Origin of the sequence: Motilibacter rhizosphaerae, assembly GCF_004216915.1 — a bacterium.
In the GTDB taxonomy this organism is placed as follows: Bacteria; Actinomycetota; Actinomycetes; order Motilibacterales; family Motilibacteraceae; genus Motilibacter; species Motilibacter rhizosphaerae.
The window spans coordinates 56,584-171,396 of sequence record NZ_SGXD01000005.1 but is presented as its reverse complement, the minus strand read 5'-3'; the positions used below and the strand labels follow the sequence as shown (position 1 = coordinate 171,396).

General features: G+C 74.9%; 103 protein-coding genes, 1 tRNA gene and 1 pseudogene (2 of these 105 cut by a window edge). 46 read left to right on the top strand and 59 right to left on the bottom strand.

Annotated features, from left to right (window positions below):
* The 7 genes from EV189_RS17540 to EV189_RS17510 form a co-directional block, all read right to left on the bottom strand.
* Positions 1-1,641, bottom strand: partial view of a DEAD/DEAH box helicase gene (locus EV189_RS17540; RefSeq protein ID WP_130494295.1) — the 5' portion only. 1,074 nt of this gene lie to the left of the window's left edge; the window shows 1,641 of its 2,715 coding nt (coding positions 1-1,641); it begins with the start codon at positions 1,639-1,641; its stop codon lies off the left edge, out of view.
* A 36-nt stretch (positions 1,642-1,677) separates the two neighbouring features.
* Positions 1,678-2,619: a twin-arginine translocase subunit TatC gene (gene tatC / locus EV189_RS17535; protein WP_130494294.1), complete on the bottom strand. Its 942-nt coding sequence runs from the start codon at positions 2,617-2,619 to the stop codon at positions 1,678-1,680.
* Positions 2,620-2,671: 52 nt separating this feature from the next.
* Complete coding sequence (gene tatA / locus EV189_RS17530; protein WP_130494293.1) at positions 2,672-2,953, bottom strand: Sec-independent protein translocase subunit TatA; 282 nt, start codon at positions 2,951-2,953, stop codon at positions 2,672-2,674.
* Between the two features lie 212 nt (positions 2,954-3,165).
* The gene (locus EV189_RS17525; protein WP_130494292.1) at positions 3,166-3,486 is read right to left on the bottom strand and encodes a hypothetical protein; all 321 of its coding nucleotides are present in this window, start codon (positions 3,484-3,486) and stop codon (positions 3,166-3,168) included.
* A 102-nt stretch (positions 3,487-3,588) separates the two neighbouring features.
* Complete coding sequence (locus EV189_RS17520) at positions 3,589-4,560, bottom strand: helix-turn-helix transcriptional regulator (protein ID WP_231116526.1); 972 nt, start codon at positions 4,558-4,560, stop codon at positions 3,589-3,591.
* Complete coding sequence (locus tag EV189_RS17515; RefSeq protein WP_130494291.1) at positions 4,557-5,537, bottom strand: helix-turn-helix transcriptional regulator; 981 nt, start codon at positions 5,535-5,537, stop codon at positions 4,557-4,559. Before EV189_RS17515 ends, EV189_RS17520 begins: the two co-directional genes overlap by 4 nt.
* Positions 5,538-5,561: 24 nt before the next feature.
* Positions 5,562-5,933: an FKBP-type peptidyl-prolyl cis-trans isomerase gene (locus EV189_RS17510; protein WP_130494290.1), complete on the bottom strand. Its 372-nt coding sequence runs from the start codon at positions 5,931-5,933 to the stop codon at positions 5,562-5,564.
* Between the two features lie 82 nt (positions 5,934-6,015).
* Here EV189_RS17510 and EV189_RS17505 point away from each other — a divergent pair, with 82 nt between their 5' ends.
* A complete protein-coding gene (locus tag EV189_RS17505; RefSeq protein ID WP_130494289.1) occupies positions 6,016-7,116 on the top strand; it encodes a DUF3866 family protein in 1,101 nt (366 codons plus the stop codon).
* Between the two features lie 102 nt (positions 7,117-7,218).
* Here EV189_RS17505 and EV189_RS17500 read toward each other — a convergent pair whose 3' ends face one another.
* A complete protein-coding gene (locus EV189_RS17500) occupies positions 7,219-8,181 on the bottom strand; it encodes a hypothetical protein (protein WP_130494288.1) in 963 nt (320 codons plus the stop codon).
* 244 nt (positions 8,182-8,425) lie between these two features.
* Complete coding sequence (pafA, locus tag EV189_RS17495; protein ID WP_130494446.1) at positions 8,426-9,787, bottom strand: Pup--protein ligase; 1,362 nt, start codon at positions 9,785-9,787, stop codon at positions 8,426-8,428.
* Positions 9,788-9,865: 78 nt separating this feature from the next.
* Here pafA and EV189_RS17490 point away from each other — a divergent pair, with 78 nt between their 5' ends.
* Positions 9,866-10,318, top strand: a complete 453-nt coding sequence (locus tag EV189_RS17490) for a hypothetical protein (protein WP_130494287.1) — start codon at positions 9,866-9,868, stop codon at positions 10,316-10,318.
* Here EV189_RS17490 and EV189_RS17485 read toward each other — a convergent pair.
* The 6 genes from EV189_RS17485 to dop are packed head-to-tail and all read right to left on the bottom strand — an operon-like array spanning position 10,291 to position 15,123.
* On the bottom strand, positions 10,291-11,175 hold the full coding sequence (locus EV189_RS17485) for a DNA-3-methyladenine glycosylase family protein (RefSeq protein WP_130494286.1): 885 nt from the start codon (positions 11,173-11,175) through the stop codon (positions 10,291-10,293). The genes EV189_RS17490 and EV189_RS17485 overlap by 28 nt on opposite strands.
* A 34-nt stretch (positions 11,176-11,209) precedes the next feature.
* Positions 11,210-11,620: a ChaB family protein gene (locus tag EV189_RS17480; protein WP_130494285.1), complete on the bottom strand. Its 411-nt coding sequence runs from the start codon at positions 11,618-11,620 to the stop codon at positions 11,210-11,212.
* Between the two features lie 52 nt (positions 11,621-11,672).
* Positions 11,673-12,479 carry a proteasome subunit alpha gene (gene prcA, locus EV189_RS17475; protein WP_130494284.1) on the bottom strand — a complete coding sequence of 269 codons (807 nt, stop codon included), beginning with the start codon at positions 12,477-12,479 and terminating at the stop codon, positions 11,673-11,675.
* A 42-nt stretch (positions 12,480-12,521) separates the two neighbouring features.
* The gene (gene prcB / locus EV189_RS17470) at positions 12,522-13,349 is read right to left on the bottom strand and encodes a proteasome subunit beta (protein WP_130494283.1); all 828 of its coding nucleotides are present in this window, start codon (positions 13,347-13,349) and stop codon (positions 12,522-12,524) included.
* Positions 13,350-13,559, bottom strand: coding sequence for a ubiquitin-like protein Pup (locus tag EV189_RS17465; RefSeq protein ID WP_130494282.1), 210 nt, complete (start codon positions 13,557-13,559; stop codon positions 13,350-13,352).
* 43 nt (positions 13,560-13,602) lie between these two features.
* Positions 13,603-15,123 carry a depupylase/deamidase Dop gene (gene dop / locus EV189_RS17460; RefSeq protein WP_130494281.1) on the bottom strand — a complete coding sequence of 507 codons (1,521 nt, stop codon included), beginning with the start codon at positions 15,121-15,123 and terminating at the stop codon, positions 13,603-13,605.
* 94 nt (positions 15,124-15,217) lie between these two features.
* On the opposite strand from dop, the gene EV189_RS17455 reads away from it, so the two are divergent.
* Positions 15,218-15,871 carry a N5-glutamine methyltransferase family protein gene (locus EV189_RS17455; RefSeq protein WP_165400366.1) on the top strand — a complete coding sequence of 218 codons (654 nt, stop codon included), beginning with the start codon at positions 15,218-15,220 and terminating at the stop codon, positions 15,869-15,871.
* Here EV189_RS17455 and EV189_RS17450 read toward each other — a convergent pair.
* Genes EV189_RS17450 through EV189_RS17440 form a run of 4 tightly spaced genes read right to left on the bottom strand, consistent with a single transcriptional unit; the run spans position 15,852 to position 18,415 of the window.
* Complete coding sequence (locus tag EV189_RS17450) at positions 15,852-16,607, bottom strand: glycosyltransferase family 2 protein (protein ID WP_165400365.1); 756 nt, start codon at positions 16,605-16,607, stop codon at positions 15,852-15,854. The two genes, EV189_RS17455 and EV189_RS17450, sit on opposite strands and share 20 nt — an antisense overlap.
* On the bottom strand, positions 16,589-17,701 hold the full coding sequence (locus EV189_RS20355) for an ATP-grasp domain-containing protein (RefSeq protein WP_165400364.1): 1,113 nt from the start codon (positions 17,699-17,701) through the stop codon (positions 16,589-16,591). Before EV189_RS20355 ends, EV189_RS17450 begins: the two co-directional genes overlap by 19 nt.
* Before the next feature lie 8 nt (positions 17,702-17,709).
* Positions 17,710-18,198, bottom strand: a complete 489-nt coding sequence (locus EV189_RS17445; protein WP_130494278.1) for a hypothetical protein — start codon at positions 18,196-18,198, stop codon at positions 17,710-17,712.
* Positions 18,199-18,202: 4 nt separating this feature from the next.
* The gene (locus tag EV189_RS17440) at positions 18,203-18,415 is read right to left on the bottom strand and encodes a DUF2277 domain-containing protein (protein WP_130494277.1); all 213 of its coding nucleotides are present in this window, start codon (positions 18,413-18,415) and stop codon (positions 18,203-18,205) included.
* Positions 18,416-18,501: 86 nt separating this feature from the next.
* Between EV189_RS17440 and EV189_RS17435 the strand changes: the two genes are divergently transcribed.
* Positions 18,502-19,371 carry a CPBP family glutamic-type intramembrane protease gene (locus EV189_RS17435; protein WP_130494276.1) on the top strand — a complete coding sequence of 290 codons (870 nt, stop codon included), beginning with the start codon at positions 18,502-18,504 and terminating at the stop codon, positions 19,369-19,371.
* On the opposite strand, the gene EV189_RS17430 is transcribed toward EV189_RS17435, so the two are convergent.
* The 4 genes and pseudogenes from EV189_RS17430 to EV189_RS17415 form a co-directional block, all read right to left on the bottom strand.
* Positions 19,257-19,688 carry a VOC family protein gene (locus EV189_RS17430; RefSeq protein WP_130494275.1) on the bottom strand — a complete coding sequence of 144 codons (432 nt, stop codon included), beginning with the start codon at positions 19,686-19,688 and terminating at the stop codon, positions 19,257-19,259. The two genes, EV189_RS17435 and EV189_RS17430, sit on opposite strands and share 115 nt — an antisense overlap.
* Before the next feature lie 62 nt (positions 19,689-19,750).
* A pseudogene (gene arc, locus EV189_RS17425) lies at positions 19,751-21,349 on the bottom strand (proteasome ATPase); the annotation flags it as partial.
* Positions 21,350-21,570: 221 nt separating this feature from the next.
* The gene (locus EV189_RS17420; RefSeq protein ID WP_130494273.1) at positions 21,571-22,497 is read right to left on the bottom strand and encodes a tRNA (adenine-N1)-methyltransferase; all 927 of its coding nucleotides are present in this window, start codon (positions 22,495-22,497) and stop codon (positions 21,571-21,573) included.
* Positions 22,494-23,297, bottom strand: coding sequence for a site-2 protease family protein (locus EV189_RS17415; protein WP_130494272.1), 804 nt, complete (start codon positions 23,295-23,297; stop codon positions 22,494-22,496). The genes EV189_RS17420 and EV189_RS17415 overlap by 4 nt, the downstream gene beginning before the upstream one ends.
* A gap of 98 nt (positions 23,298-23,395) precedes the next feature.
* Between EV189_RS17415 and EV189_RS17410 the strand changes: the two genes are divergently transcribed.
* The 4 genes from EV189_RS17410 to EV189_RS17395 all read left to right on the top strand — a co-directional run bounded on the left by EV189_RS17410 (position 23,396) and on the right by EV189_RS17395 (position 28,827).
* Positions 23,396-24,655 (top strand): sensor histidine kinase, encoded by a 1,260-nt coding sequence (locus EV189_RS17410; protein WP_130494271.1) that lies wholly within the window; start codon positions 23,396-23,398, stop codon positions 24,653-24,655.
* Complete coding sequence (locus EV189_RS17405; RefSeq protein WP_130494270.1) at positions 24,652-25,329, top strand: response regulator; 678 nt, start codon at positions 24,652-24,654, stop codon at positions 25,327-25,329. The genes EV189_RS17410 and EV189_RS17405 overlap by 4 nt, the downstream gene beginning before the upstream one ends.
* A 171-nt stretch (positions 25,330-25,500) precedes the next feature.
* Positions 25,501-26,265, top strand: coding sequence for an ABC transporter ATP-binding protein (locus EV189_RS17400; protein ID WP_130494269.1), 765 nt, complete (start codon positions 25,501-25,503; stop codon positions 26,263-26,265).
* A 3-nt stretch (positions 26,266-26,268) separates the two neighbouring features.
* Complete coding sequence (locus EV189_RS17395; protein ID WP_130494268.1) at positions 26,269-28,827, top strand: ABC transporter permease; 2,559 nt, start codon at positions 26,269-26,271, stop codon at positions 28,825-28,827.
* A gap of 47 nt (positions 28,828-28,874) precedes the next feature.
* Here the strand turns inward: EV189_RS17395 and EV189_RS17390 are convergent, their stop codons facing one another.
* Both EV189_RS17390 and metH read right to left on the bottom strand, forming a co-directional pair.
* Entirely contained in the window at positions 28,875-29,528 is a 654-nt protein-coding gene (locus tag EV189_RS17390; protein ID WP_231116524.1) for an HAD family hydrolase, read from the bottom strand.
* Positions 29,529-29,611: 83 nt separating this feature from the next.
* Positions 29,612-33,082, bottom strand: a complete 3,471-nt coding sequence (gene metH / locus EV189_RS17385) for a methionine synthase (protein WP_231116523.1) — start codon at positions 33,080-33,082, stop codon at positions 29,612-29,614.
* A 109-nt stretch (positions 33,083-33,191) separates the two neighbouring features.
* Here metH and EV189_RS17380 point away from each other — a divergent pair, with 109 nt between their 5' ends.
* The gene (locus EV189_RS17380; protein ID WP_130494266.1) at positions 33,192-34,064 is read left to right on the top strand and encodes a PAC2 family protein; all 873 of its coding nucleotides are present in this window, start codon (positions 33,192-33,194) and stop codon (positions 34,062-34,064) included.
* 6 nt (positions 34,065-34,070) lie between these two features.
* Positions 34,071-36,866 (top strand): hybrid sensor histidine kinase/response regulator, encoded by a 2,796-nt coding sequence (locus EV189_RS17375; protein ID WP_130494265.1) that lies wholly within the window; start codon positions 34,071-34,073, stop codon positions 36,864-36,866.
* A gap of 7 nt (positions 36,867-36,873) precedes the next feature.
* Here the strand turns inward: EV189_RS17375 and mshC are convergent, their stop codons facing one another.
* The 5 genes from mshC to EV189_RS17350 are packed head-to-tail and all read right to left on the bottom strand — an operon-like array spanning position 36,874 to position 41,021.
* A complete protein-coding gene (mshC, locus tag EV189_RS17370) occupies positions 36,874-38,097 on the bottom strand; it encodes a cysteine--1-D-myo-inosityl 2-amino-2-deoxy-alpha-D-glucopyranoside ligase (RefSeq protein ID WP_130494264.1) in 1,224 nt (407 codons plus the stop codon).
* Positions 38,098-38,120: 23 nt separating this feature from the next.
* The gene (locus EV189_RS17365) at positions 38,121-38,927 is read right to left on the bottom strand and encodes an SCO1664 family protein (protein ID WP_130494263.1); all 807 of its coding nucleotides are present in this window, start codon (positions 38,925-38,927) and stop codon (positions 38,121-38,123) included.
* 10 nt (positions 38,928-38,937) lie between these two features.
* Entirely contained in the window at positions 38,938-39,489 is a 552-nt protein-coding gene (locus EV189_RS17360; protein ID WP_130494262.1) for a DUF3090 family protein, read from the bottom strand.
* Positions 39,490-39,516: 27 nt separating this feature from the next.
* The gene (locus EV189_RS17355) at positions 39,517-40,188 is read right to left on the bottom strand and encodes a histidine phosphatase family protein (RefSeq protein WP_130494261.1); all 672 of its coding nucleotides are present in this window, start codon (positions 40,186-40,188) and stop codon (positions 39,517-39,519) included.
* Positions 40,188-41,021 carry an undecaprenyl-diphosphate phosphatase gene (locus EV189_RS17350; protein WP_231116522.1) on the bottom strand — a complete coding sequence of 278 codons (834 nt, stop codon included), beginning with the start codon at positions 41,019-41,021 and terminating at the stop codon, positions 40,188-40,190. Before EV189_RS17350 ends, EV189_RS17355 begins: the two co-directional genes overlap by 1 nt.
* Before the next feature lie 58 nt (positions 41,022-41,079).
* Here EV189_RS17350 and EV189_RS17345 point away from each other — a divergent pair, with 58 nt between their 5' ends.
* Entirely contained in the window at positions 41,080-42,003 is a 924-nt protein-coding gene (locus EV189_RS17345; protein ID WP_130494260.1) for an aldo/keto reductase, read from the top strand.
* Positions 42,004-42,006: 3 nt separating this feature from the next.
* Entirely contained in the window at positions 42,007-42,963 is a 957-nt protein-coding gene (locus EV189_RS17340; protein ID WP_130494259.1) for a hypothetical protein, read from the top strand.
* Here EV189_RS17340 and EV189_RS20490 read toward each other — a convergent pair whose 3' ends face one another.
* Positions 42,964-43,302 carry a hypothetical protein gene (locus EV189_RS20490; RefSeq protein ID WP_231116521.1) on the bottom strand — a complete coding sequence of 113 codons (339 nt, stop codon included), beginning with the start codon at positions 43,300-43,302 and terminating at the stop codon, positions 42,964-42,966.
* 76 nt (positions 43,303-43,378) lie between these two features.
* On the opposite strand from EV189_RS20490, the gene EV189_RS17330 reads away from it, so the two are divergent.
* A complete protein-coding gene (locus EV189_RS17330; protein WP_130494258.1) occupies positions 43,379-43,564 on the top strand; it encodes a DUF5703 family protein in 186 nt (61 codons plus the stop codon).
* Positions 43,565-43,571: 7 nt separating this feature from the next.
* Here the strand turns inward: EV189_RS17330 and EV189_RS17325 are convergent, their stop codons facing one another.
* On the bottom strand, positions 43,572-44,915 hold the full coding sequence (locus tag EV189_RS17325) for a M20/M25/M40 family metallo-hydrolase (protein WP_130494257.1): 1,344 nt from the start codon (positions 44,913-44,915) through the stop codon (positions 43,572-43,574).
* Between the two features lie 87 nt (positions 44,916-45,002).
* On the opposite strand from EV189_RS17325, the gene EV189_RS17320 reads away from it, so the two are divergent.
* Positions 45,003-45,087, top strand: a tRNA-Leu gene (locus tag EV189_RS17320).
* A gap of 67 nt (positions 45,088-45,154) precedes the next feature.
* Here EV189_RS17320 and EV189_RS17315 read toward each other — a convergent pair.
* The 6 genes from EV189_RS17315 to EV189_RS17290 form a co-directional block, all read right to left on the bottom strand.
* On the bottom strand, positions 45,155-45,634 hold the full coding sequence (locus tag EV189_RS17315; RefSeq protein WP_130494256.1) for a phage tail protein: 480 nt from the start codon (positions 45,632-45,634) through the stop codon (positions 45,155-45,157).
* A gap of 34 nt (positions 45,635-45,668) precedes the next feature.
* Entirely contained in the window at positions 45,669-46,901 is a 1,233-nt protein-coding gene (locus EV189_RS17310) for a glycoside hydrolase family 3 N-terminal domain-containing protein (RefSeq protein ID WP_130494255.1), read from the bottom strand.
* Positions 46,902-46,975: 74 nt separating this feature from the next.
* On the bottom strand, positions 46,976-49,435 hold the full coding sequence (locus EV189_RS17305; RefSeq protein WP_130494254.1) for an ABC transporter permease: 2,460 nt from the start codon (positions 49,433-49,435) through the stop codon (positions 46,976-46,978).
* Positions 49,436-49,437: 2 nt separating this feature from the next.
* Positions 49,438-50,124, bottom strand: coding sequence for an ABC transporter ATP-binding protein (locus EV189_RS17300; protein ID WP_130494253.1), 687 nt, complete (start codon positions 50,122-50,124; stop codon positions 49,438-49,440).
* A gap of 175 nt (positions 50,125-50,299) precedes the next feature.
* Positions 50,300-52,894: an amidase family protein gene (locus EV189_RS17295; RefSeq protein WP_130494252.1), complete on the bottom strand. Its 2,595-nt coding sequence runs from the start codon at positions 52,892-52,894 to the stop codon at positions 50,300-50,302.
* A 185-nt stretch (positions 52,895-53,079) separates the two neighbouring features.
* On the bottom strand, positions 53,080-56,706 hold the full coding sequence (locus EV189_RS17290; protein ID WP_130494251.1) for a glycoside hydrolase family 3 C-terminal domain-containing protein: 3,627 nt from the start codon (positions 56,704-56,706) through the stop codon (positions 53,080-53,082).
* A gap of 146 nt (positions 56,707-56,852) precedes the next feature.
* On the opposite strand from EV189_RS17290, the gene EV189_RS17285 reads away from it, so the two are divergent.
* On the top strand, positions 56,853-58,481 hold the full coding sequence (locus tag EV189_RS17285) for a Na+/H+ antiporter (protein WP_231116520.1): 1,629 nt from the start codon (positions 56,853-56,855) through the stop codon (positions 58,479-58,481).
* Positions 58,482-58,494: 13 nt separating this feature from the next.
* Here EV189_RS17285 and EV189_RS17280 read toward each other — a convergent pair whose 3' ends face one another.
* Positions 58,495-60,096, bottom strand: a complete 1,602-nt coding sequence (locus tag EV189_RS17280) for a sensor domain-containing protein (RefSeq protein WP_165400363.1) — start codon at positions 60,094-60,096, stop codon at positions 58,495-58,497.
* Between the two features lie 159 nt (positions 60,097-60,255).
* On the bottom strand, positions 60,256-63,345 hold the full coding sequence (locus tag EV189_RS17275) for a S8 family serine peptidase (RefSeq protein WP_130494249.1): 3,090 nt from the start codon (positions 63,343-63,345) through the stop codon (positions 60,256-60,258).
* Positions 63,346-63,507: 162 nt separating this feature from the next.
* On the opposite strand from EV189_RS17275, the gene EV189_RS17270 reads away from it, so the two are divergent.
* From EV189_RS17270 to EV189_RS17260, 3 genes are read left to right on the top strand one after another with little or no spacing between them, the layout of a single operon-like run.
* Positions 63,508-64,386, top strand: coding sequence for a fumarylacetoacetate hydrolase family protein (locus EV189_RS17270; RefSeq protein WP_231116519.1), 879 nt, complete (start codon positions 63,508-63,510; stop codon positions 64,384-64,386).
* Positions 64,383-65,834: an aldehyde dehydrogenase family protein gene (locus EV189_RS17265; RefSeq protein ID WP_130494247.1), complete on the top strand. Its 1,452-nt coding sequence runs from the start codon at positions 64,383-64,385 to the stop codon at positions 65,832-65,834. The genes EV189_RS17270 and EV189_RS17265 overlap by 4 nt, the downstream gene beginning before the upstream one ends.
* On the top strand, positions 65,831-67,828 hold the full coding sequence (locus EV189_RS17260; RefSeq protein ID WP_130494246.1) for a YjhG/YagF family D-xylonate dehydratase: 1,998 nt from the start codon (positions 65,831-65,833) through the stop codon (positions 67,826-67,828). The genes EV189_RS17265 and EV189_RS17260 overlap by 4 nt, the downstream gene beginning before the upstream one ends.
* Here the strand turns inward: EV189_RS17260 and EV189_RS17255 are convergent.
* On the bottom strand, positions 67,732-68,427 hold the full coding sequence (locus tag EV189_RS17255; protein WP_130494245.1) for a PhzF family phenazine biosynthesis protein: 696 nt from the start codon (positions 68,425-68,427) through the stop codon (positions 67,732-67,734). The two genes, EV189_RS17260 and EV189_RS17255, sit on opposite strands and share 97 nt — an antisense overlap.
* Before the next feature lie 64 nt (positions 68,428-68,491).
* On the opposite strand from EV189_RS17255, the gene EV189_RS17250 reads away from it, so the two are divergent.
* Positions 68,492-69,244: an N-acetylmuramoyl-L-alanine amidase gene (locus tag EV189_RS17250; RefSeq protein ID WP_130494244.1), complete on the top strand. Its 753-nt coding sequence runs from the start codon at positions 68,492-68,494 to the stop codon at positions 69,242-69,244.
* Here EV189_RS17250 and EV189_RS17245 read toward each other — a convergent pair.
* From EV189_RS17245 to hrpA, 3 genes are all read right to left on the bottom strand, one after another.
* The gene (locus tag EV189_RS17245; RefSeq protein WP_130494243.1) at positions 69,241-70,536 is read right to left on the bottom strand and encodes an FAD-dependent oxidoreductase; all 1,296 of its coding nucleotides are present in this window, start codon (positions 70,534-70,536) and stop codon (positions 69,241-69,243) included. The genes EV189_RS17250 and EV189_RS17245 overlap by 4 nt on opposite strands.
* A gap of 272 nt (positions 70,537-70,808) precedes the next feature.
* Positions 70,809-72,209 (bottom strand): MFS transporter, encoded by a 1,401-nt coding sequence (locus tag EV189_RS17240; protein ID WP_130494242.1) that lies wholly within the window; start codon positions 72,207-72,209, stop codon positions 70,809-70,811.
* Between the two features lie 118 nt (positions 72,210-72,327).
* Positions 72,328-76,200 (bottom strand): ATP-dependent RNA helicase HrpA, encoded by a 3,873-nt coding sequence (gene hrpA / locus EV189_RS17235; protein ID WP_130494241.1) that lies wholly within the window; start codon positions 76,198-76,200, stop codon positions 72,328-72,330.
* A 57-nt stretch (positions 76,201-76,257) separates the two neighbouring features.
* Between hrpA and EV189_RS17230 the strand changes: the two genes are divergently transcribed.
* The gene (locus EV189_RS17230; protein WP_130494240.1) at positions 76,258-77,295 is read left to right on the top strand and encodes a Gfo/Idh/MocA family protein; all 1,038 of its coding nucleotides are present in this window, start codon (positions 76,258-76,260) and stop codon (positions 77,293-77,295) included.
* A gap of 10 nt (positions 77,296-77,305) precedes the next feature.
* Positions 77,306-79,366: an FUSC family protein gene (locus tag EV189_RS17225; protein ID WP_130494239.1), complete on the top strand. Its 2,061-nt coding sequence runs from the start codon at positions 77,306-77,308 to the stop codon at positions 79,364-79,366.
* Here the strand turns inward: EV189_RS17225 and EV189_RS17220 are convergent.
* Complete coding sequence (locus EV189_RS17220; RefSeq protein ID WP_130494238.1) at positions 79,363-80,400, bottom strand: NADPH:quinone reductase; 1,038 nt, start codon at positions 80,398-80,400, stop codon at positions 79,363-79,365. The genes EV189_RS17225 and EV189_RS17220 overlap by 4 nt on opposite strands.
* An 82-nt stretch (positions 80,401-80,482) precedes the next feature.
* On the opposite strand from EV189_RS17220, the gene pgm reads away from it, so the two are divergent.
* The 7 genes from pgm (at position 80,483) to EV189_RS17185 (ending at position 87,797) form a co-directional block, all read left to right on the top strand.
* Complete coding sequence (gene pgm / locus EV189_RS17215; protein WP_130494237.1) at positions 80,483-82,129, top strand: phosphoglucomutase (alpha-D-glucose-1,6-bisphosphate-dependent); 1,647 nt, start codon at positions 80,483-80,485, stop codon at positions 82,127-82,129.
* Between the two features lie 82 nt (positions 82,130-82,211).
* The gene (locus tag EV189_RS17210; protein WP_130494236.1) at positions 82,212-82,823 is read left to right on the top strand and encodes a hypothetical protein; all 612 of its coding nucleotides are present in this window, start codon (positions 82,212-82,214) and stop codon (positions 82,821-82,823) included.
* A 265-nt stretch (positions 82,824-83,088) separates the two neighbouring features.
* Positions 83,089-83,325 carry a FeoA family protein gene (locus EV189_RS17205; protein WP_130494235.1) on the top strand — a complete coding sequence of 79 codons (237 nt, stop codon included), beginning with the start codon at positions 83,089-83,091 and terminating at the stop codon, positions 83,323-83,325.
* 5 nt (positions 83,326-83,330) lie between these two features.
* Positions 83,331-85,508 carry a ferrous iron transport protein B gene (gene feoB / locus EV189_RS17200; RefSeq protein WP_231116518.1) on the top strand — a complete coding sequence of 726 codons (2,178 nt, stop codon included), beginning with the start codon at positions 83,331-83,333 and terminating at the stop codon, positions 85,506-85,508.
* Positions 85,505-85,795, top strand: a complete 291-nt coding sequence (locus tag EV189_RS17195) for a FeoC-like transcriptional regulator (protein ID WP_130494234.1) — start codon at positions 85,505-85,507, stop codon at positions 85,793-85,795. Before feoB ends, EV189_RS17195 begins: the two co-directional genes overlap by 4 nt.
* Positions 85,792-87,255, top strand: a complete 1,464-nt coding sequence (locus EV189_RS17190; protein WP_130494233.1) for a family 20 glycosylhydrolase — start codon at positions 85,792-85,794, stop codon at positions 87,253-87,255. The genes EV189_RS17195 and EV189_RS17190 overlap by 4 nt, the downstream gene beginning before the upstream one ends.
* The gene (locus EV189_RS17185) at positions 87,252-87,797 is read left to right on the top strand and encodes a GNAT family N-acetyltransferase (protein WP_130494232.1); all 546 of its coding nucleotides are present in this window, start codon (positions 87,252-87,254) and stop codon (positions 87,795-87,797) included. The genes EV189_RS17190 and EV189_RS17185 overlap by 4 nt, the downstream gene beginning before the upstream one ends.
* Here the strand turns inward: EV189_RS17185 and EV189_RS17180 are convergent.
* The 3 genes from EV189_RS17180 to EV189_RS17170 are packed head-to-tail and all read right to left on the bottom strand — an operon-like array spanning position 87,752 to position 89,585.
* The gene (locus EV189_RS17180; RefSeq protein ID WP_231116517.1) at positions 87,752-88,372 is read right to left on the bottom strand and encodes a DUF1990 family protein; all 621 of its coding nucleotides are present in this window, start codon (positions 88,370-88,372) and stop codon (positions 87,752-87,754) included. The genes EV189_RS17185 and EV189_RS17180 overlap by 46 nt on opposite strands.
* Entirely contained in the window at positions 88,369-89,238 is an 870-nt protein-coding gene (locus EV189_RS17175; protein WP_130494231.1) for an SDR family oxidoreductase, read from the bottom strand. Before EV189_RS17175 ends, EV189_RS17180 begins: the two co-directional genes overlap by 4 nt.
* Positions 89,235-89,585, bottom strand: coding sequence for a hypothetical protein (locus tag EV189_RS17170; RefSeq protein ID WP_130494230.1), 351 nt, complete (start codon positions 89,583-89,585; stop codon positions 89,235-89,237). The genes EV189_RS17175 and EV189_RS17170 overlap by 4 nt, the downstream gene beginning before the upstream one ends.
* 99 nt (positions 89,586-89,684) lie before the next feature.
* On the opposite strand from EV189_RS17170, the gene EV189_RS17165 reads away from it, so the two are divergent.
* The 5 genes from EV189_RS17165 to EV189_RS17145 are packed head-to-tail and all read left to right on the top strand — an operon-like array spanning position 89,685 to position 94,726.
* Complete coding sequence (locus EV189_RS17165; protein WP_130494229.1) at positions 89,685-90,698, top strand: iron-containing redox enzyme family protein; 1,014 nt, start codon at positions 89,685-89,687, stop codon at positions 90,696-90,698.
* 49 nt (positions 90,699-90,747) lie between these two features.
* Positions 90,748-92,085, top strand: coding sequence for a DUF6421 family protein (locus tag EV189_RS17160; RefSeq protein WP_130494228.1), 1,338 nt, complete (start codon positions 90,748-90,750; stop codon positions 92,083-92,085).
* Positions 92,082-92,720, top strand: a complete 639-nt coding sequence (locus tag EV189_RS17155; protein ID WP_130494227.1) for an SDR family NAD(P)-dependent oxidoreductase — start codon at positions 92,082-92,084, stop codon at positions 92,718-92,720. Before EV189_RS17160 ends, EV189_RS17155 begins: the two co-directional genes overlap by 4 nt.
* Positions 92,717-93,769, top strand: coding sequence for a threonine aldolase family protein (locus EV189_RS17150; RefSeq protein ID WP_130494226.1), 1,053 nt, complete (start codon positions 92,717-92,719; stop codon positions 93,767-93,769). The genes EV189_RS17155 and EV189_RS17150 overlap by 4 nt, the downstream gene beginning before the upstream one ends.
* 60 nt (positions 93,770-93,829) lie before the next feature.
* A complete protein-coding gene (locus tag EV189_RS17145; RefSeq protein WP_231116516.1) occupies positions 93,830-94,726 on the top strand; it encodes an aminoglycoside phosphotransferase family protein in 897 nt (298 codons plus the stop codon).
* Here EV189_RS17145 and EV189_RS17140 read toward each other — a convergent pair.
* On the bottom strand, positions 94,723-95,685 hold the full coding sequence (locus tag EV189_RS17140; RefSeq protein ID WP_130494225.1) for a DNA polymerase domain-containing protein: 963 nt from the start codon (positions 95,683-95,685) through the stop codon (positions 94,723-94,725). The two genes, EV189_RS17145 and EV189_RS17140, sit on opposite strands and share 4 nt — an antisense overlap.
* Before the next feature lie 26 nt (positions 95,686-95,711).
* Positions 95,712-96,875, bottom strand: a complete 1,164-nt coding sequence (locus EV189_RS17135) for an aldose epimerase family protein (RefSeq protein WP_130494224.1) — start codon at positions 96,873-96,875, stop codon at positions 95,712-95,714.
* A 94-nt stretch (positions 96,876-96,969) separates the two neighbouring features.
* On the opposite strand from EV189_RS17135, the gene EV189_RS17130 reads away from it, so the two are divergent.
* Together EV189_RS17130 and EV189_RS17125 are read left to right on the top strand one after the other, a co-directional pair.
* Positions 96,970-97,458 (top strand): hypothetical protein, encoded by a 489-nt coding sequence (locus EV189_RS17130; RefSeq protein WP_130494223.1) that lies wholly within the window; start codon positions 96,970-96,972, stop codon positions 97,456-97,458.
* 9 nt (positions 97,459-97,467) lie between these two features.
* On the top strand, positions 97,468-97,749 hold the full coding sequence (locus EV189_RS17125) for a DUF3159 domain-containing protein (protein WP_331250677.1): 282 nt from the start codon (positions 97,468-97,470) through the stop codon (positions 97,747-97,749).
* Positions 97,750-97,899: 150 nt separating this feature from the next.
* Here EV189_RS17125 and EV189_RS17120 read toward each other — a convergent pair whose 3' ends face one another.
* Genes EV189_RS17120 through EV189_RS17110 form a run of 3 tightly spaced genes read right to left on the bottom strand, consistent with a single transcriptional unit; the run spans position 97,900 to position 99,428 of the window.
* A complete protein-coding gene (locus tag EV189_RS17120; RefSeq protein WP_130494221.1) occupies positions 97,900-98,238 on the bottom strand; it encodes a phage holin family protein in 339 nt (112 codons plus the stop codon).
* Positions 98,239-98,250: 12 nt separating this feature from the next.
* Entirely contained in the window at positions 98,251-98,541 is a 291-nt protein-coding gene (locus EV189_RS17115) for a CDGSH iron-sulfur domain-containing protein (RefSeq protein ID WP_231116515.1), read from the bottom strand.
* Positions 98,538-99,428, bottom strand: a complete 891-nt coding sequence (locus EV189_RS17110) for a Rieske 2Fe-2S domain-containing protein (RefSeq protein WP_130494220.1) — start codon at positions 99,426-99,428, stop codon at positions 98,538-98,540. The genes EV189_RS17115 and EV189_RS17110 overlap by 4 nt, the downstream gene beginning before the upstream one ends.
* Positions 99,429-99,572: 144 nt before the next feature.
* On the opposite strand from EV189_RS17110, the gene EV189_RS17105 reads away from it, so the two are divergent.
* Complete coding sequence (locus EV189_RS17105) at positions 99,573-101,120, top strand: alpha/beta hydrolase fold domain-containing protein (RefSeq protein WP_130494219.1); 1,548 nt, start codon at positions 99,573-99,575, stop codon at positions 101,118-101,120.
* A 9-nt stretch (positions 101,121-101,129) separates the two neighbouring features.
* Here the strand turns inward: EV189_RS17105 and EV189_RS17100 are convergent, their stop codons facing one another.
* Both EV189_RS17100 and EV189_RS17095 read right to left on the bottom strand, forming a co-directional pair.
* Positions 101,130-101,765 carry a LysE family translocator gene (locus EV189_RS17100; RefSeq protein ID WP_130494218.1) on the bottom strand — a complete coding sequence of 212 codons (636 nt, stop codon included), beginning with the start codon at positions 101,763-101,765 and terminating at the stop codon, positions 101,130-101,132.
* Positions 101,766-101,802: 37 nt separating this feature from the next.
* Positions 101,803-102,585, bottom strand: coding sequence for an isocitrate lyase/PEP mutase family protein (locus tag EV189_RS17095; protein ID WP_130494217.1), 783 nt, complete (start codon positions 102,583-102,585; stop codon positions 101,803-101,805).
* 95 nt (positions 102,586-102,680) lie between these two features.
* Here EV189_RS17095 and EV189_RS17090 point away from each other — a divergent pair, with 95 nt between their 5' ends.
* A complete protein-coding gene (locus EV189_RS17090) occupies positions 102,681-104,147 on the top strand; it encodes an aldehyde dehydrogenase family protein (RefSeq protein WP_130494216.1) in 1,467 nt (488 codons plus the stop codon).
* A 17-nt stretch (positions 104,148-104,164) separates the two neighbouring features.
* Positions 104,165-104,629, top strand: coding sequence for a universal stress protein (locus tag EV189_RS17085; RefSeq protein WP_130494215.1), 465 nt, complete (start codon positions 104,165-104,167; stop codon positions 104,627-104,629).
* Here EV189_RS17085 and EV189_RS17080 read toward each other — a convergent pair.
* Positions 104,616-105,470: an undecaprenyl-diphosphate phosphatase gene (locus EV189_RS17080; protein ID WP_130494214.1), complete on the bottom strand. Its 855-nt coding sequence runs from the start codon at positions 105,468-105,470 to the stop codon at positions 104,616-104,618. The genes EV189_RS17085 and EV189_RS17080 overlap by 14 nt on opposite strands.
* 120 nt (positions 105,471-105,590) lie before the next feature.
* Here EV189_RS17080 and EV189_RS17075 point away from each other — a divergent pair, with 120 nt between their 5' ends.
* From EV189_RS17075 to EV189_RS17045, 7 genes are read left to right on the top strand one after another with little or no spacing between them, the layout of a single operon-like run.
* Positions 105,591-106,328, top strand: coding sequence for an ABC transporter permease (locus EV189_RS17075; RefSeq protein ID WP_231116514.1), 738 nt, complete (start codon positions 105,591-105,593; stop codon positions 106,326-106,328).
* Between the two features lie 10 nt (positions 106,329-106,338).
* On the top strand, positions 106,339-107,208 hold the full coding sequence (locus tag EV189_RS17070) for an oxygenase MpaB family protein (protein WP_130494212.1): 870 nt from the start codon (positions 106,339-106,341) through the stop codon (positions 107,206-107,208).
* A 9-nt stretch (positions 107,209-107,217) separates the two neighbouring features.
* Entirely contained in the window at positions 107,218-108,369 is a 1,152-nt protein-coding gene (locus EV189_RS17065) for an epoxide hydrolase family protein (protein ID WP_130494211.1), read from the top strand.
* 38 nt (positions 108,370-108,407) lie between these two features.
* Positions 108,408-108,899 carry a DUF427 domain-containing protein gene (locus EV189_RS17060; RefSeq protein ID WP_130494210.1) on the top strand — a complete coding sequence of 164 codons (492 nt, stop codon included), beginning with the start codon at positions 108,408-108,410 and terminating at the stop codon, positions 108,897-108,899.
* A 19-nt stretch (positions 108,900-108,918) separates the two neighbouring features.
* Positions 108,919-109,548, top strand: a complete 630-nt coding sequence (locus tag EV189_RS17055) for a hypothetical protein (protein WP_130494209.1) — start codon at positions 108,919-108,921, stop codon at positions 109,546-109,548.
* Between the two features lie 21 nt (positions 109,549-109,569).
* Positions 109,570-110,043, top strand: coding sequence for a GNAT family N-acetyltransferase (locus EV189_RS17050; RefSeq protein ID WP_130494208.1), 474 nt, complete (start codon positions 109,570-109,572; stop codon positions 110,041-110,043).
* Positions 110,044-110,072: 29 nt separating this feature from the next.
* Entirely contained in the window at positions 110,073-111,032 is a 960-nt protein-coding gene (locus EV189_RS17045) for a YihY/virulence factor BrkB family protein (RefSeq protein WP_231116513.1), read from the top strand.
* A 3-nt stretch (positions 111,033-111,035) separates the two neighbouring features.
* Here the strand turns inward: EV189_RS17045 and EV189_RS17040 are convergent, their stop codons facing one another.
* From EV189_RS17040 to EV189_RS17030, 3 genes are all read right to left on the bottom strand, one after another.
* Positions 111,036-111,953 (bottom strand): oxygenase MpaB family protein, encoded by a 918-nt coding sequence (locus tag EV189_RS17040; protein WP_231116512.1) that lies wholly within the window; start codon positions 111,951-111,953, stop codon positions 111,036-111,038.
* A 10-nt stretch (positions 111,954-111,963) separates the two neighbouring features.
* A complete protein-coding gene (locus EV189_RS17035; protein ID WP_130494207.1) occupies positions 111,964-113,004 on the bottom strand; it encodes an LLM class flavin-dependent oxidoreductase in 1,041 nt (346 codons plus the stop codon).
* A gap of 75 nt (positions 113,005-113,079) precedes the next feature.
* Positions 113,080-113,844 carry a hypothetical protein gene (locus tag EV189_RS17030; RefSeq protein WP_165400362.1) on the bottom strand — a complete coding sequence of 255 codons (765 nt, stop codon included), beginning with the start codon at positions 113,842-113,844 and terminating at the stop codon, positions 113,080-113,082.
* An 83-nt stretch (positions 113,845-113,927) separates the two neighbouring features.
* Here EV189_RS17030 and EV189_RS20350 point away from each other — a divergent pair, with 83 nt between their 5' ends.
* Positions 113,928-114,813: the 5' end (the start) of a TolB family protein gene (locus EV189_RS20350; RefSeq protein WP_165400361.1), read on the top strand. It continues 1,031 nt past the right edge of the window; 886 of the gene's 1,917 nt are visible here — the first part of the coding sequence; it begins with the start codon at positions 113,928-113,930; its stop codon lies off the right edge, out of view.

Below are 114,813 nucleotides of genomic sequence, written 5' to 3'. Positions count from 1 at the left end.
GGCGCTCTGCCGGGACAGCTCGGCCTCGCGGTCGGACAGCGCGCGGCGCAGCGCGGCGTACTCGCTGAAGTCGCCGAGCTCGCAGCGCATCGCCTCGCGGTAGCCCTCGAGCGCCTCCTGCCCGCGCTGCACCTGGCGGGCGATGCCGACGACGGACCGGTCGGCCTGGAACTGCGCGAAGCTCGTCTCGAGCAGCTCGCGCGAGCGGGTGCGGCCGTACTGCCGGACGAGGTTGACGGCCATGTTGTAGGAGGGGCGGAAGCTGCTCCGCAGCGGGTACGTCCGGGTGCTCGCCAGCCCCACCACCGCCTGCGGGTCCATCCCCGGCGTGAAGAGCACGACCGCGTGGCCCTCGACGTCGATGCCGCGCCGGCCGGCGCGGCCGGTGAGCTGGGTGTACTCCCCCGGGGTCACGTCGGCGTGGGTCTCGCCGTTCCACTTGCTGAGCTTCTCCAGCACCACCGAGCGGGCCGGCATGTTGATGCCGAGCGCCAGCGTCTCCGTCGCGAAGACGGCCTTGACCAGCCCGCGGACGAACAGCTCCTCGACGATCTCCTTGAACGTCGGCAGCAGCCCGGCGTGGTGCGCCGCGACCCCCCGCTCGAGCGCCTCGGCGAAGTCGTCGAAGCCGAGCACGTGCAGGTCCTCGTCGGGGATCTGCGCCGTGCGGGCGTCGACGATCCCGCGCACCTCCAGCGCCTCGCTCGGTGTGTTGAGCCGCAGCCCGGCGGCGAGGCACTGCTGCACCGCGGCGTCGCAGCCGGCGCGGCTGAAGATGAAGGTGATGGCGGGCAGCAGCCCTTCGGCGCGCAGCCCCTCGATGACCTCGACCCGCGACGGCGGGCGGAACCCGCCCCGCACGTTGGGCCGGCCCTTCGGCCCGCGCCGGCTGTAGTCGAGCATCCGCTGCGACTGCTCGCGGGCGAGCCGGGCGACCTCGGGGTTGACGGTCCTCTGGTCGGCGTCGGTGAACATGTCGTGCAGCCGGCCGCCGACGAGGATGTGCTGCCACAGCGGGACCGGCCGGTGCTCCTCCAGCACGACGGCGGTGTCACCGCGCACGGTCACCAGCCAGTCGCCGAACTCCTCGGCGTTGCTCACCGTCGCGCTCAGCGAGACGAGCCGCACGGACTCCGGGAGGTGGATGATCACCTCCTCCCACACCGCCCCGCGGAAGCGGTCGGCGAGGTAGTGCACCTCGTCCATGACGACGTAGGCGAGCCCGGCGAGCGTGGCGCTGCCGGAGTAGAGCATGTTGCGCAGCACCTCGGTCGTCATGACGACGATCGGCGCCTCGCCGTTGACGACGTTGTCGCCGGTGAGCAGGCCGACGCGCTCCGGGCCGTAGCGCTCGACGAGGTCGTGGAACTTCTGGTTCGACAGCGCCTTGATCGGCGTGGTGTAGAAGCACTTGTGCCCCTCGGCGAGCGCGAGGTGCACCGCGAACTCGCCGACGACGGTCTTGCCGGCACCCGTCGGCGCCGCGACGAGCACGCCCCGCCCGGCCTCGAGCGCCCGGCAGGCCTCGAGCTGGAACTCGTCGAGCCCGAAGGGGTAGTCCTGGGAGAACCGGCCCAACTCGGTGCGCGCCTCAGCCGCCCTGCGCCGGGCGGCGGCGTACCGCTCGGCCGCGGAGGTCATGGCGCCAGCGTACGTCCGCCCGCGCGGACCCGGCGCTCAGGACCAGTCGAGGCGCGACGGGGTGTCGTCGAGCGGGGACCGGGTCTCGTCCAGCGCCGAGGGCGTCTCGTCGAGCGGCGAGGCCTCGTCGTCGTCGAGCGAGCCCCACTCGCCGGCGCGGCGGGCGCGACGGCGGTCGTTCCACACGCAGAAGGCGTAGGACACGAGGAACAGCACGCACATCGGCAGCGCGAGCGTGAGCATCGTGAACGGGTCACCGGTGGGCGTCGCGACCGCGGCGAAGACGAAGATCGCGAAGATGACGTAGCGCCAGGCCTTGATCAGCGTCCGGCCGGGCAGGATCCCGGCGGCGTTGAGCATCGCGATGAAGACCGGCATCTCGAACGCCAGGCCGAACACGAGGATCATCCGCAGCAGCAGGCTGAGGTAGTCGCTGAGCTCGACGAGGTTGGCCGCGTCGCTGATCGTGAAGCTCAGCAGCATGTCGATGGCCTTGGGCAGCAGCCAGTAGGCCAGCGCCGCACCGGAGAAGAACAACGGGATCGAGGTCGCGAGGAACGCGATGCTCCACCGGCGCTCGTTGGCGTGCAGCCCCGGGGTCACGAACGCCCAGAGCTGGTAGAGCCACACCGGGGTGGCGAGCAGGATGCCCGTCACGACGGCGATGGCGAGCGCGGTGTTGAACGGCTGGGTGATGCCGTTCTGCACGAGGCACTGCTTGCCGGCGATGGAGTGGATGTGCGCGTTGCACATCGGCTGCACCAGCTGGTGCGAGATCGGCTGGTAGAAGACCAGGCCGATGACCGCGCCGGGCACCGCGGCGATCATCGAGAGGACGATGCGACGGCGCAGCTCGCGCAGGTGGTCGATCAGCGCCATCTGGCCGCCGGGGTTGCGCTCCCGCTTGCGCCGCAGGGGCGGCAGCGGGACGCGGGCCCGGCGGCGCTGCTGGGGCGGCGCGTCGTGGACGGAGGTCATCGGCGGCAGGTGCCTGGAGGCCGGCGCTGGGCGGTGGTCGCGAGGACCGGGCTCAGCGCTCGACGACGCCGTCGTGCTTCACGGCCTGCTGGGGAGCGGGGGCGACCACGGTCGGCTCGATGGCGCGCGGGGCGACGACGGGCGCGGCGGTGCTCGTCGCGGTCGAGGTCTCCTCGTCCTTGTCGTCGCCGATGAGGCCCTTGGTCTCCGCCTTGAAGATCCGCAGCGAGCGGCCGAGGCCGCGCGCGGTGTCGGGGAGGCGCTTGGCGCCGAACAGGATCACGACGATGAGCAGCAGGATGATCAGGTGCCAGGGCTCGAGGGCGTTGCGCATCAGGGGTCCTACTCGCTCGGCGTTGACGCGGACACCGCCGATGCTACGCGCTCGTCCGGAGGCCGGCGACGCTTCCGGTGGTGCGACGGGAGAACGGATGCATAACACTTCCCCTCCCCGCGGCCGGCGCGTACGCCGGGAGGCCCGGGCGGCGCTCGGCGGGAGCGTCGCCCGGGCCTCCGGGACTGCGGTGCGGCTGGTGCGTGCCGGGGTCAGCCGAGCAGGGAGGAGATCTCCGCGTCGAGCCGGTCCATGTTGAGCACGAAGTCGAGGACGTCGTCGTAGGTGATGCGGTGCCCGTTCTTGGCCTCGAGCGCCTCGGCCGGCACGTGCCAGCGCTCGGCCGCGACGCCGCCGGAGACCAGCAGGGCGACGATCTCCTCGTCGGCCGGCTTGCGGACCTCGTCGCGGCAGCGGGGGCACCCGAAGGCGTAGTAGGACCAGTCGGCCTGCGAGCAGACCACCAGGCGGAGCTGAGCCGGCTTGAGCTCGACGTCCCCGCAGACCGGGCACGAAGCCTTGATCGTCGTCATGACTGTGTTCCTCCGTCCGTCCGACGCCTCGTCGGTGCGATGACAGACGCTTCGGCCGGAAGGCGCCCCTCCTTGACCGGAAACGGGACACCGACCACCCGATCAGCCGTAGGCGGCCAGCGCCTCGCGCGCCGCCCGGAGCACGTCGGCCGCCACCTCGGGCGGGTCGACGACGCGGCCGGCACCGCCGAGGCGCAGGGCGAGCCGGACGACCCAGGCCGTCTGCGAGGTGCGCAGCACGACGCGCAGCCCGCCGCCGGGCAGCTCCTCCTCGCTCTCGCAGGGGTAGTACTCCGCGACCCAACGGCCCTCGGGGGCGAGCTCGAGCACGACGCTGAGGTCGGACTCCGCGGGCGCGAACAGGCCCGCGTCGACGTCGCGCGGCTGCGCCGTCGACGGCACCTCCGCGGCGACGTCGAGCACCTCCGCGCGCTCGATGCGGTCGACGCGGAAGAGCCGCACGTCCTCGACGCGGCGGCACCAGCCCTCGAGGTAGGCCCGCCCCTCGACGACGAGCAGGCGCATGGGGTCGACGTCGCGCTCGGTGGTCTCGTCACGCGAGGGGACGTAGTAGCGCAGCCGCAGCCGGCGGCGCTCCTCGAGGGCGCTGCGCACGGTCGCGAGCGCGGGCTCGGGCGCCGGGCGCACCCCCGTGACGTCGATCCCGGCCGCGGCGGAGGCGGCGTCCCCCGCCGCCCGCTCGAGCTTCGCCTGGGCCGAGTCGAGGGCGTCGCGCCCGATCCCGCCCGGCACGACGTCGGGGACGGTGGCGAGCGCGCGCAGCCCGACGAGCAGCGCGAGCGCCTCGTCGGCGCCGAGGCGGAGCGGCCGGGCGATGGCGTCGGCGTTGCCGACGTGGATGACCCCGCCCTCGAAGCTCGCCTCGATGAGGTCGTCGGGCAGGTGCCCGGGCAGGCCGCAGACGAACAGCAGCTGGAGGTCGTCGACGAGCCGCTCCTCGTCGATGCCGAAGGCCGCCGCGACGTCCTCCACCCGGGCGCCCGGCCGGGCGAGGAGGTACGGCACGAGGGCGAGCAGGCGCGCCAGCCGCTCGCCCGCGGCCTGGCCGCTCACGTCGCGGCTCCTGCGTGCGCGGCAGCGACCGCGGCGAGCCGGCGGGCGACGGCCTCGCGGACCTCCGGCGGGTCGAGGACCACGGCGGCCGGACCGAGGGCGACGAGCTCGGCGGCGAGCAGGTCGGGGTCGGAGTAGCCGACGGCGACGACGTCCGGATCCGCCGTCGCCGTGCTCGAGCGGCGCAGCCAGCCGCCGCTGCCGGGTGACAACCGGACGTGCGCCGTGCCCGCCCCCGCCTGCGGCGAGACGGCCGCGACCGCGGCCTGCAGGTCCACGTCGGCGGGGACCTCGACCTCGCCGGGGCGCCCGAGCGGGCGGACCGCGCCGGTGATGCGGCTCAGCCGGAAGACGCGCGGAGCGGAGCGGTCGCGGTCGTGGCCGACGAGGTACCAGCGCCCGGCGCGCGCGACGACGCCCCACGGCTCGACGGTGCGGGTCGTGGCCTCGCCCGCGGAGCCCCGGCGGTACGCGAAGCGCACCGGCCGCCGGTCGCGCAGCGCCTGCCACAGCGGCAGGAGGGCCGGCTCGCTCGAGGAGACGCGCGGCTCGATGCCCGCGACCGCGGCGTCGTCCACGCCGGCCCCGCTGGCCTGGAGCTTGAGCAGCGCCCGGCTCGCCGGCCCGGACAGCGCCGCCGACTGCCACGCGCGGGCGGCGAGCGCGAGCACGGTGAGCTCCTCGGGGGTGAACGCGACCTCCGGCAGCGCGTACGCCTCGCGGCGCACGCGGTAGCCGACCTCGTCGGCGAACAGGTCGGTCCCGCTCACGCTGCCCGTCTCGACGGGCACGCCGAGCTCGCGCAGCTCGTCCTTGTCGCGCTCGAAGCTGCGGTCGAAGGCCTCGTCGGAGTCCGGGTAGCCCGGGACGAGCCGGCGCAGCTCCTGCTTGGTCAGCGGACGCCGGGTCGCGAGCAGCGCGAGCAGCAGGTTGAGCAGCCGCTCGGTCTTGCCGCGCGACGGGCTGGCGGACGCCACGCGGCCGACCCCCTTCCGGTCGGGCTAGCGGACGCCCAGCAGGTCGACGACGAAGATCAGCGTCTCGCCGGGGCCGATGACGCCGCCGGCGCCGCGCTGGCCGTAGGCGAGGTGCGCGGGGATCGTGAGCCGGCGGCGGCCGCCCACCTTCATGCCGGCCACGCCCTGGTCCCAGCCGGCGATGACGCGGCCGCGGCCCAGCGGGAAGACGAGGGGCTCGTTGCGGTTCCAGGAGGCGTCGAACTCCTCGCCGCCCGAGAACGTGACGCCGACGTAGTGGACGGTGACGGTCTGGCCGGCCTTCGCCTCCTCGCCCTCGCCCACGGTGATGTCCTCGACGACGAGGTCGGCCGGCGGCTCCCCGACGGGGAAGTCGATCTCGGGCTTCTCGGCCATGGCGCGCTCCTGCGGGACGACCTGGTGCTGGACTCCGGAACCCTAGCCGACGGTCCGCTCCTGCCTCCGTAGGGTGACCCGCGTGATCCAGTGGCGCTCGGGGCGCGTGGTCGAGGTGCTCCGCGAGTGGGCCGGCGCCCGCGAGGTGGCGGTCGAGGTGGACGGCGCGCGGCTGCGCGGGCTCGCGCACACCGGGCTCGTGGGCGTGCCCGAGCCCGGGGACCGGGTGCTGCTCAACGTCACCGCTCTCGCGCTGGGGCTCGGGACGGGCGGGTACGCCCTCGTCGTCGCGCTGCCCGACCGGCTGCCTCCCGACCCCGTCGCGCCCGCCCCGCCCGCGGGGCCGGGCCACCTCGTGAAGGCGCGGTACACCCCGCTGCAGCCGGTCGTCCTCGGCGCCGACGAGCAGGACAGCCCGTGGCACGCCGCGCTCGCGGAGGCGGACTCGGTCGACGGCCTGCCCGTCGTCACCGCGGACCTGCACTCGGCCCTGCCCGCGGTGCTCGCCGGCGCGCGGACGGTCGACCCCGGGCTGCGGGTCGTCTACGTCATGACCGACGGCGGCGCGCTGCCGCTCTCGCTCTCCCGCACGGTGGCCGGGCTCGACGCGGCGGGCTGGCTCGCCGCGACGGTGACGGTCGGGCAGGCGTTCGGCGGCGCGCTCGAGGCCGTCACCCTGCACACCGGGCTGCTCGCCGCCCGGCTGGTGCTCGGCGCCGACCTCGCCGTCGTCGCGCAGGGGCCGGGCAACCTCGGCACCGGCACCCGCTGGGGCTTCTCCGGCGTCGCGTGCGGCGAGGCCGTCAACGCCGCAGCCGTCCTCGGCGGCCGGCCCGTCGCGGCCCTCCGGGTCTCGGATGCGGACCCGCGGGAGCGCCACCGCGGGGTGTCGCACCACAGCACCACGGCGTACGGGCGGGTGGCGCTGGCCCCGGCCGACGTCCCGGTGCCGGTGCTACCGGGGGCGTTCGGCGCGCGGCTGCGCGAGGAGGCCGCCGCGCTGTGCGGCGAGCGCCACCGCCTCGTCGAGGTGCCGGTCGACGGGCTGGAGCAGGCGCTCGCCGCGACGCCCGTGCCGCTGTCGTCGATGGGCCGCGGGTACGCCGCCGACCCGCCCTGCTTCCTCGCCAGCGCGGTCGCCGGCGTCCACGCCGCGCGCCTCGTCGCCGCCGGCGGGCTGTGAAGTTGATCAGGTGGCCCGATCATCATCTCGACCGACCGGACGAGATGTGCTCGGGCAGCACGAGATCCCGTCCGGTCGGCGTACATCTCGTACGGGTCGGGCTCAGCGCCCGCGTCGCCTCGGCAGCTCGAGCACGGTGCCCGCGGTCCGCGGTCGTCGGCTGGTCGCCGCGGCGGCCTCGATGCGGGCCCGGAGTCGTTCGGGCTGCCCGAGCTCGGACCACCGCACCCGCACGAAGCCCCAGCCGGCGGCGCGCAGGTCGTCCTCGCGGTCCTTCTCGGCGAGCAGTACGCGGTGGTCGTCAGCGCGGTACTTCACCGCCCCGTCGAACTCGAGCAGGACACCCAGCTCCTCGAGCCCGAGGTCGGCGCGGTACCAACGGCCCGACAGGCCCTCGACGAGCAGCTGGGGCACCGGCGCGTACCCCAGTCCGCGGGTGTCGACCCGCAGCAGCGTCTCCCCCGGCGACTCGGAGCGACCGTCGGCCGAGGTCAGCACCCGGGCCGCGAGCGGGGAGCCGCGCCAGGTGCGGACGACCTCGAGGACCTCGCGCAGCTCCTCGGGCGTCGTGAGCTCGGTACGCAGCGCGGCGTCCGCCACGACGAGCGCGTCGCGGAACCCACGGGTGCGCGCGCAGTCGACGATCGTGCGCGCCGGCGCCGTGACCAGCAGGTCGGGCTCGACCGCGACGACGTGCCCCGGCGGAAGCGGCGCGCGCCACACCTTCAGCCCGTCGCGCGTGCGGGTCTCGTTGCGCTCGCTCGTGAGCTCGACGCCGGACAGCGGCCACGGCACCGGCAGCCCGAGCAGTGCCGCGGCTGCCCCGTGGCTCACCGTCGCCGCGCCGATCTTGAGCAGGTGCGCGCGGACGAGCATGGAGTACTGGCCGAGCGGCGGCAGGCTGCGGTGCACCACAGCCTCGAGGAAGACCCCGTGCCGGAGCCGCGCCCACTCGCCGCTGCGGACCTTGCGGTTGATCTCCCCCTGCGTCCAACCGGCGGCGAGCGCGGCGGCGCGGGTGAAGGGCATCCCCGTGGGGAGCTGGCGGGGCGGGTGCGCGTCCATGCGGGGAGTGTGCTGCGGATCGCGCCAGGGCGTACGCCGTCATCCACAGGCAGCGCGGTCGTCCACAGGGCCACCGGAGCGGCGGCCGCCGGGACCACGACAGCGGCGCTCGAGCCCGACCGCACCAGGTGCGGCCCGAGCGGACCGAACCTCGTGCTGCCGGCGACCAGTTCGTGCTGCAGGCCGTGATGATGATCGGGCAACCTGATCAACTTCACAGCCGCGCGAGCGGCCGAGCGAGCGGCTACATCGACGCGATCAGCTTCTCCACGCGCTCGTCCACGGAGCGGAACGGGTCCTTGCAGAGCACCGTGCGCTGCGCCTGGTCGTTCAGCTTGAGGTGCACCCAGTCGACGGTGAAGTCGCGCCGCTTCTCCTGCGCCCGCTTGATGAACTCGCCGCGCAGGCGGGCCCGGGTCGTCTGCGGGGGCACGGACTTGGCCTCGAAGATGCGCAGGTCGTTGGCTACGCGGTCGACGACGCCCTGGGCCTCGAGCAGGTAGTAGAGGCCGCGGCCGCGGCGGATGTCGTGGTAGGCCAGGTCGAGGTGGGCGATCCGCGCGTCGGAGAGCTCCATGCCGTGCTTGGCGCGGTAGCGCTCGATGAGCTTGTACTTGATCACCCAGTCGATCTCGCGGCCCACGAGGTCGAGGTCGCCGGTGCTGACGGCGCGCAGGGCGCGCTCCCAGAGGTCGAGCACGCGGTCCACGGTGGGGTCGGAGAGCTCGCGGCGGGCGACGAAGTCGCGGGCCCGGGTGAGGTACTCCTCCTGGATCTCCAGCGCCGACGCCTCGCGCCCGTTGGCGAGGCGCACCTTGCGCCGGCCGGTGACGTCGTGGCTGATCTCGCGGATGGCCCGGATGGGGTTCTCCAGCGTGAGGTCGCGCATGACCCCGCCGGCCTCGATCATCCGCAGCACGAGGTCGGTGCTGCCGACCTTGAGCAGCGTCGTGGGCTCGGCCATGTTGGCGTCGCCGACGATGACGTGGAGGCGCCGGTAGCGCTCGGCGTCGGCGTGCGGCTCGTCGCGGGTGTTGATGATGGGCCGCGAGCGCGTCGTCGCCGAGGAGACGCCCTCCCAGATGTGCTCGGCCCGCTGCGACACGCTGAAGACGGCTCCGCGCGGCGTCTGCAGGATCTTCCCGGCGCCGCAGACGATCTGGCGGGTGACGAGGAACGGGATGAGCACGTCCGCCAGGCGGGAGAACTCCCCCGCGCGCCCCACGAGGTAGTTCTCGTGGCAGCCGTAGGAGTTGCCGGCGGAGTCGGTGTTGTTCTTGAACAGGTAGACGTCGCCGGCGATCCCCTCCTCCCGCAGCCGCCGCTCGGCGTCGATGAGCAGGCCCTCGAGGGTCCGCTCGCCGGCCTTGTCGTGGACGACGAGGTCGACGACGTCGTCGCACTCGGGCGTGGCGTACTCGGGGTGCGAGCCCACGTCGAGGTAGAGCCGGGCGCCGTTGGCGAGGAACACGTTGCTCGACCGACCCCAGGACACCACCCGGCGGAACAGGTAGCGCGCCACCTCGTCGGGCGACAGCCTGCGCTGTCCGCGGAACGTGCAGGTGACGCCGTACTCGTTCTCGATGCCGAAGATGCGCCGGTCCATCACGAGCGCCCCCTTCCCGCGTGCCCGGTGTTCCTGACCTGCAGCGTATGCCTCTGCAGGAGGGGTAGCACCCGAGCCATGACCGACGCGCCCGACACCGAACGCATGCTCGACGACCACCGCCGCCCCTCCGGCCTCGACGACGCCACCGTCGCCGCGGTCGGCCGCCTCACCGAAGCCCTCGAGACCGTGGAGCGGGCCCGCGGCCGGCTGTTCGACTTCCACCAGCTCACCGGCGAGGCCGACTTCAAGATCGAGGACGCCGCTCGCCAGCTGCGCGAGGCCGGCCACACGGAGCTGGCCGACCGCATCGACACCGAGCTCACCGGCCGCAACGTGCTGAAGGGCCGCTGGACGTTCCAGATCGTCGAGGACTACGACGACGGCTACTGGTCGACCGTGCGCGAGCTCGAGCGGACCGTGCGCGACGAGCTCACCGACGGCAAGCGCCACGTCTACGAGGCCGAGCTGAAGGAGGACCGGCGCACGCACGGCCTCCCGGGTCACGAGGCGCGGCCCCCGGAGGTCTGAGCCCCGGCCCGGGCACGCAGCAGCAGCGCCACCCAGGAGCGGTAGGGCCGCCAGGACTCCGCGACCCGCTGCAGCTCGTCGGGCCCCGCGCCCTCCCCCAGCCCGTACGCGGCGCGCACCGCCGCCTGCAGGCGCGGCTCGCTGGTGGGGAGGGCGTCGGGGTCGCCGACGCCGCGCACCCACACGAGCTCGGCGGAGAACGGCCCGATGCCGGGCAGCCGGAGCAGCTCGGCCACGGCCTCCTCGCGCCCGAGGGCCCGCAGCCGGTCGCGGTCGAGCACCCCGTCGAGCGCGGCCCGGCCCAGCGCCCGCAGCCGCTCGGGCTTCGGGTCGGGCAGGCCAGGGAAGCCGTCCAGCCCGGCCAGCACGGCCGGAGGCGGGAAGGCCGGCACCGACGACGCCGTCACGCGGACGCCGAGCTGCTCGGCCATCCTCCGGCGCAGCGCCGACGCCTGCGCCTGCCGGACGCGGTTGCCGATCACCGTCCACGCCGCCGCTTCGTACGGCGTGGCGAAGAGCACCGGGCGCAGTCCCGGCGCGCCCCGCTGCAGGTCGGCCACGACCGGGTCGCGCTCCCCGAGCGCGCCGAACCCGGACCCGTCGACGTCCAGGCAGAGCACCTGGGCCACCTGCCGGGCGACCTCGCCCTCGCCCAGCCCGCCGTCCTCGAGCACGTCCACGCCGACGCCGGCCGCATCCTCGACGAGCCGCACCGCGACGGTCCCCCACCCGGGCGGCGCCGGGAACGCGAGCTCGAGCACGGCGCCCCGGCCGTCGCCGGACCCGGCGGGGAAGCCCGACCAGAACGCAGCGGCAGCGGCGAGCGAGAACGGCCCGGAGGCCGGCAGGACGATCATGCCCGCAGCATGCCGCGGGCCACTGACAGAGCGGTCAGCGCCGCGCCTTGGCCGTCTCCCGGTCGTTGGCCCGCTGGATCGCCTCGACCAGCTCGGCCTTGCGCATGCGCGACCGGCCCTTCACGCCGAGCCGCTTCGCGATCCCCAGCAGGTGCTCCTTGGACGCGTTGGCGTCGACGCCACCGGCGGTGCCGCCCGTGGAGCGGCGCGACCCCGCACTCGGGTCGCGGGCCGCCTGCGCGTCGCTCGGGCCCTTCTCCTCCTTGGGCTCCCAGTGGTCGCCCACCTTCTCGAACCCGTGCTTCACGGCGGCGAAGGCGGTGCGGTGAGCCCGCTCGCCCTCGCCGTAGGTCTCCACCGCGGAGTCGTGGGCGGCGACCCACGTGTCCTGCGCCTTCTCTGGCGAGCGCTCGAGGGTGGAGGGGAGCTCCTGGCGTCCCGGCATGGCAGACCTCCCGGCTGTCGGTCGCCGGGATCATGCCCCGCCTCGCGAGCGCCTAGGCCTCAGGCGCGGGCCCGGGCGGCTCGACGGCGCCGCCGGCGAGCTTCGTCGGGCCGGGCACCTCGCGCAGCGCGGGGTCGTCGGGGGCCAGCGCGACGTCCTGCACCTCGCGGCCGAGCAGCGCCGACAGCGCGGCACCGGCGATGCGGCGGAACTTGCGCCGCGGCCGGCCCCGGTCGAGCACGGCGACCTCCAGCTGGGCGGGCTCGAGCACGCGGCCCTCGCCGCCGCCGCCGAAGCGGCCCAGCAGCTCCACGGCCAGCTGGAGGGCCTCGGCCAGCGGCAGGCCGTCGCGGTAGCGCTCCTGCAGCACGGCGCTGATGGCCTCGGCCTGGCCGCCCATCGCGACAAACCCGCGCTCGTCGGCGACCGAGCCGTCGTAGGTGAGCCGGTAGATCTGGTCCTCGTCCGCGGACTCCCCGACCTCGGCGACGGCGAGCTCCACCTCGTACGGCTTCGAGGTCTCGGTGAAGATCGTGCCGAGGGTCTGCGCGTAGACGTTGGCGAGCCCGCGCCCGGTGACGTCACGCCGGTCGTACGCGTAGCCGCGGAAGTCGGCGATCCGCACGCCCGCGACCCGGAGGTTCTCGAACTCGTTGTACTTCCCGACCGCGGCGAACGCGATCCGGTCGTAGATCTCCGAGATCTTGTGCAGGGCGCGGGAGGGGTTCTCGGCGACGAAGAGGATGCCGTCGGCGTACGCCAGCACGAGCACGCTGCGACCGCGGGCGATGCCCTTGCGGGCGTAGTCCGCCTTGTCCTTCATGACCTGCTCGGGCGAGACGTAGAACGGCATGCTCACCGGGGCTCGGGCCTCCTTGCTGGGGTTGGCGGGTGGGTGCGGCTAGGAGAGCGGGGCCTGCGGGCCGCCGGGGTTCTCCATCCGCCCGGAGATGACGGCGTCGACGTACGTGCCGACCTCGTCGTCGGACAGCCGGCGGTAGCCGTCGGCGGTGACGAGCGCGACCACCGGGAAGATCCGCCGGGTCACGTCCGGGCCGCCCGTGGCGCTGTCGTCGTCGGCCGCGTCGTAGAGCGCCTGGACGGCGCAGAGCACGGCGTCGTCAGCGCTCAGCCCGTCGCGGAACAGCTTCTTCAGCGCACCGCGCGCGAACAGCGACCCCGAGCCCACCGAGTGGAACCGGTGCTCCTCGTAGCGCCCGCCGGTCACGTCGAAGGAGAAGATGCGACCCTGCTCGGCCTCGAGGTCGTAGCCCGCGAACAGCGGCACGACCGCGAGGCCCTGCATCGCCAGCGCCAGGTTCGACCGGATCATCGTCGCGAGCCGGTTGGCCTTGCCGTCGAAGGAGAGCGTGGTGCCCTCGATCTTCTCGTAGTGCTCGAGCTCGACCTGGAACAGCCGCACCATCTCGACCGCGATGCCGGCCGCGCCGGCGATGCCGACGGCGGAGAACTCGTCGGCGTGGAAGACCTTCTCGATGTCGCGGGAGGCGATGAGGTTGCCCATCGTGGCGCGCCGGTCGCCCGCCAGCAGGACGCCGCCCTCGAAGGTGACCGCGACGATCGTCGTGCCGTGCGGCGCCTCGGTGGTCACCGTCGCGCCGGGCAGGGCGCGCCGCCCCGGCAGGTGCTCAGGGGCGTGGGAGGCCAGGAACTCCGTGAACGACGAGCTCCCCGGGACGAGGTACGCGGCGGGCAGACCGGCGTCCACTCACTCCCCGCCCTTCTGCACGAAGCCGCGCACGAAGTCCTCGGCGTTGGACTCCACGACCTCGTCGATCTCGTCGAGGATGGCGTCGATGTCGTCGTCGAGCTTGGCCTTGCGGTCCTCGAGGTCGCTCGCCGGAGCCTCGTCGACGAGCTCCTCGTCGTCGGTGCGCCGGGTCTCGCGCTGCTGCCCGCCGGTGTCCTTGCTCGCCATCGTGGCCTCCCTCTCGCCTCGCCTGTGCACCCTATCCACGGCCCTAGCCGCCGGTGATCGCCGCCACCAGCTCCTCGGCGGTCGCGCACCGGTCGAGCAGCGCGCCCACGTGCGCCTTCGTGCCGCGCAGCGGCTCGACGGTCGGGACGCGCTGGAGCGACGCACGCCCGGGCAGGTCGAACACGACCGAGTCCCAGGACGCGGCGCTGACGTTCTCGGCGTACTTGTCCAGGCAGCGCCCGCGGAAGTACGCACGGGTGTCCTCCGGCGGCTCGTGCACCGCGCGCTGCACCTCCTCCTCGCCGAGCAACCGGTCGAACCGGCCCTTCGCGACGAGGACGTTGTAGATCCCCTTGTCCGCGCGCAGGTCGGCGTACTGCAGGTCGACGGCGCCGAGGCGCGGCGAGGACCAGGAGAGCCCGTCGCGGGAGCGGTAGCCCTCGAGCACCGCGAGCTTCGCGACCCAGTCCAGCTCGCGCGACAGCGACATGGGGTCGGCCTCGAGCCGGGTCAGCACGGACTCCCAGCGCTCCAGCACGTCGCGCGTCTCCGCGTCCGCGTCGGCGCCGTAGCGGTCCTCCACGAACTTGCGGGCCTGCTCGAGGTACTCCAGCTGCAGCTGCACGGCCGTCAGCGTGCGCCCGTTGCGCAGCGTCACGAGGTGGCGCAGGGAGGGGTCGTGGCTCACCGCCCGCAGGTCGGCGACCGGGTGCGCGACCACGAGGTCGAGCCCCTCGAGCCAGCCCTGCTCGATCATGCTGAGCACCAGCGAGGTCGTGCCCACCTTGAGGTAGGTCGAGATCTCCGAGAGGTTGGCGTCACCGAGGATCACGTGCAGCCGGCGGTACTTCTCCGCCACGGCGTGCGGCTCGTCGCGCGTGTTGATGATCGGGCGCTTCAGCGTCGTCTCGAGCCCGACCTCGACCTCGAAGAAGTCCGCGCGCTGGCTGATCTGGAAGCCGGCGGTGCGGCTGTCGGTGCCGATCCCGACGCGGCCCGCCCCGCACACGACCTGCCGGGAGACGAAGAACGGCGTCAGGTGCCGCACGATGTCGCCGAACGGCGTCTCCCGCGGCATCAGGTAGTTCTCGTGCGCGCCGTAGGACGCGCCCTTGCCGTCGGTGTTGTTCTTGTAGATCGAGAGGGCGGCGCCGCCGGGGACCTGCCCGGCCAGCTGCGCGCCGCGGGCGGCGATCCGCTCCCCCGCCTTGTCGAACACCGCAGCGGCGCGGGCCGAGGTGACCTCCGGCGTGGAGAACTCGGGGTGCGCGTGGTCGACGTAGAGGCGGGCGCCGTTCGGGAGGATGACGTTGGCGAGCCCCGCGTCCTCGTCGGTGAGCTGCGAGGGGTCCGCGAGCTCGCGCGAGTGGTCGTAGCCGCGCGCGTCGCGCAGCGGGCTCTCCTCCTCGAAGTCCCAGCGCGCCCGTCGGGCGCGGCCCGAGGACACCCACGCGGCGTAGGAGTTCACGACCTGGGAGGACAGCAGCGTCGCGTTGGCCCCGGGGACACCGGGCAGGCTGATGCCGAACTCGGTCTCGGTGCCCATCACGCGGCGCGTGGTCATGGGCAAGAGCCTATGCGCGCAGGTCGCGATCCGCAGGGACCGGACGGGGCGCTCTGCGGGCTTCACCGGCGCGGCGCCGGGGCAAGGACCGTGCGTGACCTCCCTCGCGCCGTCCGACTCCCTGCCCGTCGCCCGCACCGTGCGGATCGCCGGCGTCGAGCTGCTCGTCGGGCCGGGCGTGTTCACCCCGGCGCCCGAGACCGAGAGCGTCGTCGCCGCCGTGCTCGAGCTGCTCCGCGACGTGCGCCGCCCGCGCGTCGTCGACCTCTGCACCGGCTCCGGCACCATCGCGTACGCCGTGGCCGCCGCCCGCCCCGACGCCGAGGTCGTCGCGGTCGAGGCCTCCGCCGACGCGCTCGTGTGGACGCGGCGCAACGGCGAGCGGCTCGGCCTGCCCGTCCGGCTCGAGCACGCCCGCGCGCTCGACGCGCTGCCGGGCGAGTCGGGCTACGACCTCGTCGTCAGCAACCCGCCGTACGTCGCGGACTCCGAGCTCGACCGGCTGACCGAGGTGGAGGCGCGGAACCCGCACAGCGCGATGCTCGCCGGCGACGACGGCCTGGCCGTCATCCGCGAGGTCGAGCAGACGGCGTGGCGGCTGCTGCGCCCGGGCGGCTCGCTCGTCGTCGAGCACTCCGACCGGCAGGGGCGCACGGCACCGGCCGTCTTCACGCCCCGCTGGCTCGACGTCGCCGACCACCGCGACGCGGAGGGACGCGACCGCTACCTCACCGCCCGGCGGCCCTGACCGCCTCGATCTTCGCGAGCACCTGCGCGTCCACCGGGTCGCGCGGCCCGATGCCGAACAGCGACTCCAGGTGGGCGTCGCTGAAGTGGCCGTTGGTGATGCTGGGCAGCTGCGCCGCCCGGTAGTAGTGGTAGTCGCAGAGCACCTGGTCGACGTGGCGGACGGCGAACGGGTGCCGCAGCACGATCCGCACGACGAGGTCCCAGTCGACGAGCCGGTGCAGGTCCTCGTCGAAGCCGCCGACCTCGTCGATGACCGAGCGGCGGTGCAGCATGACGTTGGTGTCGATGGAGTTGTGCCGCAGCAGCGCCGCGGGGTTGTACGACGGCGCGTGCGTCTTGCGGGCCACGACGCGCGCGTCGTCGAGCGGGCCGTCGAGCAGGAACAGGTGCCGGTTGCAGTAGGCGAGCACGTCGGTCTCCCGCAGCTCGCCGGTCATCACCTCGAGGAACTCCGGCGACCAGGTGTTGTCGCTGTCGAGGTACGCGACCAGCTCGCCCTGCGCCACCGCCAGCCCCGCGTTGCGGGCGACGGACACGCCGCTGTGCTCCTGGCGGAGCACGGTGAGCCGGGAGTCGGCGACGCTGTCGAGGAACTCGGCCGTCCCGTCGCTCGACCCGTCGTCCACCACGACCAGCTGGAGGTCGGGCATGGTCTGCCCGAGCACGCTCGCGACCGCGCGCGGGAGGACCGCGAGCCGGTTGCGCGTCGGGGTGATCACGGTGACGAGGGGCACGGCGCTCCTGTCGGCAGCGGAGGGGCGGGACTGAGCCGAGGGCGCAGCAGGCGCACGACCGCGTCGTCGAAGCGCGCCCAGAAGCGGCCCTGCGGCTCGGCGAGGCCCATCCTCGCGGGTGTGTCGAGGAAGTGCCAACGGCCCCGGCAGTCGAGCCGCCGGTCGACGAACGCGGCGATGACCGGGGTCGGGTAGACGTTGACGTCGGTGACCACGGCGAGCCCGTCGGGGCCGCGGACGAGGTCGACGCAGAACCACCCCAGCCCCAGCACCTCCCCCACGCGGCGCACCTGCTCCTCGTCGTCCGCGCTCAGGGCGAAGACCGGCTCGTGCACCTCCAGCGAGCCGAGCCCGACCTCCCAGTGCCGGCTCGCGAGCACGTCACCCGCGTGCACGGTGCCGAGCCAGCTGAACGCCCGCCAGCGCCGGTGCAGCCCGTCCCGGCTGCGCGCGTCGACGTACGCGAAGGCCCGCTCCCCGGGCCCGAGCACGCCGTCGAAGCGGCGCAGCTCCTTGCGGCTCGCCTGCCCGGGGCCCTTCACCACCGCGAGCTCCCCCACGCGCGGCTCGGGGTCGGGGACGCGGACGCCGGCGGCGCGCAGCCGCTCGAAGGTGCCCGGCAGGTGGTACGAGTCGTACGCCGAGGGCGGGTTCACGACGGGCGTGCCCGGGCGCACCCGCTCCAGCGCGCGTTCGACCCAGGCACGGGCCGCCGGTGCCAGCGGGTCCTGCGCGTGCACCCAGACGAGGTCGGCCTCCGCCGGGTCGCCGTCGACCTCGGCGCGCACCACGCGGCTGCGCTCGTTGACCCAGTACGCCGTGACCGGGCTGAAGCGCGGGCCGGTCGACGGCCCCTCGAGCAGGCAGAGCCGGTACGCGCGGTCGAGCCGGCGGTGGTGCGCGGTGCGCAGCGCCGTGAGCGGGCCGGGCGCGTACCCCTGGCGGCTCGGGGGCGTGCCGGTGGCGAGCCAGGCGAGCGGCTGCACCGGCGAGGCCCAGCGCCGCAGCCTCCAACCCGCGCGCGACTCGAGGCGCTGCTCCCAGCGTCCGGGCAGGCGGCTGTCGCGCACCTGCTCCGACCAGATCCAGCGCACGCCGCACCCTACTCAGCGGGCGAGCGCCCCAGCAGCACCAGCAGGCCGGTGAGCAGGTCGACGCCCTCCGCGGGCGAGGGCGTCGTGCCCACCGGGCGCAGCGGCCGCCCGGCCGGCTGCGCGACGACGAGGTCGTGGCGCTGGTCGACGCGCAGCCCGGGGACGCGGGCCGCCGCCGCCGCGGGGTCGGCCAGCCGCGCCACGGCGACGGCGACCGGCTCGAGCAGCGCGCGGTCGACCGCCGTCCGCTCGACGACGACCACAGCGACGTCGACGCCGTCCACGCGGCCCCACATGGTGCGGTCCACGTCGAGCCCGAGCCGGGCGCGCAGCCGCAGCGGGTCGCCCACCTGGTAGCTCATCCCCCACTCCGCCGCGGTGAGCTCCCACCCGCGGCGCCGCCCCGACTCGACGCGTGCCGCCACGGTCACCGCGACGACCGCGAGCACGGCGAAGAAGACGAGGCCGGCCCCCATGAGCAGGACGGTCCCGGCCACGGGGTCAGCCGGCGCCGCGGACGACCAGCGAGCCGAGCAGCTCGCGGGTCGCGGCCGTCACCGCCTCGACAGCCTCGTCGAAGGCCTCCTGGTTGTGCTTGGCGGGGGCGCGGAAGCCACTGACCTTGCGGACGTACTGCAGGGCCGCCGCGTGCACCTCCTCCTCGGTCACGTCGGAGGTGAACGGCTCGCGCAGGGTCTTGATGCTCCGGCACACGAGGGCACCGTAGGCCCGACCCGCGCTCGGCGCCAGAGCGGCAGACCGGCAGAGCGGCAGAGCGGCAAGAGCGGCAGGATCCTCCTGTGACCGCCCCCTCGCGCCGGACCGCGTACGCCGTGCTCGGCCTGCTCTACCTCGTGGGCTGGGGGCCGGGGCTCGTCTCCGCCCTGCTGGTCGCGGCGCACGCCCGCGAGCGCGGGACGATCGGCCCGGCGGCGGCCGCCCTCGGGGCGGTCCAGCTGCTCGCGACGGGGGCCGCGGTGCTCGCGCTGGTCGGCTGCCTCGCCCGGCTCTCCGGGCTGGGGCTCGCGGAGCTCGGCCTCGCGCCGGCGCCGCGCGGTCGGCGGGTGCGCGACCTGGACTGCGCCCTCGCGTACCTCACGGCGCTGCTCCTCGGCGGCGTCCTCATGGGGCTCGCCGGCTCGAGCGGCTACCCGTACGGCGGGGCGTGGTACGCGCTGCCGACCCTCGTCTCCTCCGCGCTCGCCGGGCCCACCGAGGAGCTGGCGCTGCTCGCGCTGCCGGCGCTGCTCCTCCGCCGGGCCGGGGAGCCGCCGTGGCGGGCGGGCCTCGTCCTCGTGCTGGTGCGGCTCTCGTTCCACGTGTACTACGGGCTGCCCGTCCTCGGGCTGCTGCCGTGGGCGGTCACGGCGTTCGTGCTGGTCTGGCGCACGGGCCGGGTGCTTCCCCTGGTCGTCGCGCACAGCGCCTGGGACCTGCTGAGCCTCGGCGCGCACTGGTCGCTGCTGGTGCGGGCGGTCTTCGAGCTGCTCGTCCTCGCCGTGCTGGTCCTGGCCCTCGGCCGCGGCACGCTGCGGCTCGTGCGCCGGCGGCGCCCTCAGGCGGAGGACACCACCACGTCGACCGCTCCGAGCTCCCCGGCCGCGACGTCGGGCAGCTCCGCGTCGACGATGCAGAACAGGTGGCCGTCGAGGTCGCGCAGCACCGTGTAGTCCGCGTCGTCGGGGTAGGGCCAGTCGGCGACCAGCTCGGCGCCGAGCGAGGTCGCGCGGGCGACCTCGGTGTCGCGGTCGTCCGCGACGAGGTCGAGGTGGATCGGCTGGTCGCGCTCCACGTGCTCGACGGTGCCGCCCTGCAGCGCGAGGCGACCGCCGCCCGGGAGCACCAGCGTCACCCACTGGTTCGCGACGAAGTCGTCCAGGCCCTGGTCGGCGTCGCGCGGACGAGCGCCGAGCAGCTCGCTCCAGAACGCGTACGACCGCTGCAGGTCGCGGGTGTTGAGCACCGTGGAGTAGACCGAGAGCGCCATGGCGGGCCCCTTCCCGGGGCCCGCCAGGCGCTAACCGCTGACTGCTGACCGCTTGACGCTGCCTAGAGGTACTGCCCCGTGTTGGCGACGGTGTCGATGGAGCGGCCGGCCTCCGAGCCCTGCTTGCCGGTGACGAGCGTGCGGATGTAGACGATCCGCTCGCCCTTCTTGCCGGAGATCCGGGCCCAGTCGTCGGGGTTGGTGGTGTTGGGGAGGTCCTCGTTCTCCTTGAACTCGTCGGTGATCGCGACGAGCAGGTGGGACATCCGCAGGCCCTTCTGCCCGCTCTCGAGGAAGTCCTTGATGGCCATCTTCTTCGCGCGGTCGACGACGTTCTGGATCATCGCGCCCGAGTTGAAGTCCTTGAAGTAGAGGACCTCCTTGTCACCGTTGGCGTAGGTGACCTCGAGGTAGCGGTTCTCCTCGACCTCGTCGTACATCCGCTCGACGGTGCGCTGGATCATCCCCTGCACCGCGGCCTCGCGGTTGCCGCCGAACTCGGCGAGGTCCTCGGCGTGCAGCGGCAGGTCCGGGGTGACGTACTTCGCGAAGATGTCGCGCGCGGACTCGGCGTCCGGGCGCTCGATCTTGATCTTCACGTCCAGCCGGCCGGGCCGCAGGATCGCGGGGTCGATCATGTCCTCGCGGTTGGACGCCCCGATGACGATGACGTTCTGCAGGCCCTCGACGCCGTCGATCTCGCTGAGCAGCTGCGGGACGATGGTGTTCTCGACGTCGGAGCTCACGCCCGAGCCGCGGGTGCGGAACAGCGAATCCATCTCGTCGAAGAAGACGATGACGGGCACGCCCTCGGAGGCCTTCTCGCGGGCGCGCTGGAAGACCAGGCGGATGTGCCGCTCGGTCTCGCCGACGTACTTGTTGAGCAGCTCCGGGCCCTTGATGTTGAGGAAGAAGCTCTTGCCCTGCGGGCGTCCGGTGACCTCGGCGACCTTCTTGGCGAGGGAGTTCGCGACCGCCTTGGCGATGAGCGTCTTGCCGCACCCCGGGGGGCCGTAGAGCAGCACGCCCTTCGGCGGGCGCAGCCGGTGCTCGCGGAACAGGTCGGCGTGGAGGTAGGGCAGCTCGACGGCGTCGCGGATCTGCTCGATCTGCGCGCGCAGGCCACCGATCGCGGAGTACTCGATGTCGGGGACCTCCTCGAGGACGAGCTCCTCGACCTCCGACTTGGGCACCCGCTCGTAGACGTAGCCGGAGCGCGGCTCCATGAGCAGCGAGTCGCCGGCGCGCAGCGGGCCGTCCTTGAGCGGCTCGGCGAGGCGGACCACGCGCTCCTCGTCGGTGCGGCTCAGCACGAGCGCGCGGTCGCCGTCGGCGAGGACCTCCTTGAGCAGGACGATCTCGCCGACCGACTCGAAGCCGAGGGCGGCGACGACGTTCATCGCCTCGTTGAGCAGGACCTCCTGGCCGCGGCGGAGCGCCTCGACCTCGACCCCGGGGCTCACCGTCACGCGGAGCTTGCGGCCGCCGCTCATGATGTCGACGACGGGCTCCTCGCCCTCGACGCGCTCGAGGAAGGTGCCGAAGCCGGCCGGCGGCTGCGCGAGCCGGTCGACCTCCTCCTTGAGGGCCACGATCTGGTTGCGCGCCTCGCGCAGGGTGGAGACCAGCCGCTCGTTCTGCACCTGGGCGGCCGCGAGGCGGGCGTGGACGTCGTCAGGGCCGCGCCGGGCTGCGGGGTCGTAGGACCCCGTCGGCTCGAAGGGACTGGTCACGAGCACTCACCTCCGTCGGTCCGGGCTCCTCGACGCGGTACGCCGAGGACCCGACGGCTCCGACCCTACCCGCGAGATGTGTCGGCGCCACCGCGACTTCGGTGCGCGTCCTCCACTCGTGTCGGAGGGCCTGGACGCGCACCTGAGGATCACTCCTCCGCGGCCACGACCTCGGCGAGGGCGGCCGCCCCCTTGCTCGGCCGGCGGCGGCGGACGGGCGGCGCCACGCCGTCGGCGAGCCGGCGGGTGGTGAGCAGGAAGCCGGTGTGGCCGACCATCCGGTGCTCCGGCCGCACGGCGAGGCCCTCGAGGTGCCACCCGCGGACCATGGTCTCGAAGGCGGAGGGCTCGGTGAAGACCCCGCTCTCGCGCACCGCCTCGGCCGTGCGCGACAGCTGGGTGGTCGTCGCGACGTAGCAGCAGAGCACGCCGCCGGCCTCGAGCCGCCCGGCGACGGCGGCGAGGCACTCCCAGGGCGCCAGCATGTCGAGCACGACCCGGTCGTAGCGCTCGGCCGGGTCCGCCTCCGCGAGGCCCTGGACGAGGTCGCCGAGGCGCAGGTCCCACGCGGGGTGCGCGGAGCCGAAGAAGGTCTCCACGTTGCGCGCGGCGACGGCGGCGAACTCCTCGCGCCGCTCGTAGGACACGACGCGGCCCCCGTCGCCCACCGCGCGCAGCAGCGAGCAGCTGAGCGCGCCGGAGCCGGCACCGGCCTCGAGGACGCGGGAGCCGGGGTAGATGTCGGCCATGCCGACGATCTGGCCGGCGTCCTTCGGGTAGACGACGGTCGCGCCGCGCGGCATCGACAGCACGAAGTCGGCCAGCAGCGGGCGCAGTGCGAGGTACTCGTTGCCGCCGGTGGTCCGCACCACCCACCCCTCCTGGCGCCCGATGAGCTCGTCGTGCGGGAAGGACCCGCGGTGGGTGTGGTAGTCCTTGCCCGCCTCGAGCGTGATCGTCGACAGCCGGCCCTTGCTGTCGGTGAGCTGCACCTGGTCCCCCGGCCGGAACGCACCCCTCCGCCTGGCGGCGCCGGTGGGCTCGGCGCCGGTCTGCGGGCTTGGGGCGTCGCTCACGTGCTGGTCCTCCGATGCTGGTCGGGCTGGTCTGGCTCGTCGGGCTGGTCGGGATCGTCGGCAGGGGCGCCGCGCTGCACGGCGGCAGGCAGCGTACCGAGCGAGCGGGCCGCGCCCGCCGCGAGCAGCGCGGCCGCCAGCGCTCCGGCCCCCGCCGCGGCGAGCGGGACGCGCCGGGCCGCCGCGGCGGCGAGGGCGACGAGGACAGCGGCACCGGCGAGCCCGATCCCCGACCACGCCGCCAGCGCCGCCGCGTCGGCACGGCTGCGCCCGCGCGACCAGAGCAGCGCGAGGAGCAGCCGCCCGCCGTCCAGCGGCAGCCCCGGCAGCAGGTTGACCAGGCCCAGCAGCAGGTTGGTGAGGACGAGCTCGGCCGCCAGCAGCCGCCCCGGCCCCGGCGGCTGGAGCAGCGCAGCGCTCGCGAGGGCGGCGAGCACCAGGGACGCCGCCGGGCCGGCGGCCGCGACCAGCGCCTCCCCGCGCGGGTCGCCCGGCTCGCCCAGCACCCGCGTACCCCCGTGGAGGGCGCCGACCTCGACCGCGGCGACGGGCAGCCCCGCCCGGCGCGCGGCGCAGGCGTGGGCCGCCTCGTGCGCGAGCACGCAGGCCAGGACGAGGACGGCGTACGCCGCGCCGGCGAGGTAGGAGCGCGCGTCGCGCGGCACCCCGCCGAGCCGGGCGGCGAGCGGGGCGAACACCCAGGCCACGACGACGACCCCGGCGAGGACGGGCGCCCGCAGCACGACCGGCACCCCGCCGACCCTGGCCACGCGCAGCCCCGGCACCTCGCGTCGACCCACCGCGGCATCGTAGGCGGAGGGCCGGATCCTCCCTGAGGACGAGCGGGTCAGTCCCGGAGCAGGACGTGGCCGCTTGCACCTGCACCTACCGTGGGGGCATGAATCGGTGGGGCGAGGCCGTCCGGGCCTGGTGGCGCGCCCACCCCGCCCTGCTCGACCTGCTGCTCGCGGCCGTCATCGTCCTGCTCGGCGGGCTGAGCCTGCCCGACGAGGTGCACGACGCGGCCACGGACCCGACGGCCGGGCACCGGCTGCACGGCCCCGACGGGCTGGCGGTCCTGCTCATGCTCGGGAGCACGCTGCCCGTGGCGACGCGCCGGCGCTCGCCGCTCGGCTCGTACGCCGTGGTCCTCGTCTCGGCCACCGTCGCCGCGGCCGCGCACTACCCCGCCGGCATCGCCGGGGTCAGCGGGCTGGTCCTGCTCTACTCCGTGGGCGTGCTGCTCGAGCGCACCCCGGCGCTCGTCGCGCTCGGGGCGGGCGCGGCGGCGTACGTCGCGGTCTCGCTGCTCGACCCGTACGACGACACCTTCATCGGCGGGGTCGTCAACGGCGGCATCTACGTCGCGGCGTGGGCGCTCGGGCGGACCATCCGCTACCGGCGGGCCTACACCCGTGAGCTCGAGGCGCGGGCGGAGCGGCTGCAGGCCGACCGCGACGTCCAGCTGCGGGCGACGCTCGTCGAGGAGCGCGCCCGGATCGCCCGCGAGCTGCACGACGTCGTCGCGCACAGCCTGTCGGTCATGACGGTGCAGGCCGCGGCGGCGCAGCGCACCGCGGACCGCGACCTCGAGCGCTCGAAGGAGGCGATGGCCGCGGTCGAGTCCACCGGCCGGGCCGCGCTGGTGGAGATGCGCCGCATCGTCGGCGTGCTGCGCGAGCAGGACACCGACCACGCTGCGCCCGCGCGCCTCGCGCCGCAGCCGGGGCTGGCCGACCTGCCGGAGCTCATCGGCAAGGTCCGCGAGGCCGGCCTCGAGGTCGAGATGGACCTCGCCGGGGCGCCCGCGCGGCTGCCCGCCGGCGTGGACCTCACGGTCTACCGGATCGTGCAGGAGGCGCTGACCAACACCCTCAAGCACGCCGGCCCCACCTCCGCCTGCGTGCGCGTGAGCTGCTGGGACTCCTCGGTCGACGTCGAGGTCGAGGACTCCGGCCGCGGGGCCGCGGCGTTCTCCAGCCCCACCGGGCGCTCCGGCCACGGGCTGGTCGGGATGCAGGAGCGCGTGGCCCTCTACGGTGGCTCCCTGCGCGTGGGTCCGCGGCCCGGCGGGGGCTACTCCGTCTCGGCCCGGATCCCCGTCGACGTCGGCGGCCCGACCCGGGCCGTCCACCACCAGGAGGAAGCGCCGCGATGACGTCCCCGATCCGCCTGCTGCTGGTGGACGACCAGCCGCTGCTCCGGACCGGCTTCCGGATGATCCTCGAGAGCGAGCCCGACCTGGAGATCGTCGGCGAGGCCGGCGACGGCGTCGAGGCGGTCGAGCGGGCGCGGGCGCTGCGCCCCGACGTCGTGCTCATGGACATCCGCATGCCGCGCATGGACGGCGTCGAGGCGACCCGGCGCATCGTCGGCGACGCGAGCCTGCCCTCGCGCGTGCTGGTGCTGACGACCTTCGACCTCGACGAGTACGTCGTGGAGGCCCTGCGCGCCGGCGCGAGCGCGTTCCTGCTGAAGGACGTGCCGGCCGCCGACCTCGTCGACGCGATCCGCATCGTCGACGCCGGTGACGCCGTCGTCGCACCGCGGGTCACGCGCCGGCTGCTCGACATGTTCGCCGAGTCGCTGCCCTCCTCGAGCGCGCCCGCGCTGCCGGAGGCCGCCGCCCGGCTCACCGAGCGCGAGCTCGAGGTGCTGCGCCTCGTGGCGCGCGGGCTGTCCAACGGCGAGATCGCGACCGAGCTGTTCGTCTCCGAGACCACCGTGAAGACCCACGTCGGCCACGTGCTGACCAAGCTCGGCCTGCGCGACCGGGTGCAGGCGTGCGTGTTCGCCTACGAGAGCGGGCTCGTCCGCCCCGGGGCCGGCTGACCGCGGCCCACCCCCGAGCCGCGACCCGGACCCCGGGCCGGCTCCTCTCCGCCTGGAGGAGGAGGGCAAGAGCCGCCTCCAGGACGACGACGCGGTGGGCGCCCGCGCCTAGCGTTCGAGCACCATCGCAGGACCCCGACGTGGCGGCGCCACGGGACAGGCAGGACGGGCATGAGCACCTCGACCATCGACCGCACCGGCACGGCCGCGCGGGCCGTGCACCTCAGCAAGGTCTACGGCACCGGGGACACCCGGGTCGTCGCGCTCGACGACGTCTCCGTCGACTTCGGCCGCGGCCAGTTCACCGCGATCATGGGCCCGTCCGGGTCCGGCAAGTCCACCCTCATGCACTGCGTGGCCGGCCTCGACACCGCGACCGGCGGCAGCATCGTCATCGGGGACGTCGACCTGACGAGCCTCGACGACAAGCGGCTGACGCGGCTGCGCCGCGACAAGATCGGGTTCATCTTCCAGTCGTTCAACCTGCTGCCGACGCTGACCGCGGTCGAGAACATCACGCTCCCCCTGGACATCGCCGGCCGCAAGGTCGACAAGGAGTGGCTCGACGTCGTCGTCGACACCGTCGGGCTGCGCGACCGCCTGGGTCACAAGCCGACCCAGCTCTCCGGCGGCCAGCAGCAGCGCGTGGCGTGCGCCCGCGCGCTCGCCAGCCGCCCGGAGATCATCTTCGCCGACGAGCCGACCGGCAACCTCGACTCGCGCGCCGGTGCCGAGGTCCTCGGCTTCCTGCGGCGCAGCGTGCGCGAGATGGGGCAGACGATCGTCATGGTGACCCACGACCCGGTCGCCGCCGCGTACGCCGACCGCGTGCTGTTCCTCGCCGACGGCCGTGTGGTCGACGAGATGCACCAGCCGACGGCGGACCTCGTGCTCGAGCGGATGAAGCAGTTCGACGCGCACGGCCGGAGGTCCTGAGCCGTGCTGAACGCCACCGTCAAGGGCCTGCTGGCCCACAAGCTCAGACTCGCGCTGAGCGCCATCGCCGTCGTGCTCGGCGTCGCGTTCGTCGCCGGGTCCTTCGTCTTCACCGACACTCTCCGCAAGACCTTCGACGGCATCTTCGACCAGGCCACCGCCGACGTCGTGGTCCAGCCGAAGGCCGCCTTCGAGACCGACACGTTCGGCGGGGGCCAGCAGCCCGACCTCACCCTGCCGGCCGCCCTGCTCCCCCGCCTCCGGGCCGTCCCGGGTGTGGCGGAGGTGAACGGCGACGTCAACCTCGACGGCGTGCGCGTGCTCGACGGCGAGGGCAAGACCGTCGGCAACGCCCAGGCACCCGGGATCGGGACCGACTGGAGCGGCGGCGCCCACTCGCCGCTCAAGCTCGTCACCGGGCGGGTGCCGCAGCACACCGGCGAGGTGGCCATCGACACCACGGCGGCGAAGGACGGGCACATCGCCGTCGGGCAGCGGGTCACCCTGCTCATGCCGCAGGGGCCGCGCCAGCAGGCGACCGTCGTGGGGCTGATGAAGTTCGGCAGCAGCGGAAGCCTGGCCGGCGCCACCATCACGGCCTTCGACCCGGCGACCGCGCAGGCCCTGCTCGGCAAGGGCGACGTCTACAGCTCGTTCTCCGTGTGGCGCGAGGACGGCACGAGCGACGCGCAGCTGAAGTCGGCCGTCAGCGCGGCGCTCCAGGGCGCGGACACCGGCACGCAGAAGCTCGAGGTGCTGACCCACCAGGAAGCCGCGGACCAGCAGTCCAGCGACATCCAGACGGGGCTCAGCTTCATCACGACGTTCCTGCTGGTCTTCGCCGGCGTCGCGCTGTTCGTCGGCTCGTTCATCATCCTCAACACGTTCTCGATGATCGTGGCGCAGCGGACGCGGGAGCTCGCGCTGCTGCGGGCCCTCGGCGCCTCGCGCCGCCAGGTGACGCGCTCGGTGCTGCTCGAGGCGCTCGTCGTCGGCCTCGTCGGCAGCATCATCGGGGTCGCGCTCGGGATGGGCCTCGCCGTCGGACTGCGGGCGCTGTTCAAGGCCCTCGGCATCGACTTCGGCACGGGAGGGCTCGTGCTCGCCCCGCGTACGGTCGTCGTCGGGCTGCTCGTCGGCGTGGTCGTCACCGTCCTCGCCTCCTGGGCCCCGGCCCGGCGCGCGGCGAAGGTCGCGCCCGTCGCCGCCCTGCGCGACGACCAGGCGATGGGCTCGGAGAGCCTGCGGCGCCGCAGCACGATCGGCGCCGTCATCACCGTGCTGGGTGCCGCCGGCCTCGCAGGGGCGCTCGCGACCGACGGCAGCACCTCGGGCTGGCTGCTCGCCGCCGGCGCCGTGGGCCTGCTCGTGGGCGTCATCGTGCTCAGCCCCGTCATCGGGGTCCCGGTGGTGCGCGTGCTCGGCGCGCCCTTCGCCCGCCTGCGCGGTTCCGTGGGCACACTGTCCTCGCGCAACGCCCAGCGCAACCCGCGGCGCACGGCGGCGACGGCCTCCGCGCTGATGATCGGGCTCGCGCTCGTGACGGGCATCGGTGTCATCGCCTCGTCGGCCAACGCCTCGGTCGGCAAGCTGGTCGCCGACGCCCTGGGGTCGCAGTACGTCGTCTCCGACCCGTCGTTCGCGCCCTTCAGCACCGACGTCGGCAACCAGCTGGCCAAGGTCCCCGGGGTGTCCGGCGTCGTCCGGGAGCGGTTCGGCAGCGCCCAGATCAACGGCAAGGGCGCGTCGGTGGCGGCCGACGACGCGGCGGGCTTCACCGACGCGGTGCACCTGCAGGTCGTGTCCGGCTCCGCCGACGCGCTCTCGCAGGGCAAGGCGATCGTCCTCACCGACACCGCGAAGTCGCACCACGTCGGTGTCGGCAGCCCGCTGCGCATCACGTTCCCGAGCGGGCAGTCCACCACCATCGCGGTCGGCGCGGTCGTCAAGGCGAACGCCGCACTGCAGTCCTGGACGATCCCGCTGAGCACGTGGGACACGCTGGGCGGGGCCCAGCACGACCAGTTCCTCTACGTCTCGCTGGCCTCCGGCGCCAAGGACGCCACGGTGCGGCCGGAGCTCGACAGGGTCATGGGGCAGTACCCGAACCTCCAGCTGCAGGACCAGAAGCAGTTCGGCGACGCCCAGCGCAAGTCCGTCGACCAACTGCTCGCGCTGATCTACGGCCTGCTGGGGCTGGCCATCGTCATCGCCGTGCTCGGCATCATCAACACGCTGGCGCTGTCGGTGGTGGAGCGCACGCGGGAGATCGGCCTGCTCCGGGCGGTCGGGATGAGCCGGCGCCAGCTGCGCCGCATGGTGCGCTACGAGTCCGTCGTCATCTCGGTCTTCGGCGCCGTGCTCGGGATCGTGCTGGGCCTCGTGCTCGGCCTGGTGCTGCTGCAGATGGTGCGCAGCAGCGGGCTCTCGGCGACGCGGGTCCCGGGCGTGCAGATCGTGGTGTTCCTCGTGCTGGCCGCGGTCGTCGGCGTGCTCGCCGCGGTCTGGCCCGCGCGGCGCGCCTCGCGCCTCGACGTCCTGCGGGCGATCGCGGCCGACTGAGCGCCGTCCCGGTCGTGCTCGTGCGCTGACCCGCCGCGGGGGGCGGGTCAGCGCACGAGCCTGCGCAGCCGGTCGAGGTCGACCTGCTCGAGCGAGGTGACGACCGTGCGGCCGGGTGCCGGCTCCACCGGGGCGACCGACGGGACGGCGACGACCGGGCAGCCGGCGGCCTCGCCGGCGCGTACGCCGGTCGGGGAGTCCTCGAGCACCACGCATCGGGCGGGCTCGACACCGAGGCGCCGCGCCGCCTCGAGGTACGCGTGCGGCGCGGGCTTCAGCTCCGCCACCTCGTCCCCGGCGACCGTCGTGGTGAACGCGTCGCCCACGGCCGCGAGGACCGCGTCGACCAGCCGGCGGTACGACGCGGACACGAGCGCGACCGGCACGCCCGCGGCGAGCACCTCGTCGAGGAGCTCCTTGGCGCCGGGCATCCAGTGGACGGGGCCCGTGCGCAGCAGCCGCTCGACCTCGGCGTTGAGCAGCTCACCCACCTCGTCGGGGGTGAGGTCGTCGCGCCCCGCGCTGCGCAGGATCGACGCGCCCACCTTGGGCAGCGGCCCGCCGACGTGCGCCGCCTGGTCCTCCGGCGTCCACGTCCCGCCGAGCTGCTCGGCGACGGCGATCTCGGCGTCGAGCCAGGTGCTCTCGGTGTGCACGAGGGTGCCGTCCATGTCGAAGAAGACGGCCTGCAGGTCGCTCACGCGGGTCCTTCCAAGTGGTGAGCGGCGCTGCTCGGGCTGGGGACGTCCCCCAGGATCTGCATGATCACGGGGAGTCTCGGGGGTCAGACGCCGAAGTACTTGGCCTCGGGGTGGTGCACGACCATGGCGTCGGTCGACTGCTCCGGGTGCAGCTGGAGCTCCTCGGACAGGCTGACGCCGATCCGCTCGGGCCTGAGCAGCGCGACGAGCTTCGCCCGGTCCTCGAGGTCGGGGCACGCGGGGTAGCCGAATGAGTAGCGCGAGCCGCGGTAGGCCTGGCCGCGCAGCATCTCGTGCAGCGGGCCGTCCTCGCCGCCGAAGCCGAGCTCCTCGCGGATGCGGGCGTGCCACATCTCGGCCAGGGCCTCGGTCAGCTGCACCGAGAGCCCGTGGATCTCGAGGTAGTCGCGGTACGCGTTCGCCGCGAACAGCTCGTTGGCGAAGTCGCTGACGCGCGAGCCCATCGTCACCACCTGGAAGGCGATGACGTCGGTCTCCCCCGAGTCCTTGGGCCGGAAGAAGTCCGCCAGGCACAGGTGACGGTCGCGGCGCTGGCGCGGGAACGTGAAGCGCTCGAGCTCCCCGCCGTCCTCGCCCGCGACGACGAGGTCGTCGCCCTCGCTCCAGGCGCGGAAGTAGCCGTAGACGACCGCGGCCTCGAGCAGGCCCTCGGAGCGGATGCGGTCGAGCCACATCCGCAGCCGCGGCCGCCCCTCGGTCTCGACGAGCTCGTCGTAGGACGGGCCATCGCCGCGCGAGGACTTCAGCCCCCACTGGCCCATGAACGTCGCGCGCTCGTCGAGGTAGGACGCGTAGTCGGCGAGGTGGATCCCCTTGACGATGCGGGTCCCCCAGAACGGCGGCTCCGGCACGCGGTTGTCGAGCGCGACGTCCGAGCGGGCCGGCATGTCCTCGGGCTCGGTCAGCTGCAGCGACGCGCCGGTCACCTTGCGCGGCCGCAGCTCGGGGAGCTTCGCGCCGGGCACGCCGCGCTTGACCCCGATCATCGCGTCCATGAGGCGCAGGCCCTCGAACGCGTCGCGCGCGTAGCGCACCTCGCCCTCGTAGACCGCGGCCAGGTCCTCCTCGACGTACGCCCTGGTGAGCGCCGCTCCCCCGAGGATCACGGGGTACTTCGCGGCGGTGCCGCGCCCGTTGATCTCCTCGAGGTTCTCCTTCATGATCACGGTCGACTTCACGAGCAGCCCGGACATCCCGATGACGTCGGCGTCGTGCTGCTCGGCGGCCTCGAGGATCGCCGAGACCGGCTGCTTGATGCCGATGTTGACGACGTCGTAGCCGTTGTTGGACAGGATGATGTCGACGAGGTTCTTGCCGATGTCGTGGACGTCGCCCTTGACCGTGGCGAGCACGATCGTGCCCTTGCCGGAGTCGTCGGTCTTCTCCATGTGCGGCTCGAGCCAGGCCACCGCGGTCTTCATGACCTCGGCGCTCTGCAGCACGAAGGGCAGCTGCATCTCGCCCTTGCCGAACAGCTCGCCGACGACCTTCATCCCGCCGAGCAGGTGCTCGTTGACCACCTGCAGGGCGGTGAGCCCGGAGTCGAGCGCGGCCTGGAGGTCGGCCTCGAGGCCGTTGCGCTCGCCGTCGATGATGCGGCGCTGCAGCCGCTCCTCGAGCGGCAGCGCGGCGAGCTCCTCGGCGCGGGTGGCGCGGACGGAGGCCGCGTCGACGCCCTCGAACAGCTCGAGGAAGCGCTGCAGCGGGTCGTAGCCCTCGCGCCGGCGGTCGTAGACCATGTCGAGCGCGACCTGGCGCTGGTCCTCGGGGATCCGCGCCATGGGCACGATCTTCGCCGCGTGCACGATCGCGGAGTCGAGCCCCGCCTCCACGCACTCGTGGAGGAACACGGAGTTCAGCACGATGCGGGCGGCCGGGTTGAGCCCGAACGACACGTTGGAGAGCCCGAGCGTCGTCTGCACGCCGGGGTAGCGCCGCTTGATCTCGCGGATCGCCTCGATCGTCTCCAGCGCGTCGCGCCGCGTCTCCTCCTGGCCGGTGGCGATGGGGAACGTCAGCGTGTCGACGACGATGTCCTCGACCCGCATCCCCCAGGTGCCCGTCAGCTCCTCGATGAGCCGCGCGGCGACCCGCACCTTGTGCTCGGCGGTGCGGGCCTGGCCCTCCTCGTCGATGGTGAGCGCGACGACGGCGGCGCCGTGCTCCTTGACGACCGGCATGATCCGCGCGAACCGCGACGTCGGCCCGTCGCCGTCCTCGTAGTTGACGCTGTTGACGACCGCGCGCCCCCCGAGCAGCTCCAGACCCGCCTCGACCACGGCCGGCTCGGTGGAGTCGATGACGAGCGGCAGCGTGCTCGACGTCGCGAAGCGGCTGACGACCTCGCGCACGTCGGCCACGCCGTCGCGCCCGACGTAGTCGATGCAGACGTCGAGCAGGTGGGCACCGTCGCGCGTCTGGTCGCGCGCGATCTCCACGCAGTCGTCCCAGCGCCCCTCCAGCATCGCCTCGCGGAAGGCCTTGCTGCCGTTGGCGTTCGTGCGCTCGCCGATGGAGAGGTAGGAGGTGTCCTGGCGGAAGGGCACGGCGGTGTACAGGCTCGCCACGCCCGGCTCGCGGGCCGGCTGGCGCTCCGGGACGGCGCGGCCGCGCACCCGCTCGACCACCTGGCGCAGGTGCTCCGGCGTCGTGCCGCAGCAACCGCCCACGAGGGAGAGGGCGTACTCCCGGGTGAAGGCGTCGTGCGCGTCGGCCAGCTCGGCGGGCGTGAGGGGGTAGCGGGCGCCGTCGGCGGTCAGCTGGGGCAGGCCGGCGTTGGGCATGCACGACAGCGCGACCCCGGCGTGGCGCGCGAGGTGGCGCAGGTGCTCGCTCATCTCCGCCGGGCCCGTCGCGCAGTTGAGCCCGATGCCGTCGACGCCCAGCGGCTCGATCGCCGTCAGCGCCGCGCCGATCTCCGAGCCGAGCAGCATCGTGCCGGTCGTCTCGACCGTCACCTGCGCGTACAGCACGATGTCGCGGTCCGCCGCCGCGATCGCCCGCTTGGCCCCGACGACGGCGGCCTTGACCTGCAGCAGGTCCTGCGCGGTCTCGATGAGCAGCATGTCGGCGCCGCCGGCGATGAGCCCGGCGGCGTTCTGCTCGTAGGCGTCGCGCAGCACGGCGTACGTCGTGTGGCCGAGGGTCGGCAGCTTGGTGCCGGGACCGATCGAGCCGATGACCCAGCGCGGCTGCTCGGCGGTGCTCCACGCGTCGGCCGACTCGCGGGCGATGCGGGCACCCGCCTCGGAGAGCTCGTAGATGCGGTCGCTGATGTCGTACTCGCCGAGGGCGGACCAGTTGGCGCCGAAGGTGTTGGTCTCGACGCAGTCCACTCCGACGGCGAAGTACGCGTCGTGCACGCCGCGCACGATGTCGGGTCGCGTCGCGTTGAGCACCTCGTTGCAGCCCTCGAGCCCCGCGAAGTCCTCGAGGGTCGGGTCCTGCGCCTGCAGCATCGTGCCCATCGCTCCGTCGGCCACGACGACGCGCTCCGCGAGCGCCTGCCGCAGGGGCGAGGGGGGACGGGTCACGCGGGCCTCCAGGCTCCTCGAGGACGACACCCCAGGGTACGCGGGGGCACCCCGGCGGCGCGCACGCGCGTAGGCTGGAGCCTCCTGGCAGCCGGTGGAGGAGTCGCGCGTGATCGAGCTCGAGAGCGTCCCCGAGCTGGTGGACCCCGTGCTCATCGCCGCCTTCGAGGGCTGGAACGACGCCGGCGAGGCGGCCACCGGCGCGGTGGAGCACCTCGAGCAGGTGTGGCAGGCGGTGCCGCTCGGGGCCATCGACCCGGACGACTACTACGACTTCCAGGTCAACCGCCCCATGGTCTCGGTCGACGCCGAGGGCGAGCGGACGGTCACCTGGCCGACCAGCCGCTTCTCCTGGGCGCGGCTGCCCGGCAGTGGGCGCGACGTCGTGCTGCTGCGCGGCATCGAGCCCAACATGCGCTGGCGCGCGTTCACCGACGAGATCCTCGCCGTCGCCGCCGACCTCGGCGTCGAGATGGTCGTGACGCTCGGCGCCCTGCTCGCCGACGCCCCCCACACCCGGCCCATCCCCGTCACGGGCACCGCCACCGACCAGGGCCTCGCCCGGCAGCTCGACCTCGAGGTCTCGCGCTACGAGGGGCCGACCGGGATCGTCGGCGTGCTGCAGGAGCGCGCCGGGCGCGTGGGCATGCCCTCGGTCTCGCTGTGGGCCGCGGTGCCGCACTACGTCGCGCAGCCGCCCTCGCCGAAGGCCACGCTCGCCCTGCTGCGCGGGGTCGAGGACCTGCTCGACCTCAGCGTCGAGCTGGGGGAGCTGCCCGAGGACGCCCGCGCCTGGGAGCACGGCGTCGACGAGCTCGCCGCCGAGGACAGCGAGGTCGCCGACTACGTCCGCACCCTCGAGGAGGCGAAGGACACCGCCGAGCTGCCGGAGGCGAGCGGCGAGGCCATCGCGCGGGAGTTCGAGCGCTACCTGCGCCGCCGCGGCCCCGGCGCCTCAGGTCCCCGCGACCCCGGCCGATAGGGCGGCGTGACCGACCGGCGACCAGCGCGCCCCCTGCGCGACCTGCTCGCCCGGCCCCTGCACGTGGGGGTCGCCGCCCTCGTCGCGGCCGTCCTCATCGGGACCAGCGCCGCCGCCGTCGTGCTCCTCCGCATCGCCCCCGCCGTCGACCGGCAGGACGAGGTCGTCCAGGTCCTCCAGGACGGCCACACCGCGATGGTCGACCAGGAGACCGGCCTGCGGGCCTACCTCCTCACCCGGGACCCGCAGTTCCTCGAGCCCTACGCCTCGGGGCGCGCCCGGGAAGCGGCGCTGGACGCGCAGCTCGGCCGGCTCGTCGCGGGCCAGCGGCGCACCAGCGGCGAGGTGCAGGCCATGCGCACCGCACGCGCGGCCTGGCACGCGGGCTGGTCCGACCCCGTGCTCCGCGCGCAGCCGGACCTCACCGACCGTACGGCGCTGACCTCGCTGCTGCTGCAGGGCAAGCACCTGTTCGACGGCTACCGCACCACGGAGACCGCGGTCCGGACGACGGCGCTCCAGCGCCGGGAGGGCGCGCTCCGCGACGAGCGGACGGCCGTCGCCGTCGCCGCTGCGGCGGAGCTCGTCGTGGCGCTGCTCGCCGGGCTGTTCGTCGTGCGCTCCGGCCGGCGGTTGCGCCGGGAGGTGCTGCCGCCCGTCCAGGACCTGCGCCACGGGCTCGCCGCGCTCACCGAGGGCGACCTCGCTGCCCGCGTCCCCCTGGCCGGACCGCTCGAGGTCCAGGACATCGGCCGCGACGTCAACGCCCTGGCGGTCGCGCTGCAGGTCGAGCGCGGCCTGGTCCACGCCCGGGAGAACGCCCTCATCAGCGCCCGCGAGGACGCCGAGCGCGCCGGCCAGGCGAAGGCCGCGTTCCTCGCGACGATGAGCCACGAGATCCGTACGCCGCTCAACGCGGTCCTCGGGCTCACCGACCTGCTGCTGGCCGGCGAGGCCTCCGAGGAGCAGCGCCGCCACCTCCGCACGATCGCCACCAGCGGGGACAGCCTGCTCACGCTCATCAACGACATCCTCGACTTCTCCAAGATCGAGTCCGGCGAGCTCGAGCTCGAGTCGGTGCCGTTCGACGTCGCGGGGACGCTGCTCACGGTCGCCGAGCTGTTCGCCGTGCAGGCGGCCGAGCGCGGGCTCGACCTGCTCGTCGACCTGGGGGCCTACGACGAGGTCTGGGTCGTCGGCGACGAGGGCCGCCTGCGCCAGGTGCTGGTCAACCTCGTCGGCAACGCGCTCAAGTTCACCAGCTGCGGCCAGGTCGTGGTGGCGCTGGTCGAGGCTCGCGACGGCACCGTCGAGGTCGCGGTCCGCGACACCGGCATCGGCATCCCCGCCGACCGCATCGACGTGCTCTTCGAGCCCTTCCGCCAGGCGGACGCGTCGACGACGCGGCTGTTCGGCGGGACCGGGCTGGGGCTGGCGATCACCTCGCGGATCGTCACCGCCATGGGCGGCGCGATCCGTGTGGCGAGCGAGCCCGGGGCGGGCTCGTGCTTCATGGTGCGGCTGCCCATCCCGGCGGCGCCCAGCCGCTGGCGCAGCGCGGACGGCACCTCGGTGGCGGGCCTGCGGCTGCTCGTGGTCGACGACAACGAGACCAACCTGCAGATCCTGCGCACGCAGCTCGAGGCCGCCGACGCCGTCGTGCTGACGGCCGAGGACGGCCCGGGCGGCCTCGCCGCGTACGCCGCGGAGACCGCCGCCGGCCGACGCATCGACGCGGTCCTGCTCGACTCCGACATGCCCGGCATGGACGGCATCGAGGTGGCGCGCGAGCTCGCCCGCCGGCCGGAGGGCACGCGGCCGGTGTGCCTGCTGCTCAGCAGCCCCGCCGCCGTGCGCCCGCTGGACCGACCGCTGTTCGCGGCGCGCCTGCAGAAGCCGGTGCGCCCGCTCAAGCTGCGGCGCACGATCGCGAACACCGTCGACGCGGGCACGGGCAGCGGGGCGGGCGCCGGGCTCGGCCGGGCCGACGAGCCCCTGCGCGTCCTGGTCGCCGAGGACAACCCGGTCAACCAGGAGCTCATGCGGGCGTACCTCGCGCGCCTCGGGCACGACGCCGACCTCGTCGACGACGGCGCCGCCGCGGTGGAGGCGGTGCGCACCCGCGACTACGACGTCGTGCTCATGGACGGCCAGATGCCCGTGCTCGACGGGCTGGAGGCCACCGCCGAGATCCGGCGGCTCGGCGGGCGGCAGCCGCACGTCGTGGCGGTCACCGCGAGCGCGTTCGCGACCGACCGCGAGGCGTTCCTGCGCGCCGGTGCGGACTCCTTCCTCGCCAAGCCGCTGCGCCTCGAGGTGCTGGCGGCCGCGCTCTCCCGCATCGCCGACACCCGCGGCGCCGCGCAGCAGGGCGCGGAGCCGGACGGGACCACCGCGGAGTGGCGCTGGGAGCCGGAGGCGGCGTACGCCGGGGTGCTGGACCCCCGCACGGTCGGCGAGATGACCGCGCTGGGCACCGGGGAGATGCGCCAGCTCTACGAGGGGTTCGGCCGCAACCTCGCCACGGCGGCCGAGCGGCTGCGCGGCCTGGCCGACGGCGACCCCGAGGGGCTCGCGCCGGCGCTGCACAAGCTCAGAGGCAGCAGCGGGTCGTTCGGGGCGGCGCGGCTCGCCGTCGCGTGCGCCGCCGCCGAGGCCCTGGTCGGCACCGCGGAGCCGGCCGTCGTCGTCGGCGAGGTGCTCGCGCTCGCCGCCGAGGCGGTCGGCGCGGTCGAGGCGCTCGTCGCGTCGCTGCCGGAGGACGCCGCCGCCGAGGAGCAGGGCGCCAGCGCCGGGTGGTGAGCGGGGGCTAGAGCCGGACCCCGAGCAGCGCGTCGACCGTCCGGGCCACCAGCCCCGGCGCGCCGGGGACCTGCTCCCCCTCGCCCGCGACCGCCCGGGCGGCCCAGTCGTCGACGAGCGCGAGCGCGGCGGGCGCGTCGAGGTCGTCGGCCATGGCCGCGCGCACGCCGGCGAGCACCGGCTCCGGGTCGGGCCCCTCGTTGCGGCCGAGCGCCGCCTGCCAGCGGCCGAGCCGCGCGACGGCCTCGGCCAGCACCTCGTCGGTCCACTCCCACTCGCTGCGGTAGTGGTGGGCGAGGATCGCCAGGCGGACCGCGGCGGGGTCGACGCCCTGCGCCCGCAGCCGCGACACGAGGACGAGGTTGCCGCGCGACTTGGAGATCTTCTCGCCCTCGTAGGCCACCAGCCCGGCGTGGGCGTAGACCTGCGCGAACTCCTCGCCCAGCGCGTGGGAGTGCGAGGCGCTCATCTCGTGGTGCGGGAAGACCAGGTCGCGCCCGCCGCCCTGCACCTCGAACCCGCCGCCGAGGCAGGACAGCGCGATCACCGTGCACTCGACGTGCCAGCCGGGGCGGCCGCGGCCGACCGGCGAGTCCCACGCGGGCTCGCCCGGCCGCTCGCCGCGCCACAGCAGCGGGTCGAGGGGCCCGCGCTTGCCCGGGCGGTCGGGGTCGCCGCCGCGCTCGGCGGAGAGGGCCCGCGCGGTCGCGTCGTCGAGGTGGGCGACCCCGCCGTACGCCGGGTCGGAGTCGACGGCGAAGTAGACGTCCTCGTCGAGCCGGTAGGCGCTCCCGCCCTCGAGCATGCGGGCGACGGCCTCGGCGATCTGCGGCACGACCTCGGTCACGGCGACGTAGCGGTCCGGCGGCAGCACGCCGAGCGCGGCCATGTCCTCGCAGAACAGCGCCGTCTCGCGCGCCGCGAGGTCGCGCCAGTCGACGCCGGTCGCGGCGGCGCGCTCGAGCAGCGGGTCGTCGACGTCGGTGACGTTCTGCACGTAGGACACCGTCGAGCCGGCGTCGCGCCACACCCGCTGGACCAGGTCGAAGGCGACGTAGGTCGCGGCGTGCCCGAGGTGGGTGGCGTCGTACGGCGTGATCCCGCAGACGTAGAGCCGTGAGCGCTCGCCTCCGCCGACGGCGGTCCGGGTCCCGGTGGCCGAGTCGTGGAGGACCAGCTGCGAGCCGCGTCCGGGCAGGGCGGGAACGGCAGGAGCCGGCCAGGGGTGCACCGGGAGATGCTAGCCCGGCACGCTCAGAAGGCCGGCCACGGGATGGCGGGCCAGGACTCCGACGCCATCGGCATGACGCCCTCCCGGAGCAGGCGGCGGACCCGCCGTCCCGTCACCGCGACCTCGGTACGGGTCAGGTGGCCGGCGAGCGCCTCCCCGAGCGGGCCGTCGAGCGCCTCCTGCACGCGGACCAGCGCCTCCCGGTCCTCCTCGCGCAGCCGCTGCCCGGCCCAGCCCCACAGGACCGTGCGGAGCTTCTCGTCGGCGTTGAAGCAGATGCCGTGGTCGACGCCGTGCACGGGGTCCGCCGGTCCGGAGCCGGTGGGCAGGATGTGGCCGCCCTTGCGGTCGGCGTTGTTGACGACGGCGTCGAAGACCGCCATCGAGCGGAGCCGCTCGTCGTCGGCGTGGGCGAGCAGCACGGCCTCGCCGCCGGCGTCACGGGCGTCGAGGACCGCGCGCCACCCCCGCGGCAGCGCACCGCGGCGCACCACGTCGACGAGCTCGACGGTGGCGTCCGCCTCGATCCACAGCTGGACCATGCCGGGCCCGAAGGGGCCGTCGCGGTGGACGGTGGGCGGGACGACCCCCCACCCGCCGGCCTGCGAGACGAGGAACGCCGAGACCTCGCGCCCGGCGAGGGTGCCGTCGGGGAAGTCCCAGAGCGGCCGCTCCCCCGCCACCGGCTTGTAGACGCAGTGGGCCTCGACGCCGTCGGCGGTGATCGCGCCGTACAGCGTGGCGTTGGAGGCGTCGACCATCCGCCCTTGCACCTCGATCTCCCCCGTGCGCAGGAGGGTGAGCGCGCTGTCCAGGTCGAGAGCGGTCATGCAGCCAGTGTCAGCGACGGTAGCCGTTGGCGCGCGGACAGACGTGCCCGGCGGGGTCGAGCGGGAGCCCGCAGAAGGGGCACGGCGGGCGGCCGGAGGCCACGAGCGCGGCCGCCCGCTTGGCGAAGGCGCGCGCCGCGCCTCCGGACATGCGCACGCGCAGCAGCGACGGGCCGTCCTCCTCGTCGGCGGGCTCCTCGTCGTCGTCGGCGCCCACCTCCTGCGCCTCCACGACCACCTGGTCGGTGTCGGCGTCCCAGGCCAGCGCCATGGTCCCGACGCGGAACTCCTCGTCGACGGGGAGCTCGAGCGGCTCGTCGTCCTCGAGCTCCGCGGGGGCGACCGCCGGCACGGCGGCGGTGCCGCCCGTGCGCCGCAGCACCTCGTCGAGCAGCTCGTCGACGCGCTCGGCGAGGGCGGCGACCTGCTGCTTCTCCAACCCGACGGTGGTCACGCGGCCGAACCCGCTCGCCTGGAGGTAGAACTCCCGCGAGCCCGGCTCGCCGATGGTCCCGGCGACGAAGCGCTCGGGCGGGTCGTACTCGAACAGTCGGCGGGGCACGGCAGTGGAGCCTATAGCGCGGAGCGCTCAGGCCGTCCCGGCGCCGCCGCCCACGGGGGCCGAGGTCGGCGCCGGGTCGGTGCGGCCGAGCCAGGACAGGTCGTCCCCGCTGTCGTTGACGCGCAGCACGTAGGGCCGCTCCTTGGTGTAGCGGACGACGGACACCGACGCCGGATCGACCGCGATGCGCTGGAAGGCGTCGAGGTGCATCCCCAGCGCGTCGGCGAGCACGGCCTTGATGACGTCGCCGTGAGAGACCGCGACCCAGACGGCCTGCTCGCCGAGCTCCTCGTCGAGCTCCCGCACGGCGGCCACCGCGCGGTGCTGCACCTCGCGCAGGGACTCCCCGCCGGGGAAGCGGACCGCGCTCGGCTGCTGCTGCACGACGGGCCACAGCGGGTCCTTCGCCAGCTCGGCCAGCGGGCGCCCCGTCCACTCGCCGTAGTGGCACTCCCCCAGCCGGTCGTCGAGCCGCGCCTCGAGCTCGCGCCCCTCGAGGATGGCCGCGGCGGTCTCGCGGGTGCGCTGCAGCGGGCTGGAGACGACCGCGGCGAGCGGGGTCCCGGCCAGCCGGGCGGCCGTGCGCGCGGCCTGCTCCCGGCCGGTGTCGTCGAGGCCGACGCCCTCCGTCCAGCCCGCGAGGGTGCCCGACGCGTTCGCGGTCGTGCGCCCGTGGCGCACGAGGACGAGCAGCGCCATCAGGCGTCCAGCCAGCCGGCCGCGAGCGAGACGAGGACGATGACGCCGACGACCACGCGGTAGGGCACGAACTTCGCGATCGAGTTGCTCGCGACGAAGCGGAGCAGCCAGGCCACCGCGGCGTACGCGACGACGAAGGAGACGACGGTGCCGAGCAGCAGCTTGCCGGCGCCGACGTCGGTCGCCTTGGGCAGCTCGAGGCCGCCGGCCGCGAGCAGCAGCGGGATCGCGAGGAAGAACGACAGGCGGGTGGCGGCCACCCGGTCGAGGCCGAGGTAGAGCGCGGTGCTGATCGTCGCGCCCGAGCGCGAGACGCCCGGGAAGAGCACGGCCAGCAGCTGGGAGACCCCGACGACGACCCCGTCGCGCAGCGTCAGCTGCTGCTCCCCGCGGTCCTGCCGGCCGACCCGCTCCGCCCACCACATGGCGCCGGACCAGACGATGAGCGAGATCCCCACGACCCACAGGCTGCGCAGCGGGCCCTCGACCAGCGGCTTGGCCGCGAGCCCGAGCACGCCCGCCGGGATCGTGCCGGCGATGACGTAGACCGCGAGCCGCCAGTCGGGGTCCGTCCGCGCCGAGGGGTCGCGCAGGCCGCGCAGGAAGGCGAGCACCATGCGGACGATGTCCTTGCGGAAGAAGAGCACCACCGCGAGGATCGCGCCCACCTGGATGACCGCGGTGAAGGCCGTGATGGCGTCGTCGTCGACCTTCAGCCCGAGGATGCTCTCGGCGACGGTGAGGTGGCCGGTGGACGAGACGGGCAGGAACTCCGTGAGCCCCTCCACCACCCCGAGCACGGCCGAGTCGATCCAGGACAGCGTGGCGGACACAGGGCTCCTCGTGTCGGGGACGGCTCGCGGCGCAGCGTACCGACTAGGCTCCGGGCCCGTGGAGCAGCGCCAGGTCGGCCGCAGCGGGCTGCGGGTCTCGCGGCTCGGGCTCGGGACGCTGACCTGGGGTCGCGACACCGACGAGCTCGACGCCGCGGACCTCGCGCGCGCGTTCCTCGACGCGGGCGGCACGCTCGTCGAGACCTCCCCCGCGTACGGCGAAGGGGCCGCCGAGGCGGTGCTCGGCGCGCTGCTCGCGGGCCGCGTCCCCCGCGACGACGTGCTGCTCGTCACGCGCGCCGGCGGGGCGGACCGCTCCCGGCGCGGCCTGCTCGCCTCGCTCGACGCCTCCCTGCAGCGGCTCGGCACCCCGGACGTCGACCTCCTGCTCCTCGACGGCTGGGACAGCCGGGTCCCGCTCGACGAGGCGCTCGCCGCGGCGGACGCCGCCGTCGCCAGCGGCCGGGCGGCGTACGTCGGGCTGGCCGGCTGCACGGGCTGGCAGGTGGCCCGCTCGGTGACCTGGCAGGAGGCGCTGCGCCGCGCGCCGCTCGTGGCGGCCGCCGTCCCCTGGTCCCTCGCCGAGCGGGAGGCCGAGCAGGACGTCGTCCCCGCCAGCGCGGAGCTCGGCCTCGGCGTGCTGGGCGGCGCAGCGCTCGGTGGCGGGGTGCTCACCGGCAAGTACCGCCACGGCGTGCCCTCGGACTCGCGGGCGGCCTCGACCCACCTCGCCGAGCGCGTGGAGCCGCTGCTCCGCGGGCGCCCCCGCTCCGTCGTCGACGCGCTCGCGACGGCCGCGGAGGGCCTCGGCGTCCCGCCGCTCACCGCCGCCCTCGGCTGGCTCTGGTCGCGCCCGGAGCTCGCGAGCGCGGTCGTCGGGCCGCGTACGCCGCAGCAGCTGCGCGCCGTCCTGGCCGCGGACGCCGCGGCCCCCCTGCCGGGCGCGATCGTGGCGGCGCTCGACGACGTCTCGGCGCCCTAGCCCGTGCCCGGACCGCTGCCACCCCCCGGCCCGGACCGGGGCCGCCTGCTCGTGCGCTGGCTGCTCGAGCGGGAGGCGGTCGCGGGCTCCACCTGGATGCCCGCTCCCGTGGCGCTGAGCGCGCTGGCGGCGCTGGACGTCGCCGACCCGGCGGCGGCCCTGCGCGCCGCGCTCGAGCAGGACGACGCCGCCCTGGTGGACGACGGCGTCCTCGCGCTGCCGGAGGTGGCGCTCGCCGAGGAGGAGGCCGCCGAGCAGGTCGAGCGGCTGCTGGTCACCGAGGGGCGGCTGCGCGTCGTGGTCGACCCTGCCGGCGACGCCCACCGGCTGGGGCTCGTGGACGCGGCGGCGACGCTCGAGCAGGTCGACGACGGCGGCGAGCTGGACCTGCGCGGCGACCCGGCCGCGCTCCCCGCCGGCCCCGGGCAGGTCCTCCGCGACCTCGTCGCCTCGGGCGCGGTCGAGGTGGAGCAGGTGGAGCTGCCGCTCGCCAGCGCGCTCGACCGGCTGCGCGCCGGTGTGCGCCGCGGCGCGCTCCCCCCACCGGCCGAGCTCGCCGACGACGCGCGCAGCGTCGTCGTCGTGCCGGTCTCGTCCGACGAGGAGGCTGCGCACCGGACGGGGCAGCTGGTGGCGGTCTCGGTGCCGAGGGCGTTCGGCAGCGCCCCGGACGTCGTGACGCTGCGCCGGCGCACCGCCCGGGCGCTGGACGAGCAGCTGGGCGTCCCCGTGCGCACGGTCGGGGAGCTCGCGGGCGCCCGCAGCGAGGCGCTGGTGCTGGTGCTGCCGCCCTCGGCCGCCGGCAGCGCGACCCGCGAGCTGCTCGTCACCGCCCTCGCGGTCCCCCGGGTGCACGTCTCGCTCGTGACCGGGCTGGGCGCCGAGCTGCCCCGGGCGGTGGCGGCGCGGGCGGCCCGGCCCCGGCGTACGCGGCTGGCGGCGCTGCTGCGCGAGGGCTAGCTAGTCCTCGTCGTCCTCGTCGTCGATCTCCTCGAGCTCGTCGTCGTCGAGCTCGTCGTCCTCGTCGTCGTCGTCCAGGTCGATGTCGTCCTCGTCCTCGAGGACCTCGAAGGGGAGCACCTCGTCGTAGGCCTCGTAGACCGCGTCCTCGTAGTCGAGGAAGGCCGTGCGCAGGTCGTTGAAGGCGGCGGCGACCTTGGGGTCGGCCTCGCCGCTGCGGTGCTCCACGACGAGCAGGTGGCGCTCGATCGCGGCGACGAACGCGCGTGCGGTGCCGCGGACGGCCTCCGCGGGGGGTCGGGGGTGGGTCGGCCGGCGGGGAGGCACGGGTGCGGACACGGTGCGCACGCTACCCGTTCAGGCCGCGCTGGTGCTCAGCGGTCGCCCGCTCGTCGTCCCTCGTTATCGTGGAGGGGTGCGTGAGTGGGAGACCCGGACCGTCCACCTGCCCAGGGGCACGAGCCGCAACGAGGCTCGGGCCTTCCTGGTCGAGCAGGCTGAGCTCGGCCACTGGGAGCTGCGCCGGCTGCGGCTCTACGCCGACGGCCGGCGAAAGATCGAGCTGCGCCGCCGCGTGATCAAGGCCGTGCGCACCGCCTGAGCCGCGCTCAGAGGCTCCCGAGGAAGCGGTCCAGCACCCGGACGCCGAACTGCAGGCCGTCGACCGGCACCCGCTCGTCGATGCCGTGGAACATCCCGGAGAAGTCCAGGTCCGCCGGCAGGCGCAGCGGCGCGAAGCCGTAGCAGGCGATCCCCAGCGGGGCGAAGGACTTGGCGTCCGTGCCGCCCGACAGGCAGTACGGCAGCACCCGCGCGCCGGGGTCCTCGGCGAGCAGCGCCGCCTCCATCCGCTCCCACAGCGGGCCGCTGGGCTCGGACTCCACCGCGATGTCGTGGGCGACGGACTCGCGCGTGACGCCCGGCCCGAGCAGCTCGTCGACGGTGGCGAAGAACTCGTCCTCGTAGCCCGGGAGGAAGCGGCCGTCGACCTGCGCCACGGCCTCCTGCGGGATGACGTTGGCCTTGTATCCCGCCTGGAGCACGGTGGGGTTCGTCGTGTTGCGCAGCGTGGCCCCCACGATGCGGGCGAGCTCGCCGAGGTGCGGCAGCACCTGCTCGGGGTGCTCGGGGTCGAAGGGCAGCCCGGTCTCCTCGCTGAGGATCTCGAGGAAGGTCCGCACGGTCTTCGTCATGCGGATCGGCCACTGGTGCTCGCCGAGCCGGGCGACCGCCTTGCACAGCTCGGTGACGGCGTTGTCGGTCGCGATCATCGAGCCGTGCCCGGCGCGCCCCTGGACGCGCAGCCGCATCCAGGCGAGTCCCTTCTCCGCGGTCTCGACGGCGTAGAAGCGCTTGTCCCCCAGCGTCATCGAGAAGCCGCCGACCTCGCTGATGGCCTCCGTGCACCCCTCGAACAGCTCGGGGTGGTGGTCGGCGAGGAAGTGCGCACCGCGTACGCCGCTGGCCTCCTCGTCGGCGAGGAAGGCCAGCACCAGCGGGCGGGCGGGCCGGTCGTTGCGGCGCAGCCGGTCGCGGACGACCGCCAGCACCATCGCGTCCATGTCCTTCATGTCGACCGCGCCGCGGCCCCACACGCAGCCGTCCTGCACCTCGCCGGAGAACGGGTGCACCTGCCAGTCGTCGGCCTGCGCCGGCACGACGTCGAGGTGGCCGTGGACGAGCAGCGCGTCGGTCCGGCCGGGGTCGGTCCCCTCGACACGGGCGACGACGCTCGCGCGGCCCGGGTCGCTCTCGACGATCTGCGGGTCGAGCCCCACCTCGGCGAGCAGCTCGGCGACCCGCTCGGCGGCCTTGCGCTCCCCCGGGCCCGAGCCGTCGCCGTAGTTGCTGGTGTCGATGCGGATGAGCTCGCTGCAGAGCGCGACCACCTCGTCGGCGGGGTCGACGGTCGGGCGGGCGGCGTCGGCGGTCGCGGGCGTCACGGCATCCATGGCGTCATCCTGCCGCATGCTGCTGGTATCGTTCCTTCTCGCCGCGGGCACGCGGGCGCTGCGAGGCGCTCGTCCGTGGTCCACCTTGTCCGGGTGGCGGAATGGCAGACGCGCTAGCTTGAGGTGCTAGTGCCCTTTAACGGGCGTGGGGGTTCAAGTCCCCCCTCGGACACACCAGCAGGGCCCGTGCGACTCCGGTCGCCGGGCCCTGCGTCGTTCTTCGCGGGCTCGGGGCGAGCTCAGGCCGCGGGCGGCCAGTGCGAGCCCTTGATGACGAAGTACGAGCCGCGGATCGTCCCTGCCAGCTTGGACTTCTGCCGCGCGAACTTGAACCGGTCGGCCAGCTCCCCGGGCACCTCCATCCCGTCCGACAGCTTGAACCCGACGGCGCGCTTGCCGCTGTCCTCTAGGGTGTACATCACGTTGATCGAGAGACCGGACTCGTAGAACACGTACGCCATCCGCGTGCCGTCCACCTCGAAGGCCGTGGCCTCCAGCGGGGTCGAGGAGATGACGAGGTCGCGCTCGCTGGCGAGGATGCCGTGCACCCAGGCCACGACGTCGGCCGCGTCGGCGGCCGGCTCGACGGCGAAGTCGTGGTCGAACTTGTTCTTGTAGTAGCGGGCCTCGTTGGCCCGCAGACCCGCCAGCGCGTCCGCGACCGGCGAGGACTCGAGCCCCGTGGTCGAGACGGTGGTGAAGTCGACGACGTACGTCACGGGACCTCCGGAGGGCGTGGGGGCGTGCAGGCGGTCAGCACCCTACGGCTCGGGCGCCCTCCGCCGGGCTCGCCACGAGCCGCTTGGCGGCGAGGATCCGGCGCACGGCCTGCTGCACCGCCGTCCGCACCCGTGGGTCGGTCCTGACGGCGTGCAGGAGGGCGGCCGACACGGCGGGGACGTCCGGCGGCTCGAGCAGGAGGTCCTCCCCCGCCGCGACCGCCCGCAGGGCGACCTGCGCGCTGGTGCCGGCCGCGCGCACCGGCTCCATCCAGAGCGAGTCGGTGACGGTGACACCGCGGAAGCCGAGGTCCCGGCGCAGCGCCCCGGCGACCAGCTGCGGGGACAGGGAGGCGGGACGACCGCTCGGGTCGAGCGCCGGGAAGGCGAGGTGCCCGACCATGACGGCGCCGGCGGTCCGTGCCGCCGCGGCGAAGGGCACCCGGTCGACCGCGGTCCACTGCGCGACCGTCTGGCGCAGCGTCGGCAGGGCGACGTGCGAGTCGACCTCCGTCGCGCCGTGGCCCGGCCAGTGCTTCAGCGTCGCGAGCACCCCCGCGGACTGCAGCCCCTTCGTCGCGGCGACGACGTCGCGGGCGTCGAGCGCCGCCCCGGGCCCGAAGCTGCGGTCGCCGATGACGCCCCTCGTGCTGCGGACGACGTCCGCGTCGGGGGCGTAGTCCTGGTTGACGCCGAGGGCGCGGAGCTCGCGGCCCAGCCGGGCGTACGAGCAGGTGAGCGTCCCGGGCGACAGGTGGGCGAGGGAGAGCTGCGACGGGCGGCGCGCGACGAACGGGATCCGCTGGACCCGGCCGCCCTCCTGGTCGGTGCCGATGAGCAGCGGCTGGCCCGAGTCGGCGCGGGCGGCCGCCTGGAGCCCGGCGGTGAGCCGGCGCAGCTGGGCGGCGCTGCGCAGGTTGCCCGTGGCGAGGCCGAGGCGTGCGGCGTCGAGCGCGTTGCGCTGCAGGAGGATGACGCCGCCGAGGTGCCAGCGCCGGACCACGGCCGCGGGCGTCGGCTCCCGGTAGAGCGCGAGGTTCGCCGCCCGCTGCGCAGGGGTCACCGTGGTCGGGCCGCTGCCGTAGACCAGCGCGACGAGCAGCTGACCCACGAGGTGCGCGTCGTCCAGGCCGCCGGGGGGCGCAGCCGCCGGCGCAGCGTGGGAGCTCGCGGGTGCCGTGCTCGTGGCCGGGGCCGATGTGCACGCCGCCAGCAGGGCGGCCGCCGCGGCGGCCGGCACGAGGGCTCGGCGGGTCAGCAGGGGCATGCGGGCGGTCCTGACGCGAGGCGGTGGGCGACGCCCGCCACGGTAGCGAGCGGGCGTGCCTCCGTCGGCCGGACTCACTCACGGGCGAGGGCAGCGGAGGCCGGGGCGCGCAGCATCCGCCGCAGCGGCAGCTCGGTCGTCCCCAGGGCCACCGCCGCCACCCCGACCACCACGGCGGGCAGCAGCCAGAGCGGGCCGGCCGCCCACGGACGGCCGAGGAACGCGACCCCGAGCAGCCCCAGCGGCACCGCGCTGAGCAGCAGCCCGGCTCCCACCGCGGCGGCCGCGACCAGCGCGCTCTCCCCGCGCAGCACCGCGCGCACCTGCGCCGGGGTTGCTCCCACCAGGCGGAGCAGCGCGACCTCCTGGCGCCGCTGCACGGTGGCCGCGACCATGCGGTTGGCGATGCTGAGCAGCAGGTAGCCGAGCAGCACGACCAGCGTCGCGAGGTTCAGCCCGCTGCTCGCGTCGGCCTCCGTCCGCGTGTCCGCACCACCGGCCGGGCCCGCAGCCGAGAGCACGGCGCCGGGGAGCGCCGCGACCGTGCGCCCGAGCGCGGTACGCGTCGCCACGGTGCCGTCGGTGCGGAGGAGCACCCGCTCGGCGAGGAGGGGCACGCGGCGGCCGCGCGCCAGGTCCGCCGAGACGGCCACCGGGCCGAAGCCCAGTCCCCGTGCGTAGACGGCGACGACGCGAGCCTGCACCCGCGCACCGTCGGCGAGCTGGAGCGGCACCTGCTCCCCCACCTCGACGCCCGAGGACCGGGCCGCGTCCGTCGAGAGCGCCGCAGTGGCGCCGTGCAGGTCCGCGAGGCTGCCCCGGCGTACTCCGAGGTCGAGCACCGCGCCCGCCTGCGCGGGCAGGACGAGGGCCGACTCGGCCTCGGTCGTCGGGTCGCCCAGCTCGTCGTACGTCCGCGTGACGGTCGTCGAGGAGACGGGGACCGCGGCGCGCACGCCCGGCGTCGCGGCCAGCGTCTCGACCGCGGTGGCCCCGACCCCGCCGACGCCCGGCGCGGTGACGACCGCATCGCCGAGGGTGCCGCGGGACAGGTCGCGCGACGCCGCGGTGGACAGCGTCGTCTGCACGAGGACGTAGGTCAGGACGAGGACGACGACCATCGCGAGGCTGGTGACCGCGCTCGTCGCGCGGCGGGGGCTCCCTGCCGTCCCCGTCACCGTCAGCCACCCCGCCGGAGGGGTACGCCGCGGCAGCCGCCGCGCGAGCGCCGTGGCCAGCCGCTGCACGACGAGCGGGCCGACGAGCGGCAGGCCGAGGACGGCGAGCAGCCCGGCCACGGAGGTGGCCGCCGCGCCCTCCTCGGTGCGGACGGCCAGGGGGAACCCCGCGAGGACCGTGGCGCCGAGCACGAGCGCGGCACCGATGCCGGCGCGCACCCGCGACGGCGTACGCGGCTCGGCCTTCGCCGACGCCACCGCGTCGACCGCGGGCAGCCGGGACGGGCGCCACCCGGCGGCCAGCGCGGCGAGGTGCACGGTGCCCAGCACGAGCACCACCGCGAGCAGCGCCGGCAGCGGGCTCCAGCTGAACGGCAGCGTGGAGTCGAGCAGCCCGAGGTCGACGAGCCGGGCACGCAGCGCGCCGGCCAGCAGGTAGCCCAGGGCCGCTCCCGGCAGCACGCCGAGGGCCGAGACGGCGAGCGCCTGGCGGGCGAGCAGGCGCCGGACCTGCCGGGGCGTCGCGCCCACCGCTCGCAGCAGCGACAGCTCCGGGCGCATCGCGCTGGCGGCGACCCCGAGGGCGGCAGCCACGACGAAGCCGATGACGAGCAGCAGCACACCGGCCAGCGACGAGGAGAGCAGGAGCAGCATCGAGCGGCTGCCGACCGCTGTCGGCGTGGCTGCGTCGCCCCGCGCCGCGCCGGTGAGGACCTCGAGGCCTGACCCGCGGAGCTCGCGGCGCACGCGCTCCGCGCCGCCGTGGCCGACCCGCAGGCCGACGAGGTCGACGGTCCCGGGCCGCTGCGCCGCAGCGGTCGCGTCGCTGAGCCAGATGCCGCGTACGCCGGTGCGGACGACGGCCGTGACCCGGTCCTCGGTCGGCACGCCGACGACCACGAGCCGGGCGCGGTCACCCACGCGGATTCCGGCGGCCGTGGCGGTCGCGGAGTCCAGGGCCACCTCGTCCTCCGCATGCGGCGCGGAACCGCTGACCACCGCGTGCGGCAGCAGCTGCACCGACGACCAGCCGTGGCCCGCCACCGCAGGATCGCCTGCGGCGACGGGCTTCCCGACCCTGTCCAGCACGGCCGCGGGCAGGCTGACGTCACCGACCGCGGCCGTCACGCCGGGGACGGCGGCCAGCCGGGCCGGCAGGGTCGCGGGGACGCCCTGCGGTGCGGTCACGACCACACCTGCACCCGCGAGCCGACCCGCGGGGACGTGCGAGCGCAGCCCCGACTCGGCGAGCACGCCGGTCGCGGTCACGAGGGCGACGCCGCCGAGCACGGCGACGACGACCGCGAGCAGCGCGAGCACGCGTCGGCGGGCCAGGTCCAGACCGAGGCGCCACACGACTACGCCACCGCCCCGACGATGCGCCCGTCGCGCATGACGACGGTCTCGTGGGCCTGGGCCGCGGCTCCGGCGTCGTGGGTCACCATGACGACCGTCTGGTGCAGGTCGTCGACGAGCTCGCGCAGCAGCCGCAGCACCTGCTGCGCCGTGGTGGAGTCGAGCGCGCCGGTCGGCTCGTCGGCGAACACCACCGCGGGGCGGGTGACGAGCGCGCGCGCCAGTGCCGCGCGCTGCTGCTGGCCCCCGGACAGCTCCCCGGGTCGCGAGTCGAGCCGGTGGGAGAGCCCCACCCGCTCGACGAGCTCGTCGAGCCACGCGGGATCAACGGTGCGGCCCCCGAGGCGCAGCGGCAGCGTGATGTTGTCCCGCACCGAGAGCGAGGGGAGCAGGTGGTACGACTGGAAGACGAACCCCACGCGCTCGCGGCGCAGCACCGCACGCGCGGTCTCGTCGAGCCGCTGCACCGCGACCCCGTCCACCTCGACCGAGCCGCTCGTGGGCACGTCGAGCCCCGCGGCGCAGTGCATGAGCGTGCTCTTGCCGGAGCCGGACGGGCCCATCACGGCCAGGAAGCTGCCCCGCTCGACGACGAGCGAGACGCCGTCGAGCGCACGGACGCCACCCGGGTGGACGCGGGTGACGTCGGTGAGGACGACGGCCGGGCGCCGCTGGGGCGGGACGGTCATGACCGCCGACGTGGCGGGGACGACCGGCTGGGGGCGGAGTCGGGTACGCATGGAAGGCCTCGCAGACAACGACTTCAGGACGCCTTCGACGCTATGGACCTCCGCCGCGCCACACCATCGAGCCACCCGGCAGACCTGGGGTGGGGTCTCCCCCACCCCAGGCCGGTAGCCAGCGCTACGACACCCGCGCGTACGCCAGGTTCCCGTAGCCCTTCGGGGCCTTGCGCCCGACCGTCGTGCCCTTCGCGTGCTGCTCGTAGGAGTACGCCAGGCCGAGGAGCTGCCCGTCGGTCCACGAGGCACCGAGGAACTCCAGGCCCACGGGCAGTCCGTGGGTGTCGGTGCCGGTGGCGACCGTCACGCCGGGCAGGCCGCTGTCGGCGCTGATCTGGCAGTTCTGGTTGAACCCGCGGTCACCGTCCGCGATCGCCGGGTCGTCGGCGTTGGTCGGGTAGACGAGCGCGTCGAGGTGGTGCGCCTTCATGAACCCCTCGATCGCCCCCGCGAGCGCCTTCTTGGCCGCCGCGGTCTTCGCCAGGTCAGCCGCCGACGGGTCCTTCGCCTTGGCCGCCGCCTCGAGCGCCGACTGCAGGAACGGGATCGCCTTGCCACTGGCCGCGATCTGCTTGACGTCCTTGACCGTGAAGCCCTTGTTCGCGGCCAGGAACGCGTTGATGTCGTGCCGGTAGTGCGCCGAGCTCCACACGCCCGAGGCGTAGTACGCCGTGGAGCGCTTGCTCGTCGCCGCGTTGAAGCCGCTCGTGACGTCCACGACGGTGGCGCCGCTGCTCTTCAGCTTCGCGAGCACGCCGGAGAAGTGCGTCGAGACGGCCGCGTCGGCGTACTGGCTGGGGAAGTAGTCGAGGTAGCCGAGCCGCTTGCCGGACAGCGCTCCCGCCTTGAGGAACGTCGTGTAGCCACCGGCGGGGACGTGCGCCGTCGCCTTGGCCGTCAGCGCGTCCTTGCTGTCCGTGCCCGCGAGCACGGTCAGGGCGGTGGCGAGATCGGTGATGCTCCGCGTCATCGGGCCGGCGCTGTCCTGGAAGCCCTCGAGCGGGAAGACCCCGGCGAGGCTCGTGAGCCCGCGGGTGGCGCGGATCGTGTCGAGCCCCGTCACGCCGCTGACGCCCTGGAGGGAGCCGCAGCTGTCCGTGCCCATGCTGAACGCGTTCAGGCTCGCCGCGGTCGACGCGCCCGTCCCGCCGCTCGACCCCGCGGCCGAACGGTCGGTGTCGTACGGGTTGTACGTGCTCCCCCCCACGCCGCTCTGGCTGTAGTTGCCGCTCCAGGCGAACTCCGAGAGGTTGAGCTTGCCGAGGATGACCGCACCCGCCGCGCGCAGCCGGGCCACGGCGGTCGCGTCGGTGGTCGGACGGCTGCCTGCCAGGGCCAGCGAGCCACCGGTGGTCGGCATGTCCTTGGTGTCGTAGAGGTCCTTGAGCGCCACGGGGATGCCGAGCAGGGCGCCCGTCGCCCCCTTCGCGCGGGCGGCGTCCGCGGCGCGAGCCTCCGCGAGCGCGTGCGCGACGTCGAGGTACAGGTAGGAGTTGAGACCCGACTGCCCACGGTCGTACGCCGCGATGCGGTCGATGTAGGCCTGGGTGATGGCCACCGACGTCGTCCGGCCCGCGGCCATGTCCGCGAGCATCTGGGCGACGGTCTTCTCGGCGACCGGGTAGCGCGAGGTCGTCGTGGGCGGCACCACCGGGGGCTGGGCCGTCGGGCCCAGCGGGACCTGCTTCGCGCACGTCGCGGCGTCGTAGCCCGCCACGGACGTCACGTCGAGGTTCGCCACCGTGCACAGTGCGGCCGGCGTGAGGTCGGAGAGGGGCAGCGCAGCAGTCAGGGACTGGAGGACGCCCTGCACCACGGCCGCCTGCTGCCCGGCCGTCGCCGTCTTCTCGGGCGCGGCTGCCGTGACGAAGTGCACGACGCTCGCAGTGCGCCCCGCGGACAGGCTCAGCGTGTTGTCCACCCCGAGGTAGTCGGCCTCCCCCTGCCGAGGACCTTGGGCGTACGACGACGAGAACACCCTGCTGGCGAAGCGGAAGTCGGAGTACGCATCGGCGCGCCCCGTGAGCACGCCCCGCGGGCCGTGCTTCGCGGGCTTCGCGGCGGTGCCGTCGACGCTGTCGGAGATGACCGCCCAGGAGTCGTCGGTCGCGAGGTGCGCGTCGCCGCTCGAGGTGGCGGCGACGTACGTCCAGTCGGCCGGGTGCGCGCCGCCCTGGGACATGAGGCTGACGGGGAACCCCGCGGTGCTGTAGCCCACGCCGCCGCCGAACGAGACCCGGACCTTGCGGGGCCGGGAGGCGATGTTGGTGACGGTGTCGACGTAGCGCGTCCAGTGGTGGGTCGGGTCCACGAGGATCGAGCGGGAGAAGCGCACGCCACCGAGGGTGACCGGCGCCGTCGTCACCCAGCCGTCGACGCCGTCGTAGGTCAGGCCGAAGCCGCGCAGGATGTGGCCGCTGCCCGAGGCGGCAGCGGTAACGCCTCGCCCGCTCACCGTCGTGCGCAGTGCGCCGAAGCCGTCGAAGGGGTTGGTCCCGTTGCCGTTCTGGAAGGGCGCTCCGCCCGTGGCGATCGAGCCGTCGTCGACGTCGCCGCGGGAGGCGTCGTTGACGTCCCAGGTGATGACGCCGTCGTCGTCCTTCACGGTCGTCGTGGCGCGCGCGGCGGGCTGGACCGCGGTGAGCGCCAGCCCGGCGGTCGCGAGCGCGCAGCCGAGCGCCGCCGCGCGCCTGCGGCGGGGAGAGGGGTGTGGCATGGAGGGGGGACTCCTGTCCTGAGGTGCCGGCAGACCCTGCTGGTCGCGGCCTCGGAACCGTCTCCCCCGGCGGTTTCTCCATCGTTGCACCACCGGGTCCGGACCGTAACGACCCGGGACGCGGAGGAGCCGTGGCCCCGGGGGACCACGGCTCCTCGTCGTGCTGGGCTACCGCCCGTGCTGGCTCAGCTCAGGCCGAGGGTCCACACGTGCATCGCCAGGCCCGGGGTGCCCGGAGCGCTGAACTTCGGCAGCGTCAGGTAGGCCAGGGTCTTGCCTGCCTGCAGCGGGATCTGCGCGTCGTAGATGCCCACCTTCTGGTTCTGCTTGACACCGTTGAGCAGGTGGTACGGCGTGGCGACGAGGACGTCGGTCCCCGCAGCCGGAGTGGCGCCCCACCAGTCGTTGTACGACAGGGTGGCGTCCTGCGTCGTGCCGTCGGTGTAGGTGATGCGCAGGGTGCCGGTCGCCGTGCCGTTGTTCGCCGCCCCGATGAGGTGGAGCGTCGAACCCGACCCGGAGACGGCGATGGTCTGCCCGTTCGCCCAGACGTTGTCCGGGGTCCCGATCGCGGACGACGGCCAGGTGAACGTCGCCCCGTCGTGGGTGAACGTCGCACCGGGCGTCAGGCTCGGCGTCACGCCGGCCAGCGCCTGGGCGGAGAAGCTCCGCCCAGCACCGTCGTAGGCACCCGCCGTGCCGTCGTTGGTCGTGGACGCGTTGCTGTACGCCGCGACGAGCGAGGGGTACGGCGTCGTGACCGACGTGGAGGCCGAGGCGGTGCCGGCACCGCTGGGCGAGGTGAACGACGCCGTCGCGGTGAGCGTGCCGTCACCGGGCTGGGCGTCGGCCGGGACCGTGACCTGCCAGGAGACGGTCGCGGTCTGGCCACCGGGGAGGCTGTCCACGGTCGTCGGCGTCGTCGCCTGCGCCGACCAGCCCTGCGGCAGGTCGAGCGCGAACGACACGCCCGTCAGCGTCGGTGCACCCTGCCCGGAGGGCAGCGTGGCCGTCGCCGTGAACGTCGACCCCGGCGTGACGAGCGCGGGCGCGGTCAGCGCCACGTGCTCCACCACGTCGACGGTGAAGGTCGTGGAGACGCTGGCACCGTGGTACTTCAGCGTCGCCGTGACCGTCGCGATGCCGGTGCCGAGGGCCTTGAGGGTCCCGTCCTGCACACCGACGACCGAGGGCCGGTTGCTCGAGTAGGTCACGGTCGTCCCCGCGGGCAGCGGCTTGCTCTGGCCCTTGGTGATGTAGCCGTAGATGCTCTGGTCGGTCATCGAGACCGTGAGCTGCGGGTCGATCGTCTTGCCCGGGTCGACGAAGACGCGCTGCGCGACCTGGTTCTCGACGTCACCGGACTGGATGGGCTTCGCGGTCAGGACCGCGGGCTTCACCGTGAGCGTGCCGTGGACGTCGATCGAGTCGGTCTGCGCGATGTCGGCGCTGTTGCCGCCCACCTCGAGGCCGTAGTGGCCCGGGTCGACGACGTACTTGCCGGCCGCGGTGTCCCAGAAGGCGAGCTTCGAGGCCGGGACCGTGAAGACGACCGACGCGCCGTGACCGGCCTGCAGCGTCACCCGCTGGAAGGCGAGGAGGCGCTTGGTGGGCCGCTCGGCCGACGAGGGGGCGTTGGGGGTGGTGACGTAGAGCTGGGCCACCTCGGTGCCGTCGACGTCGCTCGTGTTGCGCACGCGGGCGTGCACGGTGATCGTGCCGTCCGGCGTCTCGCTCCAGTTGCTGACGCGGATCTTCTCGTAGTCGAACGTCGAGTAGCTCAGGCCGTAGCCGAACGGGTAGGTCGGCGTCCCGGTGAAGTACTGGTACGTACGGCCGGGGTTCGTCGCCGTCGGGCGGATCGTGTAGTCGAGGATCGACGGCAGCTGGCTGTCGTCCGCGTACCACGTGAAGGGCAGGTGGCCGCTCGGGTTCACCTTGCCCAGCAGGACGTCCGCGATCGCGTCGCCCTGGCGCTCACCGTTGTACGAGCTCCAGAGCAGCGCGTTGGTGCTGTCCTTGAAGGAGCCGACGGCGACCTCGCCCACGGTCTCGAGGTAGACGACCGTGTTGGGGTTGGCGGCCTCGGCCTGCTGGATCATGGCCGACTGGGCGCCGGGGAGCGCGATGGTCGTGCGGTCCCGGTCCTCGGCGGAGGTGCCGCCGTCGGTGCCCGCCACGACGATGACCGCGTCGTAGCCCTTCGCCGCGGCGATGGAGGCCGCGTCGACGGTGTTCAGCGAGGAGGCGGAGGTGCCGCCGGTCACGCCGGGGAGGAAGTCGACCTGGGCCGACGGGTCGATCGCCGTGACGGCGTTCTTGATGCCGGTGTAGGCGTCGATCTCCTTGGCCTGGCCCGACGCGGTCTGGATGCTCGAGTAGCCACCCAGGTAGAGACCGCGGCTCGGGTGGGCGAAGTAGCCCATGACCGCGACCTTGTAGGCGCCGGTGTGCGGCACCTTCAACGGCAGCAGCGGGGACTTCGCGCCCGTGGGAGCGGAGTTCTTCAGCAGGACGATGCTCTCGTCGGCCGAGGTACGGGCCTGGGCGAGCCGCTCGGGCGTCTCCGTGATGGCGCCGTTGGCCTCGCTCGAGACCCACGTCGTGCCGCCGAGGCGCTGGCGAGCCGCCTGCACCCACGGCACCGAGGCCTCGTCGTCGAACTCGCCGGTCTCGATGCGCGCGGTGAACAGGCGCACGGCCGAGACGTCGACGTCGCCCTCGTTGAAGACGTCGGTCTGCGTCTGGATGTGCTGCGCGATCGCGGTCGGGATCGTGTTGCCGTAGTTGAACGCGTCGGAGTAGCCCGCGTTGCAGTCCAGGTCCTCACCGGCGGAGAGGGCGTAGGCGGTGCGGCCGTACTGGTCCAGCGGGGCGGGGGCGCCCGGCGGCTGCCAGTGGTGGTCCTTCTGGATCACCTCGACCGCGTCGCAGTCGCTGGTGAAGTAGCCGTCGAAGCCGAACTGCTGCCGCGCCATCGTGTCGATGAGCTTGACGCTGGCCGCGGCCGGGACGCCGTTGACCTCGTTGTAGGAGCTCATGATCGAGCCCGGGTGCGCCTGCTGGACGATGTCCGCGAACTGCTTGGTGTAGTACTCGCGCAGCGTGCGCTCGTCCATGTCGGACGAGCCCTGGCGGCGGTTGACCTCGCTGTTGTTCGCCGCGTAGTGCTTCAGCGTCGCGATGGCCTTGTAGTAGCCGTTGGCCTCGGGCAGGAGCTTGCCGTCCTGCGTCTGGCCCTGGAGGCCGTCGACGTACTGCGAGGCGAGCGCTGCGGTGAGCGTCGGGTCCTCGCTCCACGACTCGTCGTTGCGCCCCCAGCGCGGGTCGCGCGTGAGGTTGACGGTCGGGGCGTAGAAGTCGAGGTTCTGGCGGTTGGCGGGCGAGACGTCGCGCGCCTCGTCACCGATGAGCCCGGCCTCCTTGTAGACGAGGTCCGGGTCCCAGGTGCTGCCCAGCGACAGGTCCGACGGGTACGACGTGGTGTTGGTCAGCGTCGTCGCGTTGCCCGAAGCGGTGAGCGTCGAGGCGTTGATCCCGTGGTTGGCCTCGTTCCACCAGCCCCAGGCGGCCACGCCGAGGCGCGGGATCGCCGGGGCCCTGCTGCTGTCGAGCTCGGCGGCCTTCTCCGCCAGGGTCATCCGCGACACGAGGTCGGTCGCGCGCTCGACCGGCGAGTAGCTCCGGTCGAGGTAGATCGGGCTGCCTGCGGCCGTATCCGCGTGCGCTGCCGTGACGGCGGTGGCCGACCCGGCGAGAGCGCTCGCGACAGCGGCACTCAGGACGGTGAGCCGTGTGGCCCATCTGTGCATCGGTGCACTCCGATCTGGCCGGCTCCGACGCCGGCCTCGGGACATGGGTACCGACGGTGTCGCGAGGCAACAGCGCCGGCGACCGGACACTAGGCCGATGGTTTGTCCACGTCAAGAACTAATCTGTGACCGATCACCAGGTGGACGTGGCGCGTCCTGCCCCGCGCAGCGGGAAGGAGTCGCCCGTGCTCGTCGTCGTCGCCCTCGGGCTCACCGGTCTCGCCGTCGTCCTCGCGGCCGAGGCGCTCTCGCACCGCTCGGGCCTGCCGACCTCGGTCCTGCTCGTCCTGGCGGGGCTCGCCTACGGCTACCTCCCCGGCCCCGACCTCCAGCTCGACCCCGAGGTCGTGCTCGTCGTGGCCATCCCCCCTCTGCTCTACGCCGCGGCGCTCGAGTCGAGCCTGCTCGCCCTGCGCCGCGACGTGCGCGCCGTCGTCGGGCTCTCGGTCTTCCTCGTGCTGGCGACCGCGCTCGGGGTCGGCGCGGGGCTCAGCTGGGCGCTGCCCGCCGTCCCCCTCGCCGCTGGCGTCGCGCTCGGGGCGGCCGTCGCGCCGCCCGACCCGGTCGCCGCGCTCTCCATCGGGCGCCGTGCGGGACTGCCGCCGCGCCTGGTCACCCTCGTCGAGGGCGAGGGGCTGCTCAACGACGCGACTGCGCTGACCGTCCTCGGCGTCGCCGTCGGGGCGGTGGGCGGGCACTTCTCGCTCGGCCACGCCCTGCTCGAGTTCGTCGTCACCGCTGCCGGCGGAGTCGTCGTCGGCGCCGCGGTCGCCCGGGTGCTCGGCCGGGTGCGCGCGGTCAACGACGAGCCGCTCGTCGACAACGCGCTGTCGCTCGGGACGCCGTTCGCGGCGTACCTCGCGGGCGAGGAGCTCCACGTCTCCGGCGTGCTCGCGGTCGTCGTCGCGGGGCTGCTCCTCGGCCACCGCAGCCCGCAGCTGCAGACCAGCGGCGCCCGGCTGCAGACCCGCGCCGTGTGGCGGCTGGTCGAGTTCCTGCTGGAAGGGTGGGTCTTCCTGCTCATCGGCCAGCAGCTGCCGGCCGTGCTGAGCGGGCTGCACCGCTACGACCGCAGCGACCTCGCCGTCGCCGCTGCCGTGACGCTGGGCGTCGTGCTCCTGCTGCGCCCGCTGTGGCTGCTCGCCTCCGCCCACCTGCCGGCCCGGCTGCACGCCCGGCTGGGCGGCGACCCCGACGAGGCGGCGGCGCTCTCCCGCCGCGAGGTGCTCGCCCTGAGCTGGGCCGGCACCCGCGGCGTCATCACGCTGGCCGCGGCGTTCTCGCTGCCCGAGGGGTTCCCGCAGCGCGACCTGCTGCTGTTCTGCGCGTACCTCGTCGTGCTCGTGACGCTCGTCGGCCAGGGGCTGACCTTCGGCCCGCTGCTGCGCCGGCTGCGCCTCGGCGACACCCGGCTCGCGGCGGCCCTGCTGCGCAACGAGGCCCGCAGCGCGGCGACGTCCGCGGCGCTGGCCCGGCTCGACGCGCTGCTCGCCCGGGAGCCAGAGCTCGCTCCCGCGGCCGGACCGCTGCGCCGGGCGACGCAGGCGCGCCAGGAGCGCTACGAGCGCCGCGTGGACGCCCTTGCCGCCGCGGAGGGCGGGCTCCCCCACGACGAGGCGTACGCCGCCGGCGTCCGCCTGCGCCGGGAGATGATCGACGCCGAGCGCCAGGAGCTGCTCGACTGGCGGGACTCGGGCCGGCTGCCCGACGCGGACCTCCGGGTGCTCCAGCGCGAGCTCGACCTCGAGGAGAGCGTGCTTCCGCCGCCGGCGTGAGCCGCCTGGGCGCTCAGCGCAGGTCGAGCACCCGGCCGGGCTTCTGCGCGTACATCGCCTCGTCGGCGCGGCGCAGCAGCTCCTCGGCCGAGACGCCGACCCCCACCGCCACCCCCGTCGTGAGCCCGACGCGCACCGGCCCCGTCGCGAGCGTGACGGGCTCGTCCACGCTGGCGCGCAGCCGCTCGACGAGGACGTCCACAGCCTCGGGCGCCGTCACGGCCTCGCAGAGGACGGCGAACTCGTCGCCGCCGAGGCGGGCCACGGTGTCCTCCTCGCGCACGGCCTCCCGCAGACGGGCGCCGACGAGCTGGAGCACCTCGTCGCCGGCGGCGTGGCCGAGGCTGTCGTTGACGAGCTTGAAGCCCTCGAGGTCGATGAAGACGACGCCCACGTCCACCCGGCGGCGCGGGGCCGCGGCGAGCGCGTGGCGCAGCCGGTCGAAGAACGCGCTGCGGTTGGGCAGGCCGGTGAGCGGGTCGGAGTACGCGCGGCGCAGCAGCTCGTCCTGCGCGCTGCGCCGCTGCGTGACGTCCTCGGCCTGCAGCACGACGAAGCGCGTCGCACCGGAGAGGTCGCGGGCCACCGACGCGGCGAGGGCGACGCGGACCGCGCGGCCGTCGGGGCGGACGAACCCGCACTCGGCCTGGCCCTGCGCGCCGCTGTCGAGCACGTCGCGCACGAGCCCGGCGACGAGGAAGCGGTCGACGGGCTCGGCCAGCTCCTCGACGGGGCGCGCCCGCAGGTCCTCCGGCGAGCGGCCGAGCAGGTCGGCGAGGGCGGCGTTGACGAGGGTCCAGGTGCCGTCCACGGCGACGACGCCCATCCCGCCCGGCGCCGCGGCGAAGGCGGCCGCCATCGCGTCCTCGACGGCCCCGCTCGCCGCGAGCCCCTCCTTGCGGCCGGAGATGTCGCGCACCGCCGACACGAGCCCCTGCACCTCGCCGCGCTGGCCGGGCAGGGCGCGCACGCGGGCCTGCAGCCAGACGTACTCGCCGTCGCGGCGGCGGTAGCGGTACTCCGCCGTGGTCTCCCCGGCGCCGCGGTAGAGCGGGCGCAGCACGTCGCGCGTGCGCGAGGCGTCCTCGGGGTGGAGCAGGTCGAGCGGGTTGCGCCCGATGAGCTCGCCCGGCGCCCAGCCGGTGAGCGGGCGGATCGAGTCGCTGACCCAGGCGAAGCGGCCCGCCGCGTCGAAGGTCGCGAGCACGTCGCCCGCGGTGTCCACGGCGGCCCGCCGCTGCTCCGACAGCGCGACGAGCGCGTCAGCGGCGCGCCGCTCGGGCCCCGCCGCCCGCACGGTGACGAGGCAGCCGGCGACCTCTCCCCCGTCGCCCACGACGGGGGTGTACGTCGCCTCGTGGGCGCCCTCGGGGCCCCACGGGGTCGCGTCCCACACCTCGGCGCCCTCGAGGGCGCGGGAGACGAGCGCGGTCGCGCGGAACGCCAGGTGGGGCGGTAGGGCGTCGGGCAGCACCCGGCCGACGAGCCGCGCCGTGATGCCGTACGCCGCCAGCGCCGTCCCGGTCACCGACTGCACCCGCAGCCGGCGGTCGACGACGAGCAGGCTCGTGTGCGGCATGGCCGCCACTGCCTGCTGGACGAGCTCGCGCTGCATGCTGCGAGTCTGGGTCACGGGAAGCCGTTGCATGCGCACAGGTCCCCATCGCTGCCGGATCGGCACAGCGCCGTCACCCAGCGCAGCCGACGCGCACGCACTGTCGTGCGTGGCGCCGGCCGCGCCGGGTGACGGCGGGGCTGGCTCAGCGGGTCCGGGCTAGCGCAGCCGGACCGTGTCGGACTGCCGGCCCCCGAGCTGGTTGCCCGGGTAGGTCAGCAGCGCACCGAGGACGGGGTGGGCCCGCAGCGCCGCCGCGTCGACCGCGACCTGGAGCGTCGAGCTGCCGCCGGCCGGCACCTCGGTGACCAGGCCGTTGGTGATCGCCGGCGCGAACGGGTCGAAGGACCCGGGCGCGTCCGCGGAGTCGGTCCCGCTGCCGAAGATGCTGAACGTGTACGCGTCGACCGTGAGCGCGTGCTGCCCGGCCGCCGTCAGGCCGACGTCGGACAGGATGAACGGCACCTGGACCACGGAGGTGTCCTCCTGCGGGGACAGCTCGAGGTAGTCCACGATCGCGCCGGTCCCGAGGTCGAGGACGAACGACGCCAGGTTGCCGTCGAACGACCCGGTGGTGAGGTAGCCCTCGTCGAAGAGGAACACGTCGTAGTCCGGCTGCCCGTCGCCCGTCGTGTCGAGCAGGACGTCGGTCTCGCTCGCGTCGACCGTGCGGAGCGAGTCCCCGAGTGCGACGGCGACCACGCCGATGCCCTGGGCGCCGTCGCCGAGCGAGATGCTCGGGTCGGCGGCGAAGCCCACGTCCCGGATGTCCGCAGCACTCGAGCGGCCGGTGTCGGGACCGGAGTCGTGCTGCAGCCACGCCCACTCGTCGGCCTCACCGGCGCTCGCGGCCGGGTTGGTCAGCGTCAGGGTCTGCGGCGCCGTCGCGGCCGCCGAGGCCCTGACCGAGTGCGGCGTGACGCCGACCGCCGAGGCCGTGCGGGCGACCGCGAGGTACGGCACGCGCAGGGCCTTCCCGGTCGACGGCGTGAGGACGACCGCTCCCGCGAGCGCCTGCGCGTCCGAGGAGCCGGCGGGCACGTGGACCGTGACCCGGACCTTCGCGTCCTTGCCCGGCGCGACCGTGAGGGTGGCCGGGGTGATGGTCACGGTGGCCCCGGCCTCCGGGGACAGGGAGCGCGCGTCGCTGGTGGTGAAGGTGACCGGGGCGGTGCCCGTGTTGCGCACCCGCAGCGTCTGCGACTCGTCGATGGCGCCGGTGCTCTCGAGGTAGCCGAACGAGAGGCTCGTCCCCGCGCCCGCCGAGGCAGTCACGGTGGTGGAGACCGCCGCGTCCGGGTCGACCAGGCCGGCCCCGTCGAGGAGCTGGTCGTAGCCGCCGATGCGGCTGGGGTCGGCCGTGTCGACGATCGCGTCGTGGACGCGGGCCGGCGAGTAGCCCGGGTGCGCCTGGAGGACCAGCGCGGCGACGCCCGCGACGTGCGGCGAGGCCTGCGACGTGCCCGACTCGGTGAGCGGGCCGTTGCCGGTGCCGAAGCCCGCCGAGGTGATGCCCGAGCCCGGCGCGGCGACGTCCGGCTTCGCCAGCGAGCCCTCGTTCGAGGGGCCGCCGGAGGAGAACGACGTGGTCTGCGTGTAGGTCGGGTTGGGCAGCGGGGCGCCCGGCGCGAGCGAGACCGTCTGGCCGTCGAGCGCGGCCAGCGCGGGGGCCTGGTCGGGGGTCGCTCCGAGGAACGGGATGGTGACCCCGGGGATCGGGCCCTCGATGGGCGGGAAGCCCGGGCTGCTGTTGACCATGACGACGGCGACCGCGCCGGCGGCCTGGCCGAGCGTCGCCCGGTCCACGCGGGCGCAGACGCCGCGGGTCGTGACGACGATCTTCCCGGCCGTGCCGGCGTAGTCCGAGGCCGCGCAGCCGAGCGACTCGTCGGCGGCGGTGCTCGGGTCGTCGTGGAGGTAGACCAGCGGGGCGGAGGTCGTCGGCACGGGCGCGCCGTTCGACACCTGCAGCTGCAGGCTCGTCCCGCCGCTGCTCAGCACGGCGGTCGGCAGCGTGGCCGTCGAGTCGACGGCGGCCACGGAGATGGCGCCCTTCGCGACGCTCGGCGAGCCGACGATGTAGTCGGCGGGGCCGTCGTTGCCGGCGGAGACGACGGGCAGCGTGCCCGCCGCCGCGGCGCCGTCGAGCGCCTGCACCTCCGGGTCGTCCGGCCCGCTGAACGGCGAGCCCAGCGAGAGGTTGATGACGTCGAGGTGGTGCGAGACGGCCCAGTCGATGGCCTGGAGGATCGGGCCGTCGGCGACCGTCGCCTCCTCGCCGCAGCCGAACACCTTGAGGCCGTACAGCGTCGCCTCGGGAGCGACACCGGGCCCGACGCGGAAGCCGCCCGCGTAGGCACCCGGGCCGTACGGGCCGGTGAAGGTCGCGCCGGAGGTGGTCACGCCCTCGCCCGCGGCGATGCCCGAGACGTGCGTGCCGTGCCCGTTGCAGTCCAGCGGGTCGGGGTCGGGAGCCGGCGTCGGCGAGCCGGTCTTGCCGGAGGAGTCGTAGTCGTCGCCGACGAAGTCGTAGCCGCCCGCGACCTTCGCGGTCGGGAACGTGCCGGGCTCGATGACGGTGCGGTCGTTGGACTGGTACGCCGCGACCGTGCCCGGGCCGCCGAAGTCGGCGTGGGTGTAGTCGATGCCGGTGTCGATGACGCCGATGGTGACGCCCTTGCCGGTCACCCCGCGGCCCTGCCACACCTGGGGCACGCCGAGGAAGGGCACCGAGGTCGTGAGGTCGCGCGAGAAGCTGCGCTCCACCGTGAGGCTGGAGACCCCCTTGAGCTGCGCCACCGCGGCGAGCTGGCTGCGGGTGCCGCTCACGACGAGGCCGTTGTAGGCGTACTGCACCGCGAGGTCGACCGTGGCCCCGGTGGACGCGATGGCCTGGACGACGCCGCGCTGCTGCGCCTGGACCGCCTGCAGCGCGGCGCTGGCCTGGGCGGGGGTGAGCGTGGTGCCGGCGGCGGCCGCGGCCGCGGCGGCGCCGCCGACCGAGGGGGCGTCGAGGCCGACGACGACCCGCGTCGCCGCCTTGTCGCGGGCACGGGCGAGCACCTTCGCGACGGCGGCCTGGTCGACGTGCGGGTGCGCGTGGCGGGTGAGCGACAGGCCGTGGAACGTCGTCGTGCTCGCTGCGGTCGGGCCGGTCGCGGCAGCGGCGGCGGGCACTCCCGCGGCGGCGAGGCCGGCTGCGGAGAGCAGCACGGCAGCCGCGGTGGGCAGTGGGCGGGGTCGGGGCACGAGCCCTCCTGGGGGTGGCGGTGGAGTGCGGCAGACGGTAGCTGCCGGATGTTTCCCGCGGAAGCCCCTGAGCAGCAGCTCGTCCGCGGCACCGACTGGCCGGGGAGGCCGTCGGCGCCGTCGGGTACGTTGCGGGACGTCCCTCGGCGAGGAGGAGCTGCAGTGGAGTTCGCGAGGTTCGCCCACGCGGGCGGCACGGGGATCGGCGCGCTGGTGGGCGACGGGGTGGTGCCGCTGCGCGGCGCCGCGTCCCTCGCGGAGCTGCTGCGCCTGCCCGCCGCCCGCTCGCGCGAGGTGCTCCTGACCGCAGCCGGCAGCGGGGACGGGCTGCCGCTCGCCGACGTGCGGCTGCTGCCGCCGGTCGAGGGCCGCATGGAGGTGTGGGGCGCCGGCGTGACCTACGAGCGCTCGCGGGACGCGCGCGAGGAGGAGTCGGCGGGCGCCACCTGCTACGACGCGGTCTACGCGGCCGAGCGGCCCGAGCTGTTCCTCAAGGCCGCGGCCTGGCGGGTGCGCGCCGACGGCGTGGGCGCCGTCCGTCCCGACGCCACGGACTCGGTGCCCGAGCCCGAGCTGGCGCTCGTGCTGAGCTCCGCCGGCGAGGTCGTCGGGCTCACGCTCTGCGACGACCTCACCGCGCGCTCCATCGAGGGGCAGAACCCGCTCTACCTCCCGCAGGCCAAGGTCTACCGCGGGAGCTGCGTGCTGTCCCCCGTCGTCGTCACCCCCGACGCGGTCGAGGGCCCGGTGCCGATCCGCCTCGCGGTGCACCGCGACGGGCAGGTGGTGCTCGGCGGCGAGACCGACACCGGGCAGCTGCACCGCACGCTCGAGGAGCTGGCGGACTGGCTCTTCCGCCACCAGGACTTCCCGGACGGCGCGGTGCTGACGACCGGCACCGGCGTGGTCCCGCCGCTCGGCGAGGGGCTGCGGCCGGGCGACGTGGTCGAGATCGACGGCGGTCCGCTCGGGGTGCTCCGGCACCGCGTCGCCGGCGCGGACGAGCTGTCCCTCGAGGACGACGAGGAGGAGGCCCGATGACCGACGGGACGAGCGACGAGACGACTGAGGAGCAGCTGGACGCCGTGCTCGCGGCGGCGGCCGCCGCCGCACCGCAGTGGGCGGCGAGCGACCCCGCCACCCGGCGCCGGCTGCTCGAGGCGCTGGCGGTCGCCCTGGAGGGCGCGGTCGACGAGCTCGTCGCCCTGGCGCAGGAGGAGACCGCGCTGTCCACGGCGCGGCTGTCGGGCGAGGTCCGGCGGACCGCGTACCAGCTGCGCTTCGCCGCGGACGTCGTCGCGGACGGCGGCTACCTCGACGCGGTGCGCGACGAGCCCTCGCAGGACGCCGGGCTGCCGGCCCCGCGCCCCGACCTGCGCCGGGTGCTGCTCCCCCGTGGCCCCGCGCTCGTCTTCGAGGCGGGGAACTTCCCGTTCGCGTTCGGGCTGCTCGGCACGGACACCGCGGCCGGGCTGGCCGCGGGCTGCCCCGTCGTGGTGAAGGTGCACCCGGGGCACCCGCGCACCTCGCTGCGCCAGGCCGAGCTGGCCCGTGGGGCCCTCGACGCGGCGGGCTTCCCCGCCGGGCTGCTCGGCAGCGTCGTCGGCGGCGAGCCCGGCGTGCGCGCGCTGCGCGACCCCCGGGTGCGCGTCGCGACGTTCACCGGCTCGCTGCGCGGCGGGCTGGCCCTGCAGCAGGTCGCGCAGGAGCGGGCCGAGCCGATCCCGTTCTACGGCGAGCTCGGCAGCGTGAACCCCGTCGTCGTCACCGCCGCGGCGGCCGAGCGGCGCACCGAGGAGGTAGCGAAGGGGCTGCTGGACAGCGTGTCCGGCTCCGGCGGCCAGCTCTGCACCAAGCCCGGCCTGGTCCTCGTGCCCGCGGGGCCGCTGCCGGACCTGCTCGCCCGGCTCGTCGCTGAGCGCGCACCGGAGCGGATGCTCACCCCCGACGGGCGCGACCGCTTCCGCGAGGAGCTGGCCGAGCGCCGCTCCCTGCCGGGCGTCGAGGTGCTCGGGGCGGGCCGGCCCGAGGCGGCCGACGACCCGAGCGCGCAGCAGGTGCTGCTGCTCACCACCTCGGCCGAGCGGGCGGCGGAGCAGCTCGAGCAGCTGGCGCAGGAGGTCTTCGGCCCGGCGGCGGTCGTCGTCGCGTACGACGACGCGGCGGCGCTGGAGGAGCTGGTGCCGCGGCTGCCGGGCTCGCTCACCGGCACCGTGCAGTACGACCCCGAGGACCCCGAGGACGTGGCCCGGGCGGCCAGGGTCGCCGAGCTGCTCGCGGCCCGCGTGGGGCGCGTGGTCTTCAACGGCTGGCCGACCGGCGTGTCAGTGGCGCTCGCCATGCACCACGGCGGCCCGCCCCCCGCGAGCACCGACGACACGACGACCTCCGTCGGGGGCGCGTCGCTGCGCCGCTTCCTCCGCCCGGTCGTCTTCCAGGGGGCGCCGGAGCTCGCGCTGCCCCCGGCGCTGCGGGGCGCACCGGCATGACCACGGCGCTGTTCGAGCCGGCGGCGCCGGACCTGTACGCCGTCCGCACCTCCGCGCCGGGCCCGGACGGCGCGCTGCCCCTGACCGACCGCATGTTGCGCGAGGCGCCGAGCGGGGAGATCTTCGGGCTCTCGCAGAACGTCGGCATGGGCGCGGACCCGGCCCGCAGCGCGGACCCGCCGGCGCTCGTGCTCTCGACCCAGGGCGGGATGCGCGACGCCGAGGGCCGGCCGCTCGCGCTCGGCTACCACACCGGCCACTACGAGCTCGGCACGATCGCCTCGGTGGTGGCGCGCGAGCTCACCGGCGCGGGGCTGCTGCCGTTCGCCGGGTTCGTGTCCGACCCGTGCGACGGGCGCTCGCAGGGCACGACGGCGATGTTCGACTCGCTGCCCTACCGCAACGACGCCGCTATCGTCATGCGCCGGCTCGTCCGCTCGCTGCCGGGACGCGTGGCGACGGTGGGCATCGCGACCTGCGACAAGGGCCTGCCGGCGATGATGATGGCCCTCGCCGGCACCGGCGACCGTGCCGCGGTGCTGGTGCCGGGCGGCGTGACCCTGCCCCCGGAGCACGGCGAGGACGCCGGCACGGTGCAGACGCTGGGAGCGCGCTACGTCCACCGGCTGATCTCCCTCGAGGAGGCGGCGCAGCTCGGCTGCGTCGCCTGCGCCTCCCCGGGCGGCGGCTGCCAGTTCCTCGGCACGGCCGCGAGCGCGCAGGTGGTGGGCGAGGCGCTCGGGATGGCGGTCGGCCACTCCGCGCTCGCGCCGTCGGGCGAGCCGGTGTGGCTGGAGGGCGGCGTGCGCGCCGCGCGCGCCGCTGCGGCCATGGCCGCCGCCGGCGCCACCCTCCACGACGTGCTCGGGCAGGACTCCGTGCACAACGCGATGGTCGTCCACGCGGCCTTCGGCGGGTCGACGAACCTCCTGCTCCACATCCCGGCGATCGCCCACGCGGCCGGGCTGCGGCGCCCCACGCAGCAGGACTGGCTCGAGGTGTCCCGCGCGACCCCGCGCATCGTCTCGGTGCTGCCCAACGGGCCGGTCCACCACCCGACCGTCCGGGCCTACCTCGCCGGCGGCGTGCCCGAGGTCATGCTGCACCTGCGCCGGCTCGGGCTGCTCCGCGGCTCGGCCCGCACCGTCGAGGGCACGACGCTGGACGAGCGGCTCGACGCGTGGGAGGCCAGCGAGCGGCGTACGCGGTTCCGCGAGGTGCTCAGCACCCGGGGCATCGACCCCGACGACGTCGTGCTCTCACCGGAGCGGGCCGCGGAGTGGGGGGTGCGGCGCACCGTGGCGTTCCCGCGCGGCAGCCTGGCCCCCGAGGGCTCGGTGGTGAAGACGACCGCCATCGACCCGTCGCGCTTCGACGCGGACGGGGTGCTGCGCTTCACCGGTCCGGCGCGGGTCTTCACCTCGGAGAAGTCCGCGGTGGCCGCGGTGAAGGAGGACCGGATCCGCGGCGGCGACGTCATCGTGCTGCTGGGCTGCGGCCCGCTCGGCACCGGCATGGAGGAGACCTACCAGCTCACCTCGGCGCTGCGGCACCTGCCGATCGGCAAGGAGGTCGTGCTCCTCACCGACGCCCGCTTCTCCGGCGTCTCGACCGGCGCCTGCATCGGGCACGTCGGCCCCGAGGCGCTGGCCGGCGGTCCCATCGGCAAGGTGCGCGAGGGCGACCGGATCCGCGTCGAGATCGACACCGGGTCGCTCACCGGCAGCATCGACCTCGTCGGGACCGCTGACGAGGAGCTCTCCCCCGAGCAGGCGGAGGCGCTGCTCGCCAGGCGGGGTCCGGCTCCCGGTCTCGCCCCGGACGCCGCGCTGCCCGACGACACGCGGCTCTGGGCCGCCCTGCAGCAGGCGAGCGGGGGGACGTGGGGCGGCTGCGTCTACGACGTGGAGGCGCTGCTGCCGCTGCTGGGGAGCTCGCGCTCCTCGACGGCCACCACGGCCCCGCCGACCTCGACGACCCCGTCCCCGGCGTAGCGGACGAGGATCTCCGAGCCGACGCCCTGGCGGATGACGAGGTCGCGCTGCAGCGCCGCACCCAGCCGGATCGCGGCGGCCCCGGTGGCCTCGTCCTCGACGATGCCCATCGCCGTGGGGAAGACGCGGACCCGTACGCGCCCGGCGGCCTCGTCCTCCCACGCCCAGACGTGGAGGTGGGCGCCCGGGCCGGCGCCCGGGTGGGCGTCGACCTCCGCCGCCGAGCCGAGCTGGTGCGACTCGAACTCCGGCGCCCACGCGGCCCGCGCGCGGATCCAGGTCGTTGCCCCCTCGGTCCACGTGGGCACCTCCCCCGCCGGCGGGCGCAGCACGTCGACGGGCGAGCCGAGGCGGGCGAGCAGCCACGCCGTACCGACCAGCGGGTGGCCGGCCAGGGGCAGCTCGACCGCCGGGGTGTGGATCTGCACGACGGCCGCGCTGCCGGACGTGCGGACGAACACCGTCTCGCTGAAGCCGAGCTCCGCGGCGACGGCCTGGCGCTGCTCCGCAGGGAGCTCCGGCTGGTCGACGAAGGCGCCGAGGGGGTTCCCCCCGCGGCCGTCGGGGCCGACGAAGACGCTGACCACGTGGAGGTGCATGCACCAGTCCTAGCAGCACGGCGCTCTCCTAGGCTGGGCGCGCCACCCCGCCCCGGAGGTCCTCGTGCGCCGCGCCCCGCTCGTCCTGGTCTGCGCCCTGCTCGCCGCCGCTCCCGCCGCGCCCGCGCAGGCAGCGGCTCGGCCGCTGGCGGGCATCCGCGTCGTGCTCGACCCGGGGCACGACGGCGGCAACGCGAGCCACCCCTCCGTGATCAACCGGCCGGTCGACGCCGGCGGCTTCCGCAAGCCGTGCAACACGACCGGGACGAGCACGAACCACGGCTACGCCGAGCACGCCTTCACCTTCGCCGTCGCCCGTACGCTCGCGGCCCGGCTGCGGGCGCTCGGCGCGACGGTCGTGCTGACGCGGACCACCGACACCGGTGTCGGGCCCTGCGTGGACCGGCGCGCGCGCATCGCCAACGCGGCCCACCCCGACGTCGTCGTCTCGATCCACGCCGACGGCGCACCCGGGCGCGACCGCGGCTTCCACGTCATCGAGCCCGGACTGGCTCCGGACAAGGGGAACCGGGCGATCCTCACCTCGTCCGACCGGCTCGCCCGCGACCTGCGCGCGGCCGTCCTCGCGGAGGGCCCGCTCCCGGCGGCGCGCTACCCCGGCGGCATCATCACCCCCGGCCTCGCCCGGCGTACGGACCTGGCGGGGCTCGACCTCTCCCGCTACCCGGTCGCGCTCATCGAGTGCGGCAACATGCGCAACGCGACCGACGCGTCCGTGCAGAGCAGCGCCGAGGGGCGCAGCGAGATCGCCGACGGCATCCTCGCCGGGATCGAGGCGTTCGTCCGCCGGGGCTAGTCGGCCCTGCGGGCGGCCGCCAGCAGCTCGTCGCGGGCGACGATCTTCGCCCGCTGCCGGCCCAGCTGCTCGCCCAGCGCGCGCTCCGCCTGCTCGATCGCGTCCCAGCCCGCCCAGGTGACGACGGAGCCCGCCGGAAGCAGCTCCAGCACGTCGCCGCCAGTGCGCGCCGGCAGCCGCCCCGCCGCCGCGTCCTCCAGCAGCGCCGCGACGGTCTCGTGCGCGTCGTGCTTGTTGGTGCCGACGACACCGGTGGGGCCGCGCTTGATCCAGCCGGCGACGTACTCGCCGGGGCTGGCGGCCCCGTCGCGGAGGATGCGGCCCGCTTCGTTCGGCACCACGCCGTGCTCGACGTCGAAGGGGAGGCCCGTCAGCGGTGTGCCGGTGTAGCCCACGGAGGCGACCACCATCTCCACGTCCAGGACGCCGGAGGGCGTGCGCAGGCCCTCGACGACCGTCGTCCCGAGCAGCTCCTGGGGCGGCGCACCGAAGTGGACGACCAGCTTGCGGGGCCGTCCTCCCGGCTCCCGTGCGGCCCACTCGCGGACGACGGCGAGGTTGCGCCGCACGTGCGGGTCGGGGTGGTCGTCGGCGGCGCTGAGGTCGACGTCGCGGGGCTCGACGAGCACGTCGACGTCGTGGAGGTCCCCGAGCTCGCGCAGCTCCTTCGTCGTCCACTTCGCGTCACCCGGGCCGCGCCGGCCGACGACGTGCACGACCTCGACCGGGCTGCGCTCCAGCGCCTCGAGCACGTGCGGCGGGACGTCGGTACGGGCTAGCTCGGCCCCCGGCTTGAGCAGGATCCGCGCCACGTCGACGGCGACGTTGCCCATGCCGACCACCGCGACCGTGCGCGCCTTGCAGGTGAAGGCGTCGAGCCGGGTGTCGGGGTGCCCGCAGTACCAGGAGACGAACTCCGTGGCGGTGAAGCTCCCCGCGAGGCCGTCGCCCGGGATGCCGAGGTGCTTGCCCTGGGCGGCGCCGTACGCGTAGACGACCGCGTCGTAGCCCGCGCGCAGCTGCTCGGTCGACACGCCGCCCGGCTCACCGACACCCACGTTGCCGAGGAAGCGGACACCCGGCTGGGCGAAGGTCCGTGCGAGGGCGGTGGCGATCGACCGGATCTTCTCGTGGTCGGGCGCGACGCCGTAGCGCACCAGGCCGTACGGGCAGGGCAGGCGGTCGAGCACGTCGACCGCGATGCCGTCGGGCAGGTCGGGGGCATGGGCGGCCAGCGACTCGGCGGCGTAGATGCCGGCGGGTCCGGAGCCGACGATGGCTACGCGGAGCACGGGCCCACTCAACCATGCGAGCGGGCCCGTGCGACAGCCTTCCGCGCTGGCGTCGGGCCGTCTTCTCGCCCCCCTCCCGCCCGCCCCCTCCCGCCCCCTCGACCGAACGGCGGCACCCAGTGGTCCTCGGAACGCCACCGGGGCGCCCTGTTCGCTGCGGGGGCGCCCCGCCCGGAGCGAACGGCGGCACCCAGTGGCACGGGGAGTGCCACTGGGTGCCCTTGTTCGGTCGGGGGCGAGGGGCGCGAGGTGCGGGTGCTGCGCGCCCGGCCTCAGACCCCGGCGAGCTTGCGGCTCGAGGGGCGGACGTAGACCGCCCAGGTGACGACGAAGCAGACGGCGTAGAACGCGATGAAGGCGATGTACGCGCGGTCGCCGGTCTTGGTGTCGAGGAACGACTGGCGGAACGCGAGGTTGACGAGCACGCCGCCGAAGGCGCCGATCGCGCCGGCGATGCCGATGAGCGCACCGGAGCGACGGCGGAACAGCGTGTCGGCGGCCGCCCGAGGGCTGCCGGCTGCCATCTCCGCGTTGGCCTTCGCCCGGAAGATCGCGGGGATCATCTTGTAGGTCGACCCGTTGCCGACGCCCGAGAAGACGAACAGCGCGATGAAGCCGATGAGGAAGACGGGCAGCGAGTGCTGCTTCGATGCGGCGAGGACGACGGCGGCGGAGACGCCCATGGCGAAGAAGTTGACGAGCGTCACCCGGGAGCCGCCGAGCCGGTCGGCGAGCACGCCGCCGACGGGGCGGATGAGCGAGCCGAGCAGCGGACCGAGGAACGTGAGGTACGCCGCCTTGATCGGGGTGTCGAAGTCGGCCTTGAACTGCACCTGCAGCACCTGGCCGAACGCGAAGCCGAAGCCGATGAAGGAGCCGAAGGTGCCGATGTAGAGCAGCGAGATGACCCACGTGTGGGCGTCGCGCACGACGTCGCGCATGGCCCGCTGCTCGTTCTTGGCCTGGGCCAGGTTGTCCATGGCCAGCCAGGCGCCGACAGCGGCGATGACGACGAGCGGCACGTAGATCGCGAGGACGTAGCGCGGGTGGGACTTGCCGGCCGCCGCGAGGACTGCCAGGCCGACGAGCTGCACGGCCGCGACGCCGATGTTGCCGCCGCCCGCGTTGAGCCCGAGGGCCCAGCCCTTCTTGCGCTCGGGGAAGAACGCGTTGATGTTCGCCATGGAGGAGGCGAAGTTCCCGCCACCGACGCCAGCGATCGCGGCGACCAGCACCAGCGTGCCGAAGGAGACCCCGGGCTTGAGGACCGCGATGCCGACGAGGAGCGGGACGATGAGGAGCGCGGCCGAGACGACCGTCCAGTTGCGGCCACCGAACTTCGCGACCGCGAAGGTGTAGGGGATGCGCAGGACCGAGCCGACCAGCGTGGGAGTGCTGGTGAGCAGGAACTTCTGGGCCGGGGTGAAGCCGTACTTCGGTCCCAGGAAGAGCACGATCACCGACCAGATCGACCAGACCGAGAAGCCGATGTGCTCGGAGAAGATGGAGAACCACAGGTTGCGGCGGGCGACGCGCTCGCCCGTGTGCTCCCAGAAGACCGGGTCCTCGGGGCGCCAGTCCTCGATCCAGCGTCCGCCGGCGGGCGCGACGGAGACGGTGGCAGGAGGCGAGACAGTGAGCCCCTCGCCGGTGGGTTCAGTGGTCGTCGTCATGGCGAGGACGCTAGGAAGGCCAGGTTTCGCGGTGCACTCGCATGTTTCACGCTGGTGAAACTTCCCCCGCACACGGCTGGGGCGGCACCTGTGAGCCCTCTCACCGCGCTGAGCGCCCTCAGACCGCCGCGAGAGCCTTCGCGATCCGCTGCTCGGAGATCGGGTACGCGGTGCCGAGCTGCTGCGCGAACAGGCTCACCCGCAGCTCCTCCACCATCCAGCGCAGCGCGCGCACCTCGGGTGCCCGGCGCCGCGCGGGCGGGAGCTTCGCCACCCGGTCGTCGACGGCCTGGCGGGCGCGGCCGACCTGCGCCTGGCGCAGCCCGTCGCCGCGCGGGTCGTCCGGCAGGCGGTCGAGCCGGACGCTGGCGGCCCGGAGGTAGCGCGGCAGCTGGGCGAGTTGCGCGCGTCCGGTGGTGGTGACGAAGCCGGGGTGGACGAGCTCGCCGAGCTGGGTGCGCACGTCGGTGAGGGCGGGCAGCAGCACGACGCTCGTGAGCCGGCGGATGCGGGACTCCGCCTCGCGCAGCCCGTCGAGGGCGGCCTCGACGTCGTGGAGCAGCCCGAGCATGCGGTCGGCGAGCTCGGCTCGCACGTGCTCGGCGAGCTGCTCGAACTCGTCCGCGGCCCACACCGGGCCCCCGCGCTCGGCAAGGAGGTCGTCGACCGCGGCGGTGGCGACGTCGTCGAGCAGCGCAGCGACGCTGCCGTGCGGGGCGCGGGCGAGCGTCAGCTTGCTGGTGTTGGACAGGCCGCCCACGACCGCCTTCGTCGCGGTGGCGGCGGCGCGGAGCAGGAGGAGCCGCCGCGTACCGGCCCACATCGCCTGCTCCTGCTCGCCGGCGCCGCCGAGGACGCGGAGGGCGACCGTCTGGCCCTCGTCGACCAGCGCGGGGTGCCCGACGACGTCGAGGCCCTGGACCTGGCCCTGCGTGGTGCGCGGGATCCGCTCGAGCCCCTCCGGCCACGCGGTCAGCCCGCTCCGCTCGATGCCGCCCCCGGCGCGCCCCAGGGTGCGCTGCAGCTTCGGCTGCAGTTGACGGCGCAGGGCGGCGAGGTCCTTGCCGTGCGCCAGGACCTTGCCGCGCTCGTCCTCGACGGAGTACGTCATCGCCAGGTGGGCGGGCAGCCGCGCGAGGTCCCAGTCGCCGCGCTCGATCGCGACACTGCCCATCGCGCCGAGCTCGCGCTCGAGGAAGTCGAGCAGGTGTCCCTGCGGCGCAGGCGCTTCGCGCAGCACCGCCGCGGCGAAGTTGGGCGCGGGCACGAAGCTGCGGCGGATCGCCTTCGGCAGCGACCGGATCAGCTCGGTGACGAGCTGCTCGCGCAGCCCCGGCACCTGCCAGCCCAGCTCGTCGCCGCGGATGCGGTTCAGCACCGCGAGCGGGATGTGCGCGGTGACCCCGTCGGCGGCCGACCCGGGCTCGAACTGGTAGGTCAGCGGCAGCACGATCTCGCCCTGCCGCCAGGCGACGGGGTACGCCTCCTCCAGGTCCGCACCGGCGTCCGCGGGGACGAGCATGTCGAGCGTGAACGTCAGCAGGTCGGGCGTCTCGTGCCGGGCCTTCTTCCACCAGCGGTCGAAGTCCCTGCCAGACAGCACGTCCTTGGGCACGCGGGTGTCGTAGAACGCGAACAGCGTCTCGTCGTCCACGACCAGGTCGCGGCGGCGCGTACGGTGCTCGAGCTCGGCGGCCTCGGCCTTGAGCTCCTCGTTGCGCGTGAGGAACGCGTGGTGGGAGCGCCACTCCCCCTGCACGAGCGCATGGCGCACGAACATCTCGCGGCTGACCCCAGGGTCGATGCGCGAGTAGGTGACGCGGCGCTGCGCGACGAGGGGGACGCCGTAGAGCGTCACGCGCTCGTACGCCAGCACCGCCCCGCGCTCCGCCGACCAGTGCGGCTCGCTGTAGGTGCGGCGCAGCAAGGGGCCGGCGAGCTTCTCCGCCCACTCCGGCTCGATCTTCGCGACCGTGCGGCCCCACAGCCGGGACGTCTCGACGAGCTCGGCGGCCATGACCCACGCGGGCTGCTTGCGCGCGAGCGCCGAGCCGGGCCAGACGGCGAAGCGGGCGCCGCGGGCGCCGGCGTACTCCTTCGTGGCGGAGTCCTTGAGCCCGATGTGGCTGAGCAGCCCGGCGAGCAGGGACTGGTGGACGCGAAGGCCGTCGGCGGGCTCCTCGTTGAGCGCGAAGCCGAGCTGACGGGCGGTGGAGCGCAGCTGCTGGAAGACGTCCTGCCACTCGCGCACGCGCAGGTAGTTGAGGAACTCGTTGCGGCACAGGCGCCGGAAGGCGCTGGAGGACAGCGCGTCCTGCTGCTCCTGGAGGTAGTCCCAGAGCTTGAGCAGGGTGAGGAAGTCCGACTCCTTGTCGGCGAACCTCGCGTGCTTCTCGTCGGCAGCCTGCTGCTTGTCCGCCGGTCGTTCGCGCGGGTCCTGGATCGACAGGGCGGCGGCGATGACCATGACCTCGCGCAGGCAGCTGTTGCGCTCGGCCTCGAGCACCATGCGCCCGAGCCGCGGGTCGAGCGGGAGGGCCGCGAGCCGCCGGCCCACCGGGGTCAGCGCGTCGTCCGCGAGCGCGCCGAGCTCCTCCAGCAGCGTGATGCCGTCCTTGACCTGCCGGGTGTCCGGCGGCTCGACGAAGGGGAAGGCCTCGACCTCGCCGAGCCCCAGCGACGCCATCTGGAGGATGACGCTGGCGAGGTTGGTGCGCAGGATCTCGGGGTCGGTGAACTCCGGGCGGGACAGGAAGTCGTCCTCGGAGTAGAGCCTGATGCAGATGCCCTCGGCGACGCGGCCGCAGCGCCCCTGCCGCTGGTTCGCCGACGCCTGCGAGACGGGCTCGATGGGCAGCCGCTGCACCTTGAGCCGCGTGCTGTAGCGGGAGACGCGCGCCGTGCCCGGGTCGATGACGTAGCGGATGCCCGGCACCGTCAGCGAGGTCTCGGCGACGTTGGTCGCGAGCACGATCCGCCGCCCGGGGTGGGAGGAGAAGACGCGGTGCTGCTCGGCGGCGGAGAGCCGGGCGTACAGCGGCAGGATCTCCGTGTGCGGCAGGGAGAGGCCCGTGAGCGCGTCGGCGGCGTCGCGGATCTCGCGCTCGCCGGAGAGGAAGACGAGGATGTCGCCCGGTCCCTCGCGCGTCAGCTCGACCGCCGCGTCGCAGATCGCCCGCATGAGGTCACGCGGCTCGGACGCCTCGTCGTCGTCGCCCTCGACGAGGGGTCGGTAGCGCGTCTCCACCGGGTAGGTCCGGCCGCTCACCTCGACGACCGGAGCGCCGTGGAAGTGCTCGGAGAACCGCTGCGTGTCGATGGTCGCCGAGGTCACGACGACCTTGAGGTCGGGGCGGCGCGGCAGCAGCTGCTTGAGGTAGCCCAGGAGGAAGTCGATGTTGAGGCTGCGCTCGTGGGCCTCGTCGATGATGATCGTGTCGTAGGCCAGCAGGTCGCGGTCGTTCTGCAGCTCCGCCAGCAGGATCCCGTCGGTCATCACCTTGACGAGCGCGTCGCCGCCCCCGCGGTCGGTGAACCGCACCTTGAAGCCCACGGCGTCGCCCAGCTCCTGGCCGAGCTCCTCGGCGACGCGCTCGGCGACCGAGCGGGCGGCGATGCGCCGCGGCTGCGTGTGGCCGATGGCACCGCGCACGCCGCGACCGAGCTCCAGGCACATCTTCGGCAGCTGCGTCGTCTTCCCCGAGCCGGTCTCGCCGGCGACGATGACGACCTGGTGCTCCGCGATGGCGGCGAGGATGTCCTCCCGACGCTGGCTGACCGGCAGGTCCTCGGGGTACGCGACGGCGGGCACCCGCGCCCGCCGGGCGGCGACGCGCGCCTCCGCTGCGGCGAGCTCGGCGACGAGCTCGGGGCCCCCGCGACGACCGCGGCCGAGCCGGCGCCGGAGCCGCCGCTCGTCGCGCAGGGAGACCTGGGCGATGCGCTGGGCGAGACCCTGGCCGCCGCCGTCGTCGCCGCTCCCCGTCTGCATCTCGCGCTCGAGTCTACGGTCCGCGGGCGCGTCGGTGCCCTCACCTAGGCTGCGCCCATGACGAACGAGACCGGTACGACGGAGAGCGGCTCTGGGGCGCGCTGGGGCATCCTCGGCGCGGGCGGCATCGCCCGGGCCTTCGCGAAGGACCTCGCCCTGCTCGACGACGTGAGCATCGCCGCCGTCGGCTCGCGCGACCAGGCCCGGGCGGACGCGTTCGCCGACGAGGTCGAGGCGGACTCGGGCCTCCGGGTCGCCCACCGGCACGCGACCTACGAGGACCTCGTGGCCGACGAGAGCGTCGACGTCGTCTACGTCGCCACCCCCCACCCGGCCCACCGCGACGCCGCCGCCCTCGCCCTGCGCGCGGGCAAGCACGTGCTGGTGGAGAAGCCGTTCACGATGAACGCGCGCGAGGCGCGCGAGCTCGTCGACCTGGCGCGGGAGCACGACCGCTTCCTCATGGAGGCGATGTGGACGCGCTTCCTGCCGCACATCGCCCGCGTGCGCGAGATCCTCGCGGAGGGCACGCTCGGCCAGCTCGTCACGCTGACGGCGGAGCACGGGCAGTGGTTCCGCGAGGACGCCTCCCACCGGCTGTTCGCGCCGGAGCTCGGCGGCGGCGCCCTGCTCGACCTCGGCATCTACCCGCTCTCCTTCGCCTTCTTCGCGTTCGGGCGGCCCACGCGCGTCGCGGCCTTCGGGACGACCGCCTTCACCGGCGTCGACGCGCAGACCTCGATGCTGCTCGAGCACGAGGGCGGCCGGCACTCGCTGCTCACCACCACGCTGCAGGCCGCCACCGCCAACAAGGCGGTCATCGACGGCACCGAGGCGCGCATCGAGATCGACCGGACGTACTACACGCCGACGTCCTTCTCGGTCATCGCCCGCGACGGCTCCGTGCTCGAGCGCTACGACGCCCCGCACCAGGGCCACGGGCTGCGCCACCAGGCCGCCGAGGTCGGGCGCCGCATCGCCGCCGGCGAGCGCGAGAGCCCGCTGCTCCCCCTGGACGAGACCGTCGCGATCATGGAGACGATGGACGAGGTCCGCCGGCAGACCGGGCTGAGGTACGCCGCCGACGAGGGGTAGTACCTCCTCCGTGCCCGTCCTCGACCAGCTCCGGCCGGCGGTCCTCGGGCTGCGCCGCCGCGACCTCCAGCCCGGCGCAGCCCTCCGCGCCGCGGCCGGCGTCGCGCTGACCCTCGCGGTCGGCGTCGGCGCGGGCTCGCCCGCCTCGGCGGTCGCGGCCTGCGCCGGGGCCTTCAGCGTCGGCGTCGCGTCGCTGCAGGGCGGCTACCGCACCCGCGTCCAGGCGATGCTCGGCACCGTCCTCGCGATGGGCGCGTCGACCTTCGTCGGAGCGGTGGCGGTCGCCCACCCCGTGCTCGCCGTCGCCGCCCTCGCGGTCTGGGGCTTCCTGGCCGGGACCGCGACCGCCTTCGGCCCGTCGGGCACCGTCGTCGGCATCCAGGCGACGGTCGCGCTGCTCATCGCGGGCAGCTTCTCCATGACGCCGCAGCAGGCGCTGTGGCGCGCGGTGCTGGTCGCCGCCGGCGGGCTGCTGCAGACGCTGCTCGTCGTCGCCGTGTGGCCGCTGCGGACCTACGGCGCGGAGCGGGAGGGGCTCGCCACCGCGTACCTCGCGCTGGCGGAGCACGTCCGCTCGGGGCGGGCCGCGCCTCCCCCGACCGCGCCGTTCGACGACGCGGCGGCGCGCCTGGGCGACCCGCACCCGCTCGCCCGCGACAGCGCGCGGCACGCGTTCCGCTCGCTGCTGGACCAGGGCGTGCGGGCCCGCGCGGAGCTCACCGCCCTGCTGCACGCCCGGGAGCGGGCGACCGTCCGTGGCGAGGACGCAGGGGTGGCGGTGCTCGACGAGGTGCTGGCCGAGGCGGCCGACGCACTCGCCGGGGTCGCCGCCCTGCTGGGCCCGCACCTGCGTGCCGGTGCGCCGCCCCTCCCCCTCGACGAGCACGACCTCACCGTGCTGCGGCCCTCGGCCGCCGCCTCCGTGCGCGCGCTGCAGGGGCAGCTGCGCGCCGCCGAGCGTGCCGCGCGCCGCGACGGCCCGCCCTCGCCGGAGCTCGACCTCCCCGAGCACCGGCTGCTGCCCGCGCTGTCCGAGGCCCGGGTCACGCTGCGGGCCGCGCTCGACCGCCGGTCCGACACGTTCCGCCACGCCCTGCGCCTCGCCGTCGTGCTCGCGGTGGCGTCGACGCTGTCGCGGGTGCTGGGGCTCGGCCACGCCTACTGGCTGCCGCTCACGGCGATGGTCGTCCTGCGTCCCGACTTCAGCTCCACGCTGACCCGCGGGGTCACCCGGGTCGTCGGCACCGCCGCGGGCGCCCTGCTCGCGACCGTCGTCTCGGCGGAGCTGCGGCCCGTCCCGTGGCTGCTCGTCGCGCTGCTCGCGGTGTGCGCGTTCGCGGCGTACGCCGTCTTCCGCGCCAACCAGACGCTGTTCGCGCTGTTCCTCACCTGCTACGTCGTGTTCCTGCTCGCCCTCGTCGGACTCCCGGGACGCTCGGCCGCGGGCGGCCGGCTGCTCGCGACGCTGCTGGGCGGTGCGCTGGCGCTGGCCGCGTACGCCGTCTGGCCCACCTGGGAGCGGACCCGCGTGCGCGAGCGGCTCGCCGCCCTCCTCGACGCGCAGGCGGCGTACGCCTGCGCCGTGCTCCGCGCCTACGCCTCGCCGGGGTCGGCCGACCCGCGCGAGCTGACCCGCGCCCAGTCGGTGGCCCGCCGGGCGCGCGCGGCTGCCGAGGCGTCGGTCGAGCGCGCCGGCGCCGAGCAGCACCTGCCGGTCGCGCACGCCGGGCAGCACCCCGACGAGGTGTCGCTCGGCTCCGGCACGGTCGCGGCGATGCAGCGCTCCGCGGTCGCCGTGCTGACGCTGCAGGCCCGGCTGCCGGCCCGGGCGGACGCGGAGCCGCTCCCGGCGGCCGGCGCGTACGCCGACGTGCTCGAGGAGTTCACCGCCGCGCTCGCCGCCGCGCTCCGCGGAGCACCGGGCCCGGCGACGCCGGACCTGCGCGCGGCGCAGCTCGCGCTCGCCCGCGAGCTGGGGACGGCGAGCGTGGAGCGGCGGCTGCTCGCGCTGGAGACCGACGAGGTCACCGACGCGTACGACACCGTGCTGGAGCTGGCCTCCCGCCGCTAGCCCGCGACCGCGGAGCCGCCCACCTCGACGAGCACCTTGCCGACGCGGCCCTGGGCGACGGCGTCGTGCGCCTCGCCGATGCGCTCCAGCGGCAGCACGTGCAGCGGGAGGCCGCGCTCGTCGCCGACCCCGAGCGCCCCGTCCGCGACCGCGGCGCTCACCGCGGCGACGGCGTCGATCTTGGCCTGCTCGGGGATCGTGTAGACGAGGACGAACTGCCAGCGGCTGTTCGAGGAGAGCAGCTGGCGGACGGCCAGGGGGAACTCGTCCCCGCCGTCGTTGGCGTAGATCGCGACGACGGCGCCGCGCGCCAGCAGCTGCGCGTCCTTCTCGGCGTTCGCGCTCGGGGCGACCTCGACGACCACGTCGACGCCGCCAGCGGCGAAGCCGCGCACCGCGGCGACGACGTCCTCCTCCTTGTAGTTGACGACGAGGTGCGCGCCGGCCCGCTCGGCGAGGCGCGCCTTGTCCGGCCCGCTCACGGTCGTCACGACCCGCGCACCCGCCCAGCGGGCGAGCTGGATCGCCGCGTTGCCGACCGCCCCGGCGCCGCCCTGCACGAGGACCGTGCGGCCCTCCAGCGCGCCCGGTGAGAGCTGCGCGGGCGCGCCCTCGGCGAGGCTCAGCGCGCGGTGCGCCGTCATCGCCGGGATGCCGAGGCTGGCCCCCAGCTCGAGCGACGCGCCGTCGGGCAGCGGGACCGCGTGGTCCGCGGGGACGACGACGTGCTCCTGCGCGGTGCCCTCGGCCCGCTGCCAGGCGCACTCCCAGAGCCACACGCGCTCCCCGACGGTCCGCCCGGCGCCGGGACCGACCGCGTCGACGACGCCGGAGCCGTCCTGGTCCGGCACCTGCTCGGGGAACTTCAGCGGCTGGCCCGGGCCTCCGCCCTCGCGCGCCTTCCAGTCGGTCGGGTTGACGCCGGAGTACGCGACGCGCACCCGCACCTCGCCGGGTCCCGGCTCGGGCACCGGGCGCTCGGTCAGCTGGAGGACGTCGGAGCCGCCGGTGCGGGAGTACGTGATCGCGCGCATCCGCCCACGCTAGGACGCGGCTCCGGCGCGCGCTCCTCGGCCCCCTGTCCCGTGGCTCCCGGGATGGGCCAGGATGTGCACCATGGCATCCGATCGCGCCGGTCAGCCGGCTGCTCCCGAGGACCTGGTCGACGTCGCGCGGCTGGTGACGGCGTACTACACCGAGCACCCCGACCCCTCGGTGCCGGAGCAGCGGGTGGCCTTCGGCACGTCCGGGCACCGCGGCTCGTCGCTGAAGACCGCCTTCAACGACGACCACATCGCGGCGACCTCGCAGGCGATCGTGGAGTACCGCGCCGGGCAGGGGATCGACGGCCCGCTGTTCCTGGGCAAGGACACGCACGCCCTCTCGGACCCGGCGTGGTCGACGGCGCTCGAGGTGTTCGCCGCCAACGGCGTGACCGTGCTGGTCGACCCGAGCGACCGCTACACGACGACGCCCGCCGTCTCGCACGCGATCCTGCGGCACAACGCGACCGGGCCCGCCCACCGCGCCGACGGCGTCGTCGTCACGCCCTCGCACAACCCGCCGGCCGACGGCGGCTTCAAGTACAACCCCCCGGACGGCGGCCCGGCCGGCAGCGACATCACCGGCTGGATCCAGGACCGCGCCAACGAGATCCTCCGCGCCGGCATGGAGGGCGTGCGCCGCATCCCGCTGGCCCGGGCCCGCGCCGCCGAGACCACCGGGACGTACGACTTCCTCACGGCGTACGTCGACGACCTGCCCGCCGTGCTCGACATCGACGCGATCCGCAGCGCCGGTGTCCGCATCGGTGCCGACCCGCTCGGCGGCGCCTCCGTCGACTACTGGGGCGCGGTGGCCGAGCGCCACCGGCTCGACCTCACCGTCGTCAACCCGCTCGTCGACCCGACCTGGCGCTTCATGACGCTCGACTGGGACGGCAAGATCCGCATGGACTGCTCGTCGCCCTCGGCGATGGCGTCGCTGATCTCGCGGCGCTCGGAGTTCCAGATCGCCACCGGCAACGACGCCGACAGCGACCGCCACGGCATCGTGACCCCGGATGCCGGGCTGATGAACCCCAACCACTACCTCGCGGTCGCCATCGCCTACCTGTACGCGCACCGACCCGACTGGCCCGCGCAGGCGGGGATCGGCAAGACGCTCGTCTCCTCCTCGATGATCGACCGCGTGGCCGCCGACCTCGGGCGCACGCTCGTCGAGGTGCCGGTCGGCTTCAAGTGGTTCGTGCCGGGGCTGTTCGACGGGTCGGTCGCCTTCGGCGGCGAGGAGAGCGCGGGCGCGTCGTTCCTGCGCCGGGACGGCTCGGTGTGGACCACGGACAAGGACGGCATGCTGCTCGCGCTGCTCGCCTCGGAGATCCAGGCGGTCACCGGCTCCTCGCCCTCCGAGCACTACCGCGGCCTCACGGAGCGCTTCGGCACCCCGGCGTACGCGCGGGTCGACGCCGCGGCGTCGCGCGAGGAGAAGGCCGTGCTCGCCAAGCTCTCGCCGGAGCAGGTGACCGCGACGGAGGTGGCCGGCGAGCCCATCACCGGCATCCTCACGACCGCTCCCGGCAACGGCGCGGCGATCGGCGGGCTGAAGGTCACCACGGAGTCGGGGTGGTTCGCGGCCCGGCCGTCCGGCACGGAGGACGTCTACAAGATCTACGCGGAGAGCTTCCGCGGCGAGGAGCACCTCGCCGAGATCCAGTCCTCGGCGCGGGAGGTCGTGAGCGCGGCGCTGGGCAGCGCCTCCTAGACCCTCCATCCCGTCCAGCCGGTCTGGCCCGTCCCGCCCGGTCCGGGTCGTGGCGGGCCGCGCCCGGTCGTACCCTTCCGGCGTGGGTCCAGTGCTCGTCGACGGCGCGGAGGGCGATGCGCCGCGCCCGCACGACGTCGACCTGCTCGCGGCCGAGCCGCTCCCCGACCCTCCGCCGCGCCCCGGCTCGCGCCGCCACTGGATCGGCACCGCCGTCGCCGTCGTCCTCGCAGGGCTGCTCGGCGGGCTCGTCGGGGCAGGCGTCCAGCAGGAGGGGACGGACAGGAGGGCCGCGCGCACGGCCGACGACACCGTCGCACTGACGCTGGTCGACCTCAGCCTCGACTGGACGTCGTTCCGGCCCGGCACCGTCGTCGTCGCCCTCCGCAACACCGGACCTCGGGCCGTCACCATCACCTCGCTGCACTCGCCGGGCGGCGGTCTCATCGGGCGCGACCTGCCGCTCCCCGTGGCCGCCGGGGACGTCGGCTTCGTCGCCATGGGGTTCGGGTCGACCTGCGAGCCCGGTCCGCAGCGGCGGCTGGTCGCCGGCGTGACCACGCGCTCGGGCGGCACGCACCAGGTGCAGCTCGACGTCGTGGGCGACGAGGAGGAGGAGGCCTTCGTGGCCGAGTCCGTGAGCCAGGTGTGCGGCAGGGACCGCGATCTGCCCTCGGGCAGCGCTGTCGGCTGACGAACCCGTGGGCCGCGAAGGCTCCCGTCGCCCGAACGCTCCCGCGCTGCCGCCGCCGCGCGTGGTGCGGCACGGACCGGGCCCCGGCCTCCCTGGTGGACCAGTCGTCGTCCGCGAGACGACCTCGATCTCAGGTCGAGGGTGAGACTCGGGACTCACAAGGGCGACCGCCGTCCATGGACCTCACGTGGAGGATGACCCTTAAGGGGCGCACGGGCAGCCGAAGGACTGGCAAGGCTGGCCTCAGTGTGGTTAGCCTTACCTCGTGACCCGCAACCTCTCGGACTGCGACCCGGGCGACGCGTGCACCCTGCGCCGCGTGCTCGGCCCCCGCCCCCAGGCGCGTCGCCTGCTCGAGCTCGGGCTGGTGCCGGGGACCGCGCTGCGGGTCGTGGCGCGCGGAGCCACCGGTGGCCTCCTGGTCGCGGCCGGGACGGCGCGCGTCGCGGTCGACGCGACGGTGGCCCGCCTGCTGGTCGTCGACGCTCCCGCCGCCGCCTGACCGGCGTGGCGTCGCCCACCCTGCTCCCCGTCGCGGGGACGAGCACCCCCCAGCACGCGCCGGCGCACCACCACGCGCAGGGCCCGACGGCCTCCTGCTGCCCGGCGCCTCCGCGCGCCGAGGCCGGCGCGGTCGCGACGGTCGTGCTCGTCGGCAACCCCAACGTCGGCAAGTCGACGCTGTTCAACGTGCTCACCGGCGCCTCCCAGACGGTGGGCAACTGGCCGGGCAAGACGGTCCACGTCGCGGAGGGCACCTGGCGCCCGGACGGGAGCAGCGGCACCAAGCTCACCGTGGTCGACCTGCCGGGCACCTACAGCCTGGTCCCGGCCTCGCCCGACGAGGAGCTGACCCGGGACCTGCTGGCCGGCAGTGCGGAGCGGCCGGACCTCGCGGTCGTCGCCGTGGACTGCTCGAACCTCGCGCGCAACCTCTACCTGCTCTCCCAGGTCCTCGACACCGGCGTGCCGGTGGTCGTCGCCCTCACCATGACCGACGTCGCCGCCGCCCGCGGGTCGGCCGTCGACGCCGCCGCCTTCGCCCGGGCGGTCGGCGTCCCCGCCGTCGTCGTGCGGCCGCGCGAGCGCGTCGGCACCACCGAGCTCGGGACGGCCGTCCTCCTCGCGCTCGCCGCCCGCAGCGTGCCGCGCCCCAGCGACCTCGGCGCGGACGTCGAGGCCGAGCTGGCCCCGTTGACCGCCGAGCTCGGCAGCCGCTGGGCGGCGGTCGAGGCGCTGAGCGGGGACGACCCCGCCGCCGCGCCGGCCCGTACGCGGCTGGTCGAGCGCGCGGAGGCCGAGCAGGTCGACCTCGACCCCGAGCTGGCCGGGCTGCTCGATGCGGAGACGCTGGTCGCCGAGCGCCGCTACGCGTGGGCGCACGCCGTCCTCGGGCAGGTCCAGCCGGGCGCGGCCGGGCACACCACGACCTGGACCGACCGCATCGACCGCGTGCTCACCTCGCGCTGGGCGGGCGTCCCCGTCTTCCTCGCCGTCATGTGGGCGGTCTTCACCGCGACCACGCGGCTCGCCGCGCCGATGCAGGCCGGGCTGCAGTCGCTGCTCGACGGACCGGTGCACCGCGGCGTGGTGTGGGCCCTGGACACCACGCACGTGACGGCGCCCGTCCTGCGCGGGCTCGTGCTCGACGGGCTCGTGTCGGGCGTCGGGCAGCTGCTGACCTTCGTCCCGCTGATGGCGGTGATGTTCGTCGTCCTCGCGCTGCTCGAGGACTCGGGCTACATGGCGCGCGCGGCGTTCGTCGTCGACCGGCTCATGCGCCTCGTCGGCCTGCCCGGCCGCGCGTTCCTGCCGCTCATCGTCGGCTTCGGCTGCAACGTCCCCGCGCTCGCCGGGACGCGGATCCTGCCCAACGCACGCGACCGGCTGCTCATCGGCATGCTCATCCCCTACGTCACCTGCAGCGCGCGGCTCACGGTCTACGTGCTGCTGGCCAACGTGTTCTTCGGGAGGGCCGCGGGCTCGGTGGTCTTCGCGATGTACCTCGTGTCGATCCTCCTCGTGGTCGTCATGGGGCTGCTGCTGCGCCGCACGCTGTTCCGCGACACGGCGCGCGAGCCGCTCGTGCTCGAGCTGCCGCCCTACCGCCGCCCCACGCTGCGCGTGATCGGCCGCTCCTCCTGGGTCAAGGTCCGCGGCTTCCTGCGCACCGCCGGCGGCGTCATCGTCGCGACCGTCACGGCCGTGTGGCTGCTCTCCTCGATCCCCCTCGCCGCCTCGGCGGGCTCCGGTCTCGGCTCGGTGAGCATCGAGCAGAGCGCCTTCGGGCGCGGGTCGCAGGCCCTGGCCCCCGTCTTCGCCCCCGCCGGCTTCGGCGACTGGCACGCGGCCTCCGCGCTGATCACGGGCTTCGTGGCCAAGGAGGCCGTGGTCGCGACCCAGGCGCAGACCTACGCCGCGGCCGAGCCGACCGACATGCACCAGGCCGGTGCGCTGGGCAGCCAGCTGCGCGCGAGCTTCGAGGCCAGCTCCGGCGGCCACCTCACCCCCGCGGTGCTCGCCTTCATGGTCTTCCTCCTCGCCTACACCCCCTGCATGGCGACGGTCGCGGCGCAGCGCGCCGAGATCGGGATGCGGCTCACGCTGATCGGCATGGGCATGCAGCTCGCCGTCGCGTGGGGCCTCGCGGTCGCGGTCTTCCAGCTCGGGCGGCTGGTCCTATGAGCTCCCCGACCGCGCTGCGCCAGGTGCTCCTCGAGGTGCGCGGTGCCGCCGGCGGCGGGGTCCGCCTCGACGACGTCGCCCGCCGCGTCGGCGCCTCCGTCGCCGAGGTCTCGGCGATGGTCGACTACTGGGTGCGCAAGGGCGCGCTCGTCGCCGAGCCGCTGGCCGGCGGCTGTCCTGACGGGGGCTGCGGCACCTGCCCGTCCGGCGAGGGCGACGCGCCGGGCTGCGGCAGTCCCGGCCCTGCGGTCGGACCGGTCGCGATCTCCATCGCCCGCCGGCCGTGACGACCCTCCCGCTCGTCCCGCTGCCCCGCACCGTCGTCGAGACGGGCACGCCGCTGCCGCTGACCCCGGGCGAGCCGCGCCTGGCGCTGCCCGAGGGCTGGGACCGCGCCGGCGCGTACGCCGTGGAGCTGCTCGCCGGCCGCAGCGTCGCGCTCACCGTCGAGCTGGCGGACCTGGTCGGCGAGGCGCACGAGCTGCGCACCGGTCCGGAGGGCATCGAGGTGCGCGCGGGCGCCGAGGTCGGGGCCTTCCGCGCGCTGACGACGCTCGCGCAGCTGCTGGACGTCGCCGGCGACGCGCTGCCCGGGGTGGAGGTCGCCGACGAGCCGCGCTTCCCCCACCGCGGGGTCATGCTCGACGTCGCCCGGCACTGGCTCAGCCCCGACGAGGTCTGCCGCTTCGTCGACCTCGCCGCGGCGTACAAGCTCGACGTGCTGCACCTGCACCTCACCGACGACCAGGGCTGGCGGCTGCCGGTGCCCGAGTGGCCCGCTCTCGCGGAGGTCGGCGGGCGCGGCGCGGTGGGCGGGGACCCGGCACGCGCGTACGCGCCGGAGGAGCTCGCGCGCATCGTGCAGCACGCCGCCGACCGCTTCGTCACGGTCGTGCCCGAGACCGACATGCCGGGCCACACCAACGCGGCGTTGGCTGCCTGCCCGGAGCTGAACCCCGACGGCGTCGCGCCCGCACCGCGGACCGACACCGAGGTGGGCTACAGCTCGCTCGACGTGCGGTCGGAGACCACGTGGGCGTTCGTCCGCGACGTGCTCGCCGCGGCCGCGGCCGCCTTCCCCGGCGCCCCGCTGCACATCGGGGGCGACGAGACGCTGGAGACCCCGCACGACGACTACGTGGCCTTCGTCGCCCGGGCGAGCGGGGCCGTGACCGCCCTCGGGCGCCGGCTCGTCGTCTGGGAGGAGGCAGCGGCGGCCGTCCTGCCGCCGGGCTCGCTGGTGCAGGTCTGGCACCGCGGCACGGAGGGCGCCCGGGCCGCGCAGGCCGCCGTCGCCCAGGGCTGCGGGCTGGTGCTGTCGCCGGCCGACCGGACCTACCTCGACCTCAAGTACGACGAGGGCTTCCCGCTCGGCCTGACCTGGGCCGGGACGCTGCCGCTGCGGCAGGCCTACGACTGGGACCCGGTCACCCTGCTCGACGGCGTCGACCCGGCCGCGGTCGAGGGCGTCGAGGCGGCGCTCTGGAGCGAGACGCTGCGCACGCTGGCGGACGTGGAGACGATGGCGCTGCCGCGGCTGCTCGCCACCGCCGAGGTCGGGTGGTCGGCGCAGGAGCGTCGCGACTGGGCAGGGTTCCGCGAGCGGGTGGCGGCCTGCTCCCCCGGCTGGACGCGGCGCGGCCGGCACTGGCACCCGGCGGACGGGGTCGACTGGCCGGCTGCCCCGCCAAGACCGCCCGGACTGCCCGGAGGCACCGGGCCCGCGACCGGTAGATTGCCCGCGTGACCGACGTGATCTCCACCGAGCGCCTGGTCCTGCGTCCCTGGACGCCCGACGACGCCGAGGCCGCGCTGGCGGTGTTCGGCGACGCCTCGGTGGCCCGCTGGCTGACCCCCGCGATGTCCGCTCCCGCCGACGTCGAGCAGATGCGCGAGCACCTCGAGCGCTGGGCCGCCGAGCAGGCCGGGCTGGAGACGCCGCGCGGGCGCTGGGCCGTCGAGCGGGCCGCGGACGGCGTGGTCGTCGGCGGCATGGAGCTCCGCCCGCTCCCGCCGTACGACGAGGACATCGAGATCGGCTGGCAGCTCGCCCCGGGGCACTGGGGCCAGGGCTACGCCACCGAGGCCGCCCGCGCCGTGGCGCAGTACGCGTTCTCCGAGGCCGTCGAGGAGGTCTTCGCCGTCGTGCGCCCCTCCAACGAGCGCGCGACCGCCGTCGCCCGCCGCCTCGGCATGGAGTGGGTCGGCGAGACCGACAAGTACTACGGCCTCGTCCTGCAGGTCTACCGGCTGCGCCCCTCCGACCTCGCGGAGACCCCCGCCGCCTGAGCCAGCCCGCGCAGGTAGCCCCGCACGTAGCCGGCGATGACGAGGCGCGCCAGCGGCGGCGCCAGCCGGGCGGGCAGCGCCACGGCGCGGGAGACCGCGCGGACGTGCACGCTGACCTCACCCGTGCTGCCGTCGGGGCGCAGCTCGCGGCGCACGACGAAGCCCTCCTCCCCCACCTCGGGGTGCAGGGGCAGGGTGCCGTAGGCGAAGCCGTACGCGTCGGGCTCGTCGACGACGCGCACGATGCGGCAGGCGGCGACGACCGCGCCCCAGCGCAGCCCGGCCACGACGACGACCTCCTGGCCGACGCGCAGCGGCGGGCGCTCCGGCTCGAGCACGACCCCGACCGCGGCGTGCGCGGCCCAGCCGTCGAGGGCGGCCCGGGCGGCCTGCCAGACCGCGTCGCCGGAGCCGACGGTCCGTGACGCGCTGCTGACGCCCCAGCCCGCGGGCAGGACGGGGGCCGCCTCGAGGCTGATCCCCTGGTGCTCGTAGGTCAGCGGCTGGCCGGACTGCCTCGCGAGCAGCCGGACGAGCGCGGCGCGCGAGGGGCGCCGCAGGCGCAGTCCGCTCACGGCCGCTCCTCCCCCCGGCGCGACACCCTGGGGCCGACCATCTGGTCGGCGAAGCCCTCGATCCCGCCGGGGATGCGCGAGAGCGCGATGTCGAGCGCCTTGTCGACGGGCGGCACCTCGCCGAGCCGGGCGAGCCCGCTGATCCGGGGCACCGACACCTCGCGCGACCAGGGGCTGCGCAGCGTACGGGCCACGGCGCGGGCGACCAGCGACGGCGGGATGCCGGGCGACAGCCGCGGGTGGGCGTCGGCGTCGCTGCTCGGCTCGTAGCCGTGGCCGCGGGCGAGCCACTCGGTGCGGACGGCCACCGGGTTGACGGTGTGCACGCGGACCCCGCGCCCCGACACCTCGCGGCGCAGCCCGCGGGCGAAGCCCTGCACGCCGGCCTTGGTCGCGCAGTAGACGGTGAGCGGCGGGACCTGGGACCACGCCGCGATGCTCGACATGACGACGAGGTCCCCGCCGCCGTCGGCGAGCAGCGCCGGCAGCGCCGCCCGGGCGAGCTGGACCGTCGCCGTGAGGTTGACCGCGATGACGCGCTCGACGTCCTCGGCCGGCATGTCCTCGACGAGGCCCGCCCAGCCCTGGCCGGCGTTGAGCACGAGCGCGTCCAGCCGCCCGTGGCGCTCGAGGACCTCGGCGAGCAGCGACGCGCGGTCCTCCGGCACCGTGGTGTCGGCACGGATGCCGTGCGTCCCCGGCAGCTCGGCCACCGTCTCCTGGAGGCGCCCCTCGTGCCGGCCGCACACGACGACCGTCGCGCCCTTGCGGTGCAGCAGCTTGGCCGTGGCCCGGCCGATCCCCGCGGTCCCGCCGGTGACGAGGACGACGCGGCCGGTGAGGTCGAACCGGGACGGCGTCCTCACGAGGCGTCGTCCACGCGCGTCTCCACCTCGCCGGCGAGCAGGTCCAGCGCCTGCCCCACCAGCTCCTCCGCGCTGTCCGGCGCGCCGCCCGCGAACTCCAGGTCCAGCCGGACGACGCTCGTCCCCGCGTCGGCGTCCTCGACCTGCAGGTGGCCGGCGTACCCCGAGCCGTGGCCCCAGCTCGCGCGGAGGTTCGCGCGGTCCACCTGGAGGGCGGGCTCCTCGCCCTCCGGCAGCCCGAGCACCGGCACCCAGCGGTGGAGCTGCGCCGGGTCGGTCGCCACCTCATAGGCGACCTCGGCGGGCGCGGGCATGCTGCGTTCGCAGCGGATCGTCGTGGACGGCATGGTCGTCTCCTCCCCGCGCCGTGCCGCCCGCGAACCGCGCTGCCACGTTTCCGGCCGGTTGCGCGCTTGTCCCCCTGCCGATCGGGGCAGACGTGGTTCATGAAGACCCCGCGGCCACGAGGGCCGCTGAGCGAGGCGGTCCTCCGCGAGCTCCACGGCGGCACCCTGTCCGAGGCCACCCTGGGCTGCGCGCGTGCCCGGGCGGCCGAGACCCGCGACGCGCTGACCGACGAGGACGTCCAGGTCGCCCTGCTCGCGCTCTACGAGCTGCACTACACCGGCATCGACGGTGTGCCGGACGAGGCCGAGCAGGAGCCGAGCGTGCTCGCGGTGCGCCGGGCGCTGGAGGCGGCCGTCGAGCGCGACCTGCGGCGGCTGGTGGCGCGCACCCCGTTCGCGGCGGTGCTCGCCGAGGACGACGGCGAGGACGTCGACCTGGCGCTCGAGCGGGTCATCGCCGCCGACGACGGCCCGTCGCTCTCGCGCTACCTCTCCCGCCACGGCGACCTCGCGCAGTGGCAGGAGTTCCTGCGCCACAAGTCGCTCTACCACCTCAAGGAGGCCGACCCCCACACGTGGGTCGTGCCGCGGATCCGCGGACGCGCCAAGGCCGCACTCGTCGAGATCCAGGCCGACGAGTACGGCGGGGGCAGTGCCGTGCGCCTGCACTCGGCGATGTTCGGCCGGATGATGCGCGAGCTCGGGCTGGACGACACGTACGGCGCGTACGCCGACGACGCGTCCGCCGAGGCGCTGTGCGCCGCGAACCTCATGAGCTTCTTCGGGATCGCGCGCCGCTGGCGGGCCTCCGCCCTCGGCCACCTCGCGGGCATCGAGATGACGTCGACGGAGCCGTGCCGGCGGCTGGCCGCGGGGCTGCGCCGGCTGCGCCTGCCGGAGTCGGCGACGCTCTACTACGACGAGCACGTCGAGGCCGACGCGGTGCACGAGCAGCTGGCCTCGAAGGACATGTGCGGGTCGCTCGTCGCGGCCGAGCCGGAGCTGCGCGCGGACCTGCTGTTCGGCACCGCGGCGTACCTCGCGGTCGAGGGGATGTTCGGGGAGAGCCTGCTGCGCGAGTGGGGGGCGCTCGCGGAGGCGGCCGCCGCCTGACCGGGTGGTGGTCCTGGCGTCACGGTCGTAGGAGCGCTACGGTCGTGACATGACGCCGCCCGTGCTCCTGCCCGCCCCGTCGCTCGTCAGCGAGAGCCCGGCGTGGGCGGCCCTGAAGGGCGCGGTGGAGCAGCTGCGCCCGCACCTGGCGGGGGACGGCTCGCTGTCGCCGGAGGGCGACCTCACCGTGGCGCAGGAGTCCCTCGCCTCCGCCGTGGCTGCCGTGGCAGAGCTGGCCCCGGCGTTCCCGCACGACGCGGCGTACCTCGCGGCCGTGCAGCGCGACCTCGAGCGCTGGCGTGACGGGGGTGTCGGCGTCCCCGACTTCCTCGACTCGCTGCTCGAGTTCCACCCGGAGCAGCAGCGCGTCGACGGTGTCGAGCACCTCGTCGTCTTCCCGATGTACACGCAGAACGGCAACCCGGACCGGCACCTGGAAGCCGTGCTGCTCAAGGTGACCTGGCCGGCGTGGGTCGCCGAGGTCGAGGCCGGCGACTACGCCAACCCGATGTTCGTGCCGGTCGAGTTCCTCGACTTCACCGCGGGCTACGACACCAACTCCGCGGTGCTCTTCCCCGAGACAGTCGCCGTCCGCGAGGTCCCGCGCTTCACGTGGGGCGCGATCTTCTGCGACCGCGAGGCGGCCCGCTTCCGCACGGTCATGCGCGCGGCGCTGGACGTGCTGCGCCTCGAGCTGCCGGCGGACGTGCAGGTGCTGCTCGACGACCAGCGCGTGGCGCAGGAGACCTTCGTGCTGTGGGACGTCATCCACGACCGCACGCACATGCACGGCGACCTGCCGTTCGACCCGTTCATGGTCAAGCAGCGCATGCCCTTCTGGCTCTACGCGCTCGAGGAGCTGCGCTGCGACCTCACCGCCTTCCGCGCGGCGGTCGAGCTCGACCGGGCCGGGGTCGCCGGCGCACGGCTCGCGCAGTACGCCATCGTCCTCGACCGCGCCCTGCGCTTCCCGCTGGCCGGGTCGCGCGTGCGCAACTACGACGGGCTGGGCGGGCAGCTGCTCTTCGCCTTCCTCCACCGCCGCCGGGTCGTCAACTGGACCGACAACCGGCTCAGCGTCGACTGGGAGGCGCTGCCCGACGCCGTGCTCGCGCTGCTCGAGCAGATCGAGGACCTCTACTGGCGCAGCATCGACCGGCCCAAGGTCTCCCACTGGCTGGCGGCCTACGAGCTCGTCACGACCTGCGTCGAGCCGCACCCGGCCTCGACCTGGGCGCGCGGCCGGGAGGCGCTGCCGCTCGACGGGCCGCCGAAGGAGCTCACCAACCTCGTGCTGCCGGACGAGTTCCCGCTGAGCATGTTCTTCGAGGCGCTGAGCAAGAAGATCGGCCCGGTCATCGAGTCGACGCGCGGGATCCGCGCGTGACCGGTGTCGCCGGCCGCACGGTCGTGGTGACCGGGGCGAGCGGCCCCGCGGGGCGAGCGACGGTCGCCGCGCTGACCGCAGCGGGGGCGTCCGTCGTGGCGGTCTCGCGCGACCCGTCGGCGCTCGAGGCTCCCGGCGTCCGGGCGGAGGCCGTCGACCTGCTGGACGCCGCGGCCGTCGCGGGCCTGGCCGCTCGGGTCGGCCCCGTCGACGGCGTGCTCCACCTCGTCGGAGGCTGGCGCGGGGGCAAGGGGTTCGCCGCGAACACCCTCGAGGACGCGGAGCTCCTGCACGACGCGCTGGTCCGTACGCTGCAGCACGTCACCCTCGCGTTCCACGAAGTGCTGCGCGCCAGCGACGCCGGGCGCTTCGCGATCGTGTCGGCGGCGGCGGTCGAGCGCCCGACGGCGGGCAGCGCGGCGTACGTCTCGGCGAAGGCCGCGGCGGAGGCGTGGACCCTCGCCCTGGCCGACTCGTTCGCGGGAACCGCTGCTGCCGCGCACATCCTGGTCGTGCAGGCGATCGGCGAGCGACCCGGCTGGACTCCCGCCACGACGCTCGCCGACGCGCTCGTGCGACTCTGGGACACGGACGCGCAGGACCTGAACGGACGACGAGGGGGGCTGGCCGCGTGAGCGAGCAGCGACACGACCCGCAGCTGCGCGGCTTCGCCAGCGACAACTACTCCGGCATCCACCCCGAGGTGCTCGAGGCGATCGGGCGGGCCAACGGCGGGCACCAGACGGCGTACGGCAACGACGTCTACACCGGGCACCTGCAGGAGGTGTTCCGGCAGCACTTCGGCCCGCAGGCGCGGGCGTTCCCGGTCTTCAACGGGACCGGCGCCAACGTCGTGGCGCTGCAGGCGCTCACCACCCGCTGGGGCGCGGTGGTCTGCCCGCAGTCCGCGCACATCCACGTCGACGAGTGCGGCGCGCCCGAGCGGGTCGGCGGGCTGAAGCTGCTGACGATCCCCACGCCCGACGGGAAGCTCACGCCCGAGCTGATGGAGGTCGAGGCCCGCGGCTTCGACGACGAGCACCGCGCGCAGCCGCAGGTGGTCTCGGTGACGCAGTCCACCGAGCTCGGCACCGTCTACACGGTCGACGAGCTGCGCGCGATCTGCGACGCCGCGCACGAGAAGGGGATGAAGGTCCACCTCGACGGGGCGCGCATCTCCAACGCCGCAGCGGCGCTCGGGGTCGACTTCGCGGCGTTCACCACCGAGGTCGGCGTCGACGCGGTGTCGTTCGGCGGCACGAAGAACGGCCTGATGCTCGGCGAGGTCGTCGTCGTGCTCGACCCGACGGTCCCCGACAGCGACCTGCTCTACCTGCGCAAGGCCAGCATGCAGCTGGCGTCGAAGATGCGCTTCGTCTCCGCGCAGTTCGAGGCGCTGCTCGGCGGCGACCTGTGGCTGCGCAACGCGAGCCACGCCAACGCCATGGCGCAGCGGCTCGCTGCAGCGGTGGGCGACCTGCCGGGGCTGCAGATCGTCCGACCGGTGCAGGCGAACGCCGTCTTCGCGGTCCTGCCCGCCGACGTGACCGAGCGGCTGCAGAAGCAGTTCCGGTTCTACGTGTGGGACGAGGCGACCGGCGAGGTCCGCTGGATGACGACCTTCGACACCACCGAGGCCGACATCGACGCGTTCGCCGAGGCGGTGCGCGCCGAGCTCGCCTGACCTGCGACCCCGAGCAAAAGCGATTGCGGTGGGCGCCGGGCCCAGCCGAGACTCGTCGGGATGCCCGACCTGACCGACGACGCCCCCCTCATGCACGCCGACGAGGTCCGCGTCTCCGCCGACCTCGTCCGGCGGCTGGTGGCGGGCCAGCACCCGCAGTGGGCGCACCTGCCGGTGGAGCACCTCTCCTCGAGCGGCACCGACAACGCGATGTTTCGGCTCGGGGACGAGCTCACCGTGCGGCTCCCCCGCATCCCCTCGGTCGTGCACAACGTCGAGCACGAGTGGCGCTGGCTGCGGGAGATCGCGCCGCAGCTCCCCGTGGCGACACCGGTGCCGGTCGCGCTCGGGGAGCCGGGCGAGGGGTTCCCGTTCCCGTGGTCGGTCTGCACGTTCGTCCCGGGGCAGAACCCCGACGTCGTCGACGAGGCGTTCGTGCACGACCTGGCCGAGTTCCTGCGTGCCTTCAGGGCTCTCGACGTGGCGGGAGCGCCGCGGCGTACCAAGGTCGCGCTGGCGGCCCGCGATGCCGAGGTGCGCGAGTGCATCGCCGCCGTGGCGGACCTCGTCGACACCGAGCGGACCACGGCCGCGTGGGAGGTGCTGCGCGACGCGCCCGTCGCCGAGCTGCCGGGGCCGTGGGTGCACGGCGACATCACCGGCGGCAACCTGCTCGTCCGTGGCGGGAGGCTCGCCGGCGTCCTCGACTTCAGCGGCTGCGGGCTCGGTGACCCCGCCGTCGACCTCGCCGTCGCCTGGAACCTGCTGCCCGAGCGGCTGCGGGACCCGTTCTGGAAGGCCACGGGTGCGGACGACGCGACCTGGGTCCGCAGCGCCGGCTGGGCGCTGTCGCAGGCACTCATCCAGCTGCCCTACTACCGCGAGACGAACATCCCGCTGGCGACGAACGCGCAGCACGTGATCCGCGAGACCGTGCCGTACGCGCTGGCGCGCTAGCCCTCGGCGGCCCGTCGGGCCCGTGCCCGGCGCTTGCCCTCGTGCATCGCCGCGACGCGGGCGACGGGGATCGCCCGGCCCTCCTCCACCAGCGCCGGGTCCAGCTGCTGCGGCACGGGCATCAGCGCGACCCAGGGGTCTGCACCACCCAGCAGGCGCGGGACGCTGGTGATGGTGAACCCGGCCGGGTCCGCCTCGCCGAGGACGTCCCAGGCGAGCGGGAACGAGACCGGCACGCCGGGGCGGACGCGCGGGCTGTACGCCGCCGCCAGCGTCGCTCCCCCGGAGCGCGTCGCGTCGAGGAACACCCTGCCTCCGCGCTCCTCCACGACGAACGCCGTCGTCGCGAGTGCGGGGTCGATCCGCTCGGCCCGGGCGGCGAGCGCGCGGGTCGCCGCAGCGACGTCCGCGACCGGCTGCCCGGGGAGCAGCGGGACCATGACGTGCACGCCCTTCGCCCCGCTGGTCTTCACCAGGGCGTCCATGCCCGCGGCTGACAGCGCCTGCCGCACGAGGAGCGCACCGTCCACCGCGCGGGCGAAGGAGTCCGTACCGGCAGGCGGGTCGACGTCGAGCACGAGGTGGCTCGCCGAGTCGACGTCGTGCCCCCGGAAGAGCGCCGGGTGGTACTCGACCGCACGCTGGTTGGCGAACCACAGCAGCGTCTCGCGGTCGTCGCACACCGGGTAGTGCACGACCCGCTTGCCGTCTTGCGTCGCGACCTCGAGGGTCCGGGTCGACTCCGGCGCGTACGCCGGCAGGTTCTTCTGCACGAACGGCGCCTGGCCGCGCAGCACGCGCACGACGCTGAGCGCCCGGCCCGCGAGCACCGGCACGAACCGGTCGGCGACGGCCTCGAGGTAGTCCACGAGGTCGCGCTTGGTCGCGCCGGCGTCGGCGAACAGCGGCTGGTCGAGGTTGGTCAGCCGGACGCCGGACCGCTCCTCCTGCTCGGGCACCTGCTCATCCTGCCCTGCAGCGCGACTCAGGACCCGAAGGCGTAGACCGTGCTGCTCGTGAACCGCTGCCCCGGCCGCAGCACCGTGCTGGGGAACGACGGGTGGTGCGGCGAGTCCGGGAAGTGCTGCGTCTCCAGCGTGAACGCGTCACCCTCGCGGTACTGGCGTCCGCTCGTGCCGTACAGCGTGCCGTCGAGCACGTTGCCGGTGTAGACCTGCAGGCCGGGCTCGGTGGTCTGCACGGTGACCCAGCGCCCGCTGACCGGGTCGATCGCGCGCGCGACCTGGCGCAGCCGGCCCGCGGGACCGTCGAGCACCCAGTTGTGGTCGTAGCCCTTGGCGTACCTCAGCTGCGCGCTCCCTCCTCGGAGGCCGTCACCGATCCGCCTCGCCGTGCGGAAGTCGAACGGCGTGCCCGTCACCGGCGCCACTGCCCCGGTCGGGATCAGCGTGCGGTCGATGGGCGTGTACGCGGCGGCGGAGATCTGCAGCTGCTGGTCCTCGACGCTGCCGCTGCCCTCGCCGGCGAGGTTGAAGTAGCTGTGGTTCGTCAGGTTCAGGACCGTCGGCGCGCTGGTGCTGGCCTGGTAGTCGATCCGCAGCCGGTCCGCCGTGTCGAGGGTGTACGTGACGGAGACGGACAGGCGGCCCGGGAAGCCCTGGTCCCCCGCCGGGCTGACCAGCCGGAAGGTCACCCCGGCGGCCGTGCCGCGACGTACGCCGCTGGCGGACCACACCCGCTTGTCGAACCCGACCGTGCCCCCGTGCAGCGTGTTGGGGCCGTCGTTGCGCGGGAGGACGTACGTCCTGCCGTCGAGGCGGAACCTGCCGCCGGCGATCCGGTTCGCGTAGCGGCCGACCGTCGCGCCGAAGTACGGGCTCCTCGCGGCGTAGTCCGCGACGTCGGGGAAGCCGAGCACGACGTCGGCGACGCGTCCGTGGCGGTCGGGCACCTCGACCGACTGGATCGCCGCGCCGTAGGTGATGAGCCGCACGCGGATGCCGCCCGGGTCGGTGAGGGTGTAGCGCGTCACCGGGTGGCCCTGCACGACGCCCCACCGCTCGCTGGTCAGCGACACCACGCGCGGCGGCGTCGCCGCGCTGGCCGGGGCCGACGCGACGCCGGCGGCCAGCGCGAGGAGTGCCGCCACGCGGCGGCGGGTGGGGAGGACCGGGGACAGCAGCGACATCGGACGCCTCCACGTCGAGGACCCTGACGGCGGAGGTGTTCCGACGAGCAGCGGGGCCGAAACGCATCGGTTCCACGTCGAATACCGTGACGCCGTGGCGATGACCGAGCTCGGTGCCTGGTGCGGCTTCCTCGGCGCGTGCATGCTCGTCGTCGGGCCCGTCTACCAAGCGGTCCTCGAGCTCGACGAGGAGGGCCTCGAGCACGAGGACCTCGCCGCGGTGGACGGGGACGCGCTGGTCCCCCGGGTGCCGCTCCGGTGGTGGCTGCTCCCCCCGGTCGCGTGGTGGAAGGTACGCCGCCGCCAGGAGCAGCTGCGCCGCGCGCTCGTCGCCTCGCTCGCCCCGGACAAGCGCCTGCAGCTGCTGGGGTTCACCGACAAGGCGACGGGCTGGGTGTTCGTCAGCGCCGGGGGGCTGCTCATCGCGGCGAAGGAGACGGTCGAGCTGCTCCACGAGCTGGAGTGGGCCGGGTGGCTGCTCTGGCCGGTCCTGGTCGTGCTCGCGGCGACCGCCCTCGGGCACGCCCTGCTGCGGACCCGGCGCAGCGCGCAGCTGCGCGACCGCCTCCTCGAGCTGCCTTGACCTCTCGCCCTGCTGGCCTCGGCGGTCGTGTCGGCCGCGCCCGGTCTCTGGTCGTACGCGCGGGAGCGGCGCGTGGACGGGCTGTCGGCGTACCTCACCGCCATGACGCTGGGGGCGGTGGCGGTGTCGGTCCTGCCGGGCAGCACGCGCTTCCTGCTCGCCAAGGAGGCCCTGCTGACGGGCGTGACCGGCGTCTGGTTCCTCGTCAGTCCGTGGGTCGCGCAGCGCCCGCTGGCGTACCTGTTCAGCCGGCCGCTGCTCGAGGGGCGGCTGCGCTGGCCGCCGGACTAGGAGGGGCTCTGGACAGCGGCGCCGCGCTTCCGTCGGATGTGGATGCTCTCGAGCGTGCTGTGGGGCGCCGGGCTCCTCGCGGACGCCGCGCTCCGGGTTGCGGCGGCGTCTACGACCCGCGGTCCCCGCTGCGCCGCGCGACGGTCTGAGTCAGCCGCGGCTCTTCGCGCGCTGCAGCTCACGCAGCCCGGCCGTCCCCAGCGCGGCAGCGCCACCGCCGAAGACGACGGTGGCGGCGAACGCGGCGAGGCGCTTGGGGAGGACCGCCTCGAGGACACGGATGACGAGCACGGCGGCGCTCCCGAGGGCGAGCGCGCCCAGGGCGCCCGCGCCGCCGAGGAGGGTCAGGCCCGTACCCGCCGAGCGGAGGCGGCCGAGGACGTCGTCCTGGGCGCTGCGGATCTCGCGGCGCACCCGGCCGCCGACCTCCTCCGTGACGGCGTTCAGCAGCCCGTTCCGGCCCTCACCCACCGCGCCCCAGAAGCTCATGGGCCCACTGTGTCACGCGTCGTCGGAGGGGCCGTCGAGGTCGGCCCGCCGCAGGGCGGCCACGTGCCGCTCCCGGCTGGGGCCGCTCGCGGCGCGGAACCCGGCCCGCCGGTGCGCGCCGTCGCAGAACGGCTTGAGGCCGGACTTCCCGCAGCGGCACAGGGCGACCGTCTCCCGGCCCGGGTCGATCTCGTTGCCGTCCTGGTCCTCGATGCGGAAGCTGCCGCGCAGGATGAGCGGCCCGTCGCGGTACGGCGTGATCGTGGGGACGTCGTCGCCCTCGTCGGCCAGCGGGACGCTCACGCGTCCCCGCTCGCGCCCGGCAGGCGGACCTGCACGACCCCGGAGGACACGCGGACGTCGAAGGCGTGCTGCTTCACCGTCGCCGGGCCGGAGACGACCCGGCCGTCGGAGAGGGCGAACGTGCTGCCGTGCCAGGGGCAGGTGATGCACGCGACGCCGTCCTCCTCGGACAGGCGCCCCTCGTGGAGCGGGCCGGACAGGTGGCTGCACTTGTCCGAGAGGACGTCGATGGCCTTGCCCCGGCGCACGACCATGACGCTGGTCTCGCCGATGTGCTTCTCCACCGGGCGGCCGTCGGGGAGGTCGTCGATCGCGCAGAGGTCGTTCCAGCCGCCCGGCACCAGGTGGGGGACGTCCTCGGCGTGGTTGGCCCCGGCGCTCTGCCGGTAGGAGAGGTGTCCGCCGAGGTAGCCGCCGACCATGAGCGCGCTGAACCCCGCGAGGCTGTAGAGCCGGGCGGCGCCCCAGCGGCGGCGTCCCCGCGCGTACAGGCTCAGGCCGTAGAACGTCGCGCCCACGACGTTGCTCGTGGCGTGCACCAGACCCACGCGCTGCTGCTGCGGGTGCAGCTCGGCCCAGTCGACGAGGCCGGCCGCCGCCGCCGGGACGGTGCTGGCGAGCCCCGTGGTGACGAGCACGGGCACGGCGGGGCCGGTCCCGGGCACGAAGTCGAGGATGGTCGCGGAGGCGAACGAGCCCACTGGCAGCAGCACGATGGCGGGGTGCGCCGGGTGGCCCAGCGGGACCCCGTGCAGGAGGTCGGTCAGCGTACGGCTGCGGGAGGCGAGGGAGCGGACGGCTCCGGCCAGGGGGGTCGCCAGGCGGTCCAGCCCGCCGGCGTCCTCCACCTTCTCCATGCTGCGTTCGAGCGTGCTGGTCAGTCGCATGAGCGGGTCCTTCCCGCGGGCCGCAGCAGCCGAACGTGTCTGGCACAACTCCCAGGATCTGCATGATCACGGGGAAAGTGGGGGCCAGGGGGGTAAAGGCCGTCTGACCCCACCAGGGTCGTACCCCGCAGACCGGAGGCCCTCGTGGCACTGTCCTACCCCACCCAGCCCGGCGACATCGACCACCTCATCGCCGACGACCACGCGGTCGTCGAGCGGCAGTTCCAGCACCTCGAAGCAGGCCGCGGGAACCGCGCGGTGCTCGTCAAGCAGGTGTCCTTCGAGCTGGCGCTGCACGCGTTCGCCGAGGAGACCGTCCTCTACCCGATCTGGCTCGAGCTCGGCATGCGCGACGAGAACGCCGACGCGCGCGACGAGCACGGCGACATCAAGGAGCTGCTCGTCACGCTCGAGCACGGCGAGCCCGGCGACGCCGACTACGAGAAGGCGATCACCGACCTCATCGCGATCACGCGCCACCACGTGCACGACGAGGAGGACGAGGAGCTGCCGGAGTTCCGGCAGAAGGTCGGCGCCGAGCGCATGGCACAGCTGGGCAAGGAGTTCCTCGCCGCCAAGCGCAAGGCGCCGACCCGCCCGCACCCGCACGCCCCCGACGGCGGCGGGATCGAGAAGGTCGTCGGCGCGCTCGCCAAGCCGCTCGACCACGCCCGCGACCTGCTCTCCAAGACCCAGCTCCAGGTCGGTACGGACGCGTCCGGCATCCTCGACCCGCAGGCGCAGGCGATCGTCGACGCCCACGCGTCGTTCGGCCCGCTGCCCTTCGAGATCCTCACGCCCGAGCTCGCCCGCAAGCAGCCCGGCCCGGACGCTGCGGTGAAGAAGGTCATGGAGGAGCGCGGCATCGAGGGCCCCGAGCACGTCGGCTCGGTGGAGGACCTCAGGATCCCGGACGCCGCGGGCGGCGAGCAGACCCTGCGCGTCTACACGCCCGCCGGTGCCGCCGGTCCGCTGCCCGTCATCATGTGGATCCACGGCGGCGGCTGGGTGCTGTTCGACATCGACACCTACGACGCCTCGTGCCGCGGGCTGTGCAACCGCACGGGCGCCATCGTCGTGAGCCCGGACTACCGCCGAGCGCCGGAGGCGGTGTTCCCGGCGTCGCACGACGACGTGCTCGCGGCGTACCGGTGGGTGGTGGAGCACGCCGCGCAGCTGGGCGGCGACGCCTCGCGGATCGGCATCGGCGGCGAGTCCGTCGGCGGGAACATGGCCCCGGCGACCATCCTGCAGCTGCTGCAGTCCGGCGAGCCGCTGCCCGTGGCGGAGGTCTGCGTCTACCCGCTGACCACCGGCGAGCAGTTCGGGGAGTCGATGGAGGACGCCGCGGACGGGCGCCCGCTGAACCGGCCGCTGCTGTCGTGGATGGCCATGCACGCGTTCGAGGGCGTGCCGGAGGGCGCGAAGGACCCGCGCATCGACCTGCTGTCCTGGCCGCAGGAGACGCTGCGCCAGCTGCCGCCGACGCTCGTCATCACCGACGAGCGCGACGTGCTGCGCTCGCAGGGCCAGCAGTTCGCCGAGGACCTCCGCGCGGCTGGCGGCGACGTGACGCTGCTGCACGTCGACGGGGTGATGCACGAGTTCTTCGGTGCCGCGGCCGTGCTCGACAAGGCAGCCGAGGCCCAGCAGGCGGCGGCCGACCACTTCACCCGGGCGTTCGCCGGCTGAGCGGCGGGCTCAGCGCTCGGCGGCGAGGCGCACTCCGAACCCGATGAGCACCACGCCGCTGAGCACGTCGAGCCGACGCCGGATGCGCGGCGTCTGCATCCACGTGGCGATGGTGCCGGACACGGCGACGAGCCCGGCGAAGTACGCCGCGGTGAGCACCGCGAACACCCCGCCCAGCCCCATCGTCGTCCAGCCCACGGACCAGCCGTGCGGGACGAACCCCGGCAGGAAGCTGACGAAGAAGACGCCGACCTTCGGGTTGAGGATGTCGGTGAGGAAGCCGGCGACGAAGCCCGACCGCCCCAGCGCCGCGCTGGGAGCGGTCGGGCCGTCGCCCGTCTCGGCGACCTCGGCCGGCGTCCGCCGGATCGAGCGCAGCGACTGCACGCCGAGCCAGAGCAGGTAGACCGCGCCCGCCACCTTGAGCGCGTCGTAGCCGACCTCGCTGGCCTGGAGCAAGGCGGAGAGCCCGAGCGACGCCGCGGCTACCCACACCACGACCCCGCAGAGGACGCCGGCGGCGGTCAGCGCGCCGCCGCGCCGCCCTCCCCGCACGAGGCCCCGCACGACGACGAGCGTGTCGGGCCCGGGCAGCAGCACGATGAGGACGGAGGCGACGAGGAAGGACGCGAGCGTGACCAGCACGCGAGCACGGTAGCCGCCGCGCCGCCCGTGCCGCCGCTCAGTTCAGCGGGCGCGTCCCCGAGGGCAGCACGCCCCCGGCGACGACCTCCGCTGCCGCGTCCTGCAGCGCCGTGAGCGCGACGCGCTGGGTGAACGGGCCGGTGGAGACCCGCGCGACGCCGAGCTCCTGCAGCTCGCGCGCCGGCAGCGAGACGCCGGGGACGCTGATGACCGTCACCCTGCGCACGCCGATGCCCTCGACCAGCGCGGCGATGTCGTCGCGCTGCACCGCGCCCGGCACGAACACGACCGGGGCACCGGCCTCGAGGTACGCCCGTCCGCGGCGCACCGCCTCGGCGACCTTCTCCTCGCTCGTAGCGCCCTCGGCGGCGCGCACGAAGGCGTCGGTCCGGGCGTTGAGCACGAACTCGACCCCCGCGTCGCGCCCTGCGCGCATGACGGCCTCGACGTTCGCGACAGCCTCGTCGAGCGGGCGCAGCTGGTCCTCGAGGTTGCCGCCCACGGCGCCGACCTCGATCGCGCGGCGCGCGGTCTCCCCTGCGTCGCCGTAGCCGGCCTCGAAGTCCATGGTGACCGGCAGGTCCACGGCGGCGACGATCCGCCGGACCATGTCGAGGTGCAGGTCGAGCGGGATGTTCTCCCCGTCGGCGTAGCCGAACGTCGAGGCGATCGAGTGGCTCGCGGTCGCGAGCGCCCTGACGCCGGGGGTGGCGGCGACCACCTGCGCCGAGACCACGTCCCAGACGTTGGCCAGGACGAGGATCTCGGGGGCGGTGTGGAGGTCGAGCAGGGTGCGGGCGCGCGTCGCGACGTCGGTCATGATCGCGACGCTACTGCCTGCCGCCGACACCGCCTGCCGCGAGCCCGGTTGCTGGCGCGAGCGTGACGATCACGGGCCACGGGCAGGGGGTCGTCATGGCAGCCCCCACGCCGTACGACGGCTTCGACACCATGCCCATCGCCGGTCAGTGGCGCGCCGGCCGCGCCGGGAAGACCGCGCAGGACACCGACCCGTACCGCGGCGACGTGCTGACGGAGATCCCGCTGGCCGACGCCGACGACCTCGACGAGGCGTACGCGTCGGCCGCCCGCGTCCAGCGCGACTGGGCCGCCGCTGCCCCGGCGGAGCGGGCCGCCGTCATGCTCGAGGCCGCAGCGGTCATGGACAGGCGCAAGGACGAAATCGTCGACTGGACCGTCAAGGAGTCGGGCGCGACGCGCACGGTCGCCGAGTTCGAGTTCGCCATCACCAGGCGCGACTTCCTCGAGGCGTCGTCGTACCCCTACCGCGTCGTCGGCCGCATCCTGCCCTCGGACACCCCCGGCAAGGAGAACCGCGTCTACCGCCAGCCGGTCGGTGTCGTGGGCGTCATCAGCCCGTGGAACGTGCCGCTGCACCTGTCCAACCGCTCGGTCGCCCCCGCGCTCGCGGTGGGCAACGGCGTCGTGCTGAAGCCCGCCGGGGACACCCCCGTCACCGGCGGGCTGCTCCTGGCCAAGGTCCTCGAGGAGGCCGGGCTCCCTGCCGGGCTGCTCAACGTCGTCATCGGCTCGGGGGGCGACATCGGTGACGCGATCGTGCAGCACCCCGTGCCCCGGGTCATCTCCTTCACCGGCTCGACCCCGGTCGGCGAGGGGATCGCGTCCAAGGCCGGGGTGAAGGAGCTCTCGCTCGAGCTCGGGGGCAACGGCCCGCTGGTGGTGCTGGACGACGCCGACATCGCGTACGCGGCCCGCGCCGCGGTCTTCGGGAAGTTCTTCCACCAGGGCCAGGTCTGCATGATCACCAACCGCATCGTCGTGGACGCGGCGGTGCACGACCGGTTCGTCGACGAGTTCGTCGGGCTGGTCAAGGGACTGCAGGTCGGCGACCCGGCCGACCCGGCCACGGTCATCGGGCCGATCATCAACCAGAAGCAGCTGGAGTCCGTGCGCGACAAGGTCTCCGGCGCCCTCGAGGACGGCGCGGAGCTGCTGGTCGGCGGCGAGCCCACGGGCCCCACGGGCCTCGTGCTGCCGCCGCACGTGCTGCTCGGCACCAACGAGGTGCGCACGGCGCGCGAGGAGGTCTTCGGCCCGGTCGCCACGGTAATCCGCGCCGACGACGAGGAGCACGCGCTCGCCATCGCCAACGACACGGAGTACGGCCTGTCCAGCGCCGTCTTCACCCGCGACACCGACCGGGGGGTGCGCTTCGCGCTGCGCGTCCAGGCCGGGATGACCCACGTCAACGACCAGCCGATGAACGACGAGAACCACGTCGCATTCGGGGGCGAGAAGGCCTCCGGGCTCGGGCGCTTCGGCGGCGAGTGGGCGATCGAGGAGTTCACCACCGACCACTGGGTCAGCGTGCAGCACGAGCCGCGGGAGTTCCCCGTCTGAGCGGGTAGGACGTGTGCATGGCAGCACACGTGATCGTGGTGGGCACGGACGGCTCGCACCCCGCGGGAGCCGCGCTCAGCTGGGCGGCGGAGCAGGCACGCGCCACCGGCGCCCAGCTGCGGGTGGTCCACGCTTGGACGGTCCCGATCCCGGTCGGCTACGGCTTCGGCCCGGAGATCCTGCCTCCGGAGGCGGCCGAGCAGACCGGCGGCATGGAGGAGGACGCCGAGCGGGTGCGCGCCGCCGTGCTCGCCGCGCTCGAGGGCAGCGAGGGGCTCGACGTGGACGTGCGCGTCCGGCAGGGCCACCCCGCCCAGGTCCTGCTCGACGAGGCGGGCGACGCCGACCTCGTGGTCGTCGGGCGGCGCGGCACGGGCGGCTTCGCCGCGGCGGTCATGGGCTCGGTGAGCCGCTACGTCTCCGCCCACGCGCACTGCCCGGTCGTCGTCGTGCCGCACGAGCAGCAGGTCAGGTCGCGCTGAGCCAGCCCGCCGTGAGGCAGACGACGACGCCGGCGCCGACCGCGAGGCGATAGGGCACGAACGTCGCGATGCTGTGCCGGGCGACGAACTTCAGCAGCCAGGCCACCGCGGCGTACCCCACCACGAAGGAGACGCCCAGCCCGATCGCGAGGTTGCCAGCGCCGATGTGCGTCGAGCCCGCGGGCGGCGAGAGCACGTGCGGCAGCTCGAGCACGCCGGCTGCCAGGAGCAGCGGGATCGCGAGGAAGAACGACAGCCGGGTCGCCGCCACGCGGTCGATGCCCAGGAAGAGCGCGGTGCTGATCGTCGCGCCCGAGCGCGAGACGCCGGGGAAGAGCACGGCCAGCACCTGGGAGACGCCGACGACGAGACCGTCCTTGAGGGTCAGGGCCTTCTCGTCGCGGTCCTGTCGGCCGTCGCGCTCGGCGAGCCACATGACGCCGGACCAGGTGATGAGCGAGAGCCCCACGACCCAGAGGCTGCGCAGCGGCCCCTCCACCAACGGCTTGGCGGCCAGGCCGAGGAGGCCGGCGGGGATGGTGCCGGCGATGACGTACGTCGCCAGCCGGAAGTCGAGCGTCTGCCGCTCGGCGGGGTCGCGGAGCCCGACGAGCACGGCCCGGACCATCGCGAGGATCTCGCGGCGGAAGTAGAGGACGACGGCGAGGATCGCGCCGACCTGGATGACGGCGGTGAAGGCGGTGACCGCGTCGTCGTCCACCTTCAGCCCGAGGATCTTCTCCGTGATGGTCAGGTGGCCGGTGGAGGAGACGGGCAGGAACTCGGTCAGGCCCTCGACGACGCCGAGGACGGCGGCCTGGACGGGATGCATGGCGGTCACGCCCGTCATCCTGCCGACGCGTACCTGGCTACAGCCTGACTGCGGCGCCCCCTGCCGGCCTCGGGCAGGATGGGCGGCACGCGCGCATGAGGAGACCAGGAGGCGACGCTGTCCACCTCGGTGCTCGTCCACCTGGCCGTCGGGCTCGTCGCGCTCCTCGCGGTGACCGAGGCGGTCCTGACCCTCGGACACGTCCGCCTCGGCCGTGCCCCGGTCGTCGCGATCGTCCGCGGCGCCGTCCAGCTCGCCGTCGTCGGCGTGCTGCTGCGCGGGGCGATCTCGGCACCGTGGGCCGTGGCCGCGGTGCTCGCGGTGATGCTGACGACGGCGACGCGCACGGCCGCAGGACGGCTGCGCGAGCTCGACGGGGCCGGGCCTGCGGTGGTCCTCGCCTGCGTGCTCGGCGCCGTCGTCGCGCTCGGGGTCGTCTTCGCGATCCCGGTGCTCCCCCGCTCCCCGCGCTACGTCGTGGCCCTCGGCGGTGTCGTCATCGGCGGGACCATGACGAGCGCGACCCTGGCCGGGCGCCACCTGCTGGCCGGCCTCCGTGCGCGCCGCGAGGAGGTCGAGGGGTGGCTCGCGCTGGGAGCGACGCCGCGCGAGGCGGTGGCCGACGTCGCGCGCAGCGCGGCCGGGGAGGCCCTCGTGCCCGCGCTGGACCAGACGCGGACGACGGGGCTGGTCACGCTGCCCGGGTCGTTCATCGGCGCCCTGCTCGGCGGCGCCAGCCCCACCGACGCCGCGCGCTTCCAGATCGTGGTCCTCGCAGCCCTGCTGTGCGCCCAGGCGGTCGTCGCCGTGACGCTGGTGCACATGCTCGGAGCGCCGACGACCCTGCCCGCAGACGCGGCGCGGTGAGGAGGACCTGATGGGCGACCCGCGGCTCCCCCTCCGGGCGATGTTCCCGCCGGCACCGCCGCTCGGGGTGCGGGGCGACCCCGGGGTCATCCGGCCGTACGGCGTCGCGCAGCGCCTCGCCGGTGACCGCCTCGTGCTGGCAGGCGGTCCTGCTGCGGTGCTCCTGCAGGTGGCGCACCCGCTCGTGGGCGCCGGCGTCGCGCTGCACTCCGACTACGCGGCCCGCCCCGGGCACCGCCTCGTCGCCACGCTGCAGCTGACCCTCGCCATCGGCTTCGGCGACACCGCCCAGGCCCGTGCCGCAGCCTCGTCCGTGGGGCGCCGCCACGCGACTGTCAACGGGGAGATCTCCGACGCAGCAGGCGCTTTCGCCGCAGGTACGCGCTACGACGCCACCGACCCCGAGCTGACGCTGTGGGTCTACGGCACGCTCGCCTTCTGCGCCGTCGCGGTGCACCAGCGCTACGGTCGCGGTGTCACGCCCGCGGAGTGCGAGCAGTCGTGGCAGGAGACGAAGCCGTTCCTGCACCTGTTCGGAGTGCCGGACGAGCTGATCCCCGCGACGTGGCAGGACTTCCTCGCCTGGTGGGACCTCCAGGTCCCCCGCCTGGCGGTCACTCCGGTGGTCGCCCGCGTCGCGCAGGACATGCTGGTGCCACGCCTCTTCCCGCCGCTGCCGGGGCTCGGGATCGTGCTGCGCGCGGTGACGTCCGACCTGCTGCCTGAGCCGGTGCGCGCGGCGTACGGCGTACCGCTCACCCGCGGCCGACGGCTGCTGGTCGCCGTGCTGGCCGCCGTCACGCGGGTCGTGTGGCCGCGACTCCCCCGGCGACTGCGGGAGTTCCCGCACGTCCGGCAGGTGGAGCAGCGGCTCGGCTAGCGTTCCGGCATGACGGTCCGCCCGGTCCGCGTGTCCGTGCCGGAGGCGGAGCTCGCCGACCTCCGCTCCCGGCTGCGGCGTACGCGGTGGCCGGAGAGCGCGACCGGACCAGGCTGGGCGCAGGGCGTCCCGCTCGAGGTGCTGCAGGAGCTCTGCGCGTACTGGGCCGAGGACTACGACTGGCGCCGCCTCGAGGCGCGGCTCGACGCCGTGCCGCAGGTGCTCGCGACCGTCGACGGGCTCGACGTGCACGCGCTCCACCTGCCGTCTCCGCATCCCGGGGCGATGCCGCTGGTCCTCACCCACGGCTGGCCCGGGTCGGTGGTCGAGCTGCTCGACGTCCTCGGCCCGCTCGCGGACCCGCCGGCGTACGGCGGGAACGCCGCCGACGCCTTCTCGGTCGTCTGCCCGTCGCTGCCGGGCTACGGCTGGAGCGCGAAGCCCAGCGAGCCCGGCTGGGGCGTCGAGCGGACGGCGGACGCGTGGGCAGGGCTGATGACGCTGCTCGGCTACGACCGCTTCGCCGCGCAGGGCGGCGACTGGGGCACCTCGGTGAGCGCGCTGATCGGCGCCCGCCACCCGGAGCGGGTTCTCGGGCTCTGCCTCGTCCCGCCGCTCGCGGCGCCGGACCCGGAGACGTTCGCCGACCTCACGGGGCAGGAGCGCGCGGCCCTGGCGGCGCTGGACGAGGGCGCGCGGGACGGGGCGTACGGCCTGCTGCACGAGACGCGGCCGCAGACCGTCGGGTACGCGCTGCTCGACTCCCCCGCCGGGCTGTGCGCCTGGATCCTCGAGAAGCTCTGGTCCTGGTGCGACCACCCCGGCGACCTGTACGCCGTGGTGCCCCGCGACCGCGTCCTCGACCTCGTGACGACGTACTGGATGACCGGCACGGCGGCCTCGTCGGCCCGGCTCTACCGCGAGAGCCTGCCCCACGTGCGCGAGGTGCTCGGCACGGTCGGCGCGTCGCCGGTGCAGGTCCCAGTGGCGGGCATCGTCTTCCCGGGCGAGACGATCCGCCCGTCGCGCCGCTGGGCGGAGCGCCGCTTCAGCCGGATCGTCTCGTGGAGCACGCCGGCGCGCGGCGGGCACTTCCCGGCGCTGGAGCAGCCGGCGCTCTTCGTCGACGAGGTGCGCGCCGCCCTCCGCCCGCTGCGCTGAGCGTGCGGGACCGGCGCAGTCGCAGCACCATCGAGGTCATGGTGGAGCGCGTGCAGCCCGGGCCGGGCCAGGAGTCGGTGTGGGACTACCCCCGCCCGCCGGTCGTCGTCCCGAGCGACGAGCCGGTGGTGGTGCAGCTCGGTGGGGAGGTCGTGGCGCGCAGCCGTGCCGCGCTGCGCGTCCTGGAGACCAGCCACCCGCCGACGTACTACCTGCCGCGTACTGACTTCTCCCCCGGCGCGCTGGAGCCCGCCCCGGGGTCGTCGTGGTGCGAGTTCAAGGGGCGGGCGGCGTACCTCACGGTCGTGGGCGGCGGGCGGCGGGCCGAGGCGGCGGCGTGGACCTACCCGCACCCCTCGCCCGGCTACGAGGAGCTCGTGGACCACGTCGCGCTCTACCCCGGCCGCATGGACCTCGTGCTGGTGGACGGGGAGCGCGTCGTGCCGCAGGAGGGCGGGTTCTACGGCGGCTGGATCACCTCGCGCGTGGTGGGGCCGTTCAAGGGGGCACCGGGCACGACCGGCTGGTGACGTGTGCTTGGCTGGGCGCGTGGACCCGCTGATCCTGCTGGCAGCACGTGAGAACGCGACGTGGTGCGACACCGTCTGCCGTTCGGTCGGGGTCGAGGGGTCGATCCGGCCGGGACTCTGGGCGAGCGCCGCCCGCACGCCGCCGCTCTACCCGGACGCGGTGACCCTGGACCCGGCGACCGGTGAGCTCGACGTGCTCGGCGCGATCGACTCCTCGCCGGGGGCGAGCGTCAAGGACAGCTTCTGCTCGCTCGACCTGCAGGGCGCGGGGTTCGCGGTGCTGGTCGAGGCCACGTGGATCGCGTGGACCGCACCGCGCGCCGCTCGGGAGCCGTGGGACGAGGTCGGCGTCGAGGACTGGGTCGCCGGCCATCCCGACTCCCCACCGTTCGGAGAGACCCTGCTCGGGGACCCGACCGTGCGCCTGCTGTCCAGGGGCTCCGCCCGCTTCGCGTTGCACGACGACGGCAGCGCGGTGGGCGTGAGCAACGTCGTCGTGGACGACGACCTCTGGCCGGCCGTCGTGGGCGAGGCAGCACGACGGCATCCCGGGGTCCCCGTCGTCGGCTACGAGCACGGGGAGGCGCTCGCCGCTGCGCTCCACGCCGGCGCTCAGGCGCTGGGACCGCTGCGGATCTGGCTGCGCTGACCCGGATATCCTCGCGGCACCATGAGCGCGCAGACCGTCGTCGTCCTCCCCGGGCACCCGAGCGAGCCCGACGTGGCCGCGCTGCTCGAGGCGCACGCGGGCTTCTGCGCGCAGCACAGCCCGCCGGAGGACGTGCACGTGCTGGCCGCTCCGCGCCTCGCCGCGGAGGACGTGACGTTCCGCTGCGCGCGCGAGGACGGCCGGCTGCTCGGCGTCGGCGCGCTGCGCCACCTGGACGCGGAGACCGCGGAGCTGAAGTCGATGCACACCGCGGCCGCGGCGCGCGGGAGGGGTGTGGCACGCACGGTCCTCACCGACCTGCTCGCCATCGCGCGGTCCCGCGGCTACCGGCGCGTCTACCTCGAGACCGGATCGATGGAGGCCTTCGCGCCCGCACGGGCGCTCTACGCCTCGGCGGGGTTCGTGGCGTGCGAGCCCTTCGCGGACTACGCGCCCAGCGTGAACAGCTCGTTCTTCACCCTCGCGCTGGACTGAGGGCGATCACCGGCGGGTAGGCCCTCGCCGTGCTCACCGAGCGGCTGGACCGGCTGCAGCGCCGCCACCCCGCCCTCGGCCTGCCGATAGCCGTCGCGTACAAGTTCTTCGACGACCAGGGCAACTACCTCGCGGCGCTCATCGCGTACTACAGCTTCGTCTCGCTCATCCCCCTGCTGCTGCTGGTCTCCACGGTGCTGCAGTACGTCCTGGTCGGCCATCCCGAGCGCCAGCAGGAGATCCTCCACTCCGCCCTGCACGACTTCCCCGTGGTCGGGGCGCAGCTGCAGCACCCGGGCCACCTCGGGGGCGGTGTCGCCGGTCTCGTCATCGGGACGCTGGTGGCGCTCTACGGCGCGCTCGGGGTCACGCAGGTCGTGCAGAACGCCATGAACACCGCCTGGGCCGTCCCGCGCAACGAGCGGCCGAACCCGGTCCGCGCCCGGCTGCGCGGCCTCGTGCTGCTGGCGGTCGCCGCCGTCTCCGTCGTCGGGACCACGGCGCTGTCGGTCGTCGCGCAGTCGGGCGGGCTGCTGACGAGCCTGCTGCTGCTGGCTTCTGTGACCCTCAACGCGGCCGTGCTCCTCGTCGTCTTCCGTACGGGAACGGCACGTCACGTCAGCTGGACCGACGTGGCGCCGGGAGCGGTGGGGACGGCCGTCGTCTGGCAGGTCCTCCAGTCCTCCGCCACCGCGTACGTCGCCGGCGTGGTGCGCCACGCCAGCGCCACCAACAGCGTCTTCGCCGTCGTGCTCGGCCTGCTGGCCTTCCTCTACCTCGCCGCGCTGGCGCTCGTGGTCTGCGTCGAGGTCGACGTCGTCCGCGTGGACCGCCTGCACCCGCGGGCGCTGCTCACGCCGTTCACCGACGACGTCCAGCTCACCTCAGGCGACGAGCGCGTCTACGCGGGCGCGGCGAAGGCCCAGCGCACGAAGGGGTTCGAGCGCGTCGACGTCGACTTCGACGGACCCCGCCCGGACCGCGACTGACTCTCAGGCCAGGCGCGAGCGCGCTGCCTCCTCGGACGGGCTGCGCTTCCCGAGGACGACCTTGAGAGCGAGCAGCTGGAGCCTCGTGCGGCGCAGCACCGCGCGCTCGCGCGGGCTGCGGGCATCGCGGCCCGGCACCCCGGCGAAGGGCGCGACCGTCGGCGAGACGAGGAGCAGCGCGGCCGACGAGAGTCCGCGGTAGAACATGTGCTCCGCGCGGGAGAGCCCGGGCGGAGCGGCGAGGAACGAGCGGAGGTCGGCGGGGACGGGTTCGAGCACCGGCGCGTACGCCGCGAGGGCCTCCGCGAGCTCGGCCTGCGAGGACGGCAGGTCGGTCGCGCCCAGCGCCTCCGCCGTGCGGCGCCACTCCGCGACGTACGTGTCGGGCCACCGGCGCCCGAAGCGCGCGGTGAGGTCGTCGCCGACGGCGAGCTGGCCGGCGAGGAAGGCGTCGGTGAAGGCCAGGTGCACCCAGCGGAGCAGCTCGGGGTCGCCCGCGGCGTAGGGCCGGCCCTGCCCGTCGGTGCCGACGACCCGGCGGTGCATGCCGCGCACGCGGGCCGCCTCCCGCTCCGCCAGCGCGGAGGAGCCGAAGGTGCTCACGACGAGCCAGCGCGCGGTGCCGGCGAGCCGGGCCCAGGGGTCCTGCTCGTAGTTCGAGTGGCCGCGCACGCCGGCCAGCGCGAGCGGGTGGGCGCCCTGGCCGAGCAGCGCCGTGATGCCGCCGACGAGGGTCGCGACGTCGCCGTGGACCCGCCACACCACCCCGCCCGGCTCGAACCAGCCCTCGTCGTCCCCGACGACCGCGATGTCCTGCACCCAGCGCGGAGTGCCCTCGGGGTGGCCCGAGATCCGGGTGCGGAACCGCCGGCGGGTCGCCGCCGGCAGGCCCGCGACGGCGGGCGGGAGCAGCGACGTCACTCCCCCACCCTCAGCCCTCCGCGAGCGGGCCGCGAGCCGGAGCGGGCGTCCAGCCGAGGGCGGGCGCGATGTCGCGCGCGACCGTCTCGAGCAGGCGGGCGCAGTAGTCGGCGCCGAGCATGTTGGGCACGGTGAGCAGCAGGGTGTCGGCGTCGCGCACCGCCGCGTCCTTCGCGAGCTCCTCGGCGAGCTGGTCGGGCTCGCCGGCGTAGTTCTTGCCGAAGCGCGAGCGGACGCCCTCGAGCAGCCCGACGGAGTCCTCGCCGGTCCGGTCGCCGAAGTAGTGGCGGTCCATCGCGGTGGTCACGGGCAGCACGCTGCGGCTGACCGAGACCCGCGGCTCGCGGCCCCAGCCCGCGTCGGCGAACGCGGCGCGGTAGAGCGCGATCTGCTCGGCCTGCAGCTCGTCGAACGGCACGCCGGTGTCCTCGCTGAGCAGCGTCGAGCTCATGAGGTTGAGCCCCTGCTGCGCCGTCCAGACCGCGGTCGAGCGGGTGCCCGAGCCCCACCAGATGCGCTCGCGGAGCCCGGGAGACTGCGGCTGCAGGGCGAGCCGGCCCGCGACCCCCGTCATCCTGGGGTCGGCGTCGACGAGGGACGCGCCCTCCAGCGCGGCGAGGAACAGCGCGGTCTTCTCGCGGGCGAGGTCGGCGTCACTGGTGGTGGGCACGTAGCCGAACGCCTCGGAGCCGCGCAGCGCCGTCTCGGGTGAGCCCCGGCTGATGCCCAGCTGCAGCCGGCCGTCGCTGAGCAGGTCCGTGGCCGCGGCCTCCTCGGCCATGTAGAGCGGGTTCTCGTAGCGCATGTCGATCACGCCCGTGCCGAGCTCCAGCCGCGACGTCCGCGCGGCCATCGCGCTGAGCAGCGGGAACGGCGAGGCGAGCTGGCGGGCGAAGTGGTGGACGCGGACGAAGCCGCCGTCCAGCCCGAGCTCCTCGGCGGCCTGCGCGAGCTCGACCGTCTGGACGAGGGCGTCCCGGGCCGTGCGCACGCGCGACCCCGGCACCGCCTGCCAGTGCCCGAACGTCAGGAACCCGATCCGCTGGACCATGCCCGCCTCCTCCTGCTTGAGCTCGCGGCAGTCTGCTGCGACCAACGGGCGGGAGGCCGGGCGGATTCCCGGCACTCAGGCGCGGACGGTCACCCGGGTCAGCGCCTGCAGGTCGGGCCCCGGCGCGTAGGGGTAGCGCGAGACCGCGAGGTACTCGCCGGGAGGGAGCCCGAGCCGCACCTCCACGCGGGCGCCACCGGCGAGGGCGGGCAGGGCCAGCACCCGCGGGGGGAGCGTCCATGCCCGCAGCTCCTCCTCCAGCTCGCGGTCCGACGTGCCCGCGGGTACGCGGTAGACCTCGACGGAGCGCGCAGGCCCGAGCGTGTCCACGTCCTCGACCGTCCACCAGGCACGGGCCACCACTGCGTGCGGGAGCACGTCCGGCTCCGGCTGGCGCAGGCCGACCAGGACGCGGCTCGCGCGCGGGAGGGCCCCGCGTCCGACGCCCGTCACGACCACCTGGCGCATCCGCGCCACGTGCCCCCGCGACGAGAACGGGTCGTAGAACCAGTACCTCCCCGCGGTCAGCGCCACCGCGACCGAGCCCCCGGAGGGCGCGCCCCCGAGCAGGGTCACGCGGGTCGGGGCGCCTACCCGGTCGTCGCGGGCGTACTGCTGCAGCGTGTAGCCCTCAGCGGGGACGGCCACCTGGAGCCGGGAGCCGCCGGTCACGTCCAGGACGTACGTCCCGGCGGGCAGCCGCGACGGGAGGCTGGGTCGGCTCGTCGTCGTCACCCGCACCGTCAGGGCGTGGGCGGACGCGGCGGACGCGGCGCGCGCTCCGACGAGCCCGGTGGACAGGGCCGGGCACGCGACCAGGGCGGCGAGGGTGCGCTTCACGCCCAGGAGGAGCCACTGCTCCGTGCGTCAGGTTCATCGGCCGTCGGCACAACCTCCGGGCCGGCCGCGGTGCTCTACCGGGCATGCGCCTCCGCCCGCTGCCCGCCGCCCTGACCGTCGCCGCTCTGGGTGCCTCGTGCGCCGTCGCCGTCACGGCCCTGCCGGTGCCTGACGCGCACGCCGCTGCTCTCATGGGGGTCGAGCTCGTCGTCCAGGGCACGGCACCCGGCGTCCGGGCCAGCTCGCCGTGGCGCCCGGGTGCGCCGTCCCACCTCTACTCGGTGCCGGCCGACGCCGCGGACGCGCGCACGCTGCTCGACGTGCCCGTGCCGGCGTACGCGGTCCCTGACGCCACGGGCCGCTCGTGGGCGTGGACGGTCGCCTCCGGCCCGCGGGCGCCGCTCGAGCTGGAGGTCGGTGGCAGTGGGGGCGTCCGCCGCGTCGCCGCCCTGCCCGGTGCCGGCACCGGGCTCGCCTGGTCACCTGACGGGACCCGGGTGGCGGTCCCGGCGTTCCTCGGCAGCAGTTGGCAGGTCGAGCTCGTGGACGTCGCGACCGGTGCCGTGACGCCGCTGCCCGGCGCCACGCCGCTCGCCTGTCCCGTGTTCGTCCCGGGCACGGACCTCGTCGCCGGCGCGTACGGCCGCAGCGTCGTGCGGCTCGTGGACACCGCGACCGGTGCGACCACCGACCTGCACCTCCCCGACCCCGCCGGGGCGACGGTGGGGGCGCTCGCGCCGACACCCGACGGCTCGGCCCTCGTCGTGCTCGTCGCGCGCGAGGTCCCCGGCGGCGCGCAGCGGCCCGAGCTCGTGCTGCTGCCGCGCGACGGCGGCGCCCCCCGCACGCTGGCTGCGGCCGGCAGCGCCCTCACCGGGCTGCAGGTCGCACCGGACGGCAGCGCGGTGTTCTACAGCACCACCACCGTGCCGGGTGCTCCGCGCTCGGTGTGGCGCAGCCCGCTCGACG

Coding starts and splice junctions, on each gene's coding strand:
- EV189_RS17410 (WP_130494271.1), top strand. CDS start 23,396: ATGAATCGGTGGGGCGAGGCCGTCCGGGCCTGGTGGCGCGCCCACCCC.
- EV189_RS17110 (WP_130494220.1), bottom strand. CDS start 99,428: ATGCGACTGACCAGCACGCTCGAACGCAGCATGGAGAAGGTGGAGGAC.
- pafA (WP_130494446.1), bottom strand. CDS start 9,787: ATGGACCGGCGCATCTTCGGCATCGAGAACGAGTACGGCGTCACCTGC.
- EV189_RS17500 (WP_130494288.1), bottom strand. CDS start 8,181: ATGGACGCGCACCCGCCCCGCCAGCTCCCCACGGGGATGCCCTTCACC.
- EV189_RS17035 (WP_130494207.1), bottom strand. CDS start 113,004: ATGGTCCAGCGGATCGGGTTCCTGACGTTCGGGCACTGGCAGGCGGTG.
- EV189_RS17485 (WP_130494286.1), bottom strand. CDS start 11,175: ATGATCGTCCTGCCGGCCTCCGGGCCGTTCTCGCTCGCCGCTGCCGCT.
- EV189_RS17085 (WP_130494215.1), top strand. CDS start 104,165: ATGGCAGCACACGTGATCGTGGTGGGCACGGACGGCTCGCACCCCGCG.
- EV189_RS17265 (WP_130494247.1), top strand. CDS start 64,383: ATGACCGACGGGACGAGCGACGAGACGACTGAGGAGCAGCTGGACGCC.
- EV189_RS17090 (WP_130494216.1), top strand. CDS start 102,681: ATGGCAGCCCCCACGCCGTACGACGGCTTCGACACCATGCCCATCGCC.
- EV189_RS17220 (WP_130494238.1), bottom strand. CDS start 80,400: ATGCGCGCGATCACGTACTCCCGCACCGGCGGCTCCGACGTCCTCCAG.
- EV189_RS17135 (WP_130494224.1), bottom strand. CDS start 96,875: ATGTCGCTGCTGTCCCCGGTCCTCCCCACCCGCCGCCGCGTGGCGGCA.
- EV189_RS17300 (WP_130494253.1), bottom strand. CDS start 50,124: ATGACCGTCCCGCCCCAGCGGCGCCCGGCCGTCGTCCTCACCGACGTC.
- pgm (WP_130494237.1), top strand. CDS start 80,483: ATGGCATCCGATCGCGCCGGTCAGCCGGCTGCTCCCGAGGACCTGGTC.
- EV189_RS17355 (WP_130494261.1), bottom strand. CDS start 40,188: ATGGCGCTGCTCGTCCTCGTGCGCCACGGGCGCACGACCGCGAACGCG.
- EV189_RS17465 (WP_130494282.1), bottom strand. CDS start 13,559: ATGGCGAGCAAGGACACCGGCGGGCAGCAGCGCGAGACCCGGCGCACC.
- EV189_RS17280 (WP_165400363.1), bottom strand. CDS start 60,096: ATGCAGCGCGAGCTCGTCCAGCAGGCAGTGGCGGCCATGCCGCACACG.
- EV189_RS17070 (WP_130494212.1), top strand. CDS start 106,339: ATGGGCGACCCGCGGCTCCCCCTCCGGGCGATGTTCCCGCCGGCACCG.
- EV189_RS17230 (WP_130494240.1), top strand. CDS start 76,258: ATGACGAACGAGACCGGTACGACGGAGAGCGGCTCTGGGGCGCGCTGG.
- EV189_RS17430 (WP_130494275.1), bottom strand. CDS start 19,688: ATGGCGCTCTCGGTCTACTCCACGGTGCTCAACACCCGCGACCTGCAG.
- dop (WP_130494281.1), bottom strand. CDS start 15,123: ATGACCACGCGCCGCGTGATGGGCACCGAGACCGAGTTCGGCATCAGC.
- EV189_RS17480 (WP_130494285.1), bottom strand. CDS start 11,620: ATGCCGGGACGCCAGGAGCTCCCCTCCACCCTCGAGCGCTCGCCAGAG.
- EV189_RS17290 (WP_130494251.1), bottom strand. CDS start 56,706: ATGCACAGATGGGCCACACGGCTCACCGTCCTGAGTGCCGCTGTCGCG.
- EV189_RS17260 (WP_130494246.1), top strand. CDS start 65,831: ATGACCACGGCGCTGTTCGAGCCGGCGGCGCCGGACCTGTACGCCGTC.
- EV189_RS17325 (WP_130494257.1), bottom strand. CDS start 44,915: ATGGATGCCGTGACGCCCGCGACCGCCGACGCCGCCCGCCCGACCGTC.
- EV189_RS17095 (WP_130494217.1), bottom strand. CDS start 102,585: ATGACCGACGTCGCGACGCGCGCCCGCACCCTGCTCGACCTCCACACC.
- tatA (WP_130494293.1), bottom strand. CDS start 2,953: ATGCGCAACGCCCTCGAGCCCTGGCACCTGATCATCCTGCTGCTCATC.
- EV189_RS17120 (WP_130494221.1), bottom strand. CDS start 98,238: ATGAGCTTCTGGGGCGCGGTGGGTGAGGGCCGGAACGGGCTGCTGAAC.
- EV189_RS17405 (WP_130494270.1), top strand. CDS start 24,652: ATGACGTCCCCGATCCGCCTGCTGCTGGTGGACGACCAGCCGCTGCTC.
- EV189_RS17065 (WP_130494211.1), top strand. CDS start 107,218: ATGACGGTCCGCCCGGTCCGCGTGTCCGTGCCGGAGGCGGAGCTCGCC.
- EV189_RS17490 (WP_130494287.1), top strand. CDS start 9,866: ATGACCGACGCGCCCGACACCGAACGCATGCTCGACGACCACCGCCGC.
- tatC (WP_130494294.1), bottom strand. CDS start 2,619: ATGACCTCCGTCCACGACGCGCCGCCCCAGCAGCGCCGCCGGGCCCGC.
- EV189_RS17400 (WP_130494269.1), top strand. CDS start 25,501: ATGAGCACCTCGACCATCGACCGCACCGGCACGGCCGCGCGGGCCGTG.
- EV189_RS17050 (WP_130494208.1), top strand. CDS start 109,570: ATGAGCGCGCAGACCGTCGTCGTCCTCCCCGGGCACCCGAGCGAGCCC.
- EV189_RS17525 (WP_130494292.1), bottom strand. CDS start 3,486: ATGACGACGATCAAGGCTTCGTGCCCGGTCTGCGGGGACGTCGAGCTC.
- hrpA (WP_130494241.1), bottom strand. CDS start 76,200: ATGCAGACGGGGAGCGGCGACGACGGCGGCGGCCAGGGTCTCGCCCAG.
- EV189_RS17170 (WP_130494230.1), bottom strand. CDS start 89,585: ATGCCGTCCACGACGATCCGCTGCGAACGCAGCATGCCCGCGCCCGCC.
- EV189_RS17195 (WP_130494234.1), top strand. CDS start 85,505: ATGAGCTCCCCGACCGCGCTGCGCCAGGTGCTCCTCGAGGTGCGCGGT.
- EV189_RS17310 (WP_130494255.1), bottom strand. CDS start 46,901: ATGCCCCTGCTGACCCGCCGAGCCCTCGTGCCGGCCGCCGCGGCGGCC.
- EV189_RS17145 (WP_231116516.1), top strand. CDS start 93,830: ATGCCCGACCTGACCGACGACGCCCCCCTCATGCACGCCGACGAGGTC.
- EV189_RS17165 (WP_130494229.1), top strand. CDS start 89,685: ATGAAGACCCCGCGGCCACGAGGGCCGCTGAGCGAGGCGGTCCTCCGC.
- EV189_RS17255 (WP_130494245.1), bottom strand. CDS start 68,427: ATGCACCTCCACGTGGTCAGCGTCTTCGTCGGCCCCGACGGCCGCGGG.
- EV189_RS17240 (WP_130494242.1), bottom strand. CDS start 72,209: ATGACGACGACCACTGAACCCACCGGCGAGGGGCTCACTGTCTCGCCT.
- EV189_RS17160 (WP_130494228.1), top strand. CDS start 90,748: ATGACGCCGCCCGTGCTCCTGCCCGCCCCGTCGCTCGTCAGCGAGAGC.
- EV189_RS17060 (WP_130494210.1), top strand. CDS start 108,408: ATGGTGGAGCGCGTGCAGCCCGGGCCGGGCCAGGAGTCGGTGTGGGAC.
- EV189_RS17365 (WP_130494263.1), bottom strand. CDS start 38,927: ATGACCGCTCTCGACCTGGACAGCGCGCTCACCCTCCTGCGCACGGGG.
- EV189_RS17295 (WP_130494252.1), bottom strand. CDS start 52,894: ATGCCACACCCCTCTCCCCGCCGCAGGCGCGCGGCGGCGCTCGGCTGC.
- EV189_RS17510 (WP_130494290.1), bottom strand. CDS start 5,933: ATGGCCGAGAAGCCCGAGATCGACTTCCCCGTCGGGGAGCCGCCGGCC.